The organism is uncultured Cetobacterium sp., from assembly GCF_947072685.1.
GTDB lineage: Bacteria > Fusobacteriota > Fusobacteriia > Fusobacteriales > Fusobacteriaceae > Cetobacterium_A.
The window spans coordinates 1-102,727 of record NZ_CAMTIK010000009.1; the positions used below are offsets into that span (position 1 = coordinate 1).

A 102,727-nucleotide genomic window follows, 5' to 3' on the forward strand; every position below is an offset into this window, starting at 1 on the left:
CCTAAATCTATTGCTAAAGTTTTCCTGTCTCCAAATGAATACTCTAATAAAACCGTAAAGTCATTTTTTATAACTGTAAAAACCCCTGCAGCAGGTGTTAAATCTTCTAATTCCATTGCAAACTTATAGTTTAATGTCGTGCTTGGAATAACTCCCGAAATTTCACTGTCTGTTTTTTGATATGAAGCTCCCAAATATGGTGTCATAGAAAAATTGCTATCTCTATATACGACATAGCCAACTCTTCCTGATGCTACCTCTGCACTCTTTGCAGCCACATCTCCATCCATATCTATTCTCGTGTATGTATATTGTAAAGAGCTAAAAACTCTCTTGTATTCTCCAGCAATCAGAGCTCCCCCACCTAAAAGTTTCCCCTCTGATTTTTGTTTTATGTGAAGGTTTTCAGGCATAGTTTTAGAAATTTCACTTCCAATTGCCCCTAAAAGTTTATCATTCCAATCTTTACCTGTGCTATCAAAATTTATATTTCCTCTACCTAAATTAAATTTAGCTTCTGCTTCAAGTTTTCCACCAATTGCATATATATTTAAAAATGGAAGTATAAAATAATCCACTTTTACTATTTGAACCTTTGCATCTACCTCCATATCGTGAGGATTTAAGAAATATGCATTTAGGTCTGGAATTTTTTCGTGAATTTTTATTCCTTCTACACTTGCGCTTTTTAGATCTCCTTTTTCCCTTTGATTTACACCCATAACTGATACTCCCCACCTGTTCAATGGATATGGAATTCCGTTCCAATACTCCTGTGCTAAAACTAATTGTGGTAGTATAGCTAATAACCCCGTTACTTTTTTCATTGTTTCTCCCTTAGTTGTTCTATTCTTTATTTCCTTTTAATATCTCTACTATTTGAAATCCTAATAACAAAATATCTCCCAATAAGAAAAGAAGGAATGTCATAGTTTCCTCATCATCAAATCCCATTTGTAATAACTGAAAAACTATAAACAAAATCATCACTATGTTCGCAAAAAAAAGTGTCCTTTTCCTTTTGTGTTTAAAAAAACTATTATTTTTCATCATATTTTTAACCTATCCCCATACTTTTTATTTATTCAACACCTATATAATAACATAAAAATCCTTTTTATCTTAAATTATTTTTTCACAAAAATCCCCATTAAATCATGCACCTCTTCTAAAATTTATTTGATTTTTGACTCAATTCAATTGCAGATAAAACCATTGCTAAAATTGATTTATTCATTTTTTCGTGAGCATATTCTGAAGATAGATATTTTAAAATTTCCTTTTCGTGAACCTTTACATTCTCTGGTGCATCTAAAGCAATTTCAGTATACATTGTTGGACAGACCTGACTTACATTTCCAATATCTGAAGACCCTGCTGAACTTCCTAAATCATAGCTTATCTTTTCTATTCCTGATAATTTTAAATTTTTCTCCATTATTTCTTGAAGAGATTTTATGTATAGAACATTATCAAATGAGTTTTCAAAATTTTTAAAACTTAATCTTGTTCCGGTCATAAGCTCAGCACCTTTAGCACAATCTATAACTTTTTTATAAATTTTATTTAAATATTCTCTTGAACTTGCTCTGATATAAAATCTACATGAAGCATAATCCGGAGTTATATTCGGAGCACTTCCTCCATTCGTTATTATACCATGTATCCTTACATCCGATGTTACATGCTGTCTTAGACAGTTTATTCCTGCAAATAGCAAATTAACAGCATCTAAAGCGTTTATTCCATCTTCAGGAAAACATGCTGCATGAGCCGCTCTCCCATAAAATTCAAACTCCAAACTATCCATTGCTAGAGTCTTTTGATTTAGGTTAGTTTTTTCTCCGATATGGCATTGGAAAACAAAATCAATATCATTAAAAACACCATCTTCTACCATCTTACATTTTCCACCAACAGTTTCTTCAGCTGGAGTTCCAATAACAACTATATTTCCATTATAAATACTTTGAAGCTTTGATAAGAGTATTCCACTTCCTAAAGATGTAGCAGCTATCCAGTTATGTCCACAAGCATGAGCTGCCTCTCCCTTTTCCCCATAACCAGGCAAAGCATCATATTCCGCTAAAAAACATATTGTAGGCAAAGAAGCATCTTTAATTATACTTGCTTTAAATGCCGTTTGCATTGAACAAAATGGATACTCCACTTCAAATCCATGATTTTTCAGTACATTCACGAGATATTCTGAAGATACAAACTCCTCTTCTCCTAATTCTGGATTATCAAATATAAAATCATTTATTCGAATAAATTCTTTACTATATTTTTCTAAAACACTTTTTACATTTTCTAACAACTCCATTATTACTCCCCCTTAGATGTGTTACAAGCTAGAAAGCCTTCACTTTTTATTTCATTATATTTATCTCTATGTTACAAAAAAAAAATGAACTTTTCTTATTTTTATAAAACATTATATCATTTTTTTTTAAACTATGTTAAACTAAAAAAACACTATTTTCTAGGAGGAGCTATGAAACCTAATAATAATACTTACTATGATTTTACATTCATACATCTTAATGATATTCATGGAAGAGTTAATGGCGAAAACAATAGCATTAATTTTTCAAAACTCTTCACATTTTTAGAAACTTTACGAAAAGACAAAAAAAATGGTAAAGTTTTTTTAATAGATTCTGGTGATACATTGCACGGCACTCCTTTTGCAAATTTATCTAAAGGTGAGTCTATTGTTGAGCTCTTTAACTATCTTAAATTTGATTATACTACAATTGGAAACCATGACTTTAACTATGGTTACAATCATTTAAAAACACTTTTATCTCTACAAAACTATAAAACTTTAGCTTTAAATTTAATTGATAAACAATTTAAGAACGAAGATATTAAACCTTTTGATATTATTAAGGTCAACGGAATTAATATTTGTTTTTTTGGTATAATTACTCCTGAGACTTACTACAAAACAAACTCAAACAACATAAAAAACCTAGATATTATTGATCCTGAAGAAGCTGTAAAAAGCCTTTTGAAAGATCTTGAAAAAAAAGATATTGATCTTTATATTGGAATCACACATCTCGGGTGCGATAAAAGTACTAAAGAAATATATCAAAGTACTTATCTGGCAAAAAAATTTCCTAAAATTAATATAATTTTTGATGGCCATAGTCATACTGAAATTAAGGAACAATGCTTCGTTAATAATACTTTAATTAGTCAAACCGGAAATTATAATAATAAAATAGCTTTAGTCCAAGTTAAACTAAACAAAGATAAAAATATCCCTATTTTTAACTATAAACTAATCAGTAAAGAGGAGATCGATTATTATAAAAACGATCCTATAATTGAAGAGAGAATTGAAAACATCTTAAAAACTCAAGATTTAATCATGAATACTGTTATTGGACAAAGTAAATATCCTTTAATTGGGGATAGAGATCTTGTAAGATGTCAGGAGACCAATTTCACCCAACTTATTACTGATGCTATCCTATGGAAAACGTCTTGTGATGCAGTCTTTATAAACGGTGGAAGTATCCGTGATTCTATCGCTGCTGGAAATATTACAATTGGTGATATCATGAAATCAATTCCTTTTGGAAATGTTATTATTACTAAGAAAGTTCAAGGGACTCATATAAAAAGTGCTCTTGAAAATGGATTGAAAGCTTATCCTGAATCTCTAGGGGCTATGTCTCAAACTGCTGGAGTGAAAGTTTTCTTTAATCCTAATAACCCTCCATTTGAAAGAGTTAATGATGTTTTTATACAAAATATTCCACTTTCTTTAGATAGCTATTATAATGTAGCTATGACTGATTTTATGGCTTTGGGAGGAGAAGAATATGCCTCTTTTATAGAAGGAGAGGAGATTAATCACTATTCTAGTGTTGAAAATATTGTTATTGAATATATTAAAACTTTTGGTCTCAATATTGACAAAAATATCATTTCAAGATTAATTGTAAAATCAAATTAAAAATATATATCTTCGATTACATAGGTTTATAAAATCAAGTTATAATTTAATTTAGATTGATTTTTTTTGATAATTCTTCTATAATATAGTGCAGATAAATTTATCTGAATTTCTATTATAAAATATCAATATACCCATTCTGGAATGTAAATTTAAAAAATTTTGTTTAAATAAGTTTTATACCAATCTAATCATTGTGGAAATCTGAACCCCCCCATGCCTAAAGGCATGGGGGGGTTCTAAAGCATCAATTATTCTCACTCCTCTCGAAAGTTGAAGTGCACTATATTTTTTCTTTTAAACTTCCCTTGTTCATTTATTTTCGTCTTTTTTACTCTTGTTTGTAGTCATGAAAAACTCATTTTTTCTAGCTATAATATAATAAAAAAAAAAGATCTATATTTATAAGATCTTTTAAAGTTTAAAATTATGGTGCCTAGGAAGGGACTTGAACCCTTACTCCCTAGTGGGAAACGGATTTTGAGTCCGTCGCGTCTACCATTCCGCCACCCAGGCACTTTCAAAAGTATTGTACCTTAATTTTCAATGTTTGTCAACATCTTTTTTAATTTATAATAATTCTTTATTTCTCTGAGTTTTTAGCTGTAAAAAAATAGTATCGTTTGACTTTCACTTCTATTTATTTTAAAATACTTAAATACTATATAATTTAATGGAGGAAATATGTTAAAAAAATTTGTTAGTTACTACAAACCTTATCGAAAATTATTTTTTTTAGATTTATTTGCTGCTATTATTGTTTCCTTGTGTGACTTAATTTATCCCATGTTAAGTAGAGTCGCAGTAAATAATTATATTCCAAATAAAAATTATAAGGCAATAACACTTTTAGCCCTCTTTCTTTTAGGAATATATCTCACTAAATTACTTTGTAATTTTTTTATGAACTATTGGGGCCATGTTGTCGGCGTTAGAATGCAAGCTGATATGAGAAGAGATGTCTATGCTAAACTTCAAAATTTTCCTATTAAATATTTTGATAATACTCAAACAGGGAGTATTATGTCGAGAATTGTAAATGATTTACAAGAGGTTTCAGAACTTGCTCACCATGGACCTGAAGATCTTTTTATCTCTATTATTATGATTTTGGGTTCTTTTCTTCTTCTTCTTAATATCAATGTTCCACTTACTTTAATTATTTTTTCTGTAATTCCATTTACAATTTGGTTCACAATAAATAGACGACAACGAATGGCGGAAGCCTTTTTAAAGACTAGAGAAACTATTGGGGCTATTAACTCTACACTTCAAAACAGTATTAGTGGGATAAGAGTATCAAAAGCTTTTGTCAATAGAGATGTCGAGCTAGAAAAATTTAAAAAAAACAATATCAAATTTAAAGAAGCTAGAGAAGATGCTTATAAGGTTATGGCTGAATATGTTTCTGGTATGACATTTTTAACCGATATGCTAGACTATCTTGTACTTATTTTTGGAGCTATCTTCACTTATCAAGAGAAAATCAATTTTGGCGATTTTTTAGCTTATCTCTTATATATACGAATATTCAGTCAACCTATAAAAAGACTTGTTGGTTTTGTTGAACAGTACCAAAATGGAATGAGTGGGTTTAAGCGTTTCAATCAAATTTTAGAGGAAGATATTGAAAAAAATTCACCCAGTGCTAAGGAACTAACAAATGTAAAGGGAGATATTGAGTTTTCAGACGTATTTTTCAGTCATGATAAAAAAAATATTCTTAACAATTTATCTTTAAAAATAACTGCTGGTCAAACACTTGCCCTTGTTGGTCCATCAGGTGGTGGTAAAACAACTATCTGCAATCTTATACCTCGTTTTTATGATATCGATACTGGAGATATTACGATCGATAATAATAGTATTTATGGCCTTACAATTGACTCTTTAAGAAAAAATATAGGTATTGTACAACAAGATCCTTTTTTATTTACAGGAACAATAAAAGAAAATTTAATTATTGGAAAAATAGATGCTACAGATGCTGAAATTATTGATGCTGCCCAAAAAGCTAATATCCATGATTTTATCACAACTCTTCCAGAAGGATACGATACTGACGTTGGAGAAAGAGGTGTTAAACTCTCGGGTGGTCAAAAACAAAGAATTGCTATTGGACGAATTTTCTTAAAAAATCCTCCAATACTTATTCTTGACGAAGCTACTTCAGCTCTTGATAACATAACTGAACAACTGATTCAAGAATCTTTAGATACACTTTCAAAAGGACGAACAACAATTGTTGTAGCTCACAGGCTTTCAACAATTAAAAAGGCTAACACTATAGCTGTTTTAACTGATGAGGGTATCATTGAAAGAGGAACTCACGAGGAATTATTAAGAAAAAAAGGTATTTATTATAATCTTCATTTGGGAATAACTATATAGATATTTAGATTAATCTAGTTCATCTATTGATGTTTTTCGAACTCACTTCCTATATAAACCTTTATTTTTTTATTATGTTTTATCAATATCTTTCCCAGTATTTGAGATATTTGTCCATAGTTTTCTCCTTGGAAAGCTATGGGTTCAAAATTTTTCTCAATAGAATTAATATATATATAGCCAAAAAGTGCTCCATTTGAACTTCCTGTCGCTGATTCCTCCTCTATCCCATAAAGTGGTGCAAAATTTCTACAATACACCACTTTCTCCTCTATACAATAGATATGATATCCCACAACACTATTTACTTTTGATAACTCCTCTATCCGTTTTAAGTCTATTTTCAAACTATTCAATATCTTTCTATTTTTTACAGGTATAAGTATATCTCTTAACCCACTATAACCCACCACTATATTAAAGTTTTTATCCAAATCTTCCCTACTCACTCCTATTGATTCTATTATCTCCTCTTCATTTAAAACTCCATATATTGCAATGTCATCCTGTTCTAAAAAAATTTTATTTTCTTCAACAATCACATTTAAATCTCTAATTTTTAATCTTTCTATAAACTCTCCTGTTTCTATTATCCCCATCTTTTTTAAAACATAAAAAGCCCCTAAAGATGCATGTCCACAAAAGTCTATCTCACATTTTGAAGTAAAAAATCTAAGCTCAAATATATTTGTATCTATTTTTTTTACAAAAACTGTTTCCGATAGATTTAATTTTGTCGCTATCTTTTGACAATCTTTCTTTGAAATATATTCATCATTTAAAAAAACAACCCCTGCTTTATTTCCACCTTTTCCCTTATATGTAAATACGTCCACTATATATTCCATTCTCTCTCCTTTCAAAAAAGGAGTATACTTTCGTACACTCCCTTAAATCAAATTATTTTTTTATTCTTCTTTCTAGCTCTTGAACAGTGTACGACGCTACATCATCAGCATATGTTCCTGTCCCAAATCCAGCATCATATCCAAGCTCTTTAGCTAGTTCATGCGTTATTCTAGCCCCACCACAAACTACTAACATTTTATCCCTTAACCCTTCCGCCTCTAACATTTCAATCAACTCTACTAAATTTTTTATATGCACATCTTTTTGAGTAACTGTTTGTGAAACCAAAAGTACATCAGCATTTATCTCCAAAGCCTTAGCTATAAAATCTTCATTCAAAACTTGGCTTCCCATATTTAAGGCTTCAATCATCTCATATCTTTCTAATCCATAATGTCCAGCGTACCCTTTCATGTTCATAACAGCATCTATTCCCACAGTATGTGCATCTGTTCCTGTACTTGCTCCAAGAACAACTATTTTTCTTCCGATATGCTCCTTTACAAACTTATCAGTTTCCTCCATAGACCAAACTGTTGATTCCACTTTAGGTACATATATTGTTTCGTAGTCCACTGTATGAGTACAACTCCCATAGCAATTAAAAAATGTAAATCCTTTTGTTAGCTCCTTATAATATGATACCTGCGGATTTTCAAATCCCATTTTTTTCATAAGTTGTTTTGCTGCTTCCACTCCCTCAGCTCCAGATGGTACTGGTAGTGTAAATGATAGATGTGTTTTTCCATCATTCATTGTATCTCCGTATGGCTTAACCGCTTTTAAATCTAGCGTTGTATCAAAACCTCTTTCTTCCATTGAATATAATCCACCACTCATTATTTACACCCTCCTAACATTTTCGGAATAAATAGATTCATGTAACTTGAACCTTTTTCAACAACTCCTGCCAATCCTTTTCCACCAGTTCTGCTTCTTTTTATATCAGCAAAAGTTCCTTTTTCTAAAGAGTTAAACAATCCATCCGCAACCATTTTATCAAGTAAATTTACAGATTTATCTAAAACCTCTTTAGCTCTATTTTGAATCATTCCATTCTCTTTAAACTCTATTTCTGAACCTAAATCTCTCATGTTGTTAAATATATATCTTGCATTCTCGATTGCTAAATATCTATCAGACATAAATGGGGTGTGAATCGCCTCTGTCATCATTCCTAAAAGCTGTAATCCTTGTCCTGTCATAATAGCAACCTGATTAAACAATGCATCTTGTATGTGACCTTTAAAAACATTTCCTGTCATAAATTTTGTCGGTGGCATATATTTCAACGGTGCATTTGGGAAGATCTCTCTTGTCATCTGAGCTTGAGATAGTTCTAATAAAAATCCATTTTCCAAATCTGGATCAATTTCAAAAGCGTGACCTAGCCCCATTTGTTCTTCTGGTAATCCCGCCATAAATGCCAACTGCTCGTTAATTAAATCTGATGCCAAAACTGTATGTGCATTCTCAACAGCATCTGCTGTTGTTAAATAGTTATCTTCACCTGTATTTATTATAACTCCAGCAAATCCATTTATCACTCTCGAGAAAAATTGATCTACAAGTGTTCTTTGCATATTTATATCTCTAAAAAGTATTCCATACAATGCATCATTTAACATTACATCCAGCCTCTCTAGAGCTCCCATAGCTGCGATTTCCGGCATACAAAGACCCGAACAATAGTTGCATAATCTTATGTATCTTCCAACTTCCTCTCCAACTTCATCAAGGGCTTTTCTCATAATTCTAAAATTTTCTTGTGTTGCAAAAGTTCCACCAAAACCTTCTGTTGTAGCACCATAAGGTACATAATCCAATAAACTTTGTCCTGTTGTTCTGATCACAGCTATTATATCAGCTCCTTGCCTAGCTGCAGCTTGAGCCTGTATTACATCCTCATATATATTTCCTGTAGCAACTATAACATATAGATAAGGTTTTGGTCCCTCCCCTATTGTTTCTAAATATCTATCTCTTTGGTTTCTATTATTTTTTATTCTATCCACAACTCTATCTGCTATAACTTCAATTTTCTTTTGTGCGTCCTCTTTCGGATGCTGTTTAATTTTTGTTAAATCCAGTTCCCCAGAAGACACTTTTTCTGCTATTTCTTGAGGTGTTAATCCCGTTTCTATCATTGTATTTCCTAAAAAATACATAACCCCTTCAGACAATACCCCTCTATCTTTAAGATGATCTACCACAACATTTGGTAAAGGTACTTCATCCTCATTTATACCATCTATCTCTAACAATCTACAAATAGTTCTCTCAACAGCCACTGTGGTATATGAATCCACAAACTTCTGAACATCTAATGCGATATCTTTCGCTAAATTCCTAGCCTTATCAACCTTGTTAAAATCTAACCCCAACTTACTTTTAAACATCCAATATCCTCCTATAAATATTTATATGATTCACTTATGATATCTTCATCTATTTTCAATAGTTTTGCTATTGTCAATGCTTCTGCCGGAACATTATCATCTTCAACTTCAATCAAAGAATAATCTATGTAGTTTTCTATATTTTCAAATGTTACACCTTCATCTATCTCTGTTTTTTTTATTCCAGTGACTCTTAATTTTACAACATCGTTTCCAACTTTATTATAGTGAGTTGTAATAACAGATTCTATAAAATTTTTTTTGAGAATATTTATCACTCCTCTCAAAAGCGCCCTTCCTTCTTGAGGGTTTGTTGTTCTTGCGAGTTCATCTATCAGAATAAGAGGTTTTACACCTTTTTTTACTTTCTTTATAATACTATCGACCTCTAGCATCTCAGCTGCAAATGATGAGAGCCCATTCTCTAGAGATTGAAGATCCCCAATCAGAATACAGACCTCATCAACTATCAAGAGTTTCGCCTCTTGTGCTGGAACATAAAACCCCATTTGAGCCATCTTTTGAACTAATCCCAATGTCTTTAAAGTCAATGTCTTCCCTGACATATTTGCTCCTGTTATAATAGTAACTCCATTGTAAAGAGATATATCTATCTTTTGATAATCTTTATTTTTTTCCGCAAGTCCTTTCAAAACTTTAGGATTAAACATCCCTTTAATTTCAGTTCTTTCAGTAAAACTAGGTCTAACCAATCCTAATTTTAAAACTTGGTCAGCTTTAGCAAGTATAAAATCTAAATAACCCAACCTTTTTACCGAACTCTTTAAAATTTGATTATAGTTTAATAATTTCCTACTGATAACCTTTCTTACATCATCTTCCAACTCTACTTCAGCTTCATATAACCTTTCATCCTTAGTTTTTTTTATCTCTTTTCTAATCTCGGACAACTCTATTGAGTAGGAGCTATATATATGAAAACTAGCTATTCTTATTTTATCTGGATCCAATATATCTATTACTTTTTCCAAATTCTGTGGGGCTAAAAAATCATATTCTATCCCTAAAATTTCATATATCTCTTGGGAGATCATGGAAAAAATTTTAATTTCAAAAAGTTCAATATCATCTAATATATAGCCATTACATAATCTTTCTATTGTAAAGCTTACATCTTTTAGGGAGCATATTTTCCTCTTCAACTCTCTATATAGATTTGGTTTGCTTTCTAAGAGTGTAAGTGTTCTTTCTAAGTTCAAATACTCTTTTTCTAAAAAAATTTCATCTCTTGAAAACTTAACTTCTCTTACTGTTTTCTTACCTAATTTACTTACAATATCTAAGGTCTCAACTATGTAATCAAATCCTATTTTTTTAAACATCCGTCTCCTCCCTTAGATTTACAACTGGTATGTCTGTAAACTTTTCAATAGCTTTTATTAACTCCTTAGAATTTAAAATATGTCCTGTCGGTGCTATCGGATTGATAGTAATTGCTATTAATTTAGTACTGAACAGTACTTTTAGAAAACCACCTCTTTTAAAAAATTTATTTAAAACTTCTTGAGAAACAAATATTTTTGTAAAATCTTTAACTATAATCTCTAAATATTTTACAAAACTTTGTTTTGACAAATTATCAATAAATCTCTCAGTTAAAACTCCAGTTATATACAACGAGCATCTCTCTTCAAAAATGTTTTTCTCTAGTTGTGAAAAATTTAAAATAGATTTTATTGGCAGTTTCTCGATTATTTCTTTCTCCCAAATCACTTTATAGATTCCATCCTCTAAGTTTAAAAGTTTATTTCTCTTTTCATTCTCTAAAGAATCCAACTTCAAAAGCTCTATAATATGCCTAGTTTTCTTTACTATCTCATTCAAATTTAACGATATTGCCGCACCCGTTGATAAAACTATTCCTTCTGTAATAATAGGAGACCCTACACTCAAACGAGATAGGGCCCCATCAACTATTACTGTATCCACGCCTTTTTCTAAAATTTCATCTATTACTTTCTTTACCCAACTACTATTTGAAGGTCCTGACAAAAGAACTGTTCCCTCTCCTATTGCTCTAGCAATAACCAATCTACCAAGAGCTGTTGATTGCTCACTCACTCCCAATATTTCAGCTTGAAACTTTTTCTTTTTATAGTGTTTCTCACTAGTCGCAAATAGCATCCCTTCAAATATTGTTACTTCTGGTTTTGATGTTGCTGTGACAATATCTGTTATCTCCCCATCTATCCCAATAGAGGTAGTTCCTACAACAACACCAATATTTTTTAATCTTTTTAAGATATAGTTCATCGTTTCAGTTTTTCCAACATTTTTTTCCAAACCGATTGTGGCAATACTTCTATATTTTTTTATTTCATTTATAAAAGGCATGGTTTTCTCCTTTCAAGTCAACTCTTAGTGTGCATTCCTTTGTTTTCTATCCAACTGTCTTGGCTCTAAAGTTTCTTCACAACCACTAATCAATCCTGCTACTCCCACTTGCTTTTTCTTAACTTCTCCCTTGCAAACATCACATTCACAAGAATTTACATAGTTTGTAGGCTGTGTGTATGTTGTTATAACTCCCTCAAAGTTTCTCAAAATTACTTTATCTGGTGATTGGGAGATTATATAATTTGGCATTACAGGAGTTTTTCCTCCTCCTCCTGGAGCATCCACAACAAATGTAGGAACTGCATATCCTGACGTATGCCCTCTTAACCCTTCTATGATTTCAATCCCTTTAGACACAGGTGTTCGGAAGTGTTCAATTCCCATAGATAAGTCACATTGATAAATATAGTATGGTCTAACTCTCATTTTAACTAAATCATGTACCAATGTTTTCATTATATGCACACAATCATTTACTCCTTTCAATAAAACCGATTGATTTCCTAATGGAATTCCTGCATCAGCTAACATATTACAAGCCTTTATTGCTTCTGGTGTTATCTCTTTAGAGTGGTTAAAATGAGTATTTAACCAAATTGGGTGATATTTTTTTAACATATTACAAAGTTCTGGAGTTATTCTTTGAGGCATAACAACTGGAGTTCTCGATCCTATTCTTACAATCTCAACATGAGGAATCTCTCTAAGTTTACTGATGATATACTCTAACTTATCGTCTGATAGAAGCAGTGGATCTCCTCCAGATAAAAGTACATCTCTCACCTGTGGTGTATTTCTGATATATTCGATAGCTTTTTCTATTCTATCCATAGGAACTGCTTGATCTGTTTGACCTGCAAATCTTCTTCTAGTGCAGTGTCTGCAGTACATCGAACACATATCTGTAACTAATAGAAGCACTCTATCTGGATATCTATGAGTTAATCCAGGTACTGGAGAATCTCCATCTTCATGTAATGGATCTAGCTGGTCCGCAGCAGATCTATGTAGCTCATTTATAGATGGTACTGCTTGCATTCTAACTGGACATTTTGGATCATCAGGATTCATAATACTTAAATAATATGGTGTAATCCCCATTCTAATTGTTGCAAGGGATTTTTTTATTCCCTCTCTCTCCTCGTCCGTTAAAGCTATTAAGCTTTCCAATTGCTCTAGTGTTTCTATTCTATTAGCAACCTGCCATTTCCAGTCATTCCATTTCTCATCCGTTACATTAAATTTTTCTCTCAAATTTATCATCAGTAAACTCCTCCAAATTTTTCTATTATTTTAATTACACGTATAACTTTTCAAATAACTCTCTAATGTCTTTTGATTCTCTAATAATTTCTAAAGTTAAATTCGCATGCCCTTTTGTATATCCGTTTCCAACTATCATACTCACATCTTTTCCTACACCTTCTGCACCTAATGCAGCTTTTGTGAATGATGTTGCCATAGAGAAGAAATAAACTACTCCGTCATCTTTTGTGATTAGTATTGAAGACATCTCTGTCCCAGGAACATTGACGTTATTTATTACAACATCACATAGTTCTCCATTTGTGATCTCATTTATTTTATTATATATTTCTACTGGTTTTGTTGCATCTCCAACTAAAACAATATGAGCTAATCCTAAATCTCTTATTCTCTGAGCATTGGCCTCCGAATATTCAAATACTATTACTTTTCCTGTAGTCCCAACATTTTTCATAGCTTGATAGCAACAAAGTATCCCAGATTTTCCTCCACCACCGATAATACAAACGGTATCCCCTTCTTTTACAAGTTTTTCAACTTGTGCTGGAGCTCCTGCTACATCAAGAGCTGCCAGTGCTAATTTTTCTGGAATATCTTTTGGTAGAACCGCATATATACCGCTCTCAAATAGTACCGCTTTTGCATCCACATCCACTTGATCATTTGAAATATTTATTTTTTTAATTTCATTTATTTTTAAAGGTGTCAATGACAGCGATACTAATGTTGCTATTTTATCTCCAACTTTTAAAGTTTTGTCTGGAAAATCTGAACCAATTTTTTCAATCGTTCCTATCAACATCCCTCCTGAACCTGTTACAGGATTTTGCATTTTACCTCTTTCTGCAACTATTCCTTCTATCATTTCTGCCATTTTTTTCTCGTCTCTATTACAAGCTTCTTTTATCTGTGTAAAACTAGCTGAATCAATATTTAAAGTTTGGACATCTATTAAAACCTCATTAGACATTATTTTCATGTCATTAGATATTTTTAATGCTCCCTGTGGAAGTGATCCTATTGGTTCAATTACTCTATGTGTTCCAAATTTGCAACCTTTTTTCATAATACCCTCCTCAATTTAACCCTAGTATTTTTCTTGCCTCAGTTGGAGTAGCTATATCTCTTCCAAACTCTTTTGCAAGTCTTACAACTTTTTCAACTAATTCTCCATTGCTCTTAGCTATAACACCTTTAGCTAAATAGATGTTATCTTCAAATCCAACTCTTACATGACCTCCAGATATTATAGAAGCCACTGCAAGAGTGAATTCAAATTTTCCTATCCCTGCGACCGAATAAGTAGATCCATAAGGTAAGCTTTCTTTTAAAAATAAGAAGTCTCTTAAATCTCCTGATATTCCACCATTTACTCCCATTACAAAACTAAAGTGAATTGGTTCTTTAATAAACCCTTTTTTAGATAGCCTTATTGCCATATCTATCATTGATTTATCAAATACTTCAACCTCTGGCTTAACATCCATATCTATCATCTTTTTCCCAAACTCTTTTATCATATTTTCAGTGTTTACAAAGACCTCGTCTCCACCAAAATTTAAAGTACCACAATCTAGTGTCGCCATCTCTGGTTTTAACTCTATTGGTTCTAACCGCTCAGCTGAACTCATCCCTACAGATCCCCCTGTAGATGGCTGAACAATTACGTCCGGACATTTTTCTTTTATAGCCTTTATGCACTCTTCATATCTCTGTTTTTTTTGAGTTGGAGTCCCATCATCCTCCCTGACATGAAGATGTATAATACTTGCCCCCGCTTTATACGCACTGTAAGCTTCTTTTGCTATCTCTTGAACTGTATAGGGAACAGCTGGGTTGTGTTCTTTTGTTACCTCTGCACCACAGATTGCGGCTGTTATTATAAGTTTTTCCATCTTTTACCCCTTTCTCTGAACTGCTTTTGGAACAACACAAGTCCCAACTGCCTTACATACAATGATAGGTTCTTCTAAAAAATCAGCTGCAGAATCACATATATCTGCTCTTGGAACAATCACTTTTCTAGCTTCAAAATACATCGCTCTGGATGTATTCCCTACTTTTGTAATCTCTCCAACAACCTCTAAATAATCCCCTGCATAGACAGGTGCCATGAATTCAACATCACTGTAAGCTTTAAATAAACCCTCATCTCCATCATGTTTAATTAGTAGCTCTGTTGCTACATCTCCAAATAACTGTAATATTCTTGCACCATCTACTAAATTTCCACCATAATGAGCATCTGCTGAGCTCATTCTTAATCTTATCATTGACTTTGTCATAACTCCTCTCCCTTTTATCTTTATTTTATTATACTGTTTCTTCTGCTTCCATAGTTATTTCAATCTCTTCATTTTCTCCAACCAATCTTACATCTGGTTCACTTGGTAAAGCAAATCTAGGTATTAACCTATCCAGTCCTGTCAGCGTTAAAATTAAAATACTACCTACAGCTATGTAGGCCATAAAATTAAATTTTATAATACTCATTGCTGTAAAACTTGCTAACGGGTATACAGCATTTGCTATTCCCAAATAAAATCCAATATAAACATGCCAAGGAATAAGTTGTGAACCAAAAACTCCAAGAGCATCACTAAATGTAGCATTTCTAAGTCTCAATGTCTCAATATCTTTTGGACTTCCCTTAACATTTTTCTCAACAAGTTCTTTTATAATTGGACCTATGGTTACTATCTGAGCCATTTCATCAGCTAATGCTGCATTCCCCAAGACAGATAAAACTCCATTGTAAAACATAAGTTGTCTAACATTTCCAGATATTCTTTTAATTAAAATGGATATTGGTCTAAATGCATCCATTGTTTTCATTACTCCACCAAATGCTGCAACCCACATCATCATAACAATAACCCATGATCCTGCACCTTCGAATCCTGAATAGATTAAATCTAAGAATGCTGAAGTACTCTCTACTGTTCCTGCAATCATCCCAAATACATACGATGCAAAAATTCCTAAAAATAAGCACAACAATGTATTTATTCCTTTAAACGCTGAAATAAGAACTAATATTAGAGGAATAACCATATAGTATGGAACTCCACTTTTAACTTGATTTAGTAATGCCACTGCACTTTCTCTCTTCTCAGCTAAAGCGGCCCAAGCCGACTCAGGTATTTGATTAATAGCCTCTACCGGACTTCCAACTTCCGTTGGTAATCCCATCATCACGCTAGCAATGTAAAATGTAATCACAGCACATACAAGTACTGATGCTGACCAAAAACCTTGGTGTCTTATTCTTTTTACAACCTCTACTCTTTGAATACCAGAACTAACAATTGTTGTATCTGATATTAAACCTATATTATCCCCAAAACATGCTCCCCCCGCTATTGCTGCAAGTGTTAGATACATATCTCCTTGTACAATATGGTTTAACCACAAAAATATTGGTGCACAAGCTGCAAATGTTCCCCAACTTGTTCCAGTCGCTATAGATAGTATCGATGTTACAATAACTCCTACAACTGCAACTGTTCTAGCTGTCAATCCAAATCCTAAAGCTATATTAATTATTGAAGCTCCTACTCCCGTAGACATAAATGCTTCAGCCATTGCATAAGCCATCATTAAGATAAAGAATGCTATTTGCATCTCTCTTGCATTTTTAATACAAGAGTCAATAATATCACTTATCTTCTTTTTTGCTACAAGTGATGCCACCATTGCTGCATAAACTGTTGCTAAAGGTGCTGCTAATAATGCGTCATACCCACTCATCATCAGTCCTGCCAAAACTAAAACTGGACTAAGCTTTATTATCGCTGTTACCGATCCCATATTTTCCTCCTAGAATGTTTATTTTCTCATAACCTTTTCAAGTAGGATGTAAGTGAGCGCTTACTTTAGTTTTGTCACTAGCTATATATACCTCACACCTTTTTTAAAGTCAATAGCTTTTTTTATTTTTTAAAAATTTAAAGTTTGTTTTTAGTACTAAAACGCTCTATTACAGACATAATTAGTAACTAATTTTTTATTTATCAAATAAAATAAATTTGACAAATTTATAACATATGAGGTAATAAGTGTGGCGTCATAGATAAACACATATACAGGAGGAGTAAAAATGGTATTTAAAAACCTTTTAATTAGTATAGAAGACCGAATCTGTACTGTTAAAATCAACAGACCTGAAGCTTTAAACGCTTTAAATGAGGAAACTTACAAAGAAATTCACAAATGTTTTTCTAATCTAGAAAAAAATGATACAATTGATGTCATTATTTTAACTGGTGAAGGAAGAGCCTTTGTTGCAGGTGCTGATATCTCTTTTATGAAAAATTTGGATACTAAACACGCTAAGGAGTTTGGAATACTTGGAACAAACTCTTTTAATGCTGTCGAGAATATTAACAAAGTTGTAATCGCTGTTATAAACGGATTTGCCCTTGGTGGAGGATGCGAACTTGCTATGGCTTGTGATATCAGAATTGCATCTGACAAGGCAAAGCTTGGTCAACCAGAAGTGACTTTAGGTATAACACCTGGTTCAGGTGGAACACAGAGGCTTCCTCGAATAGTTGGGGTCGCAAAAGCCAAGGAACTCATCTATACGGGAAATATTATTGGGGCTGAAGAAGCTCTGAGTATTGGATTGGTTAATCAAGTGGTGCCCCATGAAAATCTTATGGAATATTCTTTAGATATGGCAAAAAAAATAAGTTCCAATGCTAAATTAGCTGTACAGTATTCTAAAGAAGCTATAGATAAAGGCCTTCAAGTCGATGAAGCAACCTCTATGTTTATTGAAAGTAGTCTATTTGGACTTTGCTTTTCAACACACGATCAAAAAGAAGGGATGAATGCATTCTTAGAAAAAAGAAAAGCTCATTTCACAAATAATTAACTTTATTAAAAAAAACATATAAAATTAGGAGGTTATTATGAAAGTATTTATTGTTGGTGCTGGAGTTATGGCTAGTGGAATTGCCCAGGTTTTTGCAGCAGGTGGTCATGAAGTTTTAATCACAGATGTCAATAACGATATTCTTGAAAAAGCAAAAAATGGTTTTGTTAAAAATCTATCAAAATTAGTTGAAAAAGTTAAAATTACAGAGGATAGAAAAAATGAAATCTTATCAAAATTGAATGCTACTCCAGATTTAAATGATGCCAAAGATGCAGATTTAGTTATTGAAGCAGTTTCGGAAAAAATGGCTATTAAAAAAGAATTATTTGGCAAGCTGGATACTATTTGTGAAGAAAAAACTATTTTTGCAACAAATACATCCTCTCTTTCTATAACAGAGATTGCACTATCTACAAAAAGACCCGAAAAAGTTATTGGAATGCACTTTTTCAACCCTGCTCCTGTTATGAAATTAATTGAAATTATAAAGGGATACACCACAAGCCAAGAGGTTCATGAGACTATATTAGAACTGACTAAAACTTTAGGGAAAGAGCCTGTTTCTTGTGAAGAAGCACCTGGATTTGTTGTAAATAGAATTTTAATTCCAATGGTAAATGAGGCCATCGGTATTTTAGCGGATGGAGTTGCCACCACAGAAGATATTGATAACGCTATGAAATACGGGGCTAATCACCCTATTGGTCCTTTAGCACTAGGAGATTTAATCGGACTCGATGTGGTTTTAGCTATTATGGATGTTTTAGCTTCTGAGTTTGGAGATTCTAAGTATAGAGCACATCCTCTTCTTAAAAAAATGGTTCGAGCTGGAAAACTAGGTAGAAAAAATGGTGAAGGATTCTATAAATATTAATAACTAAGTAAAAAAAGAGAAATTCTAGTTTAATATAAAACTAGGATTTCTCTTTTTTAATGATTTTGATATTGTTTTATTGCTTTTTGATAAAATTTAATCTTTTCATTTAAAAAATATTCTTCTCTTTCATTTGAAAACCTGTTTTTTGTTAATATCTTTAAAAGAAATCCCCCCATAACACTAGCTAACATATCATTTACAAATACTTCAGGCGAATGATTTATCTTATTGACATAAAAAACTTGAATAAAATGATCCACTAAATAATTTTTAAAATCTATAGTTCTTAAAAATTTTTGATTATCACTATCTGAAAGTTTTAACTGTAATCTAAATATAACTTCATGTTGTTGTAAAAAACTTTGATATAGCAAAATGCTTTTAGATATATCCTGTTCCAACTCCCCCGTAAGACACTCATGTAATATTTTTATTATTTTACTCTCTTCCACAAATCTGTTAATAATCTCCTCTAAAATATTATTCTTTGTTCCAAATAATCTAAAAATAGTGACTTCATTACATCTAGCTTCGACAGCTAAACGTTTTGTTGATATTTTTTCAAATCCCTCCTGAGAAAAGAGTTGCTGAGCAGATTCTAAAATTCTATCTCTAGTTTTCATTTGTACTTCCCCCTTAGTTTAAAAACATATGTTATCACAAAATATACTTTACTTTTGACCCATTTGTCAATTTTTTTTATATATTTTTATTTTTTTTATAATTTTTTATCTCTCCCATCAATTAGGTGTTTTTAAAGTTTTTTTTGGATTTTAAAAAAATGTTTTATATCTTGCTATTGACAAATTAATTATCTATGAGGTATATATTCATACTGGTAAAGGCAAGTATTCACTTGCAAATTAGAATGGAGGAGTAAAAAATATGAAAAAATTGGTCTCTGTTGATTTTGCAGCATCACTTATCAAAGATGGTTCTTCTCTTATGACTGGGGGATTTTTAAAGTGTGGTTCTCCTAAAGAGGTTATTGAAAAATTACTTGAAAATGGAACTAAAGATCTAACACTTATTGCTAATGATACTAGTTTCCCAGAATTTGAAAGAGGTAAATTAGTTGTTAACAAAAGAATTAAGAAAGCTATTGTTTCTCACATTGGTACTAACCCTGAAACTGGAAAACAAATGCATTCTGGAGAAATGGAGGTTGAACTTGTCCCTCAAGGAACTCTTGCTGAAAGAATTCGTGCAGCCGGAGCTGGGCTTGGTGGAATTTTGACTCCTACAGGTATTGGAACAGTTGTCCAAGAAGGAAAACAAATTATTGAAGTTGATGGGCATAAATATCTTCTTGAAAAACCATTAAAAGCAGATATTGCTCTTATATACGGAAGTAAGGTTGATTCTTTTGGTAATATCTCTTTCTTTGGATCTACTCGAAATTTCAATACTGTTATGGCTACTGCTGCTGATATTGTAATTGTAGAAGCAGATGAAATTGTTGAGGGATGTTTAGACCCTAATGAAGTTGTTATCCCTGGAATCTTTGTTGATTACATAGTTAAGGGAGGAAAATAAAATGGAACTTACTAAAGAAAGAGTTAGAGAGATTATCGCTAGAAGAGTTGCTAGAGAGTTTAAAGATGGAGATGTTATCAACCTTGGAATTGGTTTACCTACTGAAGTGGCCAACTATATTCCAGAATCAATACAGGTGGCTCTACAATCTGAAAATGGTTTAATTGGTATGGGACCAACCCCTTGTGAAGCTGAGTCCGATTGCAGAATCGCAAATGCTGGTGGCTCCCTTGTGACTATCACTCCAGGTGGATGTTTCTTTGATAGTTTTACATCATTTGGAATTATTCGTGGTGGACACGTTGATGCCACTGTTCTTGGAGCTCTACAGGTGGATGAAAAAGGAAATCTTGCAAATTGGATGGTTCCTGGAAAAATGGTTCCTGGAATGGGTGGGGCTATGGATCTGGTTGTTGGAGCTAAAAAAGTTATAATTGCTATGGAACATACTGCCAAAGGAAGTCCTAAAATTCTAAAAAACTGCACTCTCCCTTTAACTGCAGCTAACGAGGTCAATCTAATTGTAACTGAAAAAGGAGTTCTTGAGGTTACTGAAAAAGGATTACTTCTTAAAGAGATCAGTCCTTTTTCATCAGTTGAAGATATAATAGCTACCACTGAGGCCACTATTATTGTTGACGATAATTTAAAAACTATGGAAGTTTAATTTTAAGGGAGGATATTAAATGAAAAAAGTCTATATTGTTGCTGCTAAAAGGACATCTATTGGTTCGTTTTTAGGATCTTTAAGCAAAGTTTCTCCCAGTGAAATGGCTGGTTCTGTTATCAAAAATATTATTGAAGAAACTAAAATCAACCCTTCCAATTTAGATGAAGTTATTATTGGAAATGTATTATCTGCTGGACATGCTCAGGGGATTGGTAGACAATCAGCTATTAAAGGTGGTGTCCCTTTCACAGTTCCCGCATATTCTATCAACATTATTTGTGGAAGTGGTATGAAAGCTATTATGACCGCTTATCAGGGAATTAAGTCTGGCGAAAGTTCTTTAATTTTAGCTGGCGGTACTGAATCAATGTCACAAGCTCCACTTCTTTTAAATAGTAATATTAGAACTGGTATAAAAATGGGGGATTCTACCGCTAGAGATCATATGATTTTGGATGCCTTAACCGATGCTTTCCACGGTATTCATATGGGAATAACAGCTGAAAATATTGCAGAAAAACATGGGATTAATCGAGAAGAACAAGATAAGTTTTCTATTACTTCTCAAATCAAAGCTATTTCTGCTATTGATTCTGGAAGATTTAAAGATGAAATTGTTCCTATTAAAATTTTAGACAGAAAAACCTCTACAATTGTAGATACAGATGAATATCCCAATAGAAAAACAAATTTAGAAAAATTAGGAACTTTAAGACCTGCATTTAAAAAAGATGGATCTGTTACAGCTGGAAACTCTTCTGGAATAAATGATGGTGCTGCTGTTCTTCTTTTAGCTTCTGAGGAAGCGATTAAAAAACATAATCTTAAACCACTTGCAGAAATAATTGGGGTTGGACAAGGTGGGGTTGATCCTTTAGTTATGGGCTTAGGACCTGTTCCGGCAATTAAAAATGTTTTGGATAAAACCGGATTAACACTTGAACAAATGGACTTATTGGAACTTAACGAAGCTTTTGCTGTTCAATCTCTTGGAGTTATAAAAGAAATCTCTGAGATGTATGCAATTGACCCAAAATGGTTTGGCGATAGAACTAATGTCAACGGTGGGGCAATTGCTCTAGGACACCCTGTTGGAGCTAGTGGTGCTAGAATTACTACAACTTTAATCCATGAAATGAAAAAAAGAGGATCCAAATATGGATTGGCTAGTCTTTGTATCGGTGGTGGAATGGGTACAGCTATAATTATTAAAAATATTTAATAACTTAAAATTAGGAGGAAACAAATGGATTTTACATTAACTAAATCGCAAGAACTTTTTAAGCAAATGATCACTACTTTTGCTGAAAATGAAGTGAAACCTCTTGCTGCTGAAATCGATGAAGAGGAGAGATTTCCTGTAGAAACAGTTGAAAAAATGAGTAAAATTGGTATGATGGGAATCACTATTCCTAAACAATATGGCGGGGCTGGTGGCGATCAAATCATGTACACCATGGCTGTTGAAGAACTTTCAAAAGTCTGCGGGACTACAGGGGTTATTCTTTCCGCACATACTTCTTTGGGGGTTGCTCCTATTTTAGAATTTGGAACTGACAATCAAAAACAAAAATTTCTTCCTAAAATGGCTTCTGGTGAATGGATTGGAGCTTTTGGATTAACTGAACCAAATGCTGGAACTGATGCTGCCGGACAGCAGACAACAGCTTGGTTTGATGAAAAAACTGATCAGTGGGTATTAAATGGATCTAAAATATTTATAACTAATGCTGGTTATGCACATGTTTATATTATATTCGCTATGACGGATAAATCTTTAGGTTTAAAAGGTATCACAGCATTTATTGTTGAATCCGATACACTCGGTTTCTCTGTTGGTAAAAAAGAGAAAAAACTTGGAATTAAGGGATCGGCTACTTGTGAATTGATATTTGAAGATTGCAGAATCCCAAAAGATAATCTTCTTGGAGCTGTCGGAAGAGGGTTTAAAATAGCGATGATGACTCTTGATGGAGGAAGAATTGGTATTGCTGCTCAAGCTTTAGGTATTGCTGGTGGAGCTTTGGATGAGACTATCAAATATGTTTGTGAAAGAAAACAGTTTGGAAAACCTCTTTCAAAATTTCAAAACACTCAGTTCCAAATAGCTGATATGTTTGCTAAAGTGGAGGCATCTAAACATCTTGTCTATAAAGCTGCTTGGAAAAAATCTAGAAAGGAAAATTACTCTTTAGATGCAGCAACTGCAAAGTTATTTGCCGCCGAAGCTGCTATGGACGTCACAACCAAAGCCGTACAACTGCATGGTGGATATGGATATACTCGAGAGTATCCTGTTGAGAGAATGATGAGAGATGCTAAAATTACTGAAATCTACGAAGGAACTTCAGAAGTGCAAAGAATGGTTATTGCGGGATCATTACTAAAGTAAATTGGGAGGATTAACAAAATGAATATAGTTGTGTGTATAAAACAAGTACCTGATACTACAGAGATTAGACTAGACCCTGTTAAAGGAACACTTATAAGAGATGGTGTTCCTAGCATAATAAATCCTGATGACAAAGGTGGATTAGAAGAAGCTTTAAAATTAAAAGATCAATTTGGAGCTCATATAACAGTAATCACTATGGGACCACCACAAGCTGAAGCTGCTCTTAGAGAAGCTATTGCTATGGGGGTAGACAGAGCAATTCTTTTAACAGATAGAAAGTTTGCTGGAGCGGATACTCTAGCTACATCGCACGCTCTTTCAGCTGCTCTTTCTGAGTTAGATTATGATTTAATAATTGCAGGAAGACAAGCCATTGATGGAGATACTGCTCAGGTGGGACCACAGATAGCAGAATTTTTAAACCTTCCTCAAATCACATATGTAAAAGATATCAAATTTGATGGAACAGATACATTTGAAGTTAAAAGAGTTACAGAGGAAGGATATATGTTACTTCAGGTTGCAACCCCTTGTCTTATGACTATTTTAGCAGAAGCTAACAAACCTAGGTATATGAATGTTAAAGATATCGTAGATGCATTTAACAAAGAAGTAGAAGTTTGGGGAGTAGATAGATTATCTGATCTGGATGAAACAAAGCTTGGTTTAAACGGTTCTCCTACAAAGGTTAAGAAATCATTTACAAAAGGTGTTAAATCTGTTGGACAACTTTATGAAGTTGACCCTCAAGAGGCAGCAAAAATTATAGTTGAAAAATTAAAAGAAAAATTTATAATCTAATATTTTAAAACAAGAGGAGAATATCATGAACTTAAATGAATATAAAGGGATCCTTGTTTTTGCTGAGCAAAGAGAGGGAGTACTACAAAACGTTGGATTGGAATTGATTGGAAAAGGAAAAGAACTAGCTCAATCTTTAAACGAAAAGGTAACAGCTGTTCTTCTAGGATATAATATAGCCCATCTCGCAAAAGATTTAATCGCATATGGTGCTGATGAAGTAGTGGTTGTAGATTCTAAAGAGTTATCCATCTATGACACTGAAGCTTATACTCAAGCTTTCAGTTCAATTATAAACAATAAAAAACCTGAAATTGTTCTTATTGGAGCAACAACTCTAGGAAGAGATTTAGGTCCTAGAATATCTTCGAGATGTGAAACTGGACTTACAGCTGACTGTACAATGCTAGAAATAGGAGAAAACAAAGAGTTATTGATGACAAGACCCGCTTTTGGTGGAAATTTAATGGCTACTATTATATGCCCTGATCATAGACCTCAGATGTCAACAGTTAGACCTGGAGTTATGACAAGATTAACAAAAGATGAAAAAAAACAAGGGAATATTATTGACTTTAAAATAAATTTTGATCACTCAAAAATGAAAGTTAAGGTTTTAAATATCATAAAAGAAGCTAAAGCTAAAGTGGATATAACAGAAGCTAAAATTCTTGTTTCTGGAGGAAGAGGTGTTGGAGCTCAATCAGGCTTTGATAATTTAGAGCTTTTAGCTAATGAATTAGGTGGTGTTGCTTCTGCATCAAGAGCTCTTGTTGATGCCGGAGTGGTTAATCATGACAGACAAGTTGGACAAACAGGAAAAACTGTTAGACCAGATGTTTACTTTGCGTTTGGAATCTCTGGGGCTATCCAACATTTAGCTGGTATGGAAGAATCCGAATACATCATCGCCATTAACAAAGATAAATCAGCTCCTATTTTTGGCTCTTCTGATTTAGGTCTGGTAACCGATTTAGGAAAAACTATTCCTTACTTAATTGAAGAGATTAGAAAAGCTAAAGCTGAAAAATAATATTTTCAAAAAAAACAAAGGATACACCTCCTTTGTTTTTTTAAATAAATTTTGGGGGTTATTCAATTGAAAAATTCAAATCTAAATAAACATAAATCTTTAAATCTATTTGAAAAATTTACACAACTTTGCGTTACTCTTATGCAAAAATATCTTCCAGATGCGTTTTTATTCGCTGCGGTTCTTACATTTATAGTTTTTATTGCAACTACATTCATGACTAAACAGACACCATTTGCCGTAGCTATGCACTGGGGAAATGGTGTTTGGTCTCTTCTTTCTTTCTCTATGCAAATGGTTATGGTTTTAGTTACAGGTCACACACTAGCAACTGCACCATTTTTCAAAAAAATTTTAAATCGACTTTCTGATTTGCCTAAATCACCTATCCAAGCCATTATGTATGTTACTTTTGTATCAGGAGTTGCCTGTATTTTAAACTGGGGATTTGGTTTAGTTATTGGAGCTATCTACGCAAAAGAGATTGCTAAAAAAGTGCAAGGTGTTGATTATCGACTTCTCATCGCTTCTGCATATTCTGGATTTTTATTATGGCACGGTGGAATTTCGGGCTCAATTCCTTTGACACTGGCTTCTGGAAATCTTTCTAAAGCCACTGCTGGAGCTTTAAACGATGGAATATCTACAACACAAACTATTTTTTCATCGTACAACTTAATTATTTTATTTACACTTTTATTCACACTTCCTCTATTAAATGCTGCAATGCACCCTAAAAATAAAGAGGATATATTTCAAGTTGATCCCGCTCTTCTTGAAGACGAAGTAAAACCAATTGTTTTAGATAGAGCTAAAATGACACCCGCAGATAAAATTGAAAATAGTCCTATTGTTAATATTGCTATTGGAATTTTAGGATATACATATATTATAGGATATTTTTTCAAGAATGGTTTCGACCTAAACCTTAACATCGTTAATATGATATTTTTAATTACTGCAATTCTTGCTCACAAAACTCCAAAAAATCTTTTGCTAGCTTTTAGTAGTGCCTGTAAAGGAGCTTCTGGTATTATACTTCAATTCCCATTTTATGCTGGTATCATGGGAATGATGATCGGTAAAAATATTGATGGTTCTTCTCTTGCTGGGATTATTTCTCAAAGTTTTATCAGTTCCTCAACCACACTTTCTTTTCCAAGTTTAACTTTCTTAAGTGCTGGAATTGTGAATTTTTTTGTTCCTTCAGGTGGAGGACAATGGGCAGTTCAAGCTCCCATAATGATGCCCGCTAGTTTAGAGTTGGGAGTTTCTGCTGCTAAAACAGGTATGGCTATTGCTTGGGGAGATGCTTGGACAAACATGATTCAACCCTTCTGGGCTTTACCTGCTCTTGGAATAGCAAAACTTGGGGCTAAAGATATTATGGGGTATGGAGTTATTATAACTATTTATTCTGGTATAATTATAACTCTAGGATTAACTTTTCTTTAATATATAAAAGAAGCATTCAATTTTGGAGAGTTAATCCAAATTGAATGCTTCTTTTAATTTTTCTTTCTATAAACAACTAACCCTGTCAATGTTAGAATTACTGATATAGCCATATATGGTGGATTCGATATTGCAGCATATACAAATATTGATACTCCTCCTAACAATGCTAATATCGGTACTATTGGATAAAATGGAACAATGTATGGTCTCTCTAAATTCGGTTCTCTTTTTCTTAAAATAAACAATCCTAAAAAAACTAAACAATAGAATAACCAAAATAATGCCACAGGTATATCTCCAAAAACATCTGGATTTCCCGTTAATATCATCGCTATTAAATATATTGTAGATAAAGCATACATAACTATTGAAGAGTTAATTGGCTGTTTATGCTTTTCATCTATTTTTCCCAAAAATTCTTTTTTAGGTATATTTCCTTCTATTGCTAAAGTATATGGTATTCTTGTAGATGCTAAAATCATTCCATTTAGACCTCCAAATGCTGAAATCATTATTCCTAAAAATATGAACTTTGCTCCCAGTGGTCCAAATAATTTTGTAGCTACTCCAAGCATTCCAACTTTTACAAGCTCATCTGCTGTGAATACATTTAAAAGTGCAACATTTAAGAAAACGTAGAATATAGCAATGAATCCTAAACCTAAGATTATAGCTTTCGGTAGATCTTTTTTTACATTTTTCAAATCTCCTGCGATTGTTCCAACATATATCCACCCATCAAAAGCAAACATCACTGGTACTAAAGATAGTCCTAGTAAAATTAGAGGTGACTGTGAAGTCACTGTTTTAGTTGCCTCTGCCATGTAAAAAACACCCTCTGTATTATTTGTTGATAAAAATCCAAATACTGTTATTAGTAGCAACGGTATAATTTTAGCGGCTGTCGCAAATGTTTGAATTTTTCCGCCAACACTTTTTGTAAAAATATTGATTCCATACAGAAAACTAATAGCTAAAAATGCTGTTATTCCTAAAAATTTAGTATTAGTTGGGTCTACATTTAAAAAATTCCCTGTAAATACTGCAAAGTAGTATGCTATTAACCCTATTAAAGCTGGAAAATATATAATAAGTTGAGCCCATCCAACTAAAAATGCTATTCTTTCTCCATATATTCTTTTTATCCATGCAATCATTCCTCCAGTTTCAGGAATTGCTGCTCCTACTTCTGCTGCTGTAAGACCTGAAAGAATTGATATTACTCCTCCTAAAACCCATGCGGCAATCGCAATTTTAGGATTCATATTTGCTGCAATTAAAATTTGATTAGCTTTAAAAAATATTCCAATCCCTATAACAATTCCAACAACCATGGAGAATGCTACTGAGAATCCATATCTCTTTTCTAAATTTTGGTTCATAAATTCACTCCTTTTAAGCTGTTCTATTTTTTAGTATCTTATTCCCATTTTAAAGAACTTTTGATTTGTTATTTTAACATACTTTAATTGACAACTCAAGTTTTTTATTTATTTCTTGATTAAATAATTAAAGTGGTATATAATTGATTTTGTAAATAAAGGGGTGACAAAAGAAAATGTTAGAAAGAAAAAATAGCAACAATATGATAGTGGATTATTCAGCTAAGTTTTACTTATTCCCATTACTTTTTGTAGGTCTTTTTTTAAGAACAATTGATCAATTATTTTTAAGATTAAAATATCAAAGATAAAAAGAGAGCTACCGCTCTCTTTTTTTATTTTTGGTATATATTAAATCTATCTGTTATCTTTTTTAATTTATCCAGTTTTTCTATACTTTCATCTTTATTCTCTCTTCCAAATTTTAGAAGTAAAGCGTTCAAGATTACAATTCCTGGAACAAATGTATAGGCTTTTCCACCATTTTTAGTAGTGATTACTAAATCAGACATATTCCCCAATATAGAGTCCTTCTTATCAGTCATAGTTATAATTTTATTCCCTTGTTCTTTAAAAAACTCTGTAACCTGACATGTAAAGTTTGTATATGGATGAAATGATATTGTAAACAACAAATCATCTGGTTTAGAATACAGAAGTCTATCCGTAAAATCCGAAGCTCCTGAAATCATCAACTCTACATCTTCTCTTAACTCTTTTAGCATGAAATATAGATAATATGCCAATGCATACGATCCTCTTGCACCTAGTATATATAATTTTCTGCTCTCTTTTATCATTTCCATAGCTTTTTCCAATTGAGCTTCGATCGATGTTATATCCATCTCTTCCAAAAGTTCAACATTTGTATTTATAATTTCCAAAAGTATTCCTTTTTCAACAGAAGAGTCAATCTCTTGTCTAAATTCTTTCATCTGTGAAGTTGATATTTCAACATCTTTTTGAAAAACTCTTTGAAAATCTGGATAACCCTTAAATCCCAAGCTTTTTGAAAATCTTGTTATCGTAGCAGGGCTTGTTCCCGTTTCTTTTGCAAGTTCATTTATAGAGATAAATGAAACTATACTTTGGTTATGTTTTATAAAGTCTACAATTTTTTTAAAACTTTTACTATACGTTGAATAATTTTTCTCTAAATCAGCTAATACCGCCTTTTTCATTTCACACCTCTATATATTTGGATTTAGTACAAATTCCGCTAAATCATTTACAAAATTCATTGTTTTTTCATTTTTATCATTTACTGGATTATACTCCACAATATCAACTGATGTGATAGAGTAGTTCTTAAATAAGAATCTAAATGTTTTAAACATCTCTTCAGGTGTAAATCCATTTCTTACTGGTGTACTTACTCCTGGAGCAAACTCTGGATCTACAGAATCTACGTCAAAACTTATATGTATATTATCTATTTTCAAGTAATCTTTTATTTCATCTAAAACATTTTCTAGACCTTTATGAACAACCTCATCATAAGGAATTACTTTTACACCTAACTCCTCAATAACTTCTCTTTCCTTTACATCTAGATCTCTAGCACCTAAAATCACAACATTTTTGCTGTCTATCTTAGCCCCTTCATAGAAACAATTTACTAAATCTCTATCTCCAGCACCCTGTAAAAGAGCCAACGGCATCCCGTGGATATTTCCTGACATTGTAGACTCATCAGTATTCATATCACCATGAGCATCAATCCATACAACTCCTACTTCTTTCTCTAATGCAACACCAGAAATTGAACCTAAAGCTATTGAATGGTCTCCTCCGATTGTTATTGGTCTATATCCATCTCTTACAGCTTCATTAACTGCAGATGCTAATTTTTCACACGTATGAAGGATTGTATTCTTATATTTTAATGTCCATTCATTGAAATTTTCTCTTTGCTTTTCTACATCTATATATGTCATTTCACCGAATGTATCTGGGAAGTATTCTTCTAAAACTTCTGGACCAAATTCAATACCTGCTTTATTTGCTCCTAAATTCATTGGAACAGCAAACATCTTATTTTTCATTTTTTCTGTATATAGATATACTGCATCCTCTTCATCTATTACTCTGATATATTTTAATTCTGGATCTTCCATCCCTTGAACATGTAATTTAGCAGTCTTTAAATTTTGAACATAGCTTATTATCTCTTTGGTTATTCTCTCTCCTGGAGTTATAACTGGAATTCCAGGTGGATATGCCATTATCATCTCTGCACAAATTTTGTTTTCACTTTCTAAGAATTCAACTCTATTATTTTCACTATAGAAAGCTTCTCTTGGTATTAGAACTGCTTCAGGTATAGTTGGCATTTTTCCAACTGATTCCCCTATTTTTTTCCCTTTTCCAAAGAATCTTTTACTGATATCCTTCAATGCCTCTAATAGCTTTCCAGTGCTTACCTCGTCATCTCCTAACGTCACTAGTCCTAAAACATTATAAAAATCAGAAAGTTCCATTTGAATATTATAATCATCTACCAGAAGTGTTTCCAATTCAAATCCTGTCAATCCTAAATCTCTTGCTGAAATAGAAAGTTTTGTTTCATCAAAATCATGAATGCCATATCTTCCAACTATCTCTTTTCCAAAAGAAAAAATTCCAGGTATCTTATTTACCTCTGCCCTTAAATCTCTCGACAATTTTAATGTTTTTGTTAATAACTCTCTTCCTTCAGTAGCTATTTGTCTTCTTGCACAATCCAATGATGCCATCAAAGGATAAGATGGTGATGTTGTATGTAACAAACTTAAAATTTGTTGAATTCTATTTATATCAACTCTTGTAGAATTCACATGTAACATTGACATTTGAGTCATTGCCCCAATTATCTTATGTGTACTTTGACAACAGATATCTGCACCTGCATCTATAGCAGAAATTGGTAATTCTTCATGGAAGTGTAAGTGAGCTCCATGAGCTTCATCAACTATTAAAGGAATATCATAGCTATGAACTATATCCGCAATTTTTTTAATATCTGTTGCTGCTCCGTAGTATGTTGGATTTATAATTAAAACTGCCTTCGTATCTGGATGCTGTTTTAACATGCTTTCAACAACCTCTGGTCTAATTCCATGAGCTATTCCTAATTCATCGTCAACTTCAGGATTCATATATACTGGTAATGATCCACTTAAAATAATCCCACCAGAAACTGATTTGTGTACATTTCTCGGGACTAATATTTTCTCTCCTGGTTTTACAACAGACATAATCATAGCTTGAATTGCTCCTGATGTTCCGTTGACAGCAAAGAATGTCTTTTTTACTCCATATGCGTCAGCTGCTAACTCTTGTGCTTCCTTTATACAGCTTTTAGGATTGTGTAATCCATCAACCATTTTAAAAATAGTTACATCAATTGAGAAGGGATTTGGTCCCATAAACTCGTAAAACTCTTTATCCATCCCCTTTCCTCTCTTATGTCCTGGAACATGAAAAGGCGTTATATCTCTTTTAGCATATACGTCCTTCAGTGTTGAGAATATAGGTGTTTGATATTGATTTAATTTAGTCATCTTACCTCCTTATTTGGTAAATTTTGTTCTTAAAAATGATATGAAAAAGTTATAAAATAATATATAATCTACATTATTAATTTCTTTTAAAATACGAGATATTGTAGAGCTTTTTAGAAATTAAGTCAACTATTTTTTGAAAGGAAAACCACAAAACATGAAAAAAATTTTAATTTTTGTTTCAAATGGCTTCGAAACCCTTGAGTTATCACCATTTATCGACATCTTCGGTTGGAATAATATTGTTGGAAATAAAAAAATATTTTCAAAAATATGTGCTATTCACGACCAGCTAAATGCAACGTGGAATTTAACAATCATTCCTGAAGTAAACTTAAAAAAAGAATCTATAACTCTTGAGGAGTATGATGCTTTAGTTATTCCAGGCGGATTTGGAAAAGCTGGTTTTTTTAATGATATTCAATCTTCCGAGTTAAAATCCTTGTTAACTCATTTTATTTCTTCAAATAAAATCATTATTGGAATTTGTACAGGTTCTCTAGCCATAGCAATTAATGGTTTTTTAGAAAATATTCCCGCTACTACTTATCTTTTGGATAATGATAGATATTTTAGCCAACTTAAGAATTATGGTGCTGTTCCTATTAGAGAAGATATTGTAATTTCAAACAACATTATCACTTCTTCTGGACCGAGTACCTCTATAGATTTAGCTTTTTACCTATTAAAGTTGCTAACAGACGATGAAAATGTTCTTTTAGTAAAAAAAAATATGGGATTTTTAAAATAATTAATATTTTTAATGAAATTTCTTTAGATTTATGTTATTCTTTAAGTGTCAAATAACCCTATTTTAATAGGGATTTTAGAGAGGTGTTTTATATGAAAATAGAAGAAGGAAAAGTTGTAACACTTGAGTTTAAAGTTTATGACAAAGACAATGGAGAGCTTTTAGAGGATACAAAAGAAGTAGGACCATTTTTCTACATCCATGGATTTGGAAATTTTGTTCCAGCTATCGAAGAAGCTTTAGAAGGTAAAGAAAAAGGATACACAACAACAATTGAATTAACTCCTGAAGAAGGTTACGGAGAGTATGATGAAGAGTTAGTTGTAGAGATGGATAAAGATGAATTCGTTGAATTCGAAGATATCTATGAAGGTTTAGATTTTATTGCAGACATGGATGATGGTTCTGAGCAATCATTTGTTATTACAAGTGTTGAAGAGGAGTTCGTTGTAGCGGATGGAAACCACCCATTCTCTGGTAAAAATTTAAAATTTGATGTTACTGTTTCTGATGTTAGAGATGCTACAGAAGAAGAAGTAGAGCATGGTCACCCTCATTTCCACGGTTTCGAAGATTAATCAAACTATATAATTTAAGGAGTAATTAAATGAAAATAGCTTTAGGTGCAGATCACGGTGGATTTGCTTTAAAAGAAATTATTAAAAGTCATCTAGAAAAAAAAGGCTTTGAAATTTTAGATAAAGGAGCTTTCTCTACTGAGTCTGTTGATTATCCAACTTATGCAAAGTCTGTTGCTAAATCTATTCTTGAAAAAGAAGCGGATTTTGGTATTTTAATCTGTGGTACGGGTATTGGTATATCAATTGCTGCAAATAGATTTAAAGGTATTAGAGCAGCTCTTTGCTCAAATACAACAATGGCTAAGCTTACAAGAGAGCATAACGATGCCAATATTCTTGCACTTGGGGCTAGAATGACTGGTGATATCCTAGCTCTTGAAATTGTTGATGAGTTCTTAAGAACTCAATTCGAAGGTGGAAGACATTCAACTAGAATTGAAGCTATTGAACTTTAAGAAGGAGTGAACTATGGCTACTATTTTTACTAAAATTATAAATAAAGAAATTCCAGCATCTATTGTTTTTGAAAATGATAAAGTTATTGCTTTCAAAGATATTAATCCTCAGGCTCCTATTCATATATTAGTTGTTCCTAAAAAGGAAATCCCAACTTTAAATGATATTGAAAAAGAGGATTCTGAGTATATCTTAGCTATGTATTTAGCTATAAAAGAGATTGCTCATGATTTTGGAATCTCTGAAAATGGTTATAGAGTAATCACAAACTGTAATACTCACGGAGGGCAGGAAGTATTTCATCTGCATTTTCATCTTTTAGGTGGAAAACCTCTAGGGCATATGTTAGCATTTTAAAATAAAAGGTTGGATTCTAGCAATTGCTAAAATCCAACCTTTTTACTTACTTCTCAACCCATTCTTTTATCTCTAAGAAATTAGTAGACACAATTTTTTCTACATCTAATTTCTCTGGTGAGACCTTCTCAAAAAACTTTATTTTTACTTTTCCTTTTTCAGGCATTTTCCTATGAGCCGGAAATAATTCATAAGCACCTTTTATTGCAAACGGTTGAATATCTGCATTGAGCTCTTTAGACAGTATGGCATAAAACTTTTTAAATTCTTTTACTTTCCCATCTCTGCTTCTTGTCCCTTCTGGAAATATTACTATATTTTTACCTTGTCTTAATGCTGTTGCCGCAGATTGTAATGTCTCCGAAAGATTTTTATTTATATCTATTAGTATTATGTTTGAATTTTCTCCAAGATATTTCATAAATCTACCCTTAAAATGTGCTACTTTAGCTAAATAATAAGTTTCATCTAAAATATTATTGTCTAAACTTTGTGAAAAAATAAAGCCATCTAAAAAACTTTGATGATTACCTATAAAAATAGTTGGCCTTTCTATTTTTATATTTTCTAGCCCCTCTTTTTCTATTTTTAAATATGTTGAGAAGGGTATTTTAGAAATTAATTTTATCACTTTACCAATAAAATTATATTTTGGTAGTCCTTCTAAGTTTTCTTTTTCTAATATTTTTTTCCAATCGATATCTTTTACATCTACACCCTTTGAATGAATCTTTAGATACTCTGAAATTTTAACAACCGTTGGATTTTCTATAAAAATATCCTCTGTCAATGTCACTCCAAAACTATTTTCAATAAAAGCTATAAATTCAACCATATCAAGTGAATCTAATCCTAAATCTAGTTCTAAATGAGCTGTTGAAGAAATTTCCCTTCCTTTCAGTTCCTTTAAATAACTTGAAACTACTTTATATTCTTCAAAAGTTGGTGTATTTATCTCTTTTTCAACCTCTATATTCCCTTCTAATAAATCTGGAATCATAAATCTTCTGATCTTTCCTATTTTTGTTTTTGGAAGCTCTTCTTGAACTATCTTTATATCCAGGATTTTTTTATAATTCGCTGCTCCACCGTTATATTTATCTATCACTCCAGTTTTTAAAGTTTCTAGAATATTTGTAATCTTTTTTTCTTTAACTTTTTGAAAATTAGGATATACTACCACTGTCAATAAAGAATTGTACTCAATTACAACCATCTCTTCTATCAAATCAGTTTTAGACATAATCCATTGCTCTATTTCTATTGGGTTTATATTCTTCCCGTTAGAAAGAACTATCATCTCTTTTTTTCTACCGGTTACATACAGATACTCACCCTTCATCTCACCGAGATCGCCTGTATGGAACCAACCTTCTTTATCTATAACTTCTGATGTCTCTTCCGGTTTATTGTAATAACCTTTCATAAGATTTCTTCCTTTTGAAAGAATCTCTCCATCCTCAGCAAATTTAATCTGAACCCCATCCATAAGCTTTCCTGCTGATCCTGGTACAACCTGGTTTATTGGTGTAAACGTTATCATTGGAGCCGTCTCTGTAAGCCCATATCCCTCACAAATATCTATTCCTAAGATTTTAAAATCTCTAGATATTTCTGGGTTCAATTTAGAACCGCCTGATACAAAAAATCTTATGTTCCCTCCAAAACCTTCATGAACTTTTTTAAATATTTTTTTACTTAAATCCTTGCTGTTCATCTTCTCACAAAGTTTAAATAATATTTTTGCAACCTTATTTGAATCTATCTTTTCCATTATTTTTTTATGAAGCATCTCCCAAAGTCTTGGCACACCTATCATCATTGTTATTTTATAATTTTTTAAAGCCTCCACCATCGATTGAGATGACAACTCCTTTAAAAAAGCTATTGTAGCTCCTTGCTGCAATGGAACTATCCCAGATCCTAACAATGGAAATATATGGTGCATCGGCAGTAACGCTAAAACTCTATCTGTTGGTTTATACATATTGTACTTATTTAACCCTTCAATATTTACCAATATATTATCGAAAGTTAACATCACTCCTTTGGGTTTTCCAGTTGTTCCCGATGTATATAAAATTAATGAAACTGCGTCATTTTCAGGAGCATATATGATTCCTTCATGATTTGCTTTTGATAAATCTATCTCATCTACATTCAATATTTTTGTTTTTATTCCTGATTTTTCTACAGCTTCTTCCGCTATTTTTAAATTATTATTTGATGTAAATATATATTTTGGTGTTGAATCCTCAATAAAATATTGAAATTCAGAAACTTTCGAAGCCGAATCCAAACAAATACATGTCCCTTTTTTATCCCAAATTCCTAAAAAAGCAAATAAAAATTCCGGTCTATTTTCCATAAAAATAACAACATGATCCTCTTTTTTAATATCTAAATAAGTCGCATACTCCTTTGATCCAGATATTAGATCTTTATATGAATACTCTTTGCCTTCATATATTATCGCCGTCTTATTATAATTTTTTACAAATTCCAATTTTCCCTCCCAAGTATTACAGGTGTTTTCTTAATCTTTAGTTTGATTATATCATAATTGCGTTATTATTTCAACAATGTGAGTTGATGAAAAAAGCTATGATATAATCATATCATAGCTTTTTAGATTTTTATCTGTTTAAAATACTAAAAATTTCATCTTTAGATTTTTCAACAATCTGTTCTACTGTCATATCTTTTGGTTCTATTTTATCTAAGAATGTTATACTCATTTTCCCTGATTTTGGATATGAACTTCCGTACGGCATCAAATCGTAAGCACCTTTTACTGCGAATGGAACAACTGGAATGTTTAATTCTTTTGATAAAATTCCAAATGTTTTCTTAAATTCTTGTATTTCTCCATCTCTTGTTCTTGCCCCTTCTGGGAATATCACTAAATTTTTGCCCTCTTTCAACACTTGCGCTGATATTTTTAAAGTTTCCTTTAAATTTTTATTGATATCCACCAATATTAAATTCCCATTTTCTGCTATATGTTTCTTTAAAGCTCCTTCAAAATGGATATTTATAGCTAAAAAATATGTATTTTTTAAAAACTCTTTAGGGAGAGCTTGCCCAAATGCAAATGCATCTAACATACTTTGATGATTCCCTACGAAAATAACTGGTGATTTTTCCTCTAATTTTGCTGTATTTTTTTCTAATTTTATATATGTTGAGAAAACTGGTTTTAATAATCCTGTTATAAATCCAACATATCTAGATGATGGCATTTTTACTTCAACTGGCTCAGAAAATATTTTTTGCCAATTTATCTCTTGTTCTTCAAAATTCCCACCTTTTTCTCTTATATATTGACAAAGTGTTTCCACAGTTTTGATTTTTGAAAAATCTTCCTCATGAATTTCAACACCAAATGTATTTTCTACAAAAGTTATAATTTCAACTATATCAAGTGAATCTAGCCCTAAATCAATTTCTAAATGAGATTCAGGAATTATATCTATTCCATCATGAAGTGTTAGTATGAACTTAGTTATCTCTTTAAACTCTTCTGAGTTCACTTCTGGTGAAGTTGAAACTTTTTTCTCTACTATTTTTCTCTCTATACTCCCCTCATCACTCACTGTTGAAATCCCTTTTATCAGATCTTTTAACATAAATCTTCTAAGTTTTCCCAATTTTGTTTTTGGTAGCTCCTCTTTCAATATAATTATATCTAAAATTTTTCTATATTTTGGAGCAGTTACATTATATTTATCAATAACTTCCCATTTTATAGCTTCTTTAGCATTTACAATTTTCTTTTGCTCCAATACTTTAAAATCTGGAAAAACTAGAGCTACTAAATGATTTTCGTGTTCTGCCACTGCAACCTCTTGTATCAAGTCTGTCCCTTTCATTATTTCAGCTTCAACATCGGCAGGATTTATATTTTTTCCATTCGAAAGAACTATCATCTCTTTTTTTCTTCCAATTATTCTTATGTGATCTCCATCAAATTGCCCCAAATCTCCTGTATGGAACCAACCTTCTTTATCTATTGCTTCAGCTGTCGCTTCTGGTTTATTATAATAACCCTTCATAACATTTCTACCTTTTACAACTATTTCTCCATCCTCTTTTAACTTCACTGTCACACCTGGCAGTGGAACTCCTACCGTTCCTGGGATTATGTCTCCCGGTCTATTGAACGATATTATTGGTGACGTTTCTGTAAGTCCATAACCCTCTAACATATTCATTCCAAAAGTACTAAAATCTTCACAAATTTCTTGTTCTAACTTTGCTCCACCTGAAACTAGAATTCTTATATTTCCTCCAAATCCTTCATGAATTTTTTTGAAAATAACTTTACTTAAACTCTTACTGTTTATTTTTTTACATAGTTTAAACATTTTTAAACTTACAGGACTTGCTTTTATTTTCCCCATAATTCCTTTATGAAACATCTCCCAAACTCTTGGAACCCCTATAACTACACTTATTTTATACTTTTGTAAATTTCTTTTTATCGCTTCTGAAGATAACTCTTCTAAAATAACAATTAAACATCCAAAATGTAACGGCATTAACAATGTTAATACTAAAGGTAAAACATGATGGAATGGTAACATTGCAAGCACACTGTCCGCCTCAGTTACAAGTTTTATCTCCTCTACCCCCTGAACATTTGACATAAGATTATCAAATGTCAACATTACTCCTTTAGGATTTCCAGTTGTTCCTGATGTATAAAGCATTACTGCTACACTATTTTCATCCGGAATCTCTATTGAATATTTCTCTATTAAAATATCAGTCGGTATATCTATTTCATCCACATTCAATATCTCTATTGCTGATTGTGCAACTCTTTTAGCTTCTTTAACAACTTCAACAGTTTCATTGGACGTTATTATGTATTTCGGGAATGAATCTTTAAATACATAAACCAGCTGCTCTACACTATAACTTGCATCTAAATTCGTACATGTACCTTTTTTATCCCACACCCCTAATATTGAGCCTATGTATTCAACTCTGTTTTCCATAAAAATAGAAACTCTATCACCACTTTCTATTTTTAACAAACCTGAATATACTTTTGCTATTTTTATTATTTCAGCATATGAATATTCTCTATCTTTATATATTACTGCTGTCTTTTTACGATCGTATACAAATTCCATACAGTCCTCCCTTTTTGTTCTGTTATTTCAGTTTAACAACTTATTTTATAATAAGTTACAACAATTGTCTACTTTTTCCTCTTACTTTGATTGACTTTTTAGTTTTTATGAAGTAGTATTGATTTAAAACAATTAAAGGAGGTTAAAAAATATGTTAGATAATCTATTCACAAAAACTCGATCCCATAGAAGTTTTGATTCCACTAAAATAGGTTTCGAAAACCTAGAGAGTATGGTTAATGCTGCTCGTTTTGGAGGTTCTGCTAGGAATAGTCAAACTCTTCGTTTTACTCTTGTTAACTCTGAAAGTCTATGTCAAAAAATATTTCCTCACACTGCTTGGGCAGGTGCTATTCCTTGGAGTCCTACTTCTGAAGAAAGTCCAAGAGCATACATTTTAGTTAGTAGTCTGAAAGACTCCCCTCTTTCACCTATTTCCCTTGGAATTGATATTGGGATAGCTTCTCAAAATATTCTTTTAAAAGCTACCGACCTTGGTTTTGGAGGCTGCTTAATCGCTTCTTTTAATAAAGCAGATGTTTCCAATACCCTTGATTTAGATTTAGAAATATATGTTCCACAACTTTTAATAGCTTTAGGGAAATCTACTGATAAAGTCATTATTACAGAAGGAAATGTAACTAATTTAAAGTATCATAGAGATGTGCATACATCCACTCACTATGTACCTAAACTGCCACTTAGTACATTGATATTAAAAAAATTTTAGGAGGTTTATTATGAAAAAAACAATTGGAGTTATCTCTGTATTGCTATCTACAATCTGTTTAGGGAATGACACACCTACAATCGCTGTCACTGGAAGTGGAACTGTTACCGGAAAGCCTGATATGCTTAGTATCATCGCCTCTGTAGAAACAACAAATCCAAACTCTGAAAAAGCGATCTCTGAAAATACAAATATTATAAATAATGCCATTAAGCTACTGAAAAAAGAGGGACTGAAAGATAAAAATATAAAGACAGAAAACTACTCTCTTAATTTTAGAAATGACTACAATACCAAAGAAAATGAAATGAAATATTTTGTTAAAAATCAGATTATTATTACAAGTGATGATTTGGAAAATACTGGTAAAATTTTAACAGCTCTTAACAATGGTGGAGTTAATAATATCGGTGAAGTCAATTTCTATATTGCCGATCGAAAAGAACTAGAGGATAAGGCCTATGTTTTAGCCTATGAGGATGCAAAATCTAAAGCCCAACTAATTGCCGGGATTGATAAATTTAGTATCACACCAAAAGATATTAACTTAAACTTTTCAACACCTAGACCACTGGGATATGTCTTCGCTTCTAATGCTAAAATGGGTGACGCCACAATTCCTGTGACTATCCCTAATAATATTGATGTAACTGCAAGTATGAATGTTATCTTCTATATGGAAAAATAATTTTTTCCATAATAAAACCTCTGATTTATTGAACTGAAACTCTCAATAAACCAGAGGTTAATTTTATTCTATTCCTTTTTCTATCAAATTATTTTTATCCTCACTCCATTCCATCCATCCATTAGAGTACAAGGAATTCCTCTCTTTCCCCATAACTTCTGAATAAAATAGCACCTCTGCCGCTCTCCAACCAGAACCACAGAAAAAAGTTAACTCCTTGTTTGAATCTATTCCTAACTTTTCCCACATATCAAAAATTTCATATCCATTTCTCATTGTATTGTCTATGTTCCTATAATTTTCTAATGTTACCGAAGTTGTTCCTGAGTTTCCCCAAACACTTCCCGAAATTCTACCTTTTCTATCCATGTAAGAATACCCTGATTCTTTTCCTATCCTCTCATTATAAGATCTTATGTCCACCAATACTTTACTCTTCTGATTATCAGATAGCACATTTTTAGTTTCAGCAATATCTATTATCAACTTTTTATTCAATGGTATTTTAGATCCAAAGCTTTCAATAGGCTTAGGATTTACATTCCCTATATCCACTTTATACCCTTCCTTTTGCCAAGCAGATAACCCACCATTTAACACTCTTACATCTTTGACACCGATATATTTTAATATAACCGCTAATCTATATGAAGCCATTACATTATCTCCGTAGAGAATTATTGTATCCTCTTTAGCTATCCCCATGCTTTCAGCAAATTTTATTAAATTTTCATCACTGTTTATCATCCATTTCGGTGGCGGCTCAATACTATCGGTATTTATATGAGGAGCTTCTGGAATATGTCCTGCTAAATATATTACTGCATTTGCTAAACTTCCCCAAGATACCTCAAAGATTTTTGCTGATTTTTTATCTAAAGCTGATTTAACCCAACTTGCAGGTACTAATATTTCATAATTTTTATAACTCTCAAAAGGAAGGGATTTATACTCTTCATTTGAATTTAAATTATAAAAATAGATATTTTTTATTCCTAATTTACTTAAATAGTTTGCAACAATTTTAGATTTATTTTTATCAACATTATATAAAATTATATTTTTTTCAGGTGTTATCCCCTTCAATGAAACTCTTTCTTTTAATATTTTGCTATTCGCTTCATTCAAGTTTTCTTTATCTAACCATTTATACGAAAAGTCTGTTGCTCCTTTGATATGTCCATTAACTCCTAAATTTGAAAGATCCCACCCATTATACTCATTTGTATCCCTTGTATCGACAATAATCCAATCAGAATTATTTAATCTTTTTAAAACCTCTTTTGTATCAATATCTTTACCAAATATTAATACAGACATTGTAAACATTAAAAACAGTATTTTTTTCATCTAAATCTCCTAATATATTTTTCCTAGGCAGCACTTTACCTAAAATACAGTATAACCAATTAGCCTTTAACCTAAAAGCTATAAACAGTCAGTTATTTCATTTCAAAGTCCTCACCTCCTAAAATATTTCCAACTGATTATATCACTCAGATATTACAAGCGTCAAGAAAAATAGGCTAATCTTCCCACCTAATATTATTAAATAAATCTATTTATGATATTATAGATAATTTAAATTGATTTTATAAAAAATATGTTGTATTCTTACTTAAAAAGAAAATTAAATTTAAAGGAGCTCAAAAATGGAAATAGGGATTTTATTTTATATATTAACTTTTTTAGGTGGAATCTTATCCTTCTTCTCTCCATGTATAATCCCAATAATTCCAATTTATTTTGGATATTTAGCTGGAAGTGGAAAAAAAACAGATTGTTATGGCAATATTTTTTATGATCAAAAAAAAGTTTTTCTTCATACCCTTTTCTTCACTTTAGGGATATGTGTATCTTTTTTTATTTTAGGAATATCATTCACAACATTAGGAGATATTATTTTTACACAGAAAGATATTTTTTCTAAAATTGGAGGCGTGATTATTATTCTCCTTGGTTTATTTCAACTAAACCTCTTAAAATTAAATTTTTTACAAAGAGATATGAGGTTAAATTATAGTGAAAAACCAATCAATCCTCTGATTGCTTTTATAACAGGATTCACATTCAGTTTTGCATGGACACCATGTGTTGGACCAATTCTTTCCTCGGTCCTTATTTTATCAAGTAGTGTTTCAAATAAACTTATTGGTAACTTTTTAATTTTAATATATTCTTTAGGTTTTATAATTCCATTTTTATTAATTGGGATTTTTACAACAAGATTATTAAACTTTTTTAAAGCTAAGCAAAAGTTTCTTAAGTATACCTCTAAAATTGGCGGTATTCTTTTAATCACTATAGGTTTGTTAACTTTTTTAGGGTACACTAATAAACTTTCAACTTATCTTGTTTCTTCAACAAACAATGTCAAAGTTGGAACTCAACAAGAAGCAACATTTAATTCAGACAGCTATAAACTTTTTGACCAATTTGGAAAAGAGCATGTTTTATCAGATTATAAAGGGAAAACTATTTTTTTAAATTTCTGGGCTACTTGGTGCCCACCTTGTAAGGAGGAAATGCCATATATAGAGAAAATTTATAAAGATTTCGGTAGTAATGAAAAAGACATTATTATTCTTGGAATAACAAATCCTGTAACGGAAGAAAATCCCTATGGTCAAGATAAAGATATCAATCAAATCAAAAAATTTATAAAAAACGGTAATTATACATTCCCTACTGTTTTTGATAAAACTGGAAAGTATTTTGAAAACTTTAAAATAAGAGCTTATCCAACAACTGTTATAATTGGAGCAGATGGCCAAATTAAAGCCTCTATTCCTGGAGCTATGAACGAAGAACAAATGAAAAAACTTATTAAATCTCAAAGTTCTTTTTAAAAACAAAACCATTATAAATCATAAATATTTATGATTTATAATGGTTTTTTTAAAAGATATACTTTTAGGCTTGGAAAAATAAACTTATCTTTTACAAATATAAACCCCTCATGGATAAACATTTGTTTTATTTCATCAGAAGAATATATTTTTACATCCCCGTTTGTAGTATAAGGAAGTATCTTGTTAACTAATTTTTTCAAAAGTTTAAATAGATTAATTTCACCTAGAATTATATTCCCACCTTTTTCTAAAACTCTGTACATCTCTTTCACTACCTTCTCTGGATTTTCATAGTGATGAAAAGAATTCAAACAAATTATAACTTTAAAATCATTATCTTTAAAAGGAAGATTTTGAGAATCTCCGACTATGAACTCTATATTTTTATTATTTTTTTTAGCTTTCTCTATCATATTCATAGAAATATCCAATCCTACAATTTTGTATTGTATATCTCCTTCATGAGAGCCTAGCATTTTGTCGACCTCTTTTAAAAGTTCACCTTTCCCACACCCTAAATCTAATATTCTTTTTTCTGTTTTATAATCAATCCAAGATAGAACAGTTTTATAGTGTTTATATGAATCCCCATGCTTTTTTTCGGCTACTCTATTAAAAAAATCTATAGTGTTTTTTTTATATCCATTATTTTTATTAAAGTTCATTTTATCCTCCTGCTCTAATAACTTTATAGGTTCATGCAAGTTTTAAAAATCTTGATTAAAATAATTTACTTTTTTTATAAATATTTTCTCTAACTTTTCTCTAATATTTTCATTATTAAATCTAATTTTATCCTTTTTTACCACAGAACTCATATCTCTAAATCCATAAATTAAATCTGTAAGATCGGCTATGTTTATCTCTATATCATATTCTGACTCTATCTTTTCTACCACTCCTTTTTTTATTTGATAAACACCCTCATTCTCTTTTATAACCTCATCTGTTACAAACATTTTAAAACTCTCATCATTTGAAATGTTTTTAGAAAGCCTCAACAAAGATTTTTCTATACTTGTAATTCTTGCTTGAACTTTATTCTTTACAATTTTCACAATATTTTTATCACTTTTAAAATAATCCTCTAAGCATAAATCTTCTGCACAAATTATTTTTATTTTGGAATAGTAATTTTTATATCCATATATTATAGAAAATAATGAACTCAAGCACTTACTATCTTTAAAAAACAACTCTTTTATAACTATATCTCTATTTTTCAAAACAAATATATATCCATTTATCAATCCATTAATATCTCTAGATACATAAGCTTCCCCGTCCTCACAAAACAATTCAGAAAATATTTTTTTATATACATCTCTACCTCTTCTGACCTTAACAAAATAATCTTTTGATATCTCTTTATAAAATTTTACAATTTCATCTAAAATTATATCACTACAATTTTTTTTCGATATTTTTTGAATTTTACAAGTTTTTTTAAACTCCTCCATCTTTTCAAATTCAATACTATACTGACAAATGCTGGAAATATAAACAAATCCAAAATTTCGATATATTTGATTGTCTACAGGTGTTAAATATATAAACTCCTCCCCTTTTCGCCTAGATTCTTCCAAACACTCTAAAAGTAATTTCTTCATAATCCCCTCTCCTCTTCTATGAGGAGCAACTCCGACACCAACAAGGTATCTGCTCGAAAACCATTCCTTACCTATTGATACATCGTATTTATTCTCAAACATCATCCCTAAAACCTCTTCTTCTTCCACCAAATATCTTGTAGTTTTCTCTTGATATATATTTTCAAAATACCATGTTATATATTCTGTTTCATCATTGAATAGTTCTTTCCACAAGCTTTTGAATTTATCGTTCTTCTCCATAACTTTATTCCCTCCCACATTTAAAAATAAAAGGCGAGAAACTCTCACCTTTTATTTTATCTATTTTTTATATAAGTGTATAATGCTTTTACTCCAACTCCAGTAGCACCTTTTTTATTCCATTTAACTCCTGAATTATATGATGTTCCTGCTATATCCATATGAATCCACGGTAATCCTTCTGTAAATCCTTGTAAAAATTTAGCTGCTGTGATAGCGCCACCCATTCTTCCACCAGTATGCTTTACATCCGCTACTGTTGATTTTAAGAACTCATTATACTCTTCAAACAAAGGCATTCTCCAAATTTTTTCACCATATTTTACACTTGCATTCTCCAAACAAATATATCTTTCATCACAAGTTGAAAATACTCCCGTTGTAATTGTTCCTAAAGCTACTAATACAGCTCCTGTCAACGTTGCTACATCAACTATTTCAGTAACTTTTTCATTTCTAATAGCATAAGTAATTGCATCTGCTAAAACCAATCTTCCTTCTGCATCTGTATTTATAATTTCAACACTTTTCCCATTCATAGATTTTATAATATCCCCTGGTCTATAGGCATTTCCGTCTATTGCATTCTCACATGCTGGAACAATCGCGATAACATTTTTGTCTAATTTATTCTTGGCAACAGCACACATTGCACCTATCACCGCTGCTGCCCCAGCCATATCCGTCTTCATATCAAACATTGAATCTGGAGATTTTGTACAAAGCCCTCCGGTGTCATAAGTTAAGCCCTTTCCTATCAAACCTATCTTTTCTTCAGATGAGTCATCAACTAAATATCTCATAACTATCAATTTTGATTTTATTATTGAGGATCTTCCAACTGCTAGTAACAAATTCATCTCCAATTTTTCAATACCTTTTTCATCTATAATTTCAACTTCAAATCCATATTTTTTTCCTAACTCCGAAACTTTTTCAGATAAACTTTTTGGATTTATAATATTAGCAGGTAAGTCCACCAATTTTTTTGCTATATCTGTTGAATCAACTAAACTTATTATTTCATCTAAATTATTCACATTTTTAATTAAAAACAACTCTACTTCAATAGTTTTTTCTTTTTTTGTTTTAAACTCATCAAAACTATAGTTTATATTTCCAACTATCTCAGCTAAAAGTTCATAATTTGAAAGTTTTTCATTATCTGAAGAGATCAATATCGATCCTTTTTCTTTTGATAGATTTTCAAAAATTATTTCTCTATATATATCCTCATTAAACTCTTCTTCTTTTCCCATTCCAATAAATAACATTGAAACTAAGTGCTCCTCCTCTAAAAATTCAATTTTTAAAGAATCTCCTTTTTTTCCAACAAACTCTTTTTTTACTATTAACTTTTCAATTAATTTTTTATTTCCAGCTGAAATATGCTCACATATTTTCATCTGATTTTCAAAATACATTACTACATTAAGATCATATGATTTTTCTATTTTACTGATAACTTTAAACATCTAACTCCTCCTATATGTTGTATTTTTTTAATAATATAATTGGTTGGTACGACAACTTAGCTTCTCTTAGTCCTTCACTTCCAAAATCATCTTCTCTGTTTATATATTTAACATCAAAAAATTCCTCTTTTGCTACATATTTATTTATCATTTGATAACTTCCTTGATATTCATTATTCCCTTTTTCTATATGTATAACTGCCATATTTTCAGTAAGCTTTTCTCCAAAAGCATATGCTACTATTTCCCCCTCAACCCTTATTATTCCACCTCTCAAACCAAGCGCTTCATAGTTATCTAAAAGAGCTTCTATTCCCATAGTTTCAGATATAATTATTTTATCCTGCTTCCTATTTTTTGTCCATTCTCTTTGAAAAATTCGAATCTCCTCAATATTTAGTTTAGAAATTTTTTCATACGTATAGCTATATGTTCTTATAAATTTATTTATTTTATTTTTTTTAGAAGAAAATTTTCTTCCTTTAAGCTCTGCTAAATCCTCTTGTAAATATACGTAATCAAAAGAACTTCTTTTTTCAATCAACTGAACATCTCTTTGTAAAAATTCAGCGTATTTTTCAGGTATAAAAACTATCTCTTTATTTTCCTTTTTTATCTTTTTAATAGCTTCTATTATGCTATCTTTTCTATCCTCTTTAGATACTGGACAAAAATAATAATCATTTCCTTCATAGCTCCCTTTTATATATAAAATATCATCCATTATTCTATACTGCATATCTTCACTGATACTCCACAAAAATATATTACTAAAATTTAAATCAGAAGTTTCAAATTTTCCATCCAGATACTCTTGAATAATATTTCTATCCTCTAGTTCTAATTTTTTCCAGTCCATCTATTCTACACCGCCTTAATATACTAAGGCAAGTATATAACAATTCTAAAATCCTGTCAAACTTTTCTCCGATTTTATAAATAATGAAAAAAGTCTGTAATTGGCTACTTTTACAGACTTTTTTATAAAATTTATATTTTAATTCATCTCTTCCAATTTTTTTATTCTTTCTGCCGTACTCGGATGTGTACTGAATAGATTTGCCATTTTACTTCCTGCCAGCGGTGATACTATAAACATATTTTCAGTTGATGGAACTGCGTCCATAGGGATTCTTGTCGAATATGTCTCCAATTTTCTTAATGCATTCGCCAAATATCTTGGATTCCCGCTCACTTTTGCACCAAAATTATCTGCTTTATATTCTCTGCTTCTTGAAATAGCCATCTGGATAATCATTGCAGCTAAAGGAGCAAATATAGTTATTGCTAACAATCCTAAAATACCACCCCTATTATCGTCCTCATCTCTTCTTCCACCACCAAATATTGCTGCCCATTTAGCCATATTTGCAAGATATGCTATTGCCCCAGCCAAAGTTGCGGCAACTGTTTGAATGAGTATATCTCTGTGTGAAACATGTCCTAATTCATGTCCTATAACGCCTGCTAACTCATTGTCATCCATAAGTTCTACAAGACCTCTGGTAACTGCCACAGCTGCATGGTGCGGATTTCTACCCGTAGCAAATGCATTCGGTTGGCTCTCATTTATTATATATACTTTCGGCATTGGAAGCCCTGCATTTTCAGTCAATTTTTTTGTAATCCCATAAACTTTATGATTTGTAGGTAATTCTTGAGCTTTATACATTGACAAAACTATTTTATCACTAAACCAATATGAAATAAAATTCATAACACCCGCAAATACTAAAGCTATTGTCATCCCTGTTTTTCCACCCACAGCTCCGCCTATAAACATCAACAATAATGTCATTCCTAGCATCAATATAAATGTTTTTATCCCTTCCATAAATACCCTCCTATTAAATTTCCCATTTTCTATAAAATAACACATTTCTTATGATATGTAAATGAAAAAAGGGAGAGTCTACTCCCTTCAAGCTATCACTTTATCTCTTGTGCTGCCTTTTCTCCCGCTATACGTCCAAATACTACGGCTGCACTGTATGCTGCACTTGTATTTGTTACCTCTCCGGCCGCATATAAACCTTTTACTTTTTCACCTTTATTATTCAAAACTTGAGTATTTTCATCAGCTACGACTCCACCCTTTGTCATATGTATAGCTGATTGTACCTTTGCTCCATAATATGGCCCTTCAGCTCTTAAAGTTTTTGTTACCAACTTTAGCTTGTCATACGGCACATTTATCTTTTTAGAAAGTTCTTCTAAAGTATCCGCCTTTAAGTGTAACCCTAATTTATTATGTTTTTGTAAACGATAATATGATTCATAAAGAGTTTGATCATAAATATAATAAGCATAACCACCTGTTTGAGATTCTATAGATTTTGCCCTCTCCATACTTGTAGGATTTTCCTTTAAAAAAACTTCGCCCTCTTGATTTACAAGAACATAATCACTTCCTCCGCCAGTCAAATCTCTGCTAGGAACCATAATAAATGAGAATATGCTTAAAATATCCAAATTTTCAACTTTTAAGTTATGTTTCTCAAATATTGGTAAAAAATCTCCAGTTGCAGACATTTGATTTGAAGTTGCTATTGTCTCTGATCCCGGTATATATTTTGCTAGCAACTCTTTATTGTGAGAAAATCCACCAGTTGTCAATATAACTGCTTTTGCATTGATATCATAAAAATTATTTTTATTTTGAACTTTTACTCCTGTTACTATACCATCACTCATTATTAAATCAAGTCCCTTAGTACCTGTTCTTACGTCTATCCCCAACTCTTCAACCTTTTTTTCCAACCCGTCTTGAATCTCTTCTCCGGCATAAGCGTCCTTTTCAGCCATATGATTTCTTAAACCATAATTATAATTTAATTCTATTCCCATTTTTCTAAGCCAAGTGTCTAGTTTAAAAGCTCCTTCTGCTTGTGCTTGTGTTCTTTCTAAAGTATCCATTTTATTTTTTTTATCTTTTACAAAAGCGTCGACACTATCAAATATTCCATTCTTCTTTTGAGCTTCTGTGTTTATAATATCAAAAAAATTCATATCAAATTTTCCATTTCCACTCAGTATATCTAATTTTTCAATTAAAATTATATTTTTTACACCGGCTTCTTTTGCTGATATAGCAGCCGCTAACCCTGCTGGACCTGCGCCTACAATTACTATATCTGTATCTATAGGTGCCAAATTAGCATATGGTTGCTCTGGCAAAGATGTTTTTATCGTTATTCGTCCAAAATCTTGACCATTTGATTTTAATGCTTCGGCCACTGCTCTTTTTATTCCTAGAGATGAGTATGTCGCCCCTGAAATACTATCTACTATTGGACTTTGAGCAGATAATATTCTATTTTTTAAGAGTGGAAAGGCTCTTTTTATAACAGGTGAAGTCTCTTTATGAGAAACCAACTCCATATTTTCTATTTTTCTACCTTTTGTTGTCACCTTTACTTTTAATTCCCCACCATAACCATTTCCTTTTCCTATAAAATGTTTTTGATCTTCTCCAAATGACAGAGCACTCAAAACTACAAATAAAAATACTTTCCCCTTCATTTCTCCCTCCAAATTTTCGCTATTATGTACAAATTATAAACGATTAGACATATTATGTAAACGTTTTTTTAGTATATTTGATTTTTACAGTCAAAAACATTATACTTTAGTTACAAATAAATTTAAGGAGATTTGAAATGAAAAAATTAAATATTAAAACTTCTATAAATTCATACGATATAATTATTGGACAAGAATCTATTTTAAAACTAAATAGTCTTACCAAAAACTACGATAAAATACTTCTTTTAACTAACAATACTGTTGGTGATACATATAAAGATAAGATTTTTGATCTTCTTCCAAAAGATAGTACTTTTCTTTATCAAATCAGTGATGGTGAAATTTTTAAAAATATTGATACTGCCATGGATATATGTTCATTTTTGATTGAGCACAATTTTTCTAGAAACTCGCTTATTGTATGTCTTGGTGGTGGTGTTATCTGTGACTTAGGTGGATTTGTCGCTTCTATATTTATGAGAGGTATCAATTTTTTACAGATTCCTACCTCTTTGCTTGCTCAAGTTGATGCTAGTATTGGTGGAAAAGTTGCAGTTAATCATCCCTTAGGAAAAAATTTAATAGGTGCTTTCAAACAACCAATTGCAGTTATTATTGACATTAATTTTTTAAAAACACTTCCTGATAATGAGTTTAAATCCGGAATGGGGGAAGTTATAAAGCATGCACTCATTCTTAAAAATTCTAATTTTTTTGAATTTTTAGAAAAACAGTATTCAGGTATTTTAAATTTAGAAGCTCATATTTTAATAGATATGATTTTTGAATCTTGTAAGATAAAAAAAATATTTGTTGAAGAGGATGAATTTGAAAAAGGGAATAGAGCTTTTCTTAATCTAGGTCATACCTATGCACACGCTTTAGAAACTATTTTTAATTATGAAAATATCTCTCATGGAAAAGCTGTTGCAAAAGGTATTATTTTTGAATTATCCCTTTCAAAACATTTAAATTTTATAGATGAGGAATATATCCAAAAAGTAAAACAGCTTTTTAACCTATATAATATTGATTGTCACCCAATATATTTAGAAGAAAATACTCTTATCGAGGTTATGAAAAAAGATAAAAAAAATGTAAATAACTCCATAAATTTTATTCTTGATAAAAGAGATTCTTTAGAAAATACCAGTATTTCACAAAAAGACATTTTAAAAGTCAACTCTTTTTTTAAAGATCGCTTTTTAAAAGGTATAATTGATATTGGAACTAATTCATGCCGTCTATTTATAGCTGAAATTGAAAAAAAAGATAGCAAACTTGAAATTATAACCCCACTTTTTAAGGACTTAGATGTCTCACGATTGGGAAAAAACTTAAATCAAACTGGTATTCTTTCTAAAGAATCTATCGAAAAAACTTTTTCTATCATAAAAACCTTTAAAGAAAAGGCAGATTCTATGGGGGTTAGTGAACTTATCGCATTTGCTACCTCAGCTACGAGAGAAGCTACCAATGGAGATATTTTTGTTAGGGATATTCAAACGAAATTTAATATAAACACCTTAATTATTCCTGGAGAAACTGAAGCAAGACTTAGTTTTAATGGAAATAGAGATATCTATCGTGAAAAAATAGCTACAATTGATGTTGGAGGAGGGAGTACTGAAGTTACAATTGGGGACTTTAAAAATATTGAATTTATAAAAAGCTTTCCTATTGGTGTTGTTAAATTAACTGAAATGTTTTTTTCAGAAGAAAATTATAGCGAGGAAAGTTTAAAATCATCTCGTAATTATTTGAGAGGCTTTTTTAAAGAGCTCGATCGATTTAAAAATAGTCATTTTAGAATTATTGGAGTTGCTGGAACCGTGACATCCAATGTTTCAATTATTAAAAAGCTTCCTAAATTTATTGAAAAAGAGATTCACCACTACACGCTTTCTAAAGCCATACTAGAAGAAAACCTAACTCTTTTTCTTTCAAAAAATTTAGAGGAACGAAAGAAGATTGTCGGACTTGAGCCCAATAGAGCTGATGTTATTATTGCTGGAAATTTAATTCTTTTAACTCTTTTGGAAGTTTTAGAAAAAAATAATATCACGGTTTCCACAAATGATAATTTAGAAGGTGCTATGGTATTAAATATTTAAATATGATATAATTTTTGTATTCATTTTTCACAAATTCATATTGTATAAGGAGGATAAAATGAAACTTTTATTAGATAGATGTTCAATCGGTGGTTGAGCAAGTAAAATAGGACCGGAGGTCCTTTCAAATTTATTAAAAAATCTTCCAAGTGTGGAAGATAAAAATTTAATCGTTGGTTTTGAAAAATCTGATGATGCTGCTATATACAAATTAACTGATGATATAGCTCTTATTCAAACTTTAGATTTTTTCACACCTATGATTGACGACCCATATATCTTTGGTCAAATTGCGGCGGCTAACTCTTTGAGTGACGTTTATGCTATGGGAGGCGAGCCTAAAACAGCCATGAATATTGTTTGTTTTCCTGAAAAAGAAAATATTGAAATTTTAGGTGAAATTTTAAGGGGTGGAGCAGAAAAAATAGTTGAGTCTGGAGCTGTCCTAAGTGGAGGACACTCAATTCATGATCCAGAGATTAAGTATGGTCTTTCTGTAACTGGATTAATCCATCCAGATAAAGTCTTAAAAAATTACGGCTCTGAAGAAGGTGACATTTTGATTATTACTAAGCCTCTAGGAACAGGTATTATTTCAACTGGTTCAAAAGTGGAACCTCTTTCTGAAGATGTAAAAAAAGAGTGGATTGAAGTTATGACAACTCTAAATAAATACTCTGCAGAAATAATTAAAAATTATCCAGTTTCAGCTTGTACTGATATCACAGGATTTGGATTTTTAGGACATGCTTATGAAATGGCTGTTGCGTCTGACAAAACTTTTACTTTAGAGCAAGAGCTTATCCCATATATCGATATTGCAAGAGAGTTCGCCAAAGAATTTTACATTAACTCGATGGGACAAAAAAATAGAAATTATTTAAATGATAAAGTTGACATAACCTCTGTTCCTCTATGGTTACAAGAGATTATGCTCGACCCTCAAACATCTGGTGGTTTATTATTTTCTATTCCAGGAAGATATGGATCTGAAATTATAGAAAATTTAAATCAATTAAAAATTAAATCCGCAATAATTGGTACTGTTGATAAATTTAACGGTAAATATATTGTTGTTAGATAAGGGGAAAATATGAAAGATAAACAAGCCCTTTTAAGAACTCTACCAAAAGTAGATAAACTCATAGATTCATTGGAGCAAAAAGAGTTTTTTAAAGGTAAACCATATCAAGAGGTCTACGATGCTGTCAATAACAGCATCGATCTTTTTAGAAAAAACATTCTCAACAACACAATCACAAGTTTTTCTTTGGATGATATTGAACGTGAAATTAGAACCTCATTAAATAAAAGTTTAGAATTTCAATTCAAAAGAGTTATTAATGGTACTGGGACTATTCTTCATACAAATTTAGGAAGAGCTCTTTTTTCAGAGGAACTCGCTGAACATTTAAAGAATTCCCTTATTGGTTATAGTAACTTAGAGTTTGATTTGAACACTGGAGAAAGAGGAAGCAGATACTCCCATATTGAAACTCTTATCGCTAAAGTTACTGGTGCTGAAGCGGCTCTTGTTGTCAACAACAATGCAGCGGCTGTTATGTTATGTTTAAATGAATTTAGTAAAAATACATCTGTAATTATTTCTAGAGGTGAACTTGTTGAAGTTGGGGGTTCTTTTAGAATACCAGATATAATGGAACTTTCTGGAGCTAATCTTATAGAGGTGGGCACAACCAATAGAACGCATCTTGAAGATTATGAAAAAGCTATCAATGAGACAACTTCTATGCTCTTAAAAGTACACACATCTAACTATCACATCGACGGATTTACAAAATCAGTGAACAATAAAGAGATAGCAGATTTAGCTAAAAATAAAAACATCATATCTATGGAAGATTTAGGTAGCGGAGTACTTATCGATTTTTCAAAATACAGTTTACAAAAAGAACCTACTATTTTAGAATCGCTAAATTCTGGAATGGATCTTGTGACTTTTAGTGGAGATAAACTTCTTGGTGGTCCACAATGCGGTATTATTATTGGAAAAAAATCACTCATACAAAGATTGAAAAAAAATCAATTTCTAAGAGCTTTCAGAGTTTGTAAGATGACAATTTGTGCTTTAGAATTTATTTTTAAACAATATGTTGATGAAAGTACAGCTATAAAAAATAATCCCACACTCAATAGAATTTTAGAATCTACTGATGTTGTTCTAGAAAGAGCCCATATTTTAAATTCTCTTTTAAAAACAATAGGAATCGAAGGGCAAATCATCTCAACTAAAGCTATTATTGGTGGTGGGTCTATGCCAAACGCCTCTCTTGAGAGCTATGGTGTCCTAATAAAAAATATGGATCCTTCTTTTATAGAAAAATCATTTTTAAAACAACCTATTCCAATTGTAGGTAGAATTCAAAATAATCAATTTTTTATAGACTTGAAAACAATCCACAGTGATGAGTACTCTATTATTGTAGATAGTTTTAAGCGAATCCTCGAGTGTGAGTAATATGAACAATATTATTATAGGTACTGCTGGACACATCGATCATGGAAAAACAACACTGGTTAAACACCTTACTAATATCAATACAGATACCATGAAAGAGGAAAAAGAAAGAGGTATGACCATTGATTTAGGTTTTGCCCCTCTCATTGCTCCGGACGGTAAAACATTTAGTATTATTGACGTCCCAGGGCATGAAAAATTTATTAAAAATATGGTTGCTGGGGTTAAAGGAATAGACTTTGTTCTATTCCTTATTGCCTGTGATGATGGGATTATGCCTCAAACTGTGGAGCATAAAGAAATACTTAAACTCCTTGGAATACATCATGGAATTATTGTTCTATCCAAAAGAGATCTAGTTTCTTTTGAAGAAGCTGAGCAACTAAAAGTGGATATAACTAATTTTTTTGATGATGGATTTTTCAAATCTTTTCCAGTTGTTGAAGTTTCAAATAAAGATGAAACCTCTTATACACTTCTTTATGAAAAAATTATTGAAGAGACCTCAAAAATCCAACGTACTAATCCTCATAATCATAACTTTTTTAGATTGGATATAGATAAAATATACTCTCCTAAAGGAGTTGGAACTATTGTTAGTGGAACATCCGAGGGGAGTATCTCCAAAGGAGATTTTTTAACTCTCTATCCAAGTAAAGTACAGATTCGTATAAAAGGAATTCAAACTCATGGTAAATCTATTGATACAGTTACATCCCACCAAAGATGTGCATTCAACATCACAAATATTAACGCTAAAGATATTGAAAGAGGAAATCTTTTAACAAATCATCCTGCTCTTTTAAATACTCGACTTATAGATGTTTTATTTACTCCTCTTACAAAAAAAATACTTCCTAAAAACAACACTAAAATTCGTTTAAATATTGCTACTGGTGAGTATTTTGGAAAAATAAAATATCTTCACGATAATATTGACAAAACATTTTTTTTCCAACTTATAATGGATAAAGAGATCCCTGTTAATTTTGGAGACATAGGTATTATTAGAAGTTTAGAAAATTCATCTCTTTTAGGTGGAGTTCGTATTTTAAATACACTGGCTATGCCAACTAAAAAAAACAATCCCTTATATTTAAAAAAACTAGAACTTCTTTGTAATAAAGATGAAATTGATATAAATGAATATCTTTACCATAAAAATAGTTTTATATCCCTAGCACAGCTCAATCAAGAGCTCAATGCTAACTATTGTCTTGGGGATTTTAATACTGATATTTTAATTTTACAAGATTCAAATATTATTATTCATAAGGATGTTCTTTCTTCAATAAAAAATCATATTTTTGAATATATATCTTTATTTCATGAAAAAAACCCTTTAAAGCATGGACTTTCTATAGCTACCTTGAAAAATAAATTTTTCTTAAACAAAAATACGAAAGAGTTTAATGATTTTCTAATTTTTCTTTCAAAAGATACTTTTAAAATCAAAGACGGTTCTCTCTCTCTTTCAAATTTTAAAATAAAACTTTCAAAAGATGATCGTCTCATCAAAGACACTCTTTTAATTATTCTTAAAAATCAAGCCTTTAAGGGGCTTGAATTAAAAAAAATAGAAGCATCTTTCATCGACAAAAAAAGATTGAAAGATATTCTTTTCTATCTACTTTCTGAAGGTTTACTAATTGAAATTTCAAATAATACCTATATTTTAAAAGGATTTTTTAAAGAGGCTTTAAATCGATTAAATCTTTTTTTTATGTCTAACACTGAACTAACTTTGAGCGAATTTCGAAACATTTTAGGTAGTAATCGCGAAGCTGCCCTCATGTATTTGGAATACTTTGATTTTATAGGTATCACTAAAAAAGTTGGCACCTATAGAATTTTTAAAAATATCGATACAAAATAAAGGAAAATTTTGCTTTTGTATTAATAATAATCATATATCTACTATTATTAATCGGGAGTGATGATTATGGAATTAAAAGTTATCAACGAAAAAAAACCTTTTTTTGTAGAAGGAATTGATATTGATGCTCCAAAAGATTTTGTTTTTAAATTCATTTCAGAGTATGAAAAGCATGGACTTTGGATTCAAGGTTTAAAAAATGAAACTCATACTGATGTTGATGGTGTTGTGGGATCTACATTTACAGAAACGCTGAAATTATATGGATTGGAAGAGGAATACTGTGGAAAAGTTTTGTCTTATGAGGTTGGTAAGATGTATCAAATTGAAATAGGTGATAAATGGGTAGATTTTAAGATTGAATATGATTTTGACGAGATTGCTCCAGAAAAAACTCATCTTATTCAAACTGCTTGGACCATAAAAGGTACGGGATTACATAAATTATTTAATTTTTTTAATCGTCAAATTCTTCATAAACAAATGGAAAAGTTAAAAGCTTCCGCAGAAGCTGAATATAAAAAAGTTAAATAATTACATCTGAAGTAAAAACGAGGTAACTATTCAGCTAGTATATATTACAAAAATAAAAAGCAACTAAATAATAGGGGGTTTCTGCACCTAATGGTGCAGAAACCCCCTTTTTTATTTGAAATTATTTTGTAAGCATCTCTATCAAATCTTGAACTGTTGAGTTTAAATATTGACCTTTTAGATAATCCATTTTTATATTTTCATAAATATGATCTTTAACCTCTTTTGGCCTTTCCATAAATGTTTCACCACATATTTCAAAATTTTCTGATAATGGAACTATAAATGGAACTTTAAAATCATCAATTCCTAATATTGGTTTTAAAAACTTTTCTCCTCTAGCTTTTGTTATCACTGTCATATCAAACTTTTCATTGAGCTCACATATTTTTTTTAACACTGTTACATTCAGTTGAAAATCCATGCACCACGGTTCTCCAGAAACTAAGAAATAAACTTTTTTTTCTATAGATTTAATTTTTTCTATTTGCTCTTGTGACATCTCAATTCTAGAATAATTTTTAGGAATTCTATCTCTTTCACTTTTTATTCCAGTCCCCATAAAAGCATCAAAATTCATTCCCGCAAAATAAAGAGTTTTTATATCCATATTTTCACCCCTATATATTTTTACTTTTTCATTTTATAATATTTATATCTCAATAAAAAGTAATATATTCCACTGAATATATAAGATATCGAGATGTAGTTTATTATTCCTCTACCTAAATATTTAAATCCTAAAGCTACAATTAAACCACCTATTATAAAAGATAAAATATTTATAGCATAATATTTTATCTTCCAAGTTATATCTTTATTCCCTCTTAAATAATGGCCTATAACAACTCCAAGATCTGTTACTGTCCCTGTCATATGAGTAGTTCTTATAACCATTCCTTTGTAACGTATAAAAAGTCCATTTTGTATCCCAAGTGCAAACGCTAGCACAAAAACAAATATTAATTTACCATAAATGTAATAATCTATAAACTTTAGTAGGATACCTATAAAAATAAACGTATCTCCATATCGTTTTCTAAGTTCAAAATCTCTTCCAGAACCTATTATTATTCCGGAAACTATCGCTCCTAAAAAAAATGAGCACACTAAACTTAACATTATCTCTAGATGAAGCATATTGTTATATATTAAGTCTGTCGAAATTCTTGTTATACTTCCTGTTATATGACTTGCAGTTAAAGCAAATTGCAATATTGCAAAAGCATTCATTCCACCACCTAAAAGAGCCAGTGAACTTATCCATAAAAATAACTTATCATTTATCTTTTCCATCTCTATCCACTTTATTAGTATTTTATTTTAAATACTACCTTTCTTAAATCTTTTGGCTCTTCATTTAAAGCTATCAAAGGCATATGTGGCTCATCTGGAAAAAATATTATGAAATTCTCTTCATCCATTTGAAATCGGTGCTCCTCTATTCCTTCAAGAACTTGGAAATCACTTTCACTATTATATTCTGTTTTTTCTTTTAAAATATCTTTCAGTGAATATCCAATTCCTTCTTCTCCACTAATAACTAAATGAATATCAATATAATTTTTATGCCCTTCAAAAAAACACTCATTTAATATTTTTGTTTTACACTCCTGAAGATTAAAAAATACATTGTCTCCATCAATCTCATTTTTACCTATTGTTCCTGTTTTATAATTTCCACTTTCAATAGCTTCAATAGCTTTATCTAGTCCTTTTGAAATTCCTTTATAAAACTTTAATTCATCAATTTTCCCAAAAATCATCTTGTAATCCCCCTCATTTTTTATTCATATTTTATCATATTCCAAATAGGTTTATAAAGTCAAGTTATAATTTAATTTAGATTGATTTTTTTTGATAATTCTTCTATAATATAGTGTGAATAAATATATTTAGAGGAGGATACTGTGTTACAAAAATTTAAAAGAAACTTTTCAATTATAGCTCATATAGATCATGGTAAATCAACAATTGCTGATAGATTATTACAAGCAACTGGAACTGTTAATGAAAGAGACATGAAAGAACAACTTCTTGATTCGATGGAGCTTGAAAGAGAAAAGGGAATTACAATCAAAGCGCAAGCCGTTACACTAAAGTATAAGGCAAACGATGGGAATGATTATGAGTTAAACTTAATTGATACTCCAGGACACGTTGACTTTATATACGAGGTTTCTCGTTCTTTGTCAGCTTGTGAAGGGGCTCTTCTTGTTGTGGATGCCGCACAAGGTGTTGAAGCTCAAACGCTTGCAAACGTTTATCTAGCTCTTGAGAACAATCTTGAAATTGTTCCTGTTATTAACAAAATTGATCTTCCTGCAGCTGATGTAGAAAAAGTTAGAAATGAAATTGAAGATATTATTGGATTACCTGCACATAATGCTGTTCTTGCTTCAGCTAAATCTGGAATAGGAATTACAGAACTTTTAGAAGCTATCGTGGAGAGAGTTCCGGCTCCTACCTTTGATGAAGAAGCCCCTCTGAAAGCTATGATTTTTGACTCATTATTTGATGATTACCGTGGTGTTATAACTTATCTTAAAGTTATGGATGGATCTATCAAAAAAGGAGATAAAATTAAAGTTTGGTCTACTGGAAAAGAGTTTGATGTTCTTGAGTGTGGTATTTTTGCTCCAACTAAAAAAGAGCAACCTGAACTTAGCTCTGGATCAGTTGGCTATATAATAACTGGTATTAAAACTATTCAAGATACTCAAGTAGGAGATACAATTACTCACGTTAAGAGACCTTGTTTAAATCCATTAGAAGGATTTAGAGCAGCTCAATCGATGGTATTTGCTGGACTTTACCCTCTATCTACTGATGACTACGAAGATTTAAGAGATGCTCTTGAAAAACTTCAACTTAATGATGCATCTCTATCATTTGTTCCAGAAACATCACTAGCTCTAGGATTTGGATTTAGATGTGGATTCTTAGGATTACTTCATATGGAGATTATTGTTGAAAGACTTAGAAGAGAATACGATATTGATTTAATATCTACTTCTCCATCTGTTGAATATAGAATTACTATCGAAAATCAAGAAACGTATATTATAGACAATCCTTGTGAATTCCCAGAAGGCGGAAGAGCAAAATTTGCCGTAGAAGAACCATATATAAAAGGAAGTATCTTGACTCCTAAGGACTATGTTGGAAATGTTATGGAACTTTGTCAAGAAAAAAGAGGAACATATGTAGATATGAAGTATATAGATGATAACAGAACAATGGTAATTTATGAGTTACCTCTTGCTGAAATTGTTATCGACTTCTATGATAAATTAAAATCTAGAACAAAAGGTTACGCTTCTTTTGAATATGAAATGATTGGATATAGAGAATCTAAGCTTGTTAAAGTTGACATCTTGGTATCTGCAAATGTTGTTGATGCTTTCTCATTCATAGCCCATGCTGACAATGCTGCTTCTAGAGGAAGAGCAATTTGTGAAAAATTGAAAGAAATTATCCCTAGACAACAATTTGAAGTCCCTATTCAAGCTGCTTTAGGAGCTAAAATAATCGCTAGAGAAACTATCAAAGCATATAGAAAGAATGTACTTGCTAAATGTTATGGTGGAGATGTTTCGAGAAAGAAGAAACTTTTAGAGAAGCAAAAAGAGGGTAAAAAGAGAATGAAACAGATTGGAAATGTTGAAATTCCTCAAGAGGCCTTTGTATCTGTACTTAAACTTAACGACTAATAAATATATCAAAAAGGTGGGATTTTTCCCACCTTTTAGTATATGGGAGGTATTTTTTACATGAACAGATTCAAATTTATTTTAAAAAGAGTTTTCCCTGATATTTTAAGTATTTTAATATTTCTATCTGGTACATTAATTATTTTTTCTAATACAACAAAATTTGCCATGAATCATATTAAATATATATATATGATACTCCCTGGTGATATTATAGTCTTATCTCATCTATCCTCAAATATTATAGGAACTTTTCTCCTTATTCTTGCTTATGGTATTTATCGAAGACTTGACAGTGCCTATTATCTTTCTGTTGTCTCCTTTGTTTTAGCTATATTTTTTAGTTTCTTTAAAGGATTTAATTATATAGAGGCTTTCTTTTTTAGTGTTATTCTTCTTTTATTGATCCCATCAAAAGACAGATTTTATAGAAAATCCTCTATTTTAAAAGATAAACTATCACCAACTTGGATTTTACTTACACTATCAGTTATTTTACTCAGTATTTTCTTTGGATTTTATTCATTTAGAACCGTTGAGTATCGAAAAGAAGTTTGGTGGCATTTAGCTTTAAATAGACAATACTCTATTTTTTTAAGAAATAGTTTTGTTTCTATATCAATTTTTTGTTTATTTTTAGTATTCAATTTCTTCAATACAGTTCTAAGTGTTGAAAAAATACCAAGTTTAAGAGTTTTAGAAGATATTAAAAAAATTATTAAATTAAGTGACAACAGTTATTCAGGTTTGGCTTACCTTTCTGATAAATCTGTAATATTTAATAAAACCAAAACATCCTTTATCATGTTTGGTAACACTAATAGTAATTTAATCTCAATGGGAGACCCTATTGGTGATAGAAAAGGATTTCAAGAGATTATACGAGAGTTCTATCGAATTGGGAGAGAAAGTGGTAAAAATATAGCTTTTTATGAAATTTCTAAAGACCATTTAGCTGAATATCTTGAACTTGGACTTAAAATTATTAAAATAGGAGAGGAAGCAATTATAAATTTAAAAGCTTATGATATTTCTACTCCTAAGTATAAAAAAATTAGATATACTTTCAATAAGTTTGAAAAATTTAATTATACTTTCAAAGTTGTCGATTCAATTGTCGGGTTAGAAGAGGAACTTCAATCAGTTTCTGATAACTGGTTAGATAATAAAAAAGCCAAAGAAAAAACATTTTCACTTGGACATTTTGATGTGAACTACTTAAAAAATTTTAAAATGGCTCTGCTTTATGATGAGAATAATAAGATTATTGCATTTTCAAATATCATGTCTACAGATGAAAAAAATGAAATGGCTATTGATCTTATGAGATACCTTGACTCTGCAGCATCTGGAACAATGGAATATCTTTTTATTAAAATAATAAACTGGGCAAAAGAAAATGACTATAAAACCTTTAGTCTAGGAATGGCTCCTCTTTCTGGTATCTACGGTGGTGAATTAGCACCGCTTTGGAATAGACTAAGTGTATTCCTTTTTAATCACGGTGGAAATTTCTATAATTTTGAAGGTCTAAGACAATTTAAAGATAAATTTGCTCCAGAGTGGAAATCTAAATATTTAGCTTATTCTGGACACTTTAACTTAGCATCTCTTCTAAAGGACATCGCTTTTTTAATATCTGGTGGACTTCTTGGAATTTTTTCTAAAAAATAAAAATGAGGATAGCTTTTTAAGCTCTCCTCATTTTTTACATTTATTTTTTATTTTTTTCTTCATTTTCTCTATAACTTTTTTCACTTAAAAACTTAATTATTACCCCTATTAACATAAACATTAATAATCCACCATAATATAGTTTTATTCTACCTAACTGTTTTATAACTGGGATTGTAAAATCATAGCCTGCAAAGATAAACGCTACCAAAGTCATAAATGCAACAGAAACTCCTGCCAATATTGGCACAACTTTTCCTCTAGATATCTGAAAAGGTGCCACATATCCCTTATACCTAAAAACTATATAACTAATTCCCAAACAAAAATATGGGATAATTAGAGCCATTGTTGTCATATCATAAACTCTATAATATAACTCCTCCGCGGCTGCTCCACCAAATGTATTTAAAGCTATAAATAAAAAAGCTAGTGCTGTCTGAAATATAAGTGCATTTCTTAAGATTCCATTCTTATCATTTTTTTTTGTTAACCATTTTGGGAATGTCCCTTTTGGAGCTTCACTAAAAACACCTGCTGCTAAAGATGTTCCCCAAAGAATTAATGCTACAAGAGTTATAAGTGTATATGCAATCCCCATAAGTTTAACAAACCAAATTCCTAATCCTATTTTATCTCCCATAAACTTAAATCCTGCTAAAACTGCACTTATCAAAGATATCTTTGAAAAATCTTCCTGTGTTCCGAACGCCGATACTGCAATAATTCCTAAAACATATAAAACTCCAATCAATAATGACGCTAAAAATAGTCCTTTTACAAAGTTTTTTTCTGGATTTTCAACTTGATTTACATAAGGTCCTACAACTTCTCCACCACCAAATGCAAATAATATCCAAGAAAAACTTCCTAATGCTCCTGCCAAATCAGCTTTTGAGCTCATATTTATTTTAAATGATTCAACTGCCAAAGTTGTCGATCCCTGTCCAGTTAAATGCAAGTATATTCCTGCAATTAAAAATATCATAACTGTAAATAATGATATATATCCTACTGGTTTAGATAGTGATCCAATAGCTTTTTGATATTTAACTCCTATTATAAGTGAGATTACTAGTGCCACTAAAGACAGTCCTGCTGTTTGAGTATTTGATATATTTGCATCACCAAACAGACCAAAACTTAAGTATGTTGGTACTCTTGTTGCAAGGGTTGGCAAATAAAATATATTTGCTATAAAATATGACCATATCGCAAAATATGCCATCTTTTTTCCTAGACCAATCTCTATCCAAGAGTATATTCCACTTGTTCTATCCTTTGCATAAGCTCCAAATTCAGCCATTATTAAACATAGTGGTAAAAAGTAAAAAAATATTCCTATAATCAACATCGTGACGGAAGATAACCCTACTTCTTTAAAGTTATTGGCAATATTACCAAATCCAAATACTCCTAAAAATATCATCATTACTAAAGATGATACCGATAGATACTTTCTTTTCATTCTCAACTCCCTTTCCAATTGTTGTATTTAAAAACAATTTTTATAATACCACTTTTCATACAATAATGCAATTTTTTTTGTTATTTAATTAACAAATTTTAACAGTGTAATTTTTTAATTAAATGCTGTATAATATAAAGAAACAAAATATTTAGGGGTGATATCTATGATTAAAATTAATGCTATTGGACAAACATGTCCTATGCCTGTTATTATGACCAAAAATGCTTTAAAAGAAATTTTACAAGGTGTTGTTATTGTTTCAGTTGATAATAATATTTCAAAAGAAAATATAGAAAAATTTGCTAAAGAGATGGGGTTTTATTTTTCTACAAAAGAGGATAAAGGAATCTACTCTGTTGAAATAACAAAAGGACTATCCCCTGAGCACAAAATTTCTCCTAATGATATGACTTTAGAGGATAATACCGTCATTGTTATTGCCAGTGACAAAATGGGTGAAGGGGATGAATTATTGGGAGAAACTCTCATGAAAGGATTTATTTATACTCTTACCGAGATGGAGGTATTACCTAAAACTATTTTGTTCTATAATAAAGGTATCTTTTTTACATCTAATATAGAGTCTTCTATTAAAGATTTAAAAACTCTTGAAAAAAGAGGTGTTGAGATTCTTTCTTGTGGAGCTTGTGCTAATTTTTATCATCTTGAAAACAATATAGCTGTAGGAACAATAACTAATATGTATAGTATAATTGAAAAACAGATGAAAGCCAGAAAGGTGATTCGACCATAATGAATATAGAAAAATTTTTAGTTATCACTATTGACTCAACCCACCTAGTTATGAAAGTTGAAAAACTTTTGCTTACTTCCCATTTGGATGTTAGAGTTATCCCACTTCCTGGAGAGCTTAAAGCTAGTTGCGGTCTCTCTATTAGAGGCCACGTTGAAGATGCCAATAATATTTTAAATATTTTAAAAAGCAATCAAATAGAAGATAGCTTATACTCTTTTTATCTTTGTGAAAAAATTGGTTTTAAAAAGAATTTTTTTACTTTTAATTTTTAATTTTTTATGATATAATAATTTTATAAATTGGAAGCGGATGAGTTACTGGTGTACTCAGCAGTCTTCAAAACTGTCTTGGCGAGTCAAATCGCTGGTAGGTTCGATTCCTATACGCTTCCGCCAATTTTTAGATTTCAACCTCACTTACTTGTGAGGTTTTTTTATCTCTTAAATTGGATATAAACAGTAAAAAAGTGGAAGAATTGATTCATTAACCAATCCATCCACTTTAAAAATAGTTTTAGAATATTTCTTTGTATAAAACCTCATCCGGCAATAGGTCTTTATCTAATTCTACTCTAACCTCAACAGGAATATTTCTCCCTGTCTCTGTTTGAGTATATTTACTAGCTTCCATAAAGAACTCTCTAACTTTCATTTTATTTAATTTTTCAAACTCTTGCTTTTGATCATCACCTTTAAGCTCAACTTTTAATTCAATTTTTTTTCCTTCAATATCGATATCATATTCATGTATTCTTACTGAATTTACACCATCTGTGATTATTGAATATTTGTTCATTAGCCCATCTTCTACCATATCTTCTTTTGAATTTGCCAAAACTGTCATAGAACCTAAAACAGACAATAACAATAAAAACTTTTTCATTTACATTCCTCCTATTAATACATCTGAATCAATTATACCTCAAATTTGCCCATTCAATCAAGACTTTTTTCAATTTAGTATTTATTTTACAGACTTACTTTACAACTTATTTTAGATATACTATCATTTTAGTATCACTGAATCTATTAATATACCTTTCATACAATTAGAAGAAAGACTTTCTGAAATTCCAAAAAATAAAAAAATTGTGGTTTACTGTAATAGTGGCGGAACTGGAAGTAAAGCTCAAATACTTCTTCTTAACAATCATTTTTCTGTATCGGTGGATTCAATAAATTTCCAAAATAAGAAATATAAAAAAACCTCCACATAGGAGGTCTTTTTAGCTACCAAATTAATTGGAGCTTCGTTTTATAGAATGAATCTACTCAAACGTTTGTACTATATTATTCTACTTTTTTTTAACTTTCCTTTATTTTAAAAAATATTATTTTGCCCAAATTTTTTCTAAAAATTGATCTCTCCCTGAACGATATCTATAATATTTATATCTTATTGGATTTTTCTTATAATAGTTTTGATGATATTCTTCAGCAGAATAAAAATTTTTGAATGGTATTAGAGCAACTTTCATCTCTTTAAAATTCCCAGCCTCTTTTATGAGACTCAACTCTTTTAAAGCATCTTTTTTTTGGTTTTCATTCAAATAAAATATTGCTGGTGAGTATTGAAATCCTCTATCAATAAATTCTCCGTCTCCATCTGTTGGATCTATGTGCTTTAAAAAATAATTGATTATATTAGCATAACTTATCTCACTATCCTCATATTTTACTAAAACTGATTCTCTATGACCAGTTCCACCAGCTGAAACCTCTTCATATGTTGGACTTTTAATAGTTCCTCCTGAGTATCCTGAAATAACACTCTTCACTCCTGAAAGTTTTTCTAAATCACTTTCAACACACCAAAAACAACCGCCTGCTAAATACGCTTCTTTAATTTCAGCATTCACTATAGCCGTTGATAATAATATTCCTAAAATAATCAACCACTTTTTCATTATACACCATCCTTTTTTATCTTTTATTCCACTATTATTTTAAAATCCATTTTTTTATGGCCGGCTCCACATGGAACTGTACATTTCCCCGTAAATTCTCCAACTTTAGTTGGAATTATATCCACTGATTCAGATTTTTCCGGAGTTGCTTGTAAGTTAAATTTTAAATCCTTCGATCCCAACCCATGTTCACCTTCTCTGCTAATTAATGTTAATTTTACTGGTTCATCCTTCTTCAAAATAACCTCTTTGGGTTCATATCCCCAATTATAAGCAATAATTTTAACTTCTTTTCCCAAAACTATACTAGATAAAAACAAACATAATCCTAAAATCTTTAAACTTTTCATAAACACCTCCTAAAATAACTCAACTTAGAAGTTAATACCATATAAATCTATGTTTTCATTTTTATTTTTTATAACTGTGATGCCAAATCTTTATTTTTTATTGAATTATATTTTTCTAAATCTAATTTCCCTTCACTTTTTGCTACATAGATTGATACCGCGCTGTCCCCCACAACATTTAATGCCGTTAGTAGCATTTCTAGTGGTCTATTTATTCCCAATATTATTGCATATGCTGAAACTGCTATTTCATTGCTATATCCCATCCCATTCAATATTGTAAATAATATTATTGCCCCACTTCCAGGTGCCGCCGGTGTACCAACAGAAGCTAACAATGCCAATAATGAAATAGTTACCAAATTAAATACAGTTATTTCATACCCTGCTACGCCTGCAATAAACATAGTTGCTATCACTTGCATGATTGCTGTTCCATTCATATTTACAGTCATTCCCATTGGAAGAACGAAAGAGGCTGTCACTTCGTCTACTCCAAGTTTTTCTGTTGTTGTTTTTGTATTAATTGGTAATGAAGCCGCTGATGATGATGTTGAAAAAGCAAACATTGCAACATTTGATATTTTTTTCATGAATGGAATCGGATTTAATCCAGTTGAGATCCAAACTATAAAAGAATATCCTAGAATTAGAAATACTATAAGTGATACTGTAGTTAAAATAAAATAAATACTCGCTATTTTTAGATAGCTTATCCCATATATTGCAAATGTTCTCATAAGCAATGCAAATATTGCAACAGGTGCAAATTTATCAATAATAAACGTCAAAAATATTTGTGAAATTTTGTTAATTTCTACAACTCCTTTTTTTAAAATAGAATCTTTGTCATTTATTTTATTTAAAATAATACCCACACTTATTCCTAAAAAAACTGCTACCAATACATTCCCATTATTCGATAATCCTGCCAATACATTTTGTGGAATTGCTTTCAAAAGTATATTTAAAGGATTTGATGATGTAGATGTTGTTGCCGCTGAAATTTGATTTATTGTAACAGTAAATAATTTTGCTTTATAAGCTAACATTGCAATTACAGAAGCATAAACAAGTGCAAATATCGAGCTCATTCCAAATCCTAAGAATGTTTTGTATGATATTCTTTTTAGACTTTTAGCATCTTGAATATTTGTCACAGCTATTATAATTGATGTAAAAACCATTGGGATAATAACTAATTGTAGAGAATTTATAAAAAGTTGCCCGATTATATAAAGTAATCCAATAGCTTTGCTTCCTTCAATTCTTGTTATATCTTGAAATAAAATTGAGTTTATTTTATTCCAAAGCTCATGTTTTCCGTTTGATATCAAGTTTTCTCTCAAGAATAAAAATAATACTCCCATAGTTACTCCAAGTAATAAAGCCATAAATATTCTTTTTGTTAAGTTGTTTTTTTTCATTATTTTTCTCATTCTCCTTTTTGATAAAAAAATAGGAATAGCAACTATAAAATATAGTCACCATTCCTATTTATCAATATATATAATTTTTTAATAGAAGTAGATAGCAAGTTTAATGAAAATAAAATTGAAAATAAAGATAAAAATAGATTTTTAAACTTTTTCTTTACTCTTTTTTTCGCTTCATTAAGTCTCATTCTGTCGCCTCCCAATTTTTTACACTTTTATTAGTATAACATACTATTAATTTTTACACAATATTTTTTTTCTTATTTTGATAACATTTCTCTATTGACTATTTAAAAATTAAGGGGTATATAAGATTAATAAGTTATACAGAATACTGTATACAAAACTTATATAAAAGGGAGGATCCATATGAATTTAAAAATATTTAAAAATTTGTTCTCTGTTTCTCTTTTACTTGGAGTTTCATTTACAACTATTGCAAATGATTCTGGAAAAGGCTATCCTAAAAGACCTGTTGAAATTGTTGCACCTGGTGGAGCTGGGGGTGGTTGGGATTTAACTGCTCGAACTGTCGCTAAAGTTTTAAAAGATGAAAAATTAATAAAAGTTCCAACGCCTGTTGTTAATAGACCTGGGGGTGGGGGTGGGGTAAATCTTGCCTATATGCAAAACAAAAAAGGGAATGGTCAAATGATATCTGTTTACTCTCCACCTCTTACACTACTAAAACTTACCGGAACTTCAGAATACGGATATACTGATACTACTCCACTAGCATCTTTAATCTCTGACTATGGGGCTTTTGTTGTCAAAGCTGACTCAAAATATACATCTATAACTGATGTTATGGAATCTTTAAAAAAAGATCCTAAAAGTGTTAAAATTGGAGGAGCTTCTGCTGCTGGAAGTATGGACCATATTCAATTTTTACTTATGGCTAAAGCCGCTGGAGTTGAAAACTTAAAAGATATCGATTATGTAAGTTTCCAAGAATCTGGAATTACCCAAGTTTTAGGTGGACATATCGATCTATTTTCAACTGGACTTTCTGAAACAGAAGGACTTTTACAAAGTGGTCAACTTCGTGCTCTAGCTTCTACTGCTGACAAAAGAGTTGGTGAAGGTGTCGTTGCAGAAGTTCCAACTTGTAAAGAACTTGGTATCAATGGAGTATTCAAAAATTGGAGAGGTTTGTTTGCTAATCCTCAAGTTCCTGAGTACGTGACTATTACTTGGACTCAAACTTTACAAAAAATGGTTGAAACAGATGGTTGGAAAAATGCTCTTAAAAGAAATGGATGGGATTCAAATTTCTTAGTTGGTGAAGAATTCAAAGCTTTTTTAAAACAGCAAGATGAAGAATCAAGAGCTATCTTACAAGAAATTGGTATGTTAAAAAATTAAATTCGAAAGTAGGGGAGTTTTATGACTGGAATCATTTCAATAGTATTAGGTTTTGCATATTTAATTGCACTTTTAAATATTCCACTTGCATCAATTGGTAATCCGTATGCACCTCTTTATTTTCCTGCTACACTTGGAATATTAATGGTCTTATTAGGAATAATTTTAGTGCTTAAAAATAAAAAAATTGATCTTTCTAAATATAAAAATGATAATACCCTTCCTATGATTTTTAAAACAAGTATCATTATTATTATTTATACTCTCTTATTTAATCCTCTTGGCTATATATTTTCTACTATTATTTTTATGTTTATGCTACTTTATCTTTTCAATGGAAAAAAGAATATGAAAAGAACTATCATTGTCTCTATTCTTTTTAGTGTCTTAATTTATGTGGCATTTTCAAAAATTCTTGGAGTATACCTTCCGGTTATGCCATTTATCTATATTTAAAGGTGGTGACAATTATATGGATACAATTTCTTTTCTTATGCAAGGTTTTTCTGTTGCTCTTCAGCCTATAAATCTTTTCTGGGTAACTCTCGGAGGCATTCTCGGTACTATCGTTGGAATGCTTCCTGGACTTGGCCCTGCAACTGGTGTTGCTGTTCTTCTTCCACTGACATTTACTATGGGGGCTGAAGCTGCTATGATTACAATGGCAGGTGTTTATTATGGAGCTATGTTTGGTGGATCTAGAAGTTCTATTCTAATTAATACTCCTGGGGATGGTGCCGCTGTGGCTGCCACGTTTGATGGATACCCTATGGCAAAAAATGGTCGCGCTGAATCGGCTCTTGCTATTTCAGCTATCGCTTCTTTTATTGGCGGTGGAGTTTCAATTATTTTAATGATTTTTGCTGCAAATACTGTTGCTAAATTTGCCCTAAAATTTGGTCCTGCAGAATATTTTATGCTTATGGTTTTTGCTCTTTCAGCAACTGCTGCTATGTCTAGAGGAAATATGATAAAAGGCTTTATCTCTATGATTATAGGTCTTATGATATCTTCTGTTGGACTTGATGCTCAGTCTGGTGTGCAAAGATTCACTTTTGGAGTAATGGAACTTCAAGGTGGTATAGATTTTCTTATTGTTATTATTGCAATTTATGCTTTAGGAGAAGTTTTTAAAAGTTTTAAAACAATTAACAAGGACCAAGTTAAGATGCAAACTAAGTTTGGTAAAATTTGGATCACTAAAGAGGAATGGAAAAGATGTAAATGGCCAATTCTTAGAAGTGCACCTTTAGGTTTCTTTATTGGAGCTCTCCCTGGAGCTGGTGGAACTATGGCTGCACTTATGGCATACAACAATGAAAAACAAATGTCTGAAAATCCAGAAGAGTTTGGAAAAGGTGAAATTATCGGCCTTGCTGCTCCTGAATCTGCTAACAATGCCGCTTCTGTTGGAGCTTTTATTCCTATGTTATCTCTTGGAGTTCCTGGTTCTGGAACTACCGCTGTTATGATGGGAGCTCTTCTTATGCTTGGTATTCAACCTGGCCCTATGCTTTTTGTTCAGCATCCTGATATTGCCTGGGGGCTAATTGCTAGTATGTTTATTGGAAACATTGTTCTTGCTATTATAAACATTCCTTTAGCAGGTATTCTAGTTAAAGTTCTTGCGATTCCTGGAAAAGTTTTATATCCTTTAATTTTGGGACTTGCTTTTGTTGGAACATACGCTCTTGGGAATTCAACATTAGATTTTATTCTTCTTCTTATCTTTGCTCTTATGGGGTATATTATGAACAAAGAAAATATTCCGACATCACCTTTAATTCTTGCTATTATTGTTGGAAATATGATGGAGCAGTCCTTTAGACAAGCTATGGTTATTTCTAATAACAATCTAGAGGTGTTCTTTAAATCTCCAGTTTCAATATGTTTATCGTTATTGACTGTTGGAAGTATTCTTTTTTCACTGTATAAATCTAAACAAGATGAAAGAAAGCAACAAACTTCTACTTTAAATTCTAGTGAATCAGTTTAATAATAAAAAGCCATTATAATCAGCGTATTGATTATAATGGCTCTTTTTATATTTTTCTATATATTTCCTTTAGAGCGGGGTACATCTCTTTAAAAATACTATAATTTTTCTCATAAATCTCTACATTTTTCAAGCTTGGCTTTGTCACTTCAACCTCTTTTATTATCTTCTGGCAAGCTTCTTCTACTGAGCTATACTCTCTTGATCCTACTGAAGCTAAAATAGCTGCTCCTAAAGCTGGTCCCTCAGCTGTATTTATAGTTATAATATCTTTATTTAAAACGTCCGCAAAAATTTGTTTCCAAACTTGACTTTTTGCTCCGCCCCCACTTACTCTTATTTTTTCACATCCAATTCCCATCTCTTTTAGTAATTCAAATGAATCTCTTAAAGCATAGGCAACTCCTTCCATCACACTACGTGTCATATGCTTTTTCCCATGGTTTAAAGACAATCCTATAAAACTTCCTTTAGCACTAGCATCGTTGTGCGGTGTTCTCTCTCCTATAAGATATGGCAAAAAATACAACCCTTCTGAACCAGCTTTAATCTCATTTGCCATCCTATTAAACTCCACATAGTCCTTAGAGTTATTAACCTCTTCAACCCACCATTTAAAAGCTCCTGATGCAGATAGTATCACACCCATCTGATGATATTTTCCCGTAGAATCACAAAAAGAGTGCAATCTACAATCTTCATCTCTTAAATATCTCTTACTTGGTGAAAAAATAACTCCAGATGTTCCTAAAGCTAGTGATATAACGCCTTCTTCAATTGCCCCTACTCCTACAGCACCTACTGCTTGGTCTCCACCGCCCATAACAATATTTACTTCTTTTGAGATTTCTAGCTCATTTGATACGCTTTCTTTTATTTTCCCAATAACTTCATAGCTTTCAAATACTTTTCCTAAACATCTCTCGTCAATATCTAAGAATTCTACAACCTCTTTAGACCACTCTCTTTTTTCAACATTTAACATAAGAGTTCCCGATGCATCTGAAACATCGATTCCATGAACTCCAGATAACTTATAAGCTATATAATCTTTTGGTAACATTATTTTTTTTATTTTTTTAAAGTTATTTGGCTCATTCTTTTTTAACCATAATATTTTAGGAGCTGTAAATCCTGTCAATGCTTGATTCCCTGTTATATCATATAGCCACTCTAAACTATTCATTTCTTTGCATTCCTCTTCTGTTCTTTGATCACACCAAAGAATCGCAGGTCTTATAACTTGATCAATTTCATCTAAAATTACTAATCCATGCATTTGTCCTGAAAAAGAAATTCCATTTAAAGCTGATCTATCCTCATCTTTTAGAATATTTTTTATTCCATCAAATGTTGCATTCCACCAATCTTCAGGATTTTGCTCAGCCCAATTGTCATTTAAATATGTTATTGGATAATCATTTGAAACTGTTTTTTTTACAACACCTTTTCTATCCATTAAAAGTAATTTTACCGATGATGTTCCTAAGTCTATTCCTAAATACATTTTTACGTCTCCCCTTTTAGCAAAAATCCCGCATTTCAGCGGGATTAATTTTAGTTTCTTGGATTTTGATTCTCTGGATACATTATAACTTCTATTGGCATCTCAGAATTTTCAGGTGATTGATTATCTTTTAAATATTTATCTACAACTATCGCTGCTTGCTTTCCTATAAAGCTAAAATCTTGAACAACAGTTATTGCCATTTTCTTTTCATCAACTAACTTTTTACCTTCAGAAGATCCATCAAAACCGATGATTGTGAAGTTTTCTAAGTTAAATCTAGAGTCATTTTGAATTGCTCCTATTGTTCCGATTGCCATAACATCATTTTCATTATAAACAACATATTTTCCTTTAGGATCTAAAGCACTCAATTTAGATTCAAGTACATTTTGAGCCACATCTTGAGCAAAGTTTCCTGTTAATTCTATATACTTTTTATTATCTTCTACTAATGCATTCCATTTTTCTCCTGCTTCAGACGACTCTAAATAATCTTTAAACCCTTTATATCTAGCTATATGAGCAGTATGTCCATCTATTCCTCTCATATGAATAAGACCTGCTAATTCATCCGGATTAATATTTGATTTTTTTACAATCCATTCCGCAGCAAATTTTCCACCATCTTCGTTATCTGTTGCTATTTTAGCTAGTAAATCTACCCCTTCTACTGTTGTATCAACTGTAACTACTGGAATATCTCTTGATGTTGCATCATTTAAAACCCCTTCAGTCGCATCCTTATTTAATGGATTTATTACAATAGCTGCTGATTTTTTTACAATTGCATCTTCAACTTGACTTGGTTGTTTTGTTGCATCGTTTGCTGCATCATATACATCGACCGTATAACCTAACTTTTTTGCTTCCTCAACAAATGATTGCTCTAAAACTCCGAAAAACTCATTTGATCTGTTTGACATCATCAGAGCTATTTTTTTATTTGCAGCTCCAAAAGCAATATTCCCCAAAACCAAAGATAACAAAATTAATTTTTTCATTTTTCCTCCACCTTATTTTATATTTAGTTTGATTTTTTTCTATCAGCTACAACAGCTATAAGAATTACTATTCCTTTTATAACTTCTTGATAAAAAGAGGATACCCCTAATAGGTTCAGACCATTATTTAATATTCCTATTATTAATGCTCCTATTAAAGTTCCTATTATTTTACCTTTTCCACCTGACATAGATGTCCCACCTATTACAACTGCAGCTATGGCGTCTAATTCTGCTCCTTGACCTGCATTTGGATAGATTGAGTTATATCTTGAAATATATAAAATCGCTGCTAATGCTGATAAAAAACCACTTATTGCATATGCTGATAACTTTATCTTTGTTACAGGAACTGCTGAAAGTCTAGCTGCCTCTTCATTTCCACCTGTAGCATATAGATATTTTCCAAATAATGTTTTGTCTAAAACAAACCACAATATTACAAATACAACTAAATATATAACCATTGAGATAGGTAAGTTTGCTATCTCTCCTCTATTTATAAACTTCATAACTTCTGAAGCTTTATTTATATTTCTTATAGGAAGTCCATTTGATAAAATCAATGTCACTCCTCTATATATAGTCATTGTTACAAGTGTTGCTATAAATGGCTGTAATTTAACTTTTGAAACTAAAACTCCATTTATAACTCCTAATGTCATTCCTAACAATAATGCTACTGGTATAACTATTATTATTGGCAATTGATAATTAACTAGTAAAATTCCTGCAATATATCCTACAAAGGCTAGTATCGAACCTACACTTAAATCTATGCATCCTATCAGGATAACAAATGTCATTCCAAAAGCTATAAGTCCATTTATCGAAGACTGCTTAAATATATTTTGAATATTATATAGTGAGAAGAAATTCCCATTAATTGCTCCAAAAAATCCTGATATTAGCATCAGAATTAAAGCTAATCCATATTTTTCATACATCTTTCCTACATTAAACTCTTTATTTTTATTCATTTTTGTTTCCATTTATTAATTTTCTTCCTCCCCTAAAAAAGCTACTTTCAGTACCTTTTCTTGCTCTATATTGTTTCCTTCAAATATTTTAGCTATAGTCTTATTATGCATAACTGCTACTCTATCTGATATTCCTATTACTTCTGATAATTCACTTGAAACCAATATTATTGCTGTCCCTTGCTTTTTAAGCTCGTTTATTACCTCATAAATCTCTTTTTTAGCTCCTATATCTACACCTCTTGTGGGTTCATCTAAAATCAAAATTTTTGGGGCAATCTCCAACCATTTAGCAAACACAATCTTTTGCTGATTTCCACCACTTAAACTTTTAACCAGTTGTTCTCCATTAAAAACTTTTATCTTCAACTTTTCTATATACTTTTGAGTAACAGACTCAATTTTCCTTTCATCTATTAGCATATTTTTTTTCATGTTCTTTAATGAAGGAATTGGTATATTATCTTTTACACTAAAGTTTAATATTAACCCTTCTTCTTTTCTATCTTCAGTAACAAATCCTATTCCTAGATTTTTAGCATCTATCGGAGTCTTTATTTGAACTTTTTTATTTTCTATATATATTTCTCCAGAATCTATTCCTGTACTTCCAAATATTCCATGCATAATCTCAGATCTTCCAGATCCCATAAGACCAGCAAAACCGAGTACTTCTCCTGCTCTAACTTCAAAATTTATATTTTCAAACTCCCCTGCTCTTTTTAAACCTACTACCTCAATAATCTTTTCTCCTACTTCTACTTCCTCTTTAGAGTAAAGATTATCAATATTTTTTCCTGTCATCATTTCAACAATTTTTTCTTGATCAACAATTTTTATAATTTCTGTCCCTATGTAACTTCCATCTCTTAAAATACTTATTCTATCACATATATTAAAGATTTCTTCCATTCTGTGTGATACATAAAGGAAACTTACTCCTGTTTCTTTTAATTTAAAAACTATCTTAAATAGATTCTCTATCTCTTTTTCTGTAAGAGCAGCTGTTGGTTCATCCAAAATGATTAATTTCGCATCAATTAATAGAGCTTTTGCAATCTCTATCATCTGTTTATATCCTACACTTAAATCTTTCATAAGAGTATCTGGAGATAGATGCTCTATTCCCAACTCCTTTAATTTTTCACCACAAATTGCTCTCATACTATTCTTATCTAAAATTCCAAATTTTCTAATCTCTTTACCCAAAAACATATTGTCATAAATAGACATTTCATTCACAACATTTAATTCTTGATGAACGTATGCTATCCTATATTTTTCACTATCTTTGATATCTTTTATATCTACACTTTTATCATCTATTAATATCTCACCCGAATCTTTTGTGTAAACTCCAGTTAAAACTTTTATTAAAGTTGACTTTCCAGCTCCATTTTCTCCCATAAGAGCATGTATCTCTCCATCTTTTATTTCTAACCTTACATCTTTTAAAACTTTAACATTTCCAAAAGCTTTTTTTATCCCTCTCATTTCAACTTTCACAATCTAAACTTTCCTCCGAATCCCAATAAATAGTGTGCACTATTTACTTATTTTGTTTGAAATAAATGCGTTAATTCACACTGTACATAATATTAATACCATCTTATCTATATAAATGTCAAGTCCATTTTTTTATATTGTATACATTTTTTAATTTTTTATTAATAATTAAAAAGGAAACCTTTTTTTTTTTAGAACTATCTTAATACGGGGTGATTTTATGGAAGCTCATTACAATACTTTTTTATCTCAAGTTTTACAAACGTTTACAAATGAAGAATTTTTACTTGATTTAACCAATCGATTCATTATTTTTATTTTTAGATTTGCTTTTGCTTTGATTTTTTTTCTTATCAGTAAAAAAATTTTACAAAAGTTTTTAAATGGTTACTATCAAACTCACTACTTTAAATCTATTGATTCTTCTTTTAAAACTTTTTTATCGTCTATTATCGATACTGGGTCTATTATTTTCCTTCTAATAATGTCTTTACTTATAGTAGGGTTTAATCAAACCTCATTAATCGCATTTTTAGGGAGTATTGGAATCGGTGTTGGTTTAGCTTTAAAAGATAATCTCGCCAATTTTGTTGGGGGACTTATTGTCCTCATATTTAAAACTTATTCTGTCGATGACGAAGTTGAGATAAATACTTTTTATGGCATTGTTTCCTCTATTGATGTCTTTTCAACAACTATAATTACTTTTAGTGGTGATCTTGTTACTATTCCCAACGGAAATGTTGTTACCACTCAGGTTATAAACTACTCTAAAACACCCACAAGAAGAATGAAAATTGTTATTTCTGTATCCTACAAATCCGATATAGATTTGGCATTTAAAGTTTTAAATGAGATGATTGAAAAAAATAAAAATATACTTAAAAATCCCAGTCCGTTTATAAATATTGATCAATATAATAATAGCTCTATTGATATTGCCATTAAAGTTTGGACCAAAAATACTGTCTATTGGGATACATATTTTGAACTTATGAAAGAGGTCAAAAAAACTTTAGACTCTGCAAATATTAGTATTCCATTTCCACAAATGGATATTCATATAAAAGAAAAAGAGGTATAAATTAACAACTGTTAATTTATGCCTCTTTATTTTTTTATACATATTGGCTATTTTCTAAGTAGTTAGAATCATTTCCATTGACAAAAACAACTGAACCGCCTTTAATTAAGTTAATTGCTTCTTTATAGACAGATTTTGGAAGGGCTGGACACCCTAAACTTCTCCCTAGTCTTCCTTGTGATTTTGCTAATTTTGGATTGGCGTAGTCCGCTCCATGAATAACTATATATCTTTCTTTGGCTTTGTCATTAATACCTTTTTCCAATCCATCTAAAACTAAAGAGTACCCATTTCCACCCATGTATGTATTTTCTGTAAGATAAAATCCTAACGAGCTTTTGTATGAACTCATCTTATTTGAAAAAGAGGTTGCTATATTTCCACCACTATTTCTCCCATGAGCCACGTGAGATGAAATCAATACTTTTCTTTGATTCAAATCTACCACAAAAAATCTTTCTTGTGTCGAAGGCTTAGCATAATCAACTATTGTTAATACATTCTTCTTTTTATCCGTAATTTTTTCATAGCCCTTCAATGCTTTTTCAAAAACATCATAATCCAGTTTCTTTTCTAAACCCAATTCTTTATACAATATTTTTGTTTGGTTTTCTTTTTTTCCTTGAATTTTTTCTTTCTCTATTTTTATTGGTGTTTTATATGCAAATCCAAATGATGATACTGACAACGATCCTAAAATAAGAGTTAATAATAAATATTTTTTTCTCAAAATAAATAACCTCCACTAATTTCATTACAAATTTTTCCCATAAAAACTTCTTATATTCTAACATAATACACAAAAAAAGTCAAGAATACGCAATCCTTGACTCTTTTAAACACTTATTCTATTACAACAACTAACCCTTTTCCTGTTTCAGCCCAACTATATATATATTTAGCATGAGATGTTGCATTTCTGACACACATATGTGACCTAGGAACAGTCCCTAATGTTGGTGAGTATTCTATCATTTCTGTTCTTGGAAGATTTACTGGCACACCATGGATATATCCACCACCAGAAAATCTACTTGCGTATGGTGAATACCCTTCTATTTCTGTTTTACTTCCATCTTTTAAATAATCCATTTTATAAAGTTTATTCTGAACAACAAAAATACCTAATGGTGTTGGTAATTGATATGGTGGTCTGTCTAGACCTGTCGATGCAGGATTCATACTTCTAATTTTCCATATATCCCCTACCCTTTCCAGTGTACTAATATTTTGATTTTTCCTATCAATAACCACCACTCTTGGAAAATGTGTAGCCGCAATCTCTCTGACATATTTAATTGGAACTAACCATTCTCCATCAAAAGCCTCAACTTTTAACTTTACATATTCACTATCACTTGAAAGAATAGAAACTAATGATCCATCAGGAGCATATCTTTCTGGTCTATCCATCATGCCCTCTATATACAGTGGAATACCTTGATTTCTTCTATTCCCAAATTTATCTTTTACAGTTGGTCTAGAGCCGTCACTGTATTTTTCCATCCCTATCTGTCTTGCAATCGGAGGTAATCCATTGACATTTTTATAATTTTTTAAACTTCCAAACCTTATATTTTTCATTTCAAAACTTTCTAGTTTATCTAACAAGTTTGATACTTTGTCCCATTGAAATTCACGCTCTACCTTCCCATATTTATACTTATCTGGAAGTGTATACTTATTGTATGTGAGATCTTTCTCTATTGCTGCTGCATTTAGTACTGTGGAAAAAATTAATAATACACTAAAGCTCAATATGCTTTTTAATTTATTTTTCATTATACACATCTCCAATCTTTTTTTATTCTATATGTTAAATATACTTTAAAAGATGTGCTTTTCCTACTTCATATAAATAAAATAATATTGGAATTAATAATAATGTCAATAAAGTTGAGAATATAAGACCAAAAATAACTGAAATAGCCATACCTTTATACATCTCACTTCCTTGTCCCAATCCCAGAGAAAGAGGAATCATTCCAAAAACTGTTGTCATTGTTGTCATAAATATAGGTCTCAACCTTGTTCTCCCTGCCTCAATTATTGCTGCTTTTAACTCCATTTCTCGCTCGAGAAGTATTTTTATGTAATCTATTAACACAATAGCATTATTTACAACTATTCCAGCTAGCATTATTATCCCTACAAATACCATCGTGTTTGTTTTTTGACCGGTTATTAAAAGTCCACTATAAACACCTATTACTGAAAGTGGAACTGTTCCCATCACAATTAGTGGCAATATATATGATTCAAATTGAGCTGCAAGTATGAAATAGATTAAAAACATTGCTACCATAAATGCAAATTTAAGTTGTGAATTAACTTCTTCCATACTTCTTCCACTTCCACCAAAAGTATATGTGATTGTTTTAGGAAGTCCTAACTCTTCTATTGTTCTAGTTATATACTTTTGTCCCATAACAAGATCCATATCGCCAACTGTATTTGCATCTATTGTTACCATAGTTATTTTATCCTCTTTATCAATACCATAAGCTCCCTCTCCTATTTCAAAAGTAGCTATATCTTTTAATTTAACTGACTTTCCATTTTTAGATTTCACCCTTATTTCTTGTAATTTTTCTGGTGAATTTCTAAACTGTTCATCCAATCTAAGACTTACGTCCACTTCATCATTTCCTGTTTTTATTTTTATTGGAGCTCCACCTAAAATTTGATAACTTACAGAAAATGTTAAATCATTCACCTTAACGCCATAATACTCCATTTTCTTTCTATCTAAATTTATTCTTACTTCAGGATTTCCATTTACCATAGAGTTATTTATATCAGCAAATCCTGAGTTAGATGATATTTTTTCCGTTATCATTTTAGAAGCAAATGCGAGCTGATTTAAATCGTCAGACTTCAAAATTAATGTAATATCTCTGCCTGAGCCTCTTCCAAAAGCCATTCTAGGAACCATATTTATTTTTATATCTGGTATATGAGATATTTTTTTTCTCATACCGGCCATCACCTGTTGAACTTTTTGCTTTCTTTCACTTTTATCTCCGATTTCTACAACTATTGATACAGCTTCTTTTCCCACTGAACTTATATATTTTTGAGTCAGAGGATCCTGCTTTACAATATTTTCTAACTCTTTTGATACTCTATTTGCTTTTTCAATCTCCATTCCACTTGGAAGCTCTGCTATAATACTATACACTCCATCATCAGTTGTAGGCATAAACTCTCCACCTATATTTTTAGACCCATACCCAACTACTCCAACAAATAAAATAACTATCCCTAGAATAACACTCAATTTATGTCTTAACGACTTTTCTAGAACTACAGTATAATTTTTTTTTATAAATTTCAATACTCTACCTTCTTCATGCACCCTATCTCTAGATTTTAAGATTCTACTCGAAACCATAGGCACAAATGTTATCGCTATTATTAAAGACGCTAAAAGTGAAAATGTTATCGAAAAAGCCATATCCTTATATATCTCTTTGGCTCTACCTTCCCTTAACACTATCGGAATAAAAACTGCTATTGTCGTAGCTGTTGATGCTATTATCGGGATAATAACCTCGGTTGCCCCATTTTCAGAAGCTTCCATTCTGTCCTGTCCAAGTTCTGTAAGGTGTCTAAATATATTATCTAATACTACTATTGAATTATCTACAAGCATCCCCACTCCAAGAGATAATCCCATCAGAGATATTATATTTAATGTCATCCCTTTTGCACCAAAAAATCCAAATGTAGCAATTATCGAAACTGGTATTGCCACAGTTACAACCAATGTTGCTCTCCAATCCCGAAGAAATACAAATAAAATTATACCCGCTAAAACCAATCCAGTTATAGCGTTATTTTTAACTGTATTTATCGATTTTGTTATATCTTTTGCAGAGTCTCTATTAATTGTAAATGAAGCTCCTTTTGGTAAGAGAGGCTCCATTTTTTTCAACTCTTCTTGAGCTCTCTTAGATATCTCAATAGTGTTTCCAACATCACTTTTTTCTATATTAATAATTATATTTTCAAGTCCATCTGTTCTTCCATAACTACTTCTATCCTTGATTCCCATTTTTACGTCCGCTACATCAGTCAAATAAAGGGTTTCACCCTCATCATTTTTTATAACAATCTCTTGGATATCTTCTAAAGTTTTTGCCTCACCAGAAACCTTTACAAGATACTCCTTATCTCCTTCTCTTATATATCCAGATGGAAAATTTAAGCTTGAACTTTTCATTGTTCCGTATAGATCCGTTACTGTTAATCCATAAGCTTCCAGCCTTTCTGGATCTATACTCACACTTATCTCTTTTTCAAGTCCTCCAAAAACACTTACTGTCCCAACACCATCAATCCTTTCAAGTCTTGGAATCACAACATTGTCGGCGAAACTTTTTAAATTTATTAAGTCATCACCTCTTATTCCTAAAAGCATAACTCGATCTCCATAAGATGATGTTTTTCTAATTACTGGTTCATCTATATCATCTGGTAAATCATTTCTTATCCTACTGACAGCAGTTACCAAATCATTCACCTTATTATCTATAATTACACCATACTCAAATTCAACTGTAATTGCTGTTTTCCCCATTGTCGACTTAGTTGTTATTCTTTTTATCCCTTCTACACTTGTAAGTCCTTTTTCTATCTCTTTAGTTACAAGCATCTCCATATCATCTGGAGATGCCCCTTTCCAACTAACTCTTATAGCTGCCATCGGCATATTATAGTTTGGCATCAACTGTGTTTTTAAGTTTACAAGAGTTAATATCCCTAATATTACCATCGATACAATAATCATCATCGTAACAACAGGACGTTTTATTGAAAATTGTGCTATGTTCATTTATGTCCCCCTAATTTAGAATATTTACTTGATCTCTATCTTCTAGCATGAATTGTCCATCTACAATAAGCTTCATAGATGAGTAGAGTTCTTCGCTTATAACCTCTTGTTTTTCGTTATTGGAGTATCCTCTTTCTACTTTTATTCTTTTAGCCTCCCCATTTTCTACAACAAAAATATATGAATACAACTCTTTGATCACTATTGCATTTTTAGGAACAAGGTATCCATTTTTTACTCCAGTTTCTACTAAAACTTTAGAATACATCCCTTTTTTTATCTTTCCATCCATATTTTCGACCTCTACTTTTATCTGGTATTTTTTACTTTCTTTATTTGCTACCGGATTTATTTCATGGACTCTTCCAAAATAATTGTCTTTTAATCCTTCTATCACTACTTCAGCTCTATTTCCTACGGATAGATTCTCTATTTCATGTACAGAAACTCCAGTTTTTACAAGCATTTTACTGTCATTTACCACTGTTACAATCTCTGTATTGGGCGTGATTTTTTCATATATCTTTATATCTAAATCTGTAATAACTCCATCTATTTTAGATTTTATTATAAGATCTTCATAATCTTTTTTAGCTGAAAGATATGCTGCTTGGGAATTTTTCAAATTACTTTCCCCTTGAACAAAATCAATTTTTTTTACTAAATATTCATTTTCTGAAATTAGTTGTTTATCATACAACTGTTTAAATTTATTATAGTTATTTTTTCTTATAGAGTAGTCCGATTTATTCGAATTGTAAGTTGCTTCGGTTTTTAAATAGGCTGAGTGGACATCTTGATCAGTCAAAGCCACTATAATATCCCCTTTTTTTACTCTGTCCCCATTTTTAAACTTTACTTTTGATACCGTTCCACCCGTTTTAGTTATTTCCACAACCTCATTTAGTGGCTCTACTGTTCCACTCGAAACATTTAATTTAATAATATCTTCAGGAATAATATTTACAATCTTGATATTTTTACCCACAGCTATTTTCTCTCCATCTTTTCCCTTATTGCTTCCACAAGAAAACAATAACACACTCATTAAAATTAGTAGTATCTTTTTCAGCACTTTTCCCTCCAGTTTTTAAATTTATTTATACAAAATTTTATCATATTTCACTACAAAATCATACAACTAAAAAATCTCAGAACACCATATATTCTGAGACCTTTACTTTTATTTTTTTAAAAATTTTGTATGTAGTAACATTTTAGCTTTTTCTGAACACGGGTGTTCAAAATATTCTTTGTATAGTTTTTTTATATATGGGTTCTCATGAGCTTTTCTAAGTTCGAGCTTCGCGTCTATTTTATTTAAAGCCTCTACTCTCCTATCCAATATATCATATTTCCCGTGGATGAATGGCTGCCCTCCACCACCAACACATCCATCATGACAGGCCATTATCTCTATTGCATGATATATCTCTTTTCCAGATTTCACATTTTCTAAAAGTTTCCGAGCATTTCCTAGCCCATGAGCTATTCCTATCTTCAAATTTTGGGACCCAAATTTCACATTTTTTATTGTTAACCCTTTTGACTTCTCAATAGTAAAAATATTAAAATCTTTCAATTCTTCTCCTGTCATCCACTCATAAGCAGTTCTAAGAGCAGCCTCTAGTACTCCTCCTGTTCTTCCAAATATTATTCCAGCACCTGTATACTCTCCCATAGGAGAATCAAACTTCTCTTCCCTTATATCTTCAAAATCTATATTAAAATATCTGATCATATTCGCAAATTCTCTTGTTGAAATAGATATATCCGTATCCCTATTCCCCTCTTTTGAAAATTCAATTCTAGAAGCTTCATATTTTTTAGCAAGACATGGCATTATAGACACAACAACCAAATTTTCCCTGGCAAGGCCAATTTTAGGGGCCCATATATTTTTAGCTACTGCTGAGAACATCTGTTGTGGAGATTTACTTGTTGATGGTATATCCCGTAAGTCTGGAAAATTGTGTTCTATAAAATTTATCCACGCCGGACAGCACGATGTCAAAATTGGTAATTTTATATTTTTTTCTCCACGAACAAATCCTTCAATTCTTTCCTTTAACTCAGTTGCCTCCTCCATTATTGTTAAATCAGCAGCCCAACTCGTATCAAACACTCCATCAAATCCCATTTTTTTAAGGGCTGCAGCTATTTTTCCCTCAACATTTAAACCTACACTCATCCCAAATTCTTCCCCCAATGCAACTCTAACAGCTGGCGCTACCTGAACTATAACTTTTTTAATTGGATTTGCTAAGGCTTCCATCACTTCCCAACTATAATCTCTTTCATGCAATGCACCAACTGGACAAACACTCACACATTGACCACAAAATGTGCAAACGGTATCCTCTAAATTATCTCCATATGCTGTAGAAACTACCGAATGAAATCCTCTATTCACTGCTGATAGTACCCCACATGTTTGAACTTTATTACACATAGTTTCACATCTTCTACACATAACACATTTTTCTGGATCTCTTATAATTGATTCTGAGTATTCACTTTTGAATTTATTTTTTTCTCCCTCAAACCTAATATCTTTAAGTCTGAATTCCTGTGTTAACTTTTGAAGTTCACACTCTCCAGACTTAGAGCATGTTAAACAGTCTTTAGGATGATTTGAAATTAAAAGTTCAAGTATATTTTTTCTAATTTGGATAATTTGTGAAGAGTTTGTAACAATATTCATTCCTTCCCAGCAAATAGTTGAGCAAGCAGGATATAATCCCTCTCTTTTATCCACTTCCACAACACACATTCTACAAGTGGCATGATTATTTAAAAAGTATTCTTCTAATTTCAGATTGCAAAGTGTGGGTATTTTTATTCCTATATTTTTTGCGGCTACTAAAATAGTCGTATTTTCAGATACATTAGTTTCGATACCATCAATTATTATTGAAAACAACAGCTTCACCTACCTTATCTAAATATTCACTTCTAAATTTTTTCAATGTGGACAACACTGGGTTTGGAGCAGATTTTCCTAAACCACAAAGAGCAGCTCTTCTTACAGTTATACTTAACTCTTCTAAAAGTTCCAAATCCTTTACTTCTCCCTGTCCTTTCAATATTTTTTCTAAAATTTCGTAAAGTCTTTTTGTTCCAATTCTACAAGGGGTACATTTCCCACAAGATTCTCCCACAGAAAATCCCATATAAAATTTGGCTATCTCAACCATACAGTCATTTTCATCCAATACTATCAATCCACCAGATCCCATCATAGCACCTCTTTTTATAAGTTCATCATATTCAACTGATATTTCCAAATCGTCATCATTCAAACACCCTCCAGATGGACCACCAGTTTGAACGGCTTTAAACTTTTTATCCCCTTTTATTCCACCCCCAATCTCATATATTATATCTTTTAATTTTGTTCCTAGTGGAACCTCTACCAATCCAACTTTTTTAACTTTTCCTACAAGAGCAAACACTTTAGTTCCTGGAGACTTTTCCGTTCCGATTCCTCTATACCAACTCACACCATTTTGGAATATTCTAGTTACATTTGCAAATGTTTCAACATTATTTACAACTGTCGGTTTTTCTCTGTACCCAACTTTAACCGGATATGGTGGTTTTGCTTTAGGTTCTCCCCTTTTCCCTTCCATAGATTGAATAAGTGCTGTTTCCTCCCCACAAACAAAGGCGCCAGCTCCATATTTTAGTTCAATATTAAAACTAAAATTTGTTTCAAATATTTTATCTCCCAACATTCCATTTTTTTTCAAATCCTCGATAGCTTTTAATAGTATTTCTATTGCTTGTGGATATTCTGCTCTTATATATATAATTCCTTTCTTCGCTCCTACTGCATACCCCCCAATAATCATTCCTTCCAATACTAAATGTGGGTCTCCTGCTAAAATTGATCTATCCATAAAGGCTCCTGGATCCCCCTCATCTGCATTGCACACTATATATTTCTCCTCCCCATCCTCTCCATAAAGAGCTCTCCATTTTTTCCCTGTTGGATATCCTGCACCTCCTCGCCCTCTCAAGCCAGATTTTTCTATATCTTCTATAACTTTTTCCCTAGAAAATTCATGAACTACCCTTTCTAGAGAAAAATAAGCTCCACGAGCTATAGCACTCTCTAAATTTTCTGGATTTATATCCCCACAATTCAAAAGAGACACTCTTTTTTCCTTTACTCTAGGTCTTTCTCCATCTCCTATATCTTTTTTTTCAACTATTCTATCCAATATAAGTTTAGCTTTTTCAAGTGTTATATCCCCTATAATTTCAACTTTTTCAAATTTTGGATTCACTATTTTTAATGTAGGTTCACAATAACAAAAACCCATACAACCAGTTGGAATCAAATCTATATTCAATCCTCTATTTTTTATCTCTTCTAATAAATAATCAAATATCTTTTCTGAACCTGAAGATTTTGCACAAACAGACATAGCTACTTTTATCTGAATTCTATCTTTTTCTTGTTCTTGAAATTTTTTCTTTATTAACTCCAAACCCTCTCTATTTTTTATCATATATTTTCACTCCTCTCTTTGTAATCTTTTAATATATCTTTTAAATATTCTGGAGTCAATTTACTATATATTTTTCCATTTATATTTATCACTGGGGCTAATGCACAAGCACCAAAACACCTAACTACACTTAAAGAAAAAAGTCCATCTTCAGTTATTTGCCCTATATCTATATTTAAAATATTTTTTATCTCCCTCAACAGATCTTCAGATTTATTTATATAGCAAGCTGTTCCCATACAGATATGAATTGGATACACCCCTTCTGGTTCCGTTATAAAATAACTATAAAATGTTATTACCCCATATATTTCAGCAATAGGAACTCTTAGTTTTTTTGATATCAACTTTTGAATATCTTTAGGTATATATCCAAATATATTTTGAGTTTTTCTCAAAACAACAATTAACTGCTCTCGATTTTCACCTACATCATCCATAAATCTCTCTAATTCTAAATACTTTCCTCTTATAGAATCTTTATTTTCCATATATTTTCCTCCAATAAGATCTTTTATATATACTTAGTTATTTTCTAAGTTTTTCCTTTAACTTTAATATAAATAAAAAGATCCTGAGATATAAAATATCTCAGGATCTTCAGTTTAAATTCCATCTATTTCATCGGCTAATACATTCGAGACTGGTTCCTCAAATACCAATAAAGAATTTTTCGCGTGTATTAAAATATCTCTTATTATTTCAGAGCACTCCCCTTCTTCTCTCAGTTCTAACGCCGACAATACACTTGGAAGATTTGTTCCTCCAATAACTTTTATATTTCCTTTTTCTTGCGAAAGGGATACTGCTGTTGAAAATGGTGTCCCTCCTGCCAAATCAGTTAGAAATAAAACTCCCTCCTTCTCATCGAGCTCTTGAATGGCTTCATTAAACCTCTTTTCTAACTCTTCAGTTCCCATTCCATTATTAAAATTTATATACTTTATTTTTTCCTGTTGTCCTACAATATACTCCAGTGTTTTTTCAAATCCTGATGCAAACTCTCCGTGTCCACTTATGATTATTCCTAACATTTTTTCTCCTTATAGTTTAAAGTATTCCTACTAAAGTTCCTAAAATTCCAATTCCTAATGTTATCATAATAAGAGTTATCGGTGTTTTACCTTTTTTTAACAGATAAAACATGAATAATGTGTACATTAACGGCAACATATTTGGCATAATTTTATCTATTACATCTGTTTGGATATTAACTGCTGTTGAGCCCATTTCAATTACATACGGAATATTTAATCTAACAAAAGACGCAATTAATCCCCCTACAACTGTCAATCCAAGTATCAAAGATCCCTTTGTTACATATTCTGTATCTCCTTGAAGTTTTTGAATCGCATCCACCCCCATCTTATAAGAGTAGTGCATTAAGAAAAATCTCAGAAAAATATGTACCGAATTAAATATCAATAAAAATACGATTGGTCCTGCAATACTTCCTTCAAGAGATAAAGATACTCCAATACTTGCTGCTATCGGCAACAATGTAAACCAAAATAACGCATCTCCTATTCCACCCAAAGGTCCCATAAGAGCTATTTTTATTCCTCTTATTGATTCTTGACTCTCTTTACTCTCTTCCATAGCTGTCACAATTCCTTGAACAAATGTAACTAAAAACGGATGAACATTGAAAAATTCCATGTGAAGCTTCATTGATCTTGATAAATCCTCTTTATTCTTATGAATCTTCTTCAATGCTGGAAGCATAGCATATAGCCAACCACATGCCTGCATTCTCTCGTAGTTAAATGAGGCTTGTAAAAGAAATGATCTCCACACCATATGGTTCAATTCTTTTTTCGTTATTACTTTCTCTTGACTTTTATCAACATACCCATTAGATTCCATCACTATAATCATCCTCCTTAGCACTCGAAGATATAAACTCCATTTTATCTATTTTTTTATTATTTTGATAATCATAGATAGCTATTATAAATCCTACTGCGGCAATTCCAATTACAGGTAAGTTTAAATATGTTGCTAATATAAAACCTAGCACAAAGAATATAATATAGTCTTTTTTAAACATTATATTAAGTAATAGTGCAAATCCTATTGCAGGCATCATTCCACCGGCAACTCCAAATCCTCTTATTAACCACTCTGGTAAAACTGAAACAACCGCTTGCGCAGCCTCTGCTCCAATAGATATTGGTAAAAATGTTACTAAGAAATAAAATACAAATAAAATCCCCATTCCACTGTAGTTTATTATATTTATCCCCCTATCATTACACTCTTCAGCATATTTGTCTGCTGTATGCATCACAGGAGAAAAGAAAGTAAATAAAAGAGTTATACAAGCTTGTACTGCCACAGCAAACGGAATTGCTATCCCTACTGCTACAGTTGGATCTTGCTTCGTTAAAATTGCAAAAGCTGATCCTATAATTCCACCAACCACCACATTTGGAGGTTGTGCTCCGCCCACTGGTACTGCTCCCATCCAAACTAATTCTAGAGTTGCTCCAGCTATCAGCCCTGTTTTTATATCACCTAATATTAGCCCTACAATCAATCCACTCACCAAAGGTCTGTGAATATGACTCAATCCATCAAATAAATCTATCCCTGCAAGTCCTGCATATATAGCAATTAAGAATGCATGAAACATAAGAATCCCTCCCTTTTTATTTAATCAAACTCAGTATATCCTCTTTTCCTTCTGTTGGTACTCTTTGAATCTCTAACTTCACACCATATTGAGAGAGCTTTTTGAAAGTATCAATATCACATTGATCTACACAAACTGCTTTTGATATTTGAGTTTTACCCTCTGACATATGCATATTTCCTATATTTACTTTTTTTATAGGTACCCCCCCCTCAACCAACTTTAAAACATCTTGTGGAGTCTCAGCTATTATTGCAATCAGCTGTCTAGGTGCAGCCTTATGAATAACATCAATAGTTTTCTGAATTGAAAAATATCTTGTTTGAGCTCCTTTTGGTGCTGCTAAATTCATTAAACCTTGTCTCGTAGTATTTTGAGCAACATCATCATTTGGAACCAACAATAAATTCGCTCCCGAATATTGTGCCCATGCCGTTGCTACTTGTCCGTGAATTAATCTGTTATCAATTCTTACTAATACTATGTTTGGCTCTGCCATTTTAACACCCCTTTTTTAAGTTGTCCGTACCACTTTGTGATACGAGTATACCTCATTTTTCTCAAAAGTCAATATGTATTTTTAAATTTTTAACTCAATTTAGCTTTATCCATCAAAACCATTTTTTCTCCAAAATTATGCAACTCTAAAACAGTTATTTCATTAATACCGATAGTCAATAGATCTTTTGGTAAATATAACCTTTTTTGTGGTCCAACTTTCCAAAATCTTCCTAAATTAAATCCATTTATATATATAACACCTTTATCCCAACCATCAAAATCTATAAATGTATCTGCCAGCTCATCTACTATGAAGCTACCTTTATAAAATGTTGGTATATTTTCTGAAATCTCACCTAAATTTTCAAATTTTAAAGAAGCTAAATTATCTAATGGAAGTGTATATATGTTCCAATTGAATAAAAATTGATTGTTCAATCTAACTCCTTCTGTTATGCCCTTATAATCTTTTAGTAATGGACCATAATTAATTCTCCCCATATTTTCTACTAATATCTTTAAAGTACTTTCTTTTTCAAGTGTGCTAATTTTAATTTCTTGAGAATTATTCCTATCAATAACACCTATATATTCATCATTTAAATAGATCATAGCTCTGTCTCTAACATCTTGAAGAGATAGTTTCATTCCATCTACCTGCCCTTTAATTTTTGTTTCATAAACTATAAACCCATAGTCTTGATCAAAATATTCCATCGGTTTTATATATGGAGAATGAAATTTAGAACCCAATACTTCTAAATTATTAAACAATAACGTCTTTTCAGTAAATTTAACCTCTCCGTATGATTTTTTTCTTGAATTTTCTACATCAAATATTTTATGGTTTTTATGTTTTTTAATACTAACTTTTTCTGAGTAATCGTTTAACATTTTCTTTACCAAATCATATTTTTCTGTTAAATCTCCAGACTCTGTGAGCATTGAATCATAATCATAACTTGTCACGGTAGCTCTATGCTTTCCGTCATAATTAGCTCCTGACATGAATCCAAAATTACTTCCACCATGGAACATATAAAAATTAACTGATATTTTTCCTTCTAGCATTTTTTGAAACTCTTCTAACATGCTTTTAGATTCTCTTGTTATATGCTCATATCCCCAATGATCAAACCATCCTATCCAAAATTCCATAACCATTTTAGGCATGTCACTCTGATAATTCCCAAGTATTTCAAAAGCTTCCTCTGTTTTCGAACCATAATTTATAGTCTTCCAAATATCCGGTAAAGTTCCTCCTGAAAGCATTGAATGGGTTGGTCCATCAGAAGTAAATAGCGGAACATCCACTCCTCTATCAGTCAATGCATCTTTTAGATAATTTAAATAATTATGATCATTTCCATAGCTTCCATACTCATTTTCTATTTGCATCGCAATTATAGGCCCACCATTAGTCGAAAGATAAGGAATTATTCTAAAAATCAACTCATTGTAATATCTATTTACTTTTTCAATATATGTTTCGTGCATTGTTCTCAATACAATCCCATCATATTTCAATAACCATGAGGGTAAACCACCAAATTCCCACTCTGCACATATATATGGTGAAGGTCGAAAGATAACATATAATCCCACCTCTTCTGCTATTTTTAAAAAATTTTCTACATCTAGTATTCCGTTAAAATTAAACTCATTCTCTCTAGGCTCATGCAAGTTCCAAGGTACATAAGTTTCAACACAATTGAACCCAGCACTTGCAATTTTTTCCAATCTATCTCTCCACTGGTTGGGCAAAGTTCTAAAATAATGCATGGCACCAGACATCAAAAGTGTTTCCTCTCCATTTATAAATAATTTATCTCCACATATTTTTAACATATAAATCCCCCTATCTAATACTACATACTCTTTTTTCATATTTTTCTATCTCTTTTATTAAAAGCAATTTTAACTTGTTCTCAATTTCAATATACTCAACTTTCCCCAGTAAATTTTCACTTTCATTTGGGTCTGAACATAAATCATAAAGATACAACCCCTCATAAGTTTCTGCATATGAGTCTTGCCAAGGATTTTTATCCGGAGCATAAACACAATATTTATAATTTTTTGTTCTTATAGCTCTGCCCACAATACTCTCACTTATTTGAATAAAAACTGTATCTCCAGCTTCTTTTTTAACTTTTTCTTGAATTGCTTCACCTTGCATCTCATTTTTCTCTGTCACACCAGCTATCTCTAATATTGTAGGTGGCAAATCTAGTAAACTTACAAATTTGCTCACTCTACCACACTTAAATCCTTCCCCATGTATAATTAGAGGAGTTTTTATCACACCCTCATGACACGATCTTTTATAGTCATCTGCACCTGGTTTTTTCAAATCTCTATTTCTAGTTTTAAAATGACACCCGTGATCACTAGTATAAATTATTATCGTATTCTCATATTCACCTATCTCTTTTAATTTCTTTACTATTCTACCTACATTTTCATCTATTGAATTACAACAACCCAAATAGTCAGCATACTCCTCTTTTGCATCTCCACATTGGAATTGCTTAATATCTTTTGGCAATTTAAAACCTTTATATTTTTCTTTTGAACCAATTGGTCCCTCATAAGTCTTTCTATCATTTTGATGATGAGGTTCAATATACGATAAAAACAGAAAAAATGGTTTATCTTTTTTTTTGTCATTTAAATATGAAAGCGCATAATCTGTCATAGCATCCACTCGATAGCCTTCAAACTCTACTTTAGACATATTTTTATCAAAAACATATCCCCCATACCCATGTGAAGTAAACTCTAAAATATCTGAAGCCATCCAATAATCCTTGTATCCTCCTCTTTTATTAGGTGGAACTGCCGTTTGATGATATTCCTCTTTGCCATCATCTGACGCTAAATGCCATTTACCAACATACGCTGTTTCATATCCTTTATCATTTAAATATTCTGCTAAAGTTTTTGTATTATTTGGCAATGAAATCCCATTTTTAAAAGTCCCTATTTCTGTTGGGTATCTCCCTGTTTGTAAGCAAGATCTAGCTGGTCCACAAACAGGTTGAACTGTAAATGAATTTTCAAAAACACTCCCTTCTTGTGCTAATTTATCCAAATTTGGCGTTATATTTAACTCCTGTCCATAACATCCCATTGTATCCTGTCTCTGTTGATCCGAAAAAATAAAAACTATGTTCTTCAAAATTTATCACTACTCCTTTACTGCTCCTGCTGCCATTCCAGCAAGAATTTTTTTTCTAAACAATAAATATAAAACTATTCCTGGAATCATTACAACAACGACTGCAGCACTCAACTTTGCCCAAGAACCACTTCTTCCAACATAGTTCATTAACATTGTTGTCATTGTTGCATTTTTAGGACTTGGCATATATAAATATGGAGTAAACATATCATTTAAGACTGCTACTGACTTTAGTATTGCAAGAGTTGCCGTCGCTGGAATAATAACTGGAAATATAATTTTCCAGTAAATTTTGAAATATGAACATCCGTCAATCATTGCACTTTCATCCAAAGAAAATGGTATCTGATCTATAAATTGTTTATATATATATATTTGCATTAAATCAGTTCCCACATAAATTAAAAGTGGTGCAAAAATAGTATCATAAACTCCTAATTTTGCTATTATTCCAAACCTTGTTATCTCTGCAATAAAGCCTGGCAATAGCATTCCTACACTTAATAAAAAGAAGAATATTCTCTTAAATTTAAATTCAAATCTACTCAATGAGTACGCTACCATACTTGCTAAGAGCGAGTTTATTATTACCGTTAAAAATACTAATAACGAAGAATTTTTTAAAGCTGTCAACATATTCCCCTCTTTAAAAACATCTACATAATTTTGAAGTGTAAAAGGTTTTGGCAAAGCCAAAATACTTTCTCTAGCTATTTGTATCGGTGTTTTAAACGAAGAAAATAACGTTATTAACAATGGCATTATAACTACTAATGTAAAAAATATAAACACTGTATGATTAAATACATTAAAAAAACTAAATTTTCTTTTTTTCATATCTTTATCCTTTCATCCCAAGTAATTTATCTTGAATTTTTGATAATAACAAAATCATTATAATTAAAACAATTGCCATTGCTGCAGCTAATCCAAAGTTTTCAAATTCAAAGGCTATTTTTACCAAATTTAAAGCAAATGTTGTACTGCTTTCTTTGGGGCCTCCACTTGTCATTACAAATGGAATATCAAAAACCATCAATGCTCCTCTAGCATTTAAAAACAAAACTATACTTGTCACTGTTTTCATATTTGGCATTATTATTTTTCTAAATTGCTGAAAAACTGTTGCTCCATCTATATAAGCCGCTTCTAACATATCCTTTGAAATAGACTGTAGACCCGCCAAAAATAATATTATAGGCATTCCTGTAAATCTCCATAAAGAAACGGCTGCTAAAGAAAAATTAACAATCTTTGGATCACTGATCCAACCAACCTTTGACATATTCATTAGCTCTAAAACTGCATTCAACACCCCGTCTTCAGAGCTATATAAGAACGAAAACATATACGCTACTGCCACACCATTTATTATATATGGCATAAAAAATATACTCTTAAAAAACTCACTCCCCTTTATATATCTATCCAGTAAAAACGCAACATACAATTCAACTGGAATTAATAAAAAATGAAGTACAAAATATACACTATTCGTTTTCAATGTCATCCATAAACTCTTTGAAGTAAATAAATTTTTAAAATTTCCAAGACCCACATACTTATAACTTTGAGAAACTCCATTCCAATCTGTAAAGCTTATATAAACTAACTTTAGTGCTGGATATATTATAAAGCCTAATAGCATTATAGTTGGAATTGTTAAAAATGTTACAAGTAATATTTTTTTTTGGATATCCTTATTTTGTAACCATTCTCTTAATAAAAATGGAGTTTTTTTCTCTTCAAATAGCTCCCTTTTTTCTAAAATTCCCTCTTGAGACATTTTAACCTCCTATTACTTTAGCTTTAGCTTCTTTCCATTTAATATTCCACTCGCTCATCAATCCTTCAAACTCTGTTCCACTTAAAAGCTCTTGTGATAACTGATTTTGATCATAACGAGTTTCATTTTTAATTTTTGTATAGTTTTCTCCACCTGGGATTTGATATACAGGTTCTAAATTTTCTATCCCATTCATCACTTCTACAAATGGGCTATCTTTAAGTTTTACTCCAGACACTGATGGAATTACTTGCATATAATTTATATACTCTTTATAGTATTCACTTGTAAAAAACCAATCTAAAAAATCTTTAGCTTCTTGTTGATATTTCGATGCGTTTGGAACTCCTAAAAACACTTCTCCTGTTACAAAATATCTATATTTTTCATTTATATCATCTCTTACAGGCATTAAAAACATTCCTAAATCTTCTTTTTCATTTTCTGGAGCTTCATCCATATATGATTTATAATACCACTGTCCAGCTGCCATCATTGCTGCTTTTTTAGATAAAAACATATTTGTCTCTTGACTCCACCCATAACCTAAAGGGTTTTTTCCGGCTGGATTTAATGAGAATAATTGATTTACTTTTTTGTAGCCATTATATACGCTTGTATTTTCTGAAAACGGTGTATCTAATCCTCCCATTTGGTTTAAAACATTATCCCCACCTGTAACTAAATATGGAATAAACTGTCCATATGGATATGTTGTCCATAAATCCTTTCCTCCAATCGCCAAAGGGATACATTCTCCACTCTCATTTATTTTTTCTATCACTCCTAAAAATTCTCCCCAAGTACTTGGTGGTGTTATCCCAAGTTTATTAAAAATACTTTTTCTATAATAAACAAATTCATTAAATCCATACATCGGTAACCCGACTGTTTTTCCTTCAATTTTATAAGCTTTTGCAAATTCATTTACTTTTGTGGCATTTAATTCACTTAAATCTACAACCGAATCCTTGTATGTATACATATGTTTGTTTCTAATTGCGAAAATATCCGGAAGTTGATTTGCTGTGTTTCTAATTTTCATTGTAGTATCATAATCTGTATTGGGTATTTTCTCTATTTTTATTGTTACATCTGGATTAATTTTTTTATATGCATCTGCTAAACTATTTGTCTCCATCAGATAGGCGTCCCCTGTTCCTTCCCAAATTGACATTGTCAATACTTTGTTATTATCTTTTTCACCACACCCCACCAACCCAAAAGTTGTTAATAAAAGACCTACTAATATCTTCTTCATCGTTCCCTCCGTTAACTTTTTTGTTCAAGATTACGTATTCTTGAGTCTCTATTCCATTATATTTCAACTCAAAGATTATGTCAACTTCATGTTTAAAGTGTACTATTTTAAATTTCTATGACCTTTTTAATTATATAATTTATTAAAAAATTAAAATCTTTTTCAAGAATACGTATTCTTGAAAAAGATTTTAATACATTTTGCTTTCTATGTCAAACATTTTATTTTTTATTTGACAAATATACTCTATTAATTTAAAATCTAATGTATTTTACAAAATCGGGGGGGTAATCTATTTGAAAAAAAATAATTTAACAATGAAAGATATTGCTCAATTAGCTGGGGTTTCTCAGCCCACTGTTTCTAGAGTTATTAATAACAACCCTAAAGTTAATCCATTGATTAAAGAACGTGTTTTAAATATTATAAAAGAATATAATTTCAAACCTAATCAAAATGCTAAAACTTTAAGAGGAAACAGTTCTAAAATTATCGGTCTTATTGTTTTTGACTTCTCAAATTACTATTATTTAGAAATGGTTAAGTATGCTGAAAAAGCTGCTCGTGAAAAAGGTTATACTATTATTGTTATGAACTCTGAAGGAAATCAATCACTTGAACTAGAACATATTATGCAACTAATCGCCAGAAAAGTTGACGGTATTTTGATTGCACCTACATCCAAAGAAAATTTGAAATATTTAAAAAATACAACTACTCCATTTTTAGTAATAAATACAATTTTTAAAAATTATAGTAGCATTTCTACCTCTCTCTTTGATGGCGGTAAAATAGCTAGCGATTTTTTAATTTCTTTAGGTCATAAAAAAATAGCTTTTATTGGAGCTGATTTGAAAAATCCAAAATTTCTTGGAATGAAATCCTCACTTGAAAAAAACAAAATTAAAATGGGGAAATCTTCCTTTATAAAAACGGATACATTGAATATGAAACTTGATAATATTTTCTATTACCTTGATTCTCATCCAAATGAATTTACTGCCTTCATATGTTCAAACGACAATATCGCTTTATATCTTATTTCTGAATTTGAGAAAAGGGGAGTTAAAATTCCAGAAGACATCTCTGTTGTTGGTTTTGATAATACTATTATATCAAAAATACTAAATATATCCTCTATTAAGCAACCTATGGAGGAGATGATGATAAAATCTATACAGTTATTAACAGGCAGCACATCTATCAACAATAGCATTATCCAAATTGAATTAGAACCAATTTTAATTGAGCGAAAGAGTACTAAAAAATTTAAAAAAAACTCACCGTAACCTTATAGTTACAGTGAGTTTTTATCTTATATCTAATTTTACTTTGTATTTAAACTTATCTCCTCTAACAATAGATTTGGTGTATTCAATAAGCTTATTCCCTTCATATGTATAACGTTCTAAAACTATTCCTGGACTTCCAGATGGCACATTTAAAATATCTGCCTCCACATCATTTAATATACATGGATAAAAACTTTCCTCTGCATATGAAAACTTTACTCCATATTTTTTTTTCATTATTTGGTAAAGCCCTTCCTCTTCTAGATCACTTTCTTCTAATCCAATAAATCTTTCAAAAGGAAGATATGTTATTTCATTCATCATTGCCTCTCCGTCCGCGAGTCTAATTCTACTTAAAACCAATACTTTCTCCTCGTTACTAATACCCATTTTTTTTCCTACTGCCTGTCCACTCTCTTTTAAAACCAAACTTAACACTCTATTCCCTGGTTTTTTTCCCTGCTTTTGAACTTCATCTCCAAAAGAGTAAAACCCATTTAATTCCTGATTGATTCTCTTTTGTGATACAAAATTCCCCTTTCCTTGAATTTTATATATAATTCCTTGCCGTTGAAGTTCTGATAAGGCTTGCCTCACTGTTGCTCTACTTATGCTATATATTTCTGAAAGTTCTCTTTCAGAAGGTATCTTTTCCCCTGATCTTATCTCCTCACTTTCAATCCTATCATTCAATATCTCTATTAATTGTAAATATAATGGTGCTCCACTATCTTTTTTTATTTCCATTTCAACCTCTCTTTCAAGAATATTATAATGCAAATGAGGAAGATATTCAATCTTCCTCATATTTTTTCAATAATTATTTTTGAAAACAATTCCTGTACTACTTCTAAATCCACGTACCCTGTTTCCACTTTCATAGCATTGGATATTCCACAAGCCATACTATATTTTAAAATCTCCTCCAATGGCAGTCCACTGCTCAATCCATATGCAAATCCTGCAATACTTGAATCTCCGCTCCCTACAGGGTTTTTTATTTGAACTTTGGGTATTGTTATCTTATAGCTTTCATCCCCTACATATACCGCTCCCTCTCCCCCAAGAGAAATAAGTATATTTCTAGCTCCCATCGATTTAAGTTTTTTTCCAGCCTCTACTATTTCTTCTACGGTCTTAACTCTATACCCCAAAAGAGCTTCTAACTCATCTTTGTTAGGTTTTATAAGAAAAGGTTTCCCCTCTATTCCCGCTTTCAAAGAAATACCACTTGTATCCAGTAGGACTTTTTTCTTTCTCGCAATTACAGACAGTTCTTTATATATATCTGTTTGTATATTTTTTGGTAAACTTCCACTCAAACAGATTACTTCAAATTTTTCACAATTTTTTTTAAAAAAATCTATAAATTTTTTTAATTCTTCTTCATCTATTTCAGATCCAGGTTCTAAAATTTCAGTTTGACTATTTTCTCCTAGTATTGCAATGCAGCTTCTTGTTTCTGAATTTATTTTTATAAATTCATTTTTTATTTCAAGCTTTTTTAATTCTTCTGCAATCCACTGACCATTATTCCCACCAAGAAATCCCGTTGCAACAACATTTTTTCCTAATGTTTGTAAAACTCTCGAAACATTCAATCCTTTTCCTCCAGCAGTTTTATTAGATTTAGCTCTAAAAATAGAGTTCAACTTAAATTCTCCTATCTCGTATCTAATATCAACAGCTGGGTTTAAAGTTACCGTTAGTATCATTATTATCCTCTATCTGAACTTTTACACATTGTTATTTTGTCGATTACTACTTTTTTCATAGCTTCTTTTGCTGGAATTAAATATTTTCTCGGATCTGTTTCGTTAGGATTCATTGCAAAAAACTCTTTTAAACTTGTTGCAAATGGTATTTTCAATTCGGTTGCAATATTCACTTTACAAATTCCATCTTCAATAGTTCTTCTTACTGAATCAAAAGGAACCCCTGATGCACCGTGAAGAACAAGTGGAATTTTAACTAATTTTTTTATATCCTCAAGTCTTTTATAATCCAATTTAGGCTCACTTTTATACAATCCATGTGCTGTCCCTATTGCAATAGCAAGAGAATCTACGCCAGTTTTTTCAACGAACTCCTTTGCCATCTTTGGATCTGTATAGCTTGACTGAGATTCATCTACTATCAAATCATCTTCTTGTCCTACTAATTTTCCCAATTCAGCTTCAACTGTTACATTATATCTATGTGCAAAATTTACTATCTCTTTTACAATTTTTATATTTTCTTCAAATGAGTGATGTGAAGCATCTATCATTACAGATTTACACCCTAACTTTATAGCTTTTTTTATATCTTCTACATCTTCATGATGATCTAAATGAAAAGCTATAGGTATATCATATTTATCACTCGCTGTCTCTACCATCTTTATTAAATACTCAATGCCTGCATACTTTACTGTGCTTGGTGTTGCAGCTAAAATAACTGGAGATTTCATCTCATTTGCCGTATCTACTACAACTTGAATTGTTTCTAAATTATGTATATTAAACGCTGGAACTGCATACCCTCCTTTTTGTGCATCTATTAACATCTGATTTGTTGAAACTAACATTTCACTTCCCCCTTGTATTCATATATTGTCACACCTTGAACCACTCTATTCACTTCTCCTGTAGGACAAGGATTATCTGGATTTATCCCATAATTTAAAGATTTTTTAAGTGCAAATACCTGTGCAAAGTAAACATAAGGAAACATATTAAAAACTTCATTTATTGAGTCCTCTATCTCTCCCAATGATATATAATAATGAGAATTTTCCATAGCCTCTTCACAATTTTTCATATCTATTGTCACCAATATTTTTTTCTTATTCTCACTATACATCTCTTTTAAAAGATCTAATTCATATTTTCTAGTATATAAATTATTTGATAAAAACATTACTATAATAGTAGAATCATTCACTATTGATTTAGGACCATGTCTAAATCCCAAAGGAGAGTTATAATGTAAGCTCATATTTCCCGCTGTTAACTCTAAGCATTTCAAAGCTGCTTCCTCTGCTAGTCCCTTTAAACAAGAACTTCCCAAGTACACAATCCTAGACGTTTGTAGCTTTATCAAGCTTTCAATCAAAGCATCTATTCCCTCAACATTTTTAACAATTGCTTTTATACTATAATTTATGTTTTTTTCTATTGATTCAATTTTATCCAAATTAAATATAGTTATCCCTGCTAAAGCCATACATGTAAAACTACTTGTCATTGCAAATCCTTTATCATTTGATTTTTCTGGCATTAAAAGAACCAACGAATTTGGATCATCTTTTTTATTGACAGCTAATTTCCCATCTCCATTACATGTTATCAATATATGACAAATATCATCCACTATCTCATCTGCTAGATTTACTGTTGCTAAACTCTCAGGACTATTTCCTGAACGAGCAAAAGACACCAATAACAATTTTTCACTTTTCTTTAAATAGTTGTTTGGATTAGAAACAATATCTGTTGTAGCTATTGAATTAAAGTTTGTCCCTAAGTATGGAGCTATTGTATTTCCTACGAATTCCGATGTCCCTGCTCCTGTAAATACTACTCTTCTATTTTTATAATCTATACTTTTTAAAAAGTTTTCAATTTCTATTTTTTTATTTTTTATTTGTTCTAACGTTTTAGGCCAAAGCTCTTTTTGCTGCTCTATCTCTTTTTCTGTCACACATCTAGTTTGCATTTACTTCCTCCCATAATTTTAAACTGTATAGTGCTGATCCATATACAGGTGAATATTTTGGTTCTAATATTTTCACATCTATTTTATTTTTAGATAAGTATTCTTCCAAGTGATTAAAAATATAATCTGACGCTTTAAATACTCCACCTGTATATGAAATTTTTATTGGTTTATTTATGAATTCAATTTGATTTACAATAGCTTTTATCATAAGTCCGATTTCCACTGCAGCTTCCTTAAAAATAGCCTTTGAATACTCCTCATTAGCTAGAGCTGCTTCATATACAACTAGAGATAATTTAGCTATTTTTCCTCTATCCAAAGTATATTTATTATACACAATATCAATCAAATCAAAATCATCCTGCAGTCCAATTCTATTTCTAAAAATTTCATAAAATTTTGTTTTATCTAATCTTCCATCAGATTGCTTAGTAAAAACCTCTATTCCTTTTTTAGCAATCCAATGGGCGGAGCCTTCATCACCACATGCATGTCCCCATCCGCTACTACGTCCTTCCTCACCCAATTCATTTATTCCATATGCAATTGCACCTGTTCCAGCAATTATATTTATACCTGGCTCACAAGCTAGGGATCCTGCCCAACCAGCTTTCATATCGTTACCAATTTGATAATTTAATGTTCCCCAACTTTTTTCTACCACTTTTTCTATCTTCAATTTATCTTCCTTTATTTCTCCGTATCCCGGAATACCTGCAAAAATATACCCTACTTCATTCAATGATATATCAAGCTGACTCTGAACTCTATCCAAGATGTTTTTCAGTAAATTCTCTAACCCCTCAAAACCAATTTGCAAATAATGACCTGTTTCTGTTTCAAAATTAAGAACCTCTTTTTTTTCTTTATCAATTACAGAAACTGCAGTTTTTGTTCCTCCGCTGTCAATTCCTATAAAATATTTCCCCATCTTTATTTCTCCCCCCATCTTCTCTAAAGTGGTATGTACCAGTTGGTTTATTATAATTTTTTTATCTCATTTTGTCAAATGTTTTATTTTTTATTTATCTTCAGCACT

At 31.3% G+C, this 102,727-nt stretch carries 94 protein-coding genes and 2 tRNA genes; 35 read left to right on the forward strand and 61 right to left on the reverse strand.

What is annotated here, in order from left to right; genetic code table 11:
* The 3 genes from Q0V67_RS04565 to Q0V67_RS04575 form a co-directional block, all read right to left on the reverse strand.
* Positions 1-827: hypothetical protein (locus Q0V67_RS04565; RefSeq protein ID WP_297597478.1), on the reverse strand; the 827-nt coding region annotated here is incomplete at its 3' end.
* A gap of 19 nt (positions 828-846) precedes the next feature.
* Positions 847-981, reverse strand: a complete 135-nt coding sequence (locus tag Q0V67_RS04570; RefSeq protein WP_297597479.1) for a hypothetical protein — start codon at positions 979-981, stop codon at positions 847-849.
* Positions 982-1,168: 187 nt separating this feature from the next.
* Positions 1,169-2,326, reverse strand: a complete 1,158-nt coding sequence (locus tag Q0V67_RS04575; protein WP_297597481.1) for a M20 family metallopeptidase — start codon at positions 2,324-2,326, stop codon at positions 1,169-1,171.
* A gap of 171 nt (positions 2,327-2,497) precedes the next feature.
* Between Q0V67_RS04575 and Q0V67_RS04580 the strand changes: the two genes are divergently transcribed.
* The gene (locus Q0V67_RS04580; RefSeq protein WP_297597483.1) at positions 2,498-3,973 is read left to right on the forward strand and encodes a bifunctional UDP-sugar hydrolase/5'-nucleotidase; all 1,476 of its coding nucleotides are present in this window, start codon (positions 2,498-2,500) and stop codon (positions 3,971-3,973) included.
* A gap of 430 nt (positions 3,974-4,403) precedes the next feature.
* Here the strand turns inward: Q0V67_RS04580 and Q0V67_RS04585 are convergent.
* Positions 4,404-4,489 (reverse strand) — tRNA-Leu (locus Q0V67_RS04585).
* 168 nt (positions 4,490-4,657) lie between these two features.
* Here Q0V67_RS04585 and Q0V67_RS04590 point away from each other — a divergent pair.
* Positions 4,658-6,364, forward strand: a complete 1,707-nt coding sequence (locus Q0V67_RS04590) for an ABC transporter ATP-binding protein (protein ID WP_297597485.1) — start codon at positions 4,658-4,660, stop codon at positions 6,362-6,364.
* Positions 6,365-6,387: 23 nt separating this feature from the next.
* Here the strand turns inward: Q0V67_RS04590 and Q0V67_RS04595 are convergent, their stop codons facing one another.
* Genes Q0V67_RS04595 through Q0V67_RS04640 form a run of 10 tightly spaced genes read right to left on the reverse strand, consistent with a single transcriptional unit; the run spans position 6,388 to position 17,046 of the window.
* Entirely contained in the window at positions 6,388-7,212 is an 825-nt protein-coding gene (locus tag Q0V67_RS04595) for a PhzF family phenazine biosynthesis protein (protein WP_297597487.1), read from the reverse strand.
* A gap of 52 nt (positions 7,213-7,264) precedes the next feature.
* Positions 7,265-8,053, reverse strand: coding sequence for an OAM dimerization domain-containing protein (locus Q0V67_RS04600; RefSeq protein WP_297597488.1), 789 nt, complete (start codon positions 8,051-8,053; stop codon positions 7,265-7,267).
* Positions 8,053-9,612 (reverse strand): lysine 5,6-aminomutase subunit alpha, encoded by a 1,560-nt coding sequence (locus Q0V67_RS04605; protein ID WP_297597489.1) that lies wholly within the window; start codon positions 9,610-9,612, stop codon positions 8,053-8,055. The genes Q0V67_RS04600 and Q0V67_RS04605 overlap by 1 nt, the downstream gene beginning before the upstream one ends.
* Positions 9,613-9,623: 11 nt before the next feature.
* Positions 9,624-10,955: a hypothetical protein gene (locus Q0V67_RS04610; protein ID WP_297597490.1), complete on the reverse strand. Its 1,332-nt coding sequence runs from the start codon at positions 10,953-10,955 to the stop codon at positions 9,624-9,626.
* Positions 10,948-11,967 carry a hypothetical protein gene (locus tag Q0V67_RS04615; RefSeq protein WP_297597491.1) on the reverse strand — a complete coding sequence of 340 codons (1,020 nt, stop codon included), beginning with the start codon at positions 11,965-11,967 and terminating at the stop codon, positions 10,948-10,950. The genes Q0V67_RS04610 and Q0V67_RS04615 overlap by 8 nt, the downstream gene beginning before the upstream one ends.
* A gap of 24 nt (positions 11,968-11,991) precedes the next feature.
* Entirely contained in the window at positions 11,992-13,233 is a 1,242-nt protein-coding gene (gene ablA, locus Q0V67_RS04620) for a lysine 2,3-aminomutase (RefSeq protein WP_297597492.1), read from the reverse strand.
* 34 nt (positions 13,234-13,267) lie between these two features.
* Positions 13,268-14,302 (reverse strand): L-erythro-3,5-diaminohexanoate dehydrogenase, encoded by a 1,035-nt coding sequence (locus tag Q0V67_RS04625; RefSeq protein WP_297597493.1) that lies wholly within the window; start codon positions 14,300-14,302, stop codon positions 13,268-13,270.
* A gap of 10 nt (positions 14,303-14,312) precedes the next feature.
* Positions 14,313-15,131 carry a 3-keto-5-aminohexanoate cleavage protein gene (locus tag Q0V67_RS04630; protein WP_297597494.1) on the reverse strand — a complete coding sequence of 273 codons (819 nt, stop codon included), beginning with the start codon at positions 15,129-15,131 and terminating at the stop codon, positions 14,313-14,315.
* Between the two features lie 3 nt (positions 15,132-15,134).
* Positions 15,135-15,521: a hotdog domain-containing protein gene (locus Q0V67_RS04635; protein ID WP_297597495.1), complete on the reverse strand. Its 387-nt coding sequence runs from the start codon at positions 15,519-15,521 to the stop codon at positions 15,135-15,137.
* Between the two features lie 28 nt (positions 15,522-15,549).
* The gene (locus Q0V67_RS04640) at positions 15,550-17,046 is read right to left on the reverse strand and encodes a Na+/H+ antiporter NhaC family protein (RefSeq protein WP_297597496.1); all 1,497 of its coding nucleotides are present in this window, start codon (positions 17,044-17,046) and stop codon (positions 15,550-15,552) included.
* A 289-nt stretch (positions 17,047-17,335) separates the two neighbouring features.
* Between Q0V67_RS04640 and Q0V67_RS04645 the strand changes: the two genes are divergently transcribed.
* Positions 17,336-18,115 (forward strand): enoyl-CoA hydratase-related protein, encoded by a 780-nt coding sequence (locus Q0V67_RS04645; protein ID WP_297597497.1) that lies wholly within the window; start codon positions 17,336-17,338, stop codon positions 18,113-18,115.
* A 37-nt stretch (positions 18,116-18,152) separates the two neighbouring features.
* The gene (locus tag Q0V67_RS04650; protein ID WP_297597498.1) at positions 18,153-18,992 is read left to right on the forward strand and encodes a 3-hydroxybutyryl-CoA dehydrogenase; all 840 of its coding nucleotides are present in this window, start codon (positions 18,153-18,155) and stop codon (positions 18,990-18,992) included.
* Positions 18,993-19,048: 56 nt separating this feature from the next.
* Here the strand turns inward: Q0V67_RS04650 and Q0V67_RS04655 are convergent, their stop codons facing one another.
* Positions 19,049-19,618: a TetR/AcrR family transcriptional regulator gene (locus Q0V67_RS04655; RefSeq protein ID WP_297597499.1), complete on the reverse strand. Its 570-nt coding sequence runs from the start codon at positions 19,616-19,618 to the stop codon at positions 19,049-19,051.
* A 262-nt stretch (positions 19,619-19,880) separates the two neighbouring features.
* Here Q0V67_RS04655 and Q0V67_RS04660 point away from each other — a divergent pair, with 262 nt between their 5' ends.
* The 7 genes from Q0V67_RS04660 (at position 19,881) to Q0V67_RS04690 (ending at position 26,885) form a co-directional block, all read left to right on the forward strand.
* Entirely contained in the window at positions 19,881-20,531 is a 651-nt protein-coding gene (locus tag Q0V67_RS04660) for a CoA transferase subunit A (RefSeq protein ID WP_297597500.1), read from the forward strand.
* Position 20,532: 1 nt separating this feature from the next.
* Complete coding sequence (locus Q0V67_RS04665; RefSeq protein ID WP_297597501.1) at positions 20,533-21,198, forward strand: 3-oxoacid CoA-transferase subunit B; 666 nt, start codon at positions 20,533-20,535, stop codon at positions 21,196-21,198.
* Between the two features lie 19 nt (positions 21,199-21,217).
* Positions 21,218-22,423 (forward strand): acetyl-CoA C-acetyltransferase, encoded by a 1,206-nt coding sequence (locus Q0V67_RS04670; RefSeq protein WP_297597502.1) that lies wholly within the window; start codon positions 21,218-21,220, stop codon positions 22,421-22,423.
* A gap of 24 nt (positions 22,424-22,447) precedes the next feature.
* Positions 22,448-23,593 (forward strand): acyl-CoA dehydrogenase, encoded by a 1,146-nt coding sequence (locus Q0V67_RS04675; protein WP_297597503.1) that lies wholly within the window; start codon positions 22,448-22,450, stop codon positions 23,591-23,593.
* Positions 23,594-23,611: 18 nt separating this feature from the next.
* Entirely contained in the window at positions 23,612-24,397 is a 786-nt protein-coding gene (locus Q0V67_RS04680; protein ID WP_297597505.1) for an electron transfer flavoprotein subunit beta/FixA family protein, read from the forward strand.
* 25 nt (positions 24,398-24,422) lie between these two features.
* Positions 24,423-25,430 (forward strand): electron transfer flavoprotein subunit alpha/FixB family protein, encoded by a 1,008-nt coding sequence (locus Q0V67_RS04685; RefSeq protein ID WP_297597508.1) that lies wholly within the window; start codon positions 24,423-24,425, stop codon positions 25,428-25,430.
* Between the two features lie 66 nt (positions 25,431-25,496).
* On the forward strand, positions 25,497-26,885 hold the full coding sequence (locus tag Q0V67_RS04690; RefSeq protein ID WP_297597510.1) for a short-chain fatty acid transporter: 1,389 nt from the start codon (positions 25,497-25,499) through the stop codon (positions 26,883-26,885).
* Positions 26,886-26,938: 53 nt separating this feature from the next.
* On the opposite strand, the gene Q0V67_RS04695 is transcribed toward Q0V67_RS04690, so the two are convergent.
* Positions 26,939-28,270 (reverse strand): amino acid permease, encoded by a 1,332-nt coding sequence (locus Q0V67_RS04695; RefSeq protein WP_297597512.1) that lies wholly within the window; start codon positions 28,268-28,270, stop codon positions 26,939-26,941.
* Positions 28,271-28,446: 176 nt separating this feature from the next.
* On the opposite strand from Q0V67_RS04695, the gene Q0V67_RS04700 reads away from it, so the two are divergent.
* Positions 28,447-28,581: a hypothetical protein gene (locus tag Q0V67_RS04700; RefSeq protein ID WP_297597514.1), complete on the forward strand. Its 135-nt coding sequence runs from the start codon at positions 28,447-28,449 to the stop codon at positions 28,579-28,581.
* 24 nt (positions 28,582-28,605) lie between these two features.
* Here the strand turns inward: Q0V67_RS04700 and Q0V67_RS04705 are convergent, their stop codons facing one another.
* Entirely contained in the window at positions 28,606-29,451 is an 846-nt protein-coding gene (locus tag Q0V67_RS04705; RefSeq protein ID WP_297597516.1) for a MurR/RpiR family transcriptional regulator, read from the reverse strand.
* Positions 29,452-29,460: 9 nt separating this feature from the next.
* Positions 29,461-31,812, reverse strand: a complete 2,352-nt coding sequence (locus Q0V67_RS04710) for an aminotransferase class I/II-fold pyridoxal phosphate-dependent enzyme (protein ID WP_297597518.1) — start codon at positions 31,810-31,812, stop codon at positions 29,461-29,463.
* 157 nt (positions 31,813-31,969) lie between these two features.
* Between Q0V67_RS04710 and Q0V67_RS04715 the strand changes: the two genes are divergently transcribed.
* The 4 genes from Q0V67_RS04715 to Q0V67_RS04730 all read left to right on the forward strand — a co-directional run bounded on the left by Q0V67_RS04715 (position 31,970) and on the right by Q0V67_RS04730 (position 33,957).
* Positions 31,970-32,563 (forward strand): DJ-1/PfpI family protein, encoded by a 594-nt coding sequence (locus tag Q0V67_RS04715; RefSeq protein ID WP_297597520.1) that lies wholly within the window; start codon positions 31,970-31,972, stop codon positions 32,561-32,563.
* Between the two features lie 92 nt (positions 32,564-32,655).
* A complete protein-coding gene (locus Q0V67_RS04720) occupies positions 32,656-33,141 on the forward strand; it encodes a peptidylprolyl isomerase (RefSeq protein WP_297597522.1) in 486 nt (161 codons plus the stop codon).
* Positions 33,142-33,170: 29 nt separating this feature from the next.
* Positions 33,171-33,599, forward strand: coding sequence for a ribose 5-phosphate isomerase B (rpiB, locus tag Q0V67_RS04725; RefSeq protein ID WP_297597524.1), 429 nt, complete (start codon positions 33,171-33,173; stop codon positions 33,597-33,599).
* A 13-nt stretch (positions 33,600-33,612) separates the two neighbouring features.
* Entirely contained in the window at positions 33,613-33,957 is a 345-nt protein-coding gene (locus Q0V67_RS04730; RefSeq protein ID WP_297597526.1) for a histidine triad nucleotide-binding protein, read from the forward strand.
* Between the two features lie 46 nt (positions 33,958-34,003).
* Here the strand turns inward: Q0V67_RS04730 and Q0V67_RS04735 are convergent, their stop codons facing one another.
* Both Q0V67_RS04735 and Q0V67_RS04740 read right to left on the reverse strand, forming a co-directional pair.
* Positions 34,004-36,463, reverse strand: a complete 2,460-nt coding sequence (locus Q0V67_RS04735; RefSeq protein WP_297597527.1) for an AMP-binding protein — start codon at positions 36,461-36,463, stop codon at positions 34,004-34,006.
* 130 nt (positions 36,464-36,593) lie between these two features.
* Complete coding sequence (locus Q0V67_RS04740; protein WP_297597529.1) at positions 36,594-39,098, reverse strand: AMP-binding protein; 2,505 nt, start codon at positions 39,096-39,098, stop codon at positions 36,594-36,596.
* Positions 39,099-39,249: 151 nt separating this feature from the next.
* Between Q0V67_RS04740 and Q0V67_RS04745 the strand changes: the two genes are divergently transcribed.
* Both Q0V67_RS04745 and Q0V67_RS04750 read left to right on the forward strand, forming a co-directional pair.
* Positions 39,250-39,828 (forward strand): nitroreductase family protein, encoded by a 579-nt coding sequence (locus Q0V67_RS04745; protein ID WP_297597531.1) that lies wholly within the window; start codon positions 39,250-39,252, stop codon positions 39,826-39,828.
* Between the two features lie 10 nt (positions 39,829-39,838).
* Complete coding sequence (locus Q0V67_RS04750; RefSeq protein WP_297597533.1) at positions 39,839-40,516, forward strand: SIMPL domain-containing protein; 678 nt, start codon at positions 39,839-39,841, stop codon at positions 40,514-40,516.
* A 63-nt stretch (positions 40,517-40,579) separates the two neighbouring features.
* Here Q0V67_RS04750 and Q0V67_RS04755 read toward each other — a convergent pair whose 3' ends face one another.
* Positions 40,580-41,866, reverse strand: coding sequence for a rhodanese-like domain-containing protein (locus Q0V67_RS04755; RefSeq protein ID WP_297597535.1), 1,287 nt, complete (start codon positions 41,864-41,866; stop codon positions 40,580-40,582).
* Positions 41,867-42,168: 302 nt separating this feature from the next.
* Here Q0V67_RS04755 and Q0V67_RS04760 point away from each other — a divergent pair, with 302 nt between their 5' ends.
* Positions 42,169-43,365: a cytochrome c biogenesis protein/redoxin gene (locus Q0V67_RS04760; RefSeq protein ID WP_297597537.1), complete on the forward strand. Its 1,197-nt coding sequence runs from the start codon at positions 42,169-42,171 to the stop codon at positions 43,363-43,365.
* Between the two features lie 35 nt (positions 43,366-43,400).
* On the opposite strand, the gene Q0V67_RS04765 is transcribed toward Q0V67_RS04760, so the two are convergent.
* The 6 genes from Q0V67_RS04765 to Q0V67_RS04790 form a co-directional block, all read right to left on the reverse strand.
* Complete coding sequence (locus tag Q0V67_RS04765) at positions 43,401-44,033, reverse strand: class I SAM-dependent methyltransferase (RefSeq protein WP_297597539.1); 633 nt, start codon at positions 44,031-44,033, stop codon at positions 43,401-43,403.
* A 42-nt stretch (positions 44,034-44,075) separates the two neighbouring features.
* Positions 44,076-45,221, reverse strand: a complete 1,146-nt coding sequence (locus Q0V67_RS04770; RefSeq protein ID WP_297597542.1) for a GNAT family N-acetyltransferase — start codon at positions 45,219-45,221, stop codon at positions 44,076-44,078.
* A 56-nt stretch (positions 45,222-45,277) separates the two neighbouring features.
* A complete protein-coding gene (locus Q0V67_RS04775; RefSeq protein ID WP_297597544.1) occupies positions 45,278-46,696 on the reverse strand; it encodes a leucyl aminopeptidase in 1,419 nt (472 codons plus the stop codon).
* 10 nt (positions 46,697-46,706) lie between these two features.
* The gene (locus tag Q0V67_RS04780) at positions 46,707-47,555 is read right to left on the reverse strand and encodes a phosphatidylglycerol lysyltransferase domain-containing protein (RefSeq protein WP_297597547.1); all 849 of its coding nucleotides are present in this window, start codon (positions 47,553-47,555) and stop codon (positions 46,707-46,709) included.
* Positions 47,556-47,693: 138 nt separating this feature from the next.
* Positions 47,694-48,530 carry a zinc metalloprotease HtpX gene (gene htpX / locus Q0V67_RS04785; RefSeq protein ID WP_297597548.1) on the reverse strand — a complete coding sequence of 279 codons (837 nt, stop codon included), beginning with the start codon at positions 48,528-48,530 and terminating at the stop codon, positions 47,694-47,696.
* A 95-nt stretch (positions 48,531-48,625) separates the two neighbouring features.
* A complete protein-coding gene (locus Q0V67_RS04790; RefSeq protein WP_297597551.1) occupies positions 48,626-50,218 on the reverse strand; it encodes an FAD-binding protein in 1,593 nt (530 codons plus the stop codon).
* Positions 50,219-50,355: 137 nt separating this feature from the next.
* On the opposite strand from Q0V67_RS04790, the gene aroB reads away from it, so the two are divergent.
* The 5 genes from aroB to Q0V67_RS04815 all read left to right on the forward strand — a co-directional run bounded on the left by aroB (position 50,356) and on the right by Q0V67_RS04815 (position 57,224).
* Positions 50,356-52,335 (forward strand): 3-dehydroquinate synthase, encoded by a 1,980-nt coding sequence (aroB, locus tag Q0V67_RS04795; protein ID WP_297597554.1) that lies wholly within the window; start codon positions 50,356-50,358, stop codon positions 52,333-52,335.
* 58 nt (positions 52,336-52,393) lie between these two features.
* Positions 52,394-53,419 (forward strand): selenide, water dikinase SelD, encoded by a 1,026-nt coding sequence (gene selD, locus Q0V67_RS04800; RefSeq protein ID WP_297597557.1) that lies wholly within the window; start codon positions 52,394-52,396, stop codon positions 53,417-53,419.
* Positions 53,420-53,428: 9 nt separating this feature from the next.
* Positions 53,429-54,814: an L-seryl-tRNA(Sec) selenium transferase gene (gene selA, locus Q0V67_RS04805; protein WP_297597559.1), complete on the forward strand. Its 1,386-nt coding sequence runs from the start codon at positions 53,429-53,431 to the stop codon at positions 54,812-54,814.
* 1 nt (position 54,815) lies between these two features.
* On the forward strand, positions 54,816-56,690 hold the full coding sequence (gene selB / locus Q0V67_RS04810) for a selenocysteine-specific translation elongation factor (RefSeq protein ID WP_297597561.1): 1,875 nt from the start codon (positions 54,816-54,818) through the stop codon (positions 56,688-56,690).
* 66 nt (positions 56,691-56,756) lie between these two features.
* Positions 56,757-57,224: an SRPBCC family protein gene (locus tag Q0V67_RS04815; protein WP_297597563.1), complete on the forward strand. Its 468-nt coding sequence runs from the start codon at positions 56,757-56,759 to the stop codon at positions 57,222-57,224.
* A 121-nt stretch (positions 57,225-57,345) separates the two neighbouring features.
* Here Q0V67_RS04815 and Q0V67_RS04820 read toward each other — a convergent pair whose 3' ends face one another.
* The 3 genes from Q0V67_RS04820 to Q0V67_RS04830 are packed head-to-tail and all read right to left on the reverse strand — an operon-like array spanning position 57,346 to position 58,990.
* Positions 57,346-57,834: a thioredoxin family protein gene (locus Q0V67_RS04820; RefSeq protein WP_297597565.1), complete on the reverse strand. Its 489-nt coding sequence runs from the start codon at positions 57,832-57,834 to the stop codon at positions 57,346-57,348.
* Positions 57,835-57,854: 20 nt separating this feature from the next.
* On the reverse strand, positions 57,855-58,520 hold the full coding sequence (locus tag Q0V67_RS04825; RefSeq protein ID WP_297597566.1) for a YoaK family protein: 666 nt from the start codon (positions 58,518-58,520) through the stop codon (positions 57,855-57,857).
* A gap of 14 nt (positions 58,521-58,534) precedes the next feature.
* The gene (locus tag Q0V67_RS04830) at positions 58,535-58,990 is read right to left on the reverse strand and encodes a YhcH/YjgK/YiaL family protein (RefSeq protein WP_297597567.1); all 456 of its coding nucleotides are present in this window, start codon (positions 58,988-58,990) and stop codon (positions 58,535-58,537) included.
* 144 nt (positions 58,991-59,134) lie between these two features.
* Here Q0V67_RS04830 and lepA point away from each other — a divergent pair, with 144 nt between their 5' ends.
* Positions 59,135-60,937: a translation elongation factor 4 gene (gene lepA / locus Q0V67_RS04835; protein WP_297597568.1), complete on the forward strand. Its 1,803-nt coding sequence runs from the start codon at positions 59,135-59,137 to the stop codon at positions 60,935-60,937.
* 60 nt (positions 60,938-60,997) lie between these two features.
* Positions 60,998-62,611 carry a phosphatidylglycerol lysyltransferase domain-containing protein gene (locus Q0V67_RS04840; protein ID WP_297597569.1) on the forward strand — a complete coding sequence of 538 codons (1,614 nt, stop codon included), beginning with the start codon at positions 60,998-61,000 and terminating at the stop codon, positions 62,609-62,611.
* Positions 62,612-62,651: 40 nt separating this feature from the next.
* On the opposite strand, the gene Q0V67_RS04845 is transcribed toward Q0V67_RS04840, so the two are convergent.
* Positions 62,652-64,079 carry an amino acid permease gene (locus Q0V67_RS04845; protein WP_297597571.1) on the reverse strand — a complete coding sequence of 476 codons (1,428 nt, stop codon included), beginning with the start codon at positions 64,077-64,079 and terminating at the stop codon, positions 62,652-62,654.
* A gap of 166 nt (positions 64,080-64,245) precedes the next feature.
* Between Q0V67_RS04845 and yedF the strand changes: the two genes are divergently transcribed.
* The 3 genes from yedF to Q0V67_RS04860 all read left to right on the forward strand — a co-directional run bounded on the left by yedF (position 64,246) and on the right by Q0V67_RS04860 (position 65,234).
* Positions 64,246-64,836 (forward strand): sulfurtransferase-like selenium metabolism protein YedF, encoded by a 591-nt coding sequence (gene yedF, locus Q0V67_RS04850; RefSeq protein WP_297597572.1) that lies wholly within the window; start codon positions 64,246-64,248, stop codon positions 64,834-64,836.
* A complete protein-coding gene (locus Q0V67_RS04855; protein ID WP_297597575.1) occupies positions 64,836-65,111 on the forward strand; it encodes a DUF3343 domain-containing protein in 276 nt (91 codons plus the stop codon). The genes yedF and Q0V67_RS04855 overlap by 1 nt, the downstream gene beginning before the upstream one ends.
* Before the next feature lie 29 nt (positions 65,112-65,140).
* Positions 65,141-65,234 (forward strand) — tRNA-Sec (locus Q0V67_RS04860).
* Between the two features lie 118 nt (positions 65,235-65,352).
* Here the strand turns inward: Q0V67_RS04860 and Q0V67_RS04865 are convergent.
* Positions 65,353-65,721, reverse strand: coding sequence for a hypothetical protein (locus Q0V67_RS04865; protein WP_297597577.1), 369 nt, complete (start codon positions 65,719-65,721; stop codon positions 65,353-65,355).
* Positions 65,722-65,854: 133 nt separating this feature from the next.
* On the opposite strand from Q0V67_RS04865, the gene Q0V67_RS10340 reads away from it, so the two are divergent.
* Positions 65,855-66,055: a rhodanese-like domain-containing protein gene (locus Q0V67_RS10340; RefSeq protein ID WP_366938438.1), complete on the forward strand. Its 201-nt coding sequence runs from the start codon at positions 65,855-65,857 to the stop codon at positions 66,053-66,055.
* Positions 66,056-66,169: 114 nt separating this feature from the next.
* On the opposite strand, the gene msrA is transcribed toward Q0V67_RS10340, so the two are convergent.
* The 4 genes from msrA to Q0V67_RS04885 all read right to left on the reverse strand — a co-directional run bounded on the left by msrA (position 66,170) and on the right by Q0V67_RS04885 (position 68,719).
* On the reverse strand, positions 66,170-66,745 hold the full coding sequence (gene msrA, locus Q0V67_RS04870) for a peptide-methionine (S)-S-oxide reductase MsrA (protein ID WP_297597579.1): 576 nt from the start codon (positions 66,743-66,745) through the stop codon (positions 66,170-66,172).
* A 23-nt stretch (positions 66,746-66,768) separates the two neighbouring features.
* Positions 66,769-67,095, reverse strand: coding sequence for a hypothetical protein (locus Q0V67_RS04875; protein WP_297597581.1), 327 nt, complete (start codon positions 67,093-67,095; stop codon positions 66,769-66,771).
* 68 nt (positions 67,096-67,163) lie between these two features.
* Positions 67,164-68,522 carry a dicarboxylate/amino acid:cation symporter gene (locus Q0V67_RS04880; RefSeq protein WP_297597583.1) on the reverse strand — a complete coding sequence of 453 codons (1,359 nt, stop codon included), beginning with the start codon at positions 68,520-68,522 and terminating at the stop codon, positions 67,164-67,166.
* Positions 68,523-68,566: 44 nt separating this feature from the next.
* Entirely contained in the window at positions 68,567-68,719 is a 153-nt protein-coding gene (locus Q0V67_RS04885) for a hypothetical protein (protein ID WP_297597584.1), read from the reverse strand.
* A 181-nt stretch (positions 68,720-68,900) separates the two neighbouring features.
* Here Q0V67_RS04885 and Q0V67_RS04890 point away from each other — a divergent pair, with 181 nt between their 5' ends.
* From Q0V67_RS04890 to Q0V67_RS04900, 3 genes are read left to right on the forward strand one after another with little or no spacing between them, the layout of a single operon-like run.
* Positions 68,901-69,896 carry a tripartite tricarboxylate transporter substrate-binding protein gene (locus tag Q0V67_RS04890; RefSeq protein ID WP_297597585.1) on the forward strand — a complete coding sequence of 332 codons (996 nt, stop codon included), beginning with the start codon at positions 68,901-68,903 and terminating at the stop codon, positions 69,894-69,896.
* A 21-nt stretch (positions 69,897-69,917) separates the two neighbouring features.
* Entirely contained in the window at positions 69,918-70,352 is a 435-nt protein-coding gene (locus tag Q0V67_RS04895; protein ID WP_297597587.1) for a tripartite tricarboxylate transporter TctB family protein, read from the forward strand.
* A 16-nt stretch (positions 70,353-70,368) separates the two neighbouring features.
* Positions 70,369-71,892: a tripartite tricarboxylate transporter permease gene (locus tag Q0V67_RS04900; RefSeq protein WP_297597589.1), complete on the forward strand. Its 1,524-nt coding sequence runs from the start codon at positions 70,369-70,371 to the stop codon at positions 71,890-71,892.
* 46 nt (positions 71,893-71,938) lie between these two features.
* Here the strand turns inward: Q0V67_RS04900 and xylB are convergent, their stop codons facing one another.
* From xylB to Q0V67_RS04920, 4 genes are read right to left on the reverse strand one after another with little or no spacing between them, the layout of a single operon-like run.
* Positions 71,939-73,399 (reverse strand): xylulokinase, encoded by a 1,461-nt coding sequence (xylB, locus tag Q0V67_RS04905; RefSeq protein ID WP_297597591.1) that lies wholly within the window; start codon positions 73,397-73,399, stop codon positions 71,939-71,941.
* A 50-nt stretch (positions 73,400-73,449) separates the two neighbouring features.
* On the reverse strand, positions 73,450-74,403 hold the full coding sequence (locus Q0V67_RS04910; RefSeq protein ID WP_297597593.1) for a sugar ABC transporter substrate-binding protein: 954 nt from the start codon (positions 74,401-74,403) through the stop codon (positions 73,450-73,452).
* A 23-nt stretch (positions 74,404-74,426) separates the two neighbouring features.
* Positions 74,427-75,395 (reverse strand): ribose ABC transporter permease, encoded by a 969-nt coding sequence (locus Q0V67_RS04915; RefSeq protein WP_297597595.1) that lies wholly within the window; start codon positions 75,393-75,395, stop codon positions 74,427-74,429.
* 3 nt (positions 75,396-75,398) lie between these two features.
* Positions 75,399-76,889 (reverse strand): sugar ABC transporter ATP-binding protein, encoded by a 1,491-nt coding sequence (locus Q0V67_RS04920; protein WP_297597597.1) that lies wholly within the window; start codon positions 76,887-76,889, stop codon positions 75,399-75,401.
* A 220-nt stretch (positions 76,890-77,109) separates the two neighbouring features.
* Between Q0V67_RS04920 and Q0V67_RS04925 the strand changes: the two genes are divergently transcribed.
* Positions 77,110-77,973, forward strand: coding sequence for a mechanosensitive ion channel domain-containing protein (locus Q0V67_RS04925; protein WP_297597599.1), 864 nt, complete (start codon positions 77,110-77,112; stop codon positions 77,971-77,973).
* A gap of 34 nt (positions 77,974-78,007) precedes the next feature.
* Here Q0V67_RS04925 and Q0V67_RS04930 read toward each other — a convergent pair whose 3' ends face one another.
* The 16 genes from Q0V67_RS04930 to Q0V67_RS05005 form a co-directional block, all read right to left on the reverse strand.
* Positions 78,008-78,703, reverse strand: coding sequence for a murein L,D-transpeptidase catalytic domain family protein (locus tag Q0V67_RS04930; protein ID WP_297597601.1), 696 nt, complete (start codon positions 78,701-78,703; stop codon positions 78,008-78,010).
* 113 nt (positions 78,704-78,816) lie between these two features.
* Positions 78,817-79,755 carry a L,D-transpeptidase gene (locus Q0V67_RS04935; RefSeq protein WP_297597603.1) on the reverse strand — a complete coding sequence of 313 codons (939 nt, stop codon included), beginning with the start codon at positions 79,753-79,755 and terminating at the stop codon, positions 78,817-78,819.
* A gap of 34 nt (positions 79,756-79,789) precedes the next feature.
* A complete protein-coding gene (locus tag Q0V67_RS04940) occupies positions 79,790-82,810 on the reverse strand; it encodes an efflux RND transporter permease subunit (protein ID WP_297597605.1) in 3,021 nt (1,006 codons plus the stop codon).
* Positions 82,811-82,820: 10 nt separating this feature from the next.
* Entirely contained in the window at positions 82,821-83,885 is a 1,065-nt protein-coding gene (locus tag Q0V67_RS04945) for an efflux RND transporter periplasmic adaptor subunit (protein ID WP_297597607.1), read from the reverse strand.
* 108 nt (positions 83,886-83,993) lie between these two features.
* The gene (locus tag Q0V67_RS04950; protein ID WP_297597609.1) at positions 83,994-85,742 is read right to left on the reverse strand and encodes an NADH-dependent [FeFe] hydrogenase, group A6; all 1,749 of its coding nucleotides are present in this window, start codon (positions 85,740-85,742) and stop codon (positions 83,994-83,996) included.
* Positions 85,714-87,327, reverse strand: coding sequence for an NADH-ubiquinone oxidoreductase-F iron-sulfur binding region domain-containing protein (locus Q0V67_RS04955; protein WP_297597611.1), 1,614 nt, complete (start codon positions 87,325-87,327; stop codon positions 85,714-85,716). The genes Q0V67_RS04950 and Q0V67_RS04955 overlap by 29 nt, the downstream gene beginning before the upstream one ends.
* Positions 87,324-87,818 (reverse strand): NAD(P)H-dependent oxidoreductase subunit E, encoded by a 495-nt coding sequence (locus Q0V67_RS04960; RefSeq protein ID WP_297597614.1) that lies wholly within the window; start codon positions 87,816-87,818, stop codon positions 87,324-87,326. Before Q0V67_RS04960 ends, Q0V67_RS04955 begins: the two co-directional genes overlap by 4 nt.
* Positions 87,819-87,932: 114 nt before the next feature.
* Positions 87,933-88,361, reverse strand: a complete 429-nt coding sequence (gene agaF, locus Q0V67_RS04965) for a PTS galactosamine/N-acetylgalactosamine transporter subunit IIA (protein ID WP_297597616.1) — start codon at positions 88,359-88,361, stop codon at positions 87,933-87,935.
* 16 nt (positions 88,362-88,377) lie between these two features.
* A complete protein-coding gene (locus tag Q0V67_RS04970; RefSeq protein ID WP_297597656.1) occupies positions 88,378-89,193 on the reverse strand; it encodes a PTS system mannose/fructose/sorbose family transporter subunit IID in 816 nt (271 codons plus the stop codon).
* Positions 89,183-89,962, reverse strand: coding sequence for a PTS N-acetylgalactosamine transporter subunit IIC (gene agaW, locus Q0V67_RS04975; RefSeq protein ID WP_297597618.1), 780 nt, complete (start codon positions 89,960-89,962; stop codon positions 89,183-89,185). Before agaW ends, Q0V67_RS04970 begins: the two co-directional genes overlap by 11 nt.
* A 16-nt stretch (positions 89,963-89,978) precedes the next feature.
* The gene (gene agaV / locus Q0V67_RS04980) at positions 89,979-90,461 is read right to left on the reverse strand and encodes a PTS N-acetylgalactosamine transporter subunit IIB (RefSeq protein ID WP_297597632.1); all 483 of its coding nucleotides are present in this window, start codon (positions 90,459-90,461) and stop codon (positions 89,979-89,981) included.
* Between the two features lie 89 nt (positions 90,462-90,550).
* Positions 90,551-92,311, reverse strand: a complete 1,761-nt coding sequence (locus Q0V67_RS04985) for a beta-galactosidase family protein (protein WP_297597634.1) — start codon at positions 92,309-92,311, stop codon at positions 90,551-90,553.
* A 10-nt stretch (positions 92,312-92,321) separates the two neighbouring features.
* Positions 92,322-93,644, reverse strand: coding sequence for a sulfatase-like hydrolase/transferase (locus Q0V67_RS04990; RefSeq protein ID WP_297597636.1), 1,323 nt, complete (start codon positions 93,642-93,644; stop codon positions 92,322-92,324).
* Positions 93,645-93,653: 9 nt separating this feature from the next.
* Positions 93,654-94,484, reverse strand: a complete 831-nt coding sequence (locus tag Q0V67_RS04995; RefSeq protein WP_297597638.1) for a carbohydrate ABC transporter permease — start codon at positions 94,482-94,484, stop codon at positions 93,654-93,656.
* A gap of 4 nt (positions 94,485-94,488) precedes the next feature.
* Positions 94,489-95,433 (reverse strand): carbohydrate ABC transporter permease, encoded by a 945-nt coding sequence (locus Q0V67_RS05000; protein WP_297597639.1) that lies wholly within the window; start codon positions 95,431-95,433, stop codon positions 94,489-94,491.
* Between the two features lies 1 nt (position 95,434).
* Positions 95,435-96,694 carry an ABC transporter substrate-binding protein gene (locus Q0V67_RS05005; protein ID WP_297597641.1) on the reverse strand — a complete coding sequence of 420 codons (1,260 nt, stop codon included), beginning with the start codon at positions 96,692-96,694 and terminating at the stop codon, positions 95,435-95,437.
* A gap of 296 nt (positions 96,695-96,990) precedes the next feature.
* Here Q0V67_RS05005 and Q0V67_RS05010 point away from each other — a divergent pair, with 296 nt between their 5' ends.
* Entirely contained in the window at positions 96,991-97,983 is a 993-nt protein-coding gene (locus Q0V67_RS05010) for a LacI family DNA-binding transcriptional regulator (protein WP_297597643.1), read from the forward strand.
* A gap of 21 nt (positions 97,984-98,004) precedes the next feature.
* On the opposite strand, the gene Q0V67_RS05015 is transcribed toward Q0V67_RS05010, so the two are convergent.
* The 5 genes from Q0V67_RS05015 to Q0V67_RS05035 are packed head-to-tail and all read right to left on the reverse strand — an operon-like array spanning position 98,005 to position 102,619.
* On the reverse strand, positions 98,005-98,733 hold the full coding sequence (locus Q0V67_RS05015) for a GntR family transcriptional regulator (protein ID WP_297597645.1): 729 nt from the start codon (positions 98,731-98,733) through the stop codon (positions 98,005-98,007).
* Positions 98,734-98,789: 56 nt separating this feature from the next.
* Complete coding sequence (gene pfkB / locus Q0V67_RS05020; RefSeq protein ID WP_297597647.1) at positions 98,790-99,701, reverse strand: 1-phosphofructokinase; 912 nt, start codon at positions 99,699-99,701, stop codon at positions 98,790-98,792.
* A 2-nt stretch (positions 99,702-99,703) separates the two neighbouring features.
* Positions 99,704-100,555 (reverse strand): tagatose bisphosphate family class II aldolase, encoded by an 852-nt coding sequence (locus tag Q0V67_RS05025; RefSeq protein WP_297597649.1) that lies wholly within the window; start codon positions 100,553-100,555, stop codon positions 99,704-99,706.
* Positions 100,549-101,685, reverse strand: coding sequence for an SIS domain-containing protein (locus Q0V67_RS05030; protein WP_297597651.1), 1,137 nt, complete (start codon positions 101,683-101,685; stop codon positions 100,549-100,551). Before Q0V67_RS05030 ends, Q0V67_RS05025 begins: the two co-directional genes overlap by 7 nt.
* Positions 101,675-102,619: a BadF/BadG/BcrA/BcrD ATPase family protein gene (locus tag Q0V67_RS05035; RefSeq protein ID WP_297597654.1), complete on the reverse strand. Its 945-nt coding sequence runs from the start codon at positions 102,617-102,619 to the stop codon at positions 101,675-101,677. Before Q0V67_RS05035 ends, Q0V67_RS05030 begins: the two co-directional genes overlap by 11 nt.
* Between the last annotated feature and the right edge of the window lie 108 nt (positions 102,620-102,727).

What these genes read in the sequence shown, in the direction of transcription:
- Q0V67_RS04600 (WP_297597488.1), bottom strand. Translation starts at nt 8,053, where the DNA reads ATGAGTGGTGGATTATATTCAATGGAAGAAAGAGGTTTTGATACAACG.
- Q0V67_RS04575 (WP_297597481.1), bottom strand. Translation starts at nt 2,326, where the DNA reads ATGGAGTTGTTAGAAAATGTAAAAAGTGTTTTAGAAAAATATAGTAAA.
- Q0V67_RS04615 (WP_297597491.1), bottom strand. Translation starts at nt 11,967, where the DNA reads ATGCCTTTTATAAATGAAATAAAAAAATATAGAAGTATTGCCACAATC.
- selB (WP_297597561.1), top strand. Translation starts at nt 54,816, where the DNA reads ATGAACAATATTATTATAGGTACTGCTGGACACATCGATCATGGAAAA.
- Q0V67_RS04745 (WP_297597531.1), top strand. Translation starts at nt 39,250, where the DNA reads ATGTTAGATAATCTATTCACAAAAACTCGATCCCATAGAAGTTTTGAT.
- Q0V67_RS04825 (WP_297597566.1), bottom strand. Translation starts at nt 58,520, where the DNA reads ATGGAAAAGATAAATGATAAGTTATTTTTATGGATAAGTTCACTGGCT.
- Q0V67_RS04895 (WP_297597587.1), top strand. Translation starts at nt 69,918, where the DNA reads ATGACTGGAATCATTTCAATAGTATTAGGTTTTGCATATTTAATTGCA.
- Q0V67_RS04775 (WP_297597544.1), bottom strand. Translation starts at nt 46,696, where the DNA reads ATGTTTAAAGTTATCAGTAAAATAGAAAAATCATATGATCTTAATGTA.
- pfkB (WP_297597647.1), bottom strand. Translation starts at nt 99,701, where the DNA reads ATGATACTAACGGTAACTTTAAACCCAGCTGTTGATATTAGATACGAG.
- Q0V67_RS04750 (WP_297597533.1), top strand. Translation starts at nt 39,839, where the DNA reads ATGAAAAAAACAATTGGAGTTATCTCTGTATTGCTATCTACAATCTGT.
- Q0V67_RS04610 (WP_297597490.1), bottom strand. Translation starts at nt 10,955, where the DNA reads ATGTTTAAAAAAATAGGATTTGATTACATAGTTGAGACCTTAGATATT.
- Q0V67_RS04815 (WP_297597563.1), top strand. Translation starts at nt 56,757, where the DNA reads ATGGAATTAAAAGTTATCAACGAAAAAAAACCTTTTTTTGTAGAAGGA.
- Q0V67_RS04765 (WP_297597539.1), bottom strand. Translation starts at nt 44,033, where the DNA reads ATGAACTTTAATAAAAATAATGGATATAAAAAAAACACTATAGATTTT.
- aroB (WP_297597554.1), top strand. Translation starts at nt 50,356, where the DNA reads ATGAAAAAATTAAATATTAAAACTTCTATAAATTCATACGATATAATT.
- Q0V67_RS04790 (WP_297597551.1), bottom strand. Translation starts at nt 50,218, where the DNA reads ATGAAGGGGAAAGTATTTTTATTTGTAGTTTTGAGTGCTCTGTCATTT.
- yedF (WP_297597572.1), top strand. Translation starts at nt 64,246, where the DNA reads ATGATTAAAATTAATGCTATTGGACAAACATGTCCTATGCCTGTTATT.
- Q0V67_RS04970 (WP_297597656.1), bottom strand. Translation starts at nt 89,193, where the DNA reads ATGGAATCTAATGGGTATGTTGATAAAAGTCAAGAGAAAGTAATAACG.
- Q0V67_RS04740 (WP_297597529.1), bottom strand. Translation starts at nt 39,098, where the DNA reads ATGGAATTTGTATACGATCGTAAAAAGACAGCAGTAATATATAAAGAT.
- Q0V67_RS04855 (WP_297597575.1), top strand. Translation starts at nt 64,836, where the DNA reads ATGAATATAGAAAAATTTTTAGTTATCACTATTGACTCAACCCACCTA.
- rpiB (WP_297597524.1), top strand. Translation starts at nt 33,171, where the DNA reads ATGAAAATAGCTTTAGGTGCAGATCACGGTGGATTTGCTTTAAAAGAA.
- Q0V67_RS04630 (WP_297597494.1), bottom strand. Translation starts at nt 15,131, where the DNA reads ATGGAAAAACTTATAATAACAGCCGCAATCTGTGGTGCAGAGGTAACA.
- Q0V67_RS05035 (WP_297597654.1), bottom strand. Translation starts at nt 102,619, where the DNA reads ATGGGGAAATATTTTATAGGAATTGACAGCGGAGGAACAAAAACTGCA.
- xylB (WP_297597591.1), bottom strand. Translation starts at nt 73,399, where the DNA reads ATGTATTTAGGAATAGACTTAGGAACATCATCGGTAAAATTACTTTTA.
- agaF (WP_297597616.1), bottom strand. Translation starts at nt 88,361, where the DNA reads ATGTTAGGAATAATCATAAGTGGACACGGAGAGTTTGCATCAGGATTT.
- Q0V67_RS04760 (WP_297597537.1), top strand. Translation starts at nt 42,169, where the DNA reads ATGGAAATAGGGATTTTATTTTATATATTAACTTTTTTAGGTGGAATC.
- Q0V67_RS04985 (WP_297597634.1), bottom strand. Translation starts at nt 92,311, where the DNA reads ATGTTAAAAATATGTGGAGATAAATTATTTATAAATGGAGAGGAAACA.
- Q0V67_RS04915 (WP_297597595.1), bottom strand. Translation starts at nt 75,395, where the DNA reads ATGGAAACAAAAATGAATAAAAATAAAGAGTTTAATGTAGGAAAGATG.
- Q0V67_RS04700 (WP_297597514.1), top strand. Translation starts at nt 28,447, where the DNA reads ATGTTAGAAAGAAAAAATAGCAACAATATGATAGTGGATTATTCAGCT.
- Q0V67_RS04635 (WP_297597495.1), bottom strand. Translation starts at nt 15,521, where the DNA reads ATGACAAAGTCAATGATAAGATTAAGAATGAGCTCAGCAGATGCTCAT.
- Q0V67_RS04900 (WP_297597589.1), top strand. Translation starts at nt 70,369, where the DNA reads ATGGATACAATTTCTTTTCTTATGCAAGGTTTTTCTGTTGCTCTTCAG.
- Q0V67_RS04625 (WP_297597493.1), bottom strand. Translation starts at nt 14,302, where the DNA reads ATGAAAAAAGGTTGCAAATTTGGAACACATAGAGTAATTGAACCAATA.
- Q0V67_RS04640 (WP_297597496.1), bottom strand. Translation starts at nt 17,046, where the DNA reads ATGGGATCGGTAACAGCGATAATAAAGCTTAGTCCAGTTTTAGTTTTG.
- Q0V67_RS04925 (WP_297597599.1), top strand. Translation starts at nt 77,110, where the DNA reads ATGGAAGCTCATTACAATACTTTTTTATCTCAAGTTTTACAAACGTTT.
- Q0V67_RS04955 (WP_297597611.1), bottom strand. Translation starts at nt 87,327, where the DNA reads ATGATAAAAAATAGAGAGGGTTTGGAGTTAATAAAGAAAAAATTTCAA.
- Q0V67_RS04645 (WP_297597497.1), top strand. Translation starts at nt 17,336, where the DNA reads ATGGTATTTAAAAACCTTTTAATTAGTATAGAAGACCGAATCTGTACT.
- Q0V67_RS04755 (WP_297597535.1), bottom strand. Translation starts at nt 41,866, where the DNA reads ATGAAAAAAATACTGTTTTTAATGTTTACAATGTCTGTATTAATATTT.
- Q0V67_RS04910 (WP_297597593.1), bottom strand. Translation starts at nt 74,403, where the DNA reads ATGAAAAAATTAATTTTGTTATCTTTGGTTTTGGGGAATATTGCTTTT.
- Q0V67_RS04865 (WP_297597577.1), bottom strand. Translation starts at nt 65,721, where the DNA reads ATGAAAAAGTTTTTATTGTTATTGTCTGTTTTAGGTTCTATGACAGTT.
- Q0V67_RS04680 (WP_297597505.1), top strand. Translation starts at nt 23,612, where the DNA reads ATGAATATAGTTGTGTGTATAAAACAAGTACCTGATACTACAGAGATT.
- Q0V67_RS04780 (WP_297597547.1), bottom strand. Translation starts at nt 47,555, where the DNA reads ATGGACTGGAAAAAATTAGAACTAGAGGATAGAAATATTATTCAAGAG.
- Q0V67_RS04605 (WP_297597489.1), bottom strand. Translation starts at nt 9,612, where the DNA reads ATGTTTAAAAGTAAGTTGGGGTTAGATTTTAACAAGGTTGATAAGGCT.
- Q0V67_RS04715 (WP_297597520.1), top strand. Translation starts at nt 31,970, where the DNA reads ATGAAAAAAATTTTAATTTTTGTTTCAAATGGCTTCGAAACCCTTGAG.
- Q0V67_RS05015 (WP_297597645.1), bottom strand. Translation starts at nt 98,733, where the DNA reads ATGGAAATAAAAAAAGATAGTGGAGCACCATTATATTTACAATTAATA.
- Q0V67_RS05025 (WP_297597649.1), bottom strand. Translation starts at nt 100,555, where the DNA reads ATGTTAGTTTCAACAAATCAGATGTTAATAGATGCACAAAAAGGAGGG.
- Q0V67_RS04710 (WP_297597518.1), bottom strand. Translation starts at nt 31,812, where the DNA reads ATGACTAAATTAAATCAATATCAAACACCTATATTCTCAACACTGAAG.
- agaW (WP_297597618.1), bottom strand. Translation starts at nt 89,962, where the DNA reads ATGTTTCATGCATTCTTAATTGCTATATATGCAGGACTTGCAGGGATA.
- Q0V67_RS04960 (WP_297597614.1), bottom strand. Translation starts at nt 87,818, where the DNA reads ATGGAAAATAAAGATTCTATAAGAGGAAAGTATTTAGAATTAGAGAGA.
- Q0V67_RS04695 (WP_297597512.1), bottom strand. Translation starts at nt 28,270, where the DNA reads ATGAACCAAAATTTAGAAAAGAGATATGGATTCTCAGTAGCATTCTCC.
- Q0V67_RS04845 (WP_297597571.1), bottom strand. Translation starts at nt 64,079, where the DNA reads ATGAAAAGAAAGTATCTATCGGTATCATCTTTAGTAATGATGATATTT.
- Q0V67_RS04705 (WP_297597516.1), bottom strand. Translation starts at nt 29,451, where the DNA reads ATGAAAAAGGCGGTATTAGCTGATTTAGAGAAAAATTATTCAACGTAT.
- ablA (WP_297597492.1), bottom strand. Translation starts at nt 13,233, where the DNA reads ATGATAAATTTGAGAGAAAAATTTAATGTAACGGATGAGAAATGGAAT.
- Q0V67_RS04830 (WP_297597567.1), bottom strand. Translation starts at nt 58,990, where the DNA reads ATGATTTTTGGGAAAATTGATGAATTAAAGTTTTATAAAGGAATTTCA.
- Q0V67_RS04885 (WP_297597584.1), bottom strand. Translation starts at nt 68,719, where the DNA reads ATGAGACTTAATGAAGCGAAAAAAAGAGTAAAGAAAAAGTTTAAAAAT.
- Q0V67_RS04655 (WP_297597499.1), bottom strand. Translation starts at nt 19,618, where the DNA reads ATGAAAACTAGAGATAGAATTTTAGAATCTGCTCAGCAACTCTTTTCT.
- selA (WP_297597559.1), top strand. Translation starts at nt 53,429, where the DNA reads ATGAAAGATAAACAAGCCCTTTTAAGAACTCTACCAAAAGTAGATAAA.
- agaV (WP_297597632.1), bottom strand. Translation starts at nt 90,461, where the DNA reads ATGGCAGAGCCAAACATAGTATTAGTAAGAATTGATAACAGATTAATT.
- Q0V67_RS04840 (WP_297597569.1), top strand. Translation starts at nt 60,998, where the DNA reads ATGAACAGATTCAAATTTATTTTAAAAAGAGTTTTCCCTGATATTTTA.
- msrA (WP_297597579.1), bottom strand. Translation starts at nt 66,745, where the DNA reads ATGAAAAAGTGGTTGATTATTTTAGGAATATTATTATCAACGGCTATA.
- Q0V67_RS05000 (WP_297597639.1), bottom strand. Translation starts at nt 95,433, where the DNA reads ATGTCTCAAGAGGGAATTTTAGAAAAAAGGGAGCTATTTGAAGAGAAA.
- Q0V67_RS05005 (WP_297597641.1), bottom strand. Translation starts at nt 96,694, where the DNA reads ATGAAGAAGATATTAGTAGGTCTTTTATTAACAACTTTTGGGTTGGTG.
- Q0V67_RS04595 (WP_297597487.1), bottom strand. Translation starts at nt 7,212, where the DNA reads ATGGAATATATAGTGGACGTATTTACATATAAGGGAAAAGGTGGAAAT.
- Q0V67_RS04940 (WP_297597605.1), bottom strand. Translation starts at nt 82,810, where the DNA reads ATGAACATAGCACAATTTTCAATAAAACGTCCTGTTGTTACGATGATG.
- Q0V67_RS04685 (WP_297597508.1), top strand. Translation starts at nt 24,423, where the DNA reads ATGAACTTAAATGAATATAAAGGGATCCTTGTTTTTGCTGAGCAAAGA.
- Q0V67_RS04890 (WP_297597585.1), top strand. Translation starts at nt 68,901, where the DNA reads ATGAATTTAAAAATATTTAAAAATTTGTTCTCTGTTTCTCTTTTACTT.
- Q0V67_RS04650 (WP_297597498.1), top strand. Translation starts at nt 18,153, where the DNA reads ATGAAAGTATTTATTGTTGGTGCTGGAGTTATGGCTAGTGGAATTGCC.
- Q0V67_RS04675 (WP_297597503.1), top strand. Translation starts at nt 22,448, where the DNA reads ATGGATTTTACATTAACTAAATCGCAAGAACTTTTTAAGCAAATGATC.
- Q0V67_RS04670 (WP_297597502.1), top strand. Translation starts at nt 21,218, where the DNA reads ATGAAAAAAGTCTATATTGTTGCTGCTAAAAGGACATCTATTGGTTCG.
- Q0V67_RS04590 (WP_297597485.1), top strand. Translation starts at nt 4,658, where the DNA reads ATGTTAAAAAAATTTGTTAGTTACTACAAACCTTATCGAAAATTATTT.
- Q0V67_RS04660 (WP_297597500.1), top strand. Translation starts at nt 19,881, where the DNA reads ATGAAAAAATTGGTCTCTGTTGATTTTGCAGCATCACTTATCAAAGAT.
- Q0V67_RS04880 (WP_297597583.1), bottom strand. Translation starts at nt 68,522, where the DNA reads ATGAAAAAAAACAACTTAACAAAAAGAATATTTATGGCTTTATTACTT.
- Q0V67_RS04770 (WP_297597542.1), bottom strand. Translation starts at nt 45,221, where the DNA reads ATGGAGAAGAACGATAAATTCAAAAGCTTGTGGAAAGAACTATTCAAT.
- Q0V67_RS04995 (WP_297597638.1), bottom strand. Translation starts at nt 94,484, where the DNA reads ATGAAAAAAAGAAAATTTAGTTTTTTTAATGTATTTAATCATACAGTG.
- Q0V67_RS04820 (WP_297597565.1), bottom strand. Translation starts at nt 57,834, where the DNA reads ATGGATATAAAAACTCTTTATTTTGCGGGAATGAATTTTGATGCTTTT.
- Q0V67_RS04875 (WP_297597581.1), bottom strand. Translation starts at nt 67,095, where the DNA reads ATGAAAAGTTTAAAGATTTTAGGATTATGTTTGTTTTTATCTAGTATA.
- Q0V67_RS04730 (WP_297597526.1), top strand. Translation starts at nt 33,613, where the DNA reads ATGGCTACTATTTTTACTAAAATTATAAATAAAGAAATTCCAGCATCT.
- Q0V67_RS04720 (WP_297597522.1), top strand. Translation starts at nt 32,656, where the DNA reads ATGAAAATAGAAGAAGGAAAAGTTGTAACACTTGAGTTTAAAGTTTAT.
- htpX (WP_297597548.1), bottom strand. Translation starts at nt 48,530, where the DNA reads ATGGAAGGGATAAAAACATTTATATTGATGCTAGGAATGACATTATTG.
- Q0V67_RS04580 (WP_297597483.1), top strand. Translation starts at nt 2,498, where the DNA reads ATGAAACCTAATAATAATACTTACTATGATTTTACATTCATACATCTT.
- Q0V67_RS04665 (WP_297597501.1), top strand. Translation starts at nt 20,533, where the DNA reads ATGGAACTTACTAAAGAAAGAGTTAGAGAGATTATCGCTAGAAGAGTT.
- Q0V67_RS04935 (WP_297597603.1), bottom strand. Translation starts at nt 79,755, where the DNA reads ATGAAAAATAAATTAAAAAGCATATTGAGCTTTAGTGTATTATTAATT.
- Q0V67_RS05030 (WP_297597651.1), bottom strand. Translation starts at nt 101,685, where the DNA reads ATGCAAACTAGATGTGTGACAGAAAAAGAGATAGAGCAGCAAAAAGAG.